The organism is Paraburkholderia caledonica NBRC 102488 (genome assembly GCF_000685095.1).
Lineage (GTDB): Bacteria > Pseudomonadota > Gammaproteobacteria > Burkholderiales > Burkholderiaceae > Paraburkholderia > Paraburkholderia caledonica.
The window spans coordinates 115,343-224,557 of record NZ_BAYE01000011.1 but is presented as its reverse complement, the minus strand read 5'-3'; the positions used below and the strand labels follow the sequence as shown (position 1 = coordinate 224,557).

95 protein-coding genes and 1 pseudogene are annotated in these 109,215 nt (G+C 61.3%); 51 read left to right on the top strand and 45 right to left on the bottom strand.

Annotated features, from left to right (window positions below):
- Positions 1–32: 32 nt before the first annotated feature.
- Complete coding sequence (gene sdhC, locus BCA01S_RS22225) at positions 33–446, bottom strand: succinate dehydrogenase, cytochrome b556 subunit (protein WP_027778820.1); 414 nt, start codon at positions 444–446, stop codon at positions 33–35.
- A gap of 214 nt (positions 447–660) precedes the next feature.
- Here sdhC and BCA01S_RS22220 point away from each other — a divergent pair, with 214 nt between their 5' ends.
- Positions 661–1,557, top strand: coding sequence for a LysR family transcriptional regulator (locus tag BCA01S_RS22220; RefSeq protein WP_027778819.1), 897 nt, complete (start codon positions 661–663; stop codon positions 1,555–1,557).
- A gap of 36 nt (positions 1,558–1,593) precedes the next feature.
- Here BCA01S_RS22220 and BCA01S_RS22215 read toward each other — a convergent pair whose 3' ends face one another.
- Positions 1,594–4,770, bottom strand: a complete 3,177-nt coding sequence (locus tag BCA01S_RS22215) for a CheR family methyltransferase (protein ID WP_027778818.1) — start codon at positions 4,768–4,770, stop codon at positions 1,594–1,596.
- Positions 4,767–5,000, bottom strand: a complete 234-nt coding sequence (locus BCA01S_RS35115) for a type II toxin-antitoxin system ParD family antitoxin (RefSeq protein WP_042319113.1) — start codon at positions 4,998–5,000, stop codon at positions 4,767–4,769. The genes BCA01S_RS22215 and BCA01S_RS35115 overlap by 4 nt, the downstream gene beginning before the upstream one ends.
- A 283-nt stretch (positions 5,001–5,283) precedes the next feature.
- Between BCA01S_RS35115 and BCA01S_RS38060 the strand changes: the two genes are divergently transcribed.
- The 7 genes and pseudogenes from BCA01S_RS38060 to BCA01S_RS22170 all read left to right on the top strand — a co-directional run bounded on the left by BCA01S_RS38060 (position 5,284) and on the right by BCA01S_RS22170 (position 10,966).
- Complete coding sequence (locus tag BCA01S_RS38060; protein ID WP_156955075.1) at positions 5,284–5,457, top strand: hypothetical protein; 174 nt, start codon at positions 5,284–5,286, stop codon at positions 5,455–5,457.
- A gap of 341 nt (positions 5,458–5,798) precedes the next feature.
- On the top strand, positions 5,799–6,386 hold the full coding sequence (locus tag BCA01S_RS22205; RefSeq protein ID WP_027778817.1) for a BPSL1445 family SYLF domain-containing lipoprotein: 588 nt from the start codon (positions 5,799–5,801) through the stop codon (positions 6,384–6,386).
- 962 nt (positions 6,387–7,348) lie between these two features.
- Positions 7,349–8,809: a sensor histidine kinase gene (locus BCA01S_RS22195; protein ID WP_084166905.1), complete on the top strand. Its 1,461-nt coding sequence runs from the start codon at positions 7,349–7,351 to the stop codon at positions 8,807–8,809.
- A gap of 17 nt (positions 8,810–8,826) precedes the next feature.
- Positions 8,827–9,465: a response regulator transcription factor gene (locus BCA01S_RS22190; protein WP_027778815.1), complete on the top strand. Its 639-nt coding sequence runs from the start codon at positions 8,827–8,829 to the stop codon at positions 9,463–9,465.
- 262 nt (positions 9,466–9,727) lie between these two features.
- Complete coding sequence (locus BCA01S_RS22185; RefSeq protein WP_027778814.1) at positions 9,728–10,114, top strand: response regulator transcription factor; 387 nt, start codon at positions 9,728–9,730, stop codon at positions 10,112–10,114.
- 313 nt (positions 10,115–10,427) lie between these two features.
- Positions 10,428–10,598: pseudogene (locus BCA01S_RS37275) on the top strand (mammalian cell entry protein); the annotation flags it as partial.
- Positions 10,595–10,966, top strand: coding sequence for a PqiC family protein (locus tag BCA01S_RS22170; RefSeq protein ID WP_027778813.1), 372 nt, complete (start codon positions 10,595–10,597; stop codon positions 10,964–10,966). The pseudogene BCA01S_RS37275 and the gene BCA01S_RS22170, both read left to right, overlap by 4 nt.
- 81 nt (positions 10,967–11,047) lie before the next feature.
- Here BCA01S_RS22170 and BCA01S_RS22165 read toward each other — a convergent pair whose 3' ends face one another.
- Positions 11,048–12,382 (bottom strand): DUF3300 domain-containing protein, encoded by a 1,335-nt coding sequence (locus BCA01S_RS22165; protein ID WP_027778812.1) that lies wholly within the window; start codon positions 12,380–12,382, stop codon positions 11,048–11,050.
- A gap of 348 nt (positions 12,383–12,730) precedes the next feature.
- On the opposite strand from BCA01S_RS22165, the gene BCA01S_RS22160 reads away from it, so the two are divergent.
- The 3 genes from BCA01S_RS22160 (at position 12,731) to BCA01S_RS22150 (ending at position 15,883) form a co-directional block, all read left to right on the top strand.
- Positions 12,731–13,003, top strand: a complete 273-nt coding sequence (locus BCA01S_RS22160; protein ID WP_027778811.1) for a hypothetical protein — start codon at positions 12,731–12,733, stop codon at positions 13,001–13,003.
- A 217-nt stretch (positions 13,004–13,220) separates the two neighbouring features.
- Positions 13,221–14,324, top strand: a complete 1,104-nt coding sequence (locus tag BCA01S_RS22155) for an AI-2E family transporter (protein ID WP_027778810.1) — start codon at positions 13,221–13,223, stop codon at positions 14,322–14,324.
- Between the two features lie 500 nt (positions 14,325–14,824).
- Positions 14,825–15,883 carry a beta-keto acid cleavage family enzyme gene (locus BCA01S_RS22150; protein ID WP_027778809.1) on the top strand — a complete coding sequence of 353 codons (1,059 nt, stop codon included), beginning with the start codon at positions 14,825–14,827 and terminating at the stop codon, positions 15,881–15,883.
- A 197-nt stretch (positions 15,884–16,080) separates the two neighbouring features.
- Here the strand turns inward: BCA01S_RS22150 and BCA01S_RS22145 are convergent, their stop codons facing one another.
- Positions 16,081–17,082 carry an AraC family transcriptional regulator gene (locus tag BCA01S_RS22145; protein ID WP_027778808.1) on the bottom strand — a complete coding sequence of 334 codons (1,002 nt, stop codon included), beginning with the start codon at positions 17,080–17,082 and terminating at the stop codon, positions 16,081–16,083.
- A gap of 385 nt (positions 17,083–17,467) precedes the next feature.
- Between BCA01S_RS22145 and BCA01S_RS22140 the strand changes: the two genes are divergently transcribed.
- The 8 genes from BCA01S_RS22140 to BCA01S_RS22105 all read left to right on the top strand — a co-directional run bounded on the left by BCA01S_RS22140 (position 17,468) and on the right by BCA01S_RS22105 (position 25,348).
- Positions 17,468–18,790: an MFS transporter gene (locus tag BCA01S_RS22140; RefSeq protein WP_027778807.1), complete on the top strand. Its 1,323-nt coding sequence runs from the start codon at positions 17,468–17,470 to the stop codon at positions 18,788–18,790.
- Between the two features lie 66 nt (positions 18,791–18,856).
- The gene (locus tag BCA01S_RS22135) at positions 18,857–19,837 is read left to right on the top strand and encodes a quinone oxidoreductase family protein (RefSeq protein ID WP_027778806.1); all 981 of its coding nucleotides are present in this window, start codon (positions 18,857–18,859) and stop codon (positions 19,835–19,837) included.
- A 10-nt stretch (positions 19,838–19,847) separates the two neighbouring features.
- Positions 19,848–20,696, top strand: a complete 849-nt coding sequence (locus tag BCA01S_RS22130) for a TauD/TfdA dioxygenase family protein (RefSeq protein ID WP_027778805.1) — start codon at positions 19,848–19,850, stop codon at positions 20,694–20,696.
- 19 nt (positions 20,697–20,715) lie between these two features.
- On the top strand, positions 20,716–21,276 hold the full coding sequence (locus BCA01S_RS22125; RefSeq protein ID WP_027778804.1) for an RBBP9/YdeN family alpha/beta hydrolase: 561 nt from the start codon (positions 20,716–20,718) through the stop codon (positions 21,274–21,276).
- Complete coding sequence (locus BCA01S_RS22120; RefSeq protein WP_042319109.1) at positions 21,263–21,997, top strand: DsbA family oxidoreductase; 735 nt, start codon at positions 21,263–21,265, stop codon at positions 21,995–21,997. Before BCA01S_RS22125 ends, BCA01S_RS22120 begins: the two co-directional genes overlap by 14 nt.
- An 86-nt stretch (positions 21,998–22,083) precedes the next feature.
- Entirely contained in the window at positions 22,084–23,712 is a 1,629-nt protein-coding gene (locus BCA01S_RS22115; protein ID WP_027778802.1) for a 3-(methylthio)propionyl-CoA ligase, read from the top strand.
- An 81-nt stretch (positions 23,713–23,793) separates the two neighbouring features.
- Positions 23,794–24,939, top strand: a complete 1,146-nt coding sequence (locus BCA01S_RS22110) for a porin (protein ID WP_027778801.1) — start codon at positions 23,794–23,796, stop codon at positions 24,937–24,939.
- Positions 24,940–24,970: 31 nt separating this feature from the next.
- Complete coding sequence (locus tag BCA01S_RS22105; protein ID WP_027778800.1) at positions 24,971–25,348, top strand: BON domain-containing protein; 378 nt, start codon at positions 24,971–24,973, stop codon at positions 25,346–25,348.
- A 126-nt stretch (positions 25,349–25,474) separates the two neighbouring features.
- Here BCA01S_RS22105 and BCA01S_RS22100 read toward each other — a convergent pair whose 3' ends face one another.
- The 3 genes from BCA01S_RS22100 to BCA01S_RS22085 form a co-directional block, all read right to left on the bottom strand.
- Positions 25,475–25,732, bottom strand: a complete 258-nt coding sequence (locus BCA01S_RS22100) for an RNA recognition motif domain-containing protein (protein WP_027778799.1) — start codon at positions 25,730–25,732, stop codon at positions 25,475–25,477.
- A 424-nt stretch (positions 25,733–26,156) separates the two neighbouring features.
- Positions 26,157–27,518, bottom strand: a complete 1,362-nt coding sequence (locus BCA01S_RS22090) for a DUF3300 domain-containing protein (protein ID WP_027778797.1) — start codon at positions 27,516–27,518, stop codon at positions 26,157–26,159.
- Positions 27,519–27,648: 130 nt separating this feature from the next.
- A complete protein-coding gene (locus BCA01S_RS22085; protein ID WP_027778796.1) occupies positions 27,649–27,957 on the bottom strand; it encodes a hypothetical protein in 309 nt (102 codons plus the stop codon).
- Between the two features lie 1,192 nt (positions 27,958–29,149).
- Between BCA01S_RS22085 and BCA01S_RS22080 the strand changes: the two genes are divergently transcribed.
- From BCA01S_RS22080 to BCA01S_RS22070, 3 genes are all read left to right on the top strand, one after another.
- Positions 29,150–31,546, top strand: coding sequence for a phosphoketolase family protein (locus BCA01S_RS22080; RefSeq protein ID WP_027778795.1), 2,397 nt, complete (start codon positions 29,150–29,152; stop codon positions 31,544–31,546).
- Positions 31,547–31,723: 177 nt separating this feature from the next.
- Entirely contained in the window at positions 31,724–34,165 is a 2,442-nt protein-coding gene (locus BCA01S_RS22075; protein ID WP_042319153.1) for a glycogen/starch/alpha-glucan phosphorylase, read from the top strand.
- A gap of 64 nt (positions 34,166–34,229) precedes the next feature.
- Positions 34,230–36,242, top strand: a complete 2,013-nt coding sequence (locus tag BCA01S_RS22070; RefSeq protein ID WP_027778793.1) for a glycogen debranching protein — start codon at positions 34,230–34,232, stop codon at positions 36,240–36,242.
- Between the two features lie 130 nt (positions 36,243–36,372).
- Here the strand turns inward: BCA01S_RS22070 and ptsG are convergent, their stop codons facing one another.
- Complete coding sequence (gene ptsG / locus BCA01S_RS22065) at positions 36,373–38,166, bottom strand: PTS glucose transporter subunit IIBC (protein ID WP_027778792.1); 1,794 nt, start codon at positions 38,164–38,166, stop codon at positions 36,373–36,375.
- A gap of 22 nt (positions 38,167–38,188) precedes the next feature.
- On the bottom strand, positions 38,189–40,744 hold the full coding sequence (gene ptsP / locus BCA01S_RS22060; protein ID WP_027778791.1) for a phosphoenolpyruvate--protein phosphotransferase: 2,556 nt from the start codon (positions 40,742–40,744) through the stop codon (positions 38,189–38,191).
- A gap of 434 nt (positions 40,745–41,178) precedes the next feature.
- Between ptsP and BCA01S_RS22055 the strand changes: the two genes are divergently transcribed.
- The 3 genes from BCA01S_RS22055 to BCA01S_RS22045 all read left to right on the top strand — a co-directional run bounded on the left by BCA01S_RS22055 (position 41,179) and on the right by BCA01S_RS22045 (position 44,914).
- Positions 41,179–42,771 (top strand): aspartate:alanine exchanger family transporter, encoded by a 1,593-nt coding sequence (locus BCA01S_RS22055; RefSeq protein WP_027778790.1) that lies wholly within the window; start codon positions 41,179–41,181, stop codon positions 42,769–42,771.
- A gap of 67 nt (positions 42,772–42,838) precedes the next feature.
- Positions 42,839–43,834: a 2-hydroxyacid dehydrogenase gene (locus BCA01S_RS22050; protein WP_027778789.1), complete on the top strand. Its 996-nt coding sequence runs from the start codon at positions 42,839–42,841 to the stop codon at positions 43,832–43,834.
- Between the two features lie 144 nt (positions 43,835–43,978).
- Positions 43,979–44,914, top strand: coding sequence for a DUF2950 domain-containing protein (locus tag BCA01S_RS22045; RefSeq protein ID WP_027778788.1), 936 nt, complete (start codon positions 43,979–43,981; stop codon positions 44,912–44,914).
- Positions 44,915–45,049: 135 nt separating this feature from the next.
- Here the strand turns inward: BCA01S_RS22045 and BCA01S_RS22040 are convergent, their stop codons facing one another.
- The 4 genes from BCA01S_RS22040 to BCA01S_RS38590 form a co-directional block, all read right to left on the bottom strand.
- Complete coding sequence (locus BCA01S_RS22040) at positions 45,050–45,373, bottom strand: VOC family protein (RefSeq protein ID WP_027778787.1); 324 nt, start codon at positions 45,371–45,373, stop codon at positions 45,050–45,052.
- 157 nt (positions 45,374–45,530) lie between these two features.
- Positions 45,531–45,734, bottom strand: a complete 204-nt coding sequence (locus BCA01S_RS22035) for a CsbD family protein (RefSeq protein ID WP_020066882.1) — start codon at positions 45,732–45,734, stop codon at positions 45,531–45,533.
- Between the two features lie 84 nt (positions 45,735–45,818).
- Complete coding sequence (locus BCA01S_RS22030) at positions 45,819–46,055, bottom strand: hypothetical protein (RefSeq protein ID WP_027778786.1); 237 nt, start codon at positions 46,053–46,055, stop codon at positions 45,819–45,821.
- Positions 46,056–46,060: 5 nt separating this feature from the next.
- The gene (locus BCA01S_RS38590; RefSeq protein WP_167455782.1) at positions 46,061–46,237 is read right to left on the bottom strand and encodes a hypothetical protein; all 177 of its coding nucleotides are present in this window, start codon (positions 46,235–46,237) and stop codon (positions 46,061–46,063) included.
- Between the two features lie 220 nt (positions 46,238–46,457).
- Here BCA01S_RS38590 and BCA01S_RS22020 point away from each other — a divergent pair, with 220 nt between their 5' ends.
- Complete coding sequence (locus tag BCA01S_RS22020) at positions 46,458–46,853, top strand: hypothetical protein (protein ID WP_027778785.1); 396 nt, start codon at positions 46,458–46,460, stop codon at positions 46,851–46,853.
- A 61-nt stretch (positions 46,854–46,914) separates the two neighbouring features.
- Positions 46,915–48,123 carry an MFS transporter gene (locus BCA01S_RS22015; protein ID WP_042319106.1) on the top strand — a complete coding sequence of 403 codons (1,209 nt, stop codon included), beginning with the start codon at positions 46,915–46,917 and terminating at the stop codon, positions 48,121–48,123.
- A gap of 27 nt (positions 48,124–48,150) precedes the next feature.
- Here BCA01S_RS22015 and BCA01S_RS22010 read toward each other — a convergent pair whose 3' ends face one another.
- From BCA01S_RS22010 to BCA01S_RS21970, 8 genes are all read right to left on the bottom strand, one after another.
- The gene (locus BCA01S_RS22010) at positions 48,151–48,339 is read right to left on the bottom strand and encodes a hypothetical protein (protein WP_027778783.1); all 189 of its coding nucleotides are present in this window, start codon (positions 48,337–48,339) and stop codon (positions 48,151–48,153) included.
- Positions 48,340–49,196: 857 nt separating this feature from the next.
- Entirely contained in the window at positions 49,197–49,922 is a 726-nt protein-coding gene (locus BCA01S_RS22005; RefSeq protein WP_027778782.1) for an aspartate/glutamate racemase family protein, read from the bottom strand.
- Positions 49,919–51,136, bottom strand: a complete 1,218-nt coding sequence (locus BCA01S_RS22000) for a DUF917 domain-containing protein (protein ID WP_027778781.1) — start codon at positions 51,134–51,136, stop codon at positions 49,919–49,921. The genes BCA01S_RS22005 and BCA01S_RS22000 overlap by 4 nt, the downstream gene beginning before the upstream one ends.
- On the bottom strand, positions 51,126–53,444 hold the full coding sequence (locus BCA01S_RS21995) for a sigma-54-dependent transcriptional regulator (protein WP_027778780.1): 2,319 nt from the start codon (positions 53,442–53,444) through the stop codon (positions 51,126–51,128). Before BCA01S_RS21995 ends, BCA01S_RS22000 begins: the two co-directional genes overlap by 11 nt.
- Before the next feature lie 535 nt (positions 53,445–53,979).
- The gene (locus BCA01S_RS21990) at positions 53,980–54,372 is read right to left on the bottom strand and encodes an RcnB family protein (protein ID WP_027778779.1); all 393 of its coding nucleotides are present in this window, start codon (positions 54,370–54,372) and stop codon (positions 53,980–53,982) included.
- A gap of 284 nt (positions 54,373–54,656) precedes the next feature.
- Positions 54,657–54,905 carry a hypothetical protein gene (locus BCA01S_RS21980; protein WP_027778778.1) on the bottom strand — a complete coding sequence of 83 codons (249 nt, stop codon included), beginning with the start codon at positions 54,903–54,905 and terminating at the stop codon, positions 54,657–54,659.
- 333 nt (positions 54,906–55,238) lie between these two features.
- Positions 55,239–55,967, bottom strand: a complete 729-nt coding sequence (locus BCA01S_RS21975; protein ID WP_027778777.1) for a YrzE family protein — start codon at positions 55,965–55,967, stop codon at positions 55,239–55,241.
- Between the two features lie 104 nt (positions 55,968–56,071).
- Positions 56,072–56,977 (bottom strand): LysR substrate-binding domain-containing protein, encoded by a 906-nt coding sequence (locus tag BCA01S_RS21970; RefSeq protein ID WP_027778776.1) that lies wholly within the window; start codon positions 56,975–56,977, stop codon positions 56,072–56,074.
- Between the two features lie 181 nt (positions 56,978–57,158).
- On the opposite strand from BCA01S_RS21970, the gene BCA01S_RS21965 reads away from it, so the two are divergent.
- The 4 genes from BCA01S_RS21965 to BCA01S_RS21950 all read left to right on the top strand — a co-directional run bounded on the left by BCA01S_RS21965 (position 57,159) and on the right by BCA01S_RS21950 (position 62,469).
- Positions 57,159–58,187, top strand: a complete 1,029-nt coding sequence (locus BCA01S_RS21965; RefSeq protein ID WP_027778775.1) for a DUF1338 domain-containing protein — start codon at positions 57,159–57,161, stop codon at positions 58,185–58,187.
- A 205-nt stretch (positions 58,188–58,392) separates the two neighbouring features.
- Positions 58,393–59,892 carry an L-piperidine-6-carboxylate dehydrogenase gene (gene amaB, locus BCA01S_RS21960; protein ID WP_027778774.1) on the top strand — a complete coding sequence of 500 codons (1,500 nt, stop codon included), beginning with the start codon at positions 58,393–58,395 and terminating at the stop codon, positions 59,890–59,892.
- A 146-nt stretch (positions 59,893–60,038) separates the two neighbouring features.
- Positions 60,039–61,211, top strand: a complete 1,173-nt coding sequence (locus BCA01S_RS21955) for an NAD(P)/FAD-dependent oxidoreductase (RefSeq protein WP_027778773.1) — start codon at positions 60,039–60,041, stop codon at positions 61,209–61,211.
- 46 nt (positions 61,212–61,257) lie between these two features.
- Positions 61,258–62,469 carry an aminotransferase-like domain-containing protein gene (locus BCA01S_RS21950; RefSeq protein ID WP_027778772.1) on the top strand — a complete coding sequence of 404 codons (1,212 nt, stop codon included), beginning with the start codon at positions 61,258–61,260 and terminating at the stop codon, positions 62,467–62,469.
- On the opposite strand, the gene BCA01S_RS21945 is transcribed toward BCA01S_RS21950, so the two are convergent.
- The 3 genes from BCA01S_RS21945 to BCA01S_RS21935 form a co-directional block, all read right to left on the bottom strand.
- Complete coding sequence (locus BCA01S_RS21945) at positions 62,461–63,486, bottom strand: LacI family DNA-binding transcriptional regulator (RefSeq protein WP_027778771.1); 1,026 nt, start codon at positions 63,484–63,486, stop codon at positions 62,461–62,463. The genes BCA01S_RS21950 and BCA01S_RS21945 overlap by 9 nt on opposite strands.
- A 155-nt stretch (positions 63,487–63,641) precedes the next feature.
- A complete protein-coding gene (locus BCA01S_RS21940; RefSeq protein ID WP_027778770.1) occupies positions 63,642–64,601 on the bottom strand; it encodes a dihydrodipicolinate synthase family protein in 960 nt (319 codons plus the stop codon).
- A gap of 49 nt (positions 64,602–64,650) precedes the next feature.
- Positions 64,651–65,970 carry an MFS transporter gene (locus tag BCA01S_RS21935; protein ID WP_027778769.1) on the bottom strand — a complete coding sequence of 440 codons (1,320 nt, stop codon included), beginning with the start codon at positions 65,968–65,970 and terminating at the stop codon, positions 64,651–64,653.
- 442 nt (positions 65,971–66,412) lie between these two features.
- Between BCA01S_RS21935 and BCA01S_RS21930 the strand changes: the two genes are divergently transcribed.
- The 3 genes from BCA01S_RS21930 (at position 66,413) to BCA01S_RS21915 (ending at position 68,961) form a co-directional block, all read left to right on the top strand.
- Entirely contained in the window at positions 66,413–66,619 is a 207-nt protein-coding gene (locus BCA01S_RS21930; RefSeq protein WP_027778768.1) for a hypothetical protein, read from the top strand.
- Positions 66,620–66,785: 166 nt separating this feature from the next.
- Positions 66,786–66,935: a hypothetical protein gene (locus BCA01S_RS38585; protein WP_169740541.1), complete on the top strand. Its 150-nt coding sequence runs from the start codon at positions 66,786–66,788 to the stop codon at positions 66,933–66,935.
- 883 nt (positions 66,936–67,818) lie between these two features.
- Entirely contained in the window at positions 67,819–68,961 is a 1,143-nt protein-coding gene (locus BCA01S_RS21915) for a porin (protein ID WP_027778767.1), read from the top strand.
- Between the two features lie 86 nt (positions 68,962–69,047).
- Here BCA01S_RS21915 and BCA01S_RS21910 read toward each other — a convergent pair whose 3' ends face one another.
- Entirely contained in the window at positions 69,048–70,607 is a 1,560-nt protein-coding gene (locus BCA01S_RS21910) for a methyl-accepting chemotaxis protein (RefSeq protein ID WP_027778766.1), read from the bottom strand.
- A gap of 185 nt (positions 70,608–70,792) precedes the next feature.
- Entirely contained in the window at positions 70,793–71,689 is an 897-nt protein-coding gene (gene nhaR, locus BCA01S_RS21905; RefSeq protein ID WP_027778765.1) for a transcriptional activator NhaR, read from the bottom strand.
- A gap of 146 nt (positions 71,690–71,835) precedes the next feature.
- On the opposite strand from nhaR, the gene BCA01S_RS21900 reads away from it, so the two are divergent.
- Both BCA01S_RS21900 and BCA01S_RS21895 read left to right on the top strand, forming a co-directional pair.
- Complete coding sequence (locus BCA01S_RS21900) at positions 71,836–72,315, top strand: CBS domain-containing protein (protein ID WP_027778764.1); 480 nt, start codon at positions 71,836–71,838, stop codon at positions 72,313–72,315.
- An 86-nt stretch (positions 72,316–72,401) separates the two neighbouring features.
- A complete protein-coding gene (locus BCA01S_RS21895) occupies positions 72,402–73,370 on the top strand; it encodes a Tim44 domain-containing protein (protein WP_027778763.1) in 969 nt (322 codons plus the stop codon).
- A gap of 78 nt (positions 73,371–73,448) precedes the next feature.
- On the opposite strand, the gene BCA01S_RS21890 is transcribed toward BCA01S_RS21895, so the two are convergent.
- Complete coding sequence (locus BCA01S_RS21890; protein ID WP_027778762.1) at positions 73,449–75,323, bottom strand: extracellular solute-binding protein; 1,875 nt, start codon at positions 75,321–75,323, stop codon at positions 73,449–73,451.
- Positions 75,324–75,513: 190 nt separating this feature from the next.
- Positions 75,514–78,162 (bottom strand): PAS domain-containing hybrid sensor histidine kinase/response regulator, encoded by a 2,649-nt coding sequence (locus BCA01S_RS21885; RefSeq protein ID WP_027778761.1) that lies wholly within the window; start codon positions 78,160–78,162, stop codon positions 75,514–75,516.
- A 352-nt stretch (positions 78,163–78,514) separates the two neighbouring features.
- Between BCA01S_RS21885 and BCA01S_RS21880 the strand changes: the two genes are divergently transcribed.
- From BCA01S_RS21880 to BCA01S_RS21870, 3 genes are all read left to right on the top strand, one after another.
- On the top strand, positions 78,515–80,779 hold the full coding sequence (locus BCA01S_RS21880; RefSeq protein WP_027778760.1) for a two-partner secretion domain-containing protein: 2,265 nt from the start codon (positions 78,515–78,517) through the stop codon (positions 80,777–80,779).
- A 58-nt stretch (positions 80,780–80,837) separates the two neighbouring features.
- Positions 80,838–82,553, top strand: coding sequence for a ShlB/FhaC/HecB family hemolysin secretion/activation protein (locus BCA01S_RS21875; RefSeq protein ID WP_425176582.1), 1,716 nt, complete (start codon positions 80,838–80,840; stop codon positions 82,551–82,553).
- Positions 82,554–82,758: 205 nt separating this feature from the next.
- The gene (locus BCA01S_RS21870) at positions 82,759–83,052 is read left to right on the top strand and encodes a GYD domain-containing protein (protein WP_027778758.1); all 294 of its coding nucleotides are present in this window, start codon (positions 82,759–82,761) and stop codon (positions 83,050–83,052) included.
- A gap of 164 nt (positions 83,053–83,216) precedes the next feature.
- Here BCA01S_RS21870 and BCA01S_RS21865 read toward each other — a convergent pair whose 3' ends face one another.
- The 3 genes from BCA01S_RS21865 to BCA01S_RS21855 all read right to left on the bottom strand — a co-directional run bounded on the left by BCA01S_RS21865 (position 83,217) and on the right by BCA01S_RS21855 (position 85,361).
- Entirely contained in the window at positions 83,217–83,747 is a 531-nt protein-coding gene (locus BCA01S_RS21865) for a GNAT family N-acetyltransferase (RefSeq protein ID WP_027778757.1), read from the bottom strand.
- Positions 83,744–84,334 (bottom strand): helix-turn-helix domain-containing protein, encoded by a 591-nt coding sequence (locus BCA01S_RS21860; protein ID WP_027778756.1) that lies wholly within the window; start codon positions 84,332–84,334, stop codon positions 83,744–83,746. Before BCA01S_RS21860 ends, BCA01S_RS21865 begins: the two co-directional genes overlap by 4 nt.
- A 106-nt stretch (positions 84,335–84,440) precedes the next feature.
- Positions 84,441–85,361, bottom strand: a complete 921-nt coding sequence (locus tag BCA01S_RS21855; protein WP_027778755.1) for an AraC family transcriptional regulator — start codon at positions 85,359–85,361, stop codon at positions 84,441–84,443.
- Between the two features lie 102 nt (positions 85,362–85,463).
- On the opposite strand from BCA01S_RS21855, the gene BCA01S_RS21850 reads away from it, so the two are divergent.
- The gene (locus BCA01S_RS21850; RefSeq protein WP_027778754.1) at positions 85,464–86,213 is read left to right on the top strand and encodes an SDR family oxidoreductase; all 750 of its coding nucleotides are present in this window, start codon (positions 85,464–85,466) and stop codon (positions 86,211–86,213) included.
- A gap of 103 nt (positions 86,214–86,316) precedes the next feature.
- Here the strand turns inward: BCA01S_RS21850 and BCA01S_RS21845 are convergent, their stop codons facing one another.
- Positions 86,317–87,093, bottom strand: a complete 777-nt coding sequence (locus BCA01S_RS21845) for an SDR family oxidoreductase (RefSeq protein WP_042319101.1) — start codon at positions 87,091–87,093, stop codon at positions 86,317–86,319.
- Between the two features lie 103 nt (positions 87,094–87,196).
- On the opposite strand from BCA01S_RS21845, the gene BCA01S_RS21840 reads away from it, so the two are divergent.
- Complete coding sequence (locus tag BCA01S_RS21840; RefSeq protein WP_027778752.1) at positions 87,197–88,165, top strand: LysR family transcriptional regulator; 969 nt, start codon at positions 87,197–87,199, stop codon at positions 88,163–88,165.
- Positions 88,166–88,171: 6 nt separating this feature from the next.
- Here the strand turns inward: BCA01S_RS21840 and BCA01S_RS21835 are convergent, their stop codons facing one another.
- Both BCA01S_RS21835 and BCA01S_RS21830 read right to left on the bottom strand, forming a co-directional pair.
- On the bottom strand, positions 88,172–88,627 hold the full coding sequence (locus BCA01S_RS21835) for a type II 3-dehydroquinate dehydratase (RefSeq protein ID WP_027778751.1): 456 nt from the start codon (positions 88,625–88,627) through the stop codon (positions 88,172–88,174).
- Positions 88,628–88,700: 73 nt separating this feature from the next.
- A complete protein-coding gene (locus tag BCA01S_RS21830) occupies positions 88,701–90,077 on the bottom strand; it encodes an MFS transporter (protein WP_027778750.1) in 1,377 nt (458 codons plus the stop codon).
- 256 nt (positions 90,078–90,333) lie between these two features.
- On the opposite strand from BCA01S_RS21830, the gene BCA01S_RS21825 reads away from it, so the two are divergent.
- Positions 90,334–91,119: an IclR family transcriptional regulator gene (locus tag BCA01S_RS21825; RefSeq protein WP_027778749.1), complete on the top strand. Its 786-nt coding sequence runs from the start codon at positions 90,334–90,336 to the stop codon at positions 91,117–91,119.
- Between the two features lie 33 nt (positions 91,120–91,152).
- Here the strand turns inward: BCA01S_RS21825 and BCA01S_RS21820 are convergent, their stop codons facing one another.
- The 3 genes from BCA01S_RS21820 to BCA01S_RS21810 all read right to left on the bottom strand — a co-directional run bounded on the left by BCA01S_RS21820 (position 91,153) and on the right by BCA01S_RS21810 (position 95,217).
- A complete protein-coding gene (locus BCA01S_RS21820; RefSeq protein ID WP_027778748.1) occupies positions 91,153–92,220 on the bottom strand; it encodes an SDR family oxidoreductase in 1,068 nt (355 codons plus the stop codon).
- 225 nt (positions 92,221–92,445) lie between these two features.
- On the bottom strand, positions 92,446–93,717 hold the full coding sequence (cls, locus tag BCA01S_RS21815) for a cardiolipin synthase (protein WP_027778747.1): 1,272 nt from the start codon (positions 93,715–93,717) through the stop codon (positions 92,446–92,448).
- 255 nt (positions 93,718–93,972) lie between these two features.
- Positions 93,973–95,217 carry an MFS transporter gene (locus BCA01S_RS21810; RefSeq protein WP_027778746.1) on the bottom strand — a complete coding sequence of 415 codons (1,245 nt, stop codon included), beginning with the start codon at positions 95,215–95,217 and terminating at the stop codon, positions 93,973–93,975.
- Between the two features lie 165 nt (positions 95,218–95,382).
- Between BCA01S_RS21810 and BCA01S_RS21805 the strand changes: the two genes are divergently transcribed.
- On the top strand, positions 95,383–95,838 hold the full coding sequence (locus BCA01S_RS21805; RefSeq protein ID WP_027778745.1) for a winged helix-turn-helix transcriptional regulator: 456 nt from the start codon (positions 95,383–95,385) through the stop codon (positions 95,836–95,838).
- Positions 95,839–95,934: 96 nt separating this feature from the next.
- Here the strand turns inward: BCA01S_RS21805 and BCA01S_RS21800 are convergent, their stop codons facing one another.
- A complete protein-coding gene (locus tag BCA01S_RS21800; protein ID WP_027778744.1) occupies positions 95,935–96,816 on the bottom strand; it encodes an alpha/beta fold hydrolase in 882 nt (293 codons plus the stop codon).
- A 315-nt stretch (positions 96,817–97,131) separates the two neighbouring features.
- On the opposite strand from BCA01S_RS21800, the gene BCA01S_RS35110 reads away from it, so the two are divergent.
- The 5 genes from BCA01S_RS35110 to BCA01S_RS21775 all read left to right on the top strand — a co-directional run bounded on the left by BCA01S_RS35110 (position 97,132) and on the right by BCA01S_RS21775 (position 100,653).
- Positions 97,132–97,632 (top strand): LysR family transcriptional regulator, encoded by a 501-nt coding sequence (locus tag BCA01S_RS35110; protein WP_244146020.1) that lies wholly within the window; start codon positions 97,132–97,134, stop codon positions 97,630–97,632.
- Positions 97,633–97,698: 66 nt separating this feature from the next.
- Positions 97,699–98,238, top strand: a complete 540-nt coding sequence (locus tag BCA01S_RS21790; RefSeq protein ID WP_027778743.1) for a sigma-70 family RNA polymerase sigma factor — start codon at positions 97,699–97,701, stop codon at positions 98,236–98,238.
- Positions 98,235–99,026 carry an anti-sigma factor family protein gene (locus BCA01S_RS21785; protein ID WP_244146019.1) on the top strand — a complete coding sequence of 264 codons (792 nt, stop codon included), beginning with the start codon at positions 98,235–98,237 and terminating at the stop codon, positions 99,024–99,026. The genes BCA01S_RS21790 and BCA01S_RS21785 overlap by 4 nt, the downstream gene beginning before the upstream one ends.
- Positions 99,027–99,327: 301 nt before the next feature.
- A complete protein-coding gene (locus BCA01S_RS21780) occupies positions 99,328–100,275 on the top strand; it encodes a metallophosphoesterase family protein (protein ID WP_027778741.1) in 948 nt (315 codons plus the stop codon).
- Between the two features lie 84 nt (positions 100,276–100,359).
- Positions 100,360–100,653, top strand: coding sequence for a cupredoxin domain-containing protein (locus tag BCA01S_RS21775; RefSeq protein ID WP_227471206.1), 294 nt, complete (start codon positions 100,360–100,362; stop codon positions 100,651–100,653).
- Positions 100,654–100,694: 41 nt separating this feature from the next.
- Here BCA01S_RS21775 and BCA01S_RS21770 read toward each other — a convergent pair whose 3' ends face one another.
- Positions 100,695–101,201 carry a GNAT family N-acetyltransferase gene (locus tag BCA01S_RS21770; protein ID WP_027778739.1) on the bottom strand — a complete coding sequence of 169 codons (507 nt, stop codon included), beginning with the start codon at positions 101,199–101,201 and terminating at the stop codon, positions 100,695–100,697.
- 69 nt (positions 101,202–101,270) lie between these two features.
- Entirely contained in the window at positions 101,271–102,284 is a 1,014-nt protein-coding gene (locus tag BCA01S_RS21765; protein ID WP_027778738.1) for a LysR substrate-binding domain-containing protein, read from the bottom strand.
- A gap of 135 nt (positions 102,285–102,419) precedes the next feature.
- On the opposite strand from BCA01S_RS21765, the gene BCA01S_RS21760 reads away from it, so the two are divergent.
- Together BCA01S_RS21760 and BCA01S_RS21755 are read left to right on the top strand one after the other, a co-directional pair.
- Positions 102,420–103,634: an MFS transporter gene (locus BCA01S_RS21760; RefSeq protein ID WP_027778737.1), complete on the top strand. Its 1,215-nt coding sequence runs from the start codon at positions 102,420–102,422 to the stop codon at positions 103,632–103,634.
- A 95-nt stretch (positions 103,635–103,729) separates the two neighbouring features.
- Complete coding sequence (locus BCA01S_RS21755; RefSeq protein WP_027778736.1) at positions 103,730–104,491, top strand: glucose 1-dehydrogenase; 762 nt, start codon at positions 103,730–103,732, stop codon at positions 104,489–104,491.
- A gap of 115 nt (positions 104,492–104,606) precedes the next feature.
- Here the strand turns inward: BCA01S_RS21755 and BCA01S_RS21750 are convergent, their stop codons facing one another.
- Together BCA01S_RS21750 and BCA01S_RS21745 are read right to left on the bottom strand one after the other, a co-directional pair.
- Complete coding sequence (locus BCA01S_RS21750; protein ID WP_027778735.1) at positions 104,607–105,296, bottom strand: type 1 glutamine amidotransferase domain-containing protein; 690 nt, start codon at positions 105,294–105,296, stop codon at positions 104,607–104,609.
- 108 nt (positions 105,297–105,404) lie between these two features.
- Complete coding sequence (locus BCA01S_RS21745; RefSeq protein ID WP_027778734.1) at positions 105,405–105,992, bottom strand: TetR/AcrR family transcriptional regulator; 588 nt, start codon at positions 105,990–105,992, stop codon at positions 105,405–105,407.
- Positions 105,993–106,261: 269 nt separating this feature from the next.
- Here BCA01S_RS21745 and BCA01S_RS21740 point away from each other — a divergent pair, with 269 nt between their 5' ends.
- The gene (locus tag BCA01S_RS21740) at positions 106,262–108,022 is read left to right on the top strand and encodes an MOSC and FAD-binding oxidoreductase domain-containing protein (RefSeq protein WP_027778733.1); all 1,761 of its coding nucleotides are present in this window, start codon (positions 106,262–106,264) and stop codon (positions 108,020–108,022) included.
- Between the two features lie 45 nt (positions 108,023–108,067).
- Here BCA01S_RS21740 and BCA01S_RS21735 read toward each other — a convergent pair whose 3' ends face one another.
- Both BCA01S_RS21735 and BCA01S_RS21730 read right to left on the bottom strand, forming a co-directional pair.
- Entirely contained in the window at positions 108,068–108,412 is a 345-nt protein-coding gene (locus BCA01S_RS21735; RefSeq protein ID WP_063831977.1) for a DUF4148 domain-containing protein, read from the bottom strand.
- Between the two features lie 101 nt (positions 108,413–108,513).
- On the bottom strand, positions 108,514–109,023 hold the full coding sequence (locus tag BCA01S_RS21730) for a DoxX family protein (RefSeq protein ID WP_027778731.1): 510 nt from the start codon (positions 109,021–109,023) through the stop codon (positions 108,514–108,516).
- Between the last annotated feature and the right edge of the window lie 192 nt (positions 109,024–109,215).

The window sequence follows — 109,215 nt, the reverse complement described above, 5'->3', positions numbered from 1 at the left end:
TTTGGACCGATTCGGTTAGGGGCTGCCATTTTTTAGAATGCTCCGAAGAGTTTCGCCGCGAAGGCGATCGTGAGAAGCGAGGACACGACGAACACGACGATGGAGGTCTGCCTGCCGCCTTCCTTGTTGACCGCGCGGTGCGTGTCCATCACGAGGTGACGGATGCCGGCGCAGAAGTGAAACAGGAACGCCCAGGCGAGCACCAGCGTGATGAGCTTGACGATGATGTTGGAGAGAAAGCCCTTGAAGACCTCGAAGCTCAGTTCGGAGGTCAGGCTCTGGTCGAAGAGGTACAGCAGGAACGGAAGGAAAACAAACAGCAGACCACCGCTCAAGCGATGAAGAATCGACACGCGCCCCGCAAGCGGCAGGCGATACGCCGTCAATATCTGCCCGATACCGATGTTCCGGAATTCCGGCCTCGGTTTTTTTACGGCTTCAGCCATGCTAGACCCCCTTTGCCTCTTTAGATAAACACAACGGCGCACACCGCCGCTCGCTCCGGTATAGGCGCGAATCGTCCCACCTCATCCTTTGGTCGAACGGCTTTGTATTGCGGGAAGATTAGGACGGACCGCGCGATGGCGATATTTTGTCGCACCGCTGATATACTGTCCAATATCTATCTCGTCTTACTGAAATAGCTTTTTCAGATATCAGATGGAATTGCGTCATATTCGCTACTTTCTCGCTGTCGCCGAAGAGCGCAACGTCACTCGCGCGGCCGAAAGACTTGGCATCGGGCAGCCGCCGCTCAGCCAGCAGATCCACGCGCTAGAAGACGAAATGGGCGTGCGGCTGTTTCGGCGCACCGGTCACGGCGTCGTATTAACGGAGGCCGGCGAGGCCTTTGCCGCCGACGCCAAGCGCATCCTGTACGACACGCGGCTCGCGGTCGAAAAGGCGCAGAGCGCGGGCCGTGGCGAAATCGGGCAGCTCAACATCGGCTTTACGGGGTCCGCAGCGTTCAATCCTGTCGTATCCAAGCTGATTCGCGACTATCGGCAGGACTATCCGAACGTCACCCTCACGCTTGCCGAAGGCAACACCGCACAACTGCTCGCCTATCTCGGCGACGGCCGTGTGGACGTCGCTTTCGTGCGTCTCGGCAGTCAGTCGCCAGCGGGCGTGCAGTTCCATCACATCGCGATCGAGCCGATGCGGGTCGTATTGCCGGCAACGCATCGCCTCGCGAAGAAACGCAAGATCGCGCTGTCCGCATTAGCCGAAGATCCGTTCGTGATGCTTCCGCGCGAGGCGAGCCCTACGCTGCATGACGTCATTGTCGGAGCATGCAGGGAAGTCGGGTTCGAGCCGATCGCGGGACAGCAGGCGCCGCAGCTGTCGTCGGTGGTGAATCTCGTCGCTGCTGAGTTCGGCGTCTCACTGGTGCCGGCTTCGGTATGTCAGATACAGGTGGAAGGCGTCGCTTATACCGACGTGCTCGGCAACGCCATCTCGATCCGGCTCGTGCTGGCCTCGCGCATCGAAGCCGCGCCCGCAAAGACAGCGAACTTCCTGCAGAAGGCGTTTGCCTTGGCGTCGTCGGTTACGTGAGGCAGTCGTCCTTCACCACCATGATGCGTTGACCGTTCAACGCGTTCGCGATTGCTGCGATGGTGTGGCTTTCGACGCGTCGCCGCCCGGCAAACCAGCTGCAGGTAACGGTATCTCGATGTGACACGAGATGCCGTCTGCGGTGAAGGTGAGTTCGGTGCGTGCCTGAAGCGTGAACTTCAGCGCCTTCTCGATGAGTTGCCGGCCGAAGCCGGTCCGGCCGCTATCCGGTCTGGCGCGAACCCCGCTTTCCACCCACTCGAACACGAGCAATGCAGGCCGGGCGGCGCCCGCCTCCACGCGCCAGCGCACGTCGAGTCGTGCCTGCTCCTCCTTCAGCGCGCCATATTTGAGCGCATTGGTCGCCAGCTCGTGCAGGACGAGCGCGATGATCTGTATGTTCCGGAATCCGAGCGGCACGACCGGGCCACTAATCTTGACCCGCTCGCCGTCTGCGACGCCGAGCGCATCGAACTCGAGCCGCACGATATCGCTCAGGTTGACCAGATTGCCGTCCGCTTCCCCGATCAATCCCTGCAGGCGTCCCAGCGCCGCGAGGCGGCTCGTGAACGTTTCCAGCTTTTGATCGGCGGTGAGCGTCTGTTCAGCAATGGACTGGATCACCGCCAGCAGATTGCGGGTGCGATGCTGCAACTCGCCGATCAGCACTTTCTGCCTGTCTTCGGCATGGACCATGTCCGTGACGTCGACAAAAGCAATCACCACACCGTCGATCTGCCTGTCGCCGTTGCGGTACGGCGCAAGGCGCACCAGGAAATGCGCGAGCCCATCCCGGCCGCTGACGTGGCGCTCCCGCGGCTGGTTCGTTTTGAAGACGGTCTCGATATCGTGCTCGAGCCCGTGCAACTCAAGCCGGCTGACGAGTTCCGTGATGGGACGGCCGCGGTCGATAGCACGGATATGGAAGATGCTGTCCATTGCCGGCGTGAACGAACGGATGACCAGGTTGCGGTCGAGAAACACCGTTGCCACCGACGTGCTCTCGAACAGGTTTCGCAAGTCGCTGTTCGAGCGGTCGAGCGCGTCGATCTTGCCGCTCAATTCCATATTGACGGTTTGCAGTTCCTCGTTGAGCGAAACGAGTTCTTCCTTCGACGCCTCCAGCTCTTCATTCGACGACTGCAGTTCTTCGTTGACCGAGACTAGTTCCTCATTGGAGGACTTCAATTCCTCCAGTGCCGTCTCGTACTCTTCGATCATGGACTGCAAACGCTCGCGAGTCTCGCGCAACTCCTTTTCGATCTGCGCCGCCGTGCCGTCGTGCATCGACTCCGCGCGCGCAAGCGCTTCCTCGCGGGCCGCTAGCGGACCTTCATCCTCGAAGATGACGAGATACATATGCTCGCCCTGCGGCTGACCGGTCAGCGGTTCCACTGTCAGGCTGATGAGCTGCACACGGCCGTCTTCGCCCTCCACGACGACGCCTTCGCGCGTGACCGTGCGGCCCGACTCGACCGCTTCGCGAAACACCGACCGCAGATCGAGGCTGAGTCCCTTGCGTGCGAGCGCGAACAGTTGGCGCGTCGGCACGCCGGGCGCGGCCTCCAGGTACTTGCCGGTGCGGCCGGAGTAATAGACGACATCGCCGTCGCGCGTGACGAGCACATGCGGCGGTGTGAAGCGCTCCAGCATATGGTTATCCACGACATGCCGCAGCGCAGCGCCGCCGAGAGCAGGGCGGCTCGGCGTTAGTCCTCCGGGTTGCCCGATCTTCAACGAAGAGACCGAAAGTGGCACACGGATCTGGGGTGAGACATCGGCTCTCCGCCGGAAGATGCGGTGCTTCTTCTCGACGGGCAAAAACAGTTCGTCGAACTGGCTGACGTTCTCCGATGTACCTAGGAAGAGATACCCGTCCGGTCGCAGCGCATAGTGAAACGTCGGGATCGCCTGATTCTGGATTTCCGTACCGAAGTAAATCAGCAGGTTGCGACAGGAGACCAGGTCGATGCGCGAAAAAGGCGGGTCGCGGACCACACTGTGCGGCGAGAAGATGCAGAAGTCGCGCACTTCCTTCGTGAGCACATAGCTGCTGCCGTCCTGAATGAAGAAGCGCTCGCGCCGTTCCTCGGATACACCGTCGAGCATCGCTAGCGGGTAGCGTGCCGCGCGTGCGACGGCGAGCGCGCCGTCGTCGATGTCGGTGGCGAAAATCTGTACGCGCGGTGTCGGCTGGCGGCCATCCATTTGCTCGCGCAGCAGCATGGCAATCGAATAGACTTCTTCACCGGTCGCGCAGCCGGGCACCCACACGCGAATTGTGTCGCCGGCACCGCGTCCCTCCAGCAACTGGGGAATCGCGATCTCCGCGAGCGCTTCGAACGCCTGCGCGTCGCGAAAGAAACTGGTCATGTTGATCAGCAGGTCCCGAAACAGAGCGGCGACTTCTTCCGGATCTTTCGACAGTCGCGCAACGTATGCCTCGGGCGTGAGGATTTCAAGGACCTGCATGCGCCGCTGCACGCGGCGCACAAACATGTTCACCTTGTAACCGCTGAAGTCATGGCCGACCTGACTGCGCAGGATTGCATAGACCGCAGTGCGCGCTTCGTCGAACTCGCTTGCATTGATTTGCGCTCCTGATTTCCCGGCAAAGCCGTCGAGCATGAAGACGCCCGTGGCGAAGCTCGCGAGCTTCTGGCCCATTACCTCGGCGGGCACCGCGAAATCGACGAGGCCCGTTGCGATCGCGCTTCTCGGCATGTCCGGATGATGCGGGCCAAAGCCGTCGTCGGCCTGCGCCAGTGTCAACCCGCCGCGCTCTTTGATGGCCTTGATGCCCAGTGTGCCGTCGGAATCGGCGCCCGAGAGAATCACGCCGGCTGAAAGCTCGCCGACGTCGGCCGCGAGCGTGCTGAAGAAAACATCGATCGGTTTGCGCTCGCGCCGGATCTTGTCCTGGGACTGCACGTGGAGGGTGCGGTCCTTGACACTGACGACGGCGTCGGTGGGCAACAGGTACACATTGTTCGGTTCGATGGACGTGCCGTCTGCAATGGCGTGCACCGGCATGTCGGTAAAACGCGCGACGATTTCCGGCAGCATGCTGTCGCGATCGGGACTCAGATGAGTAACGATCACGCACGCGAGGCCGGGGTTTCGCGGCATGCCGCGGAAGAAGCCCTCAAGCGCCTCGACGGCGCCAGCAGACGCGCCTACGCCGACAATCGGAAAAGTGGTGGGTCGCGTCATCGTTTGTCCCGTATTGCCGCGCGTTTGCGACCATCGGGACGAGCCTCGAGCATCGAGGGCGCACCGTCCGCATCACTGCCCAGCGACGGCATGGATTGCTCCTGCAGCAGCCGCAGTCCGGCACGGACGACCTCGCTTGCCGTGCTGTAGCGGCCCACCGCAATTTCTGCCTTTATGAACGACGCCAGTCGCTCCGTCAGACTAACGCATAACGCGTGCTTGCTCGGCATGGCCGACTCGCGAAAATAGAGGGGTATGATTTTATATTACGCTTTTGGAGCTGGGCACTTCAACAACCCGCGGCGAGCAACGAGCGTGATTCGCCGCTCGATTGACTCCCCGGAATCTCGGCTCAAGAGCTTATTCACGTGAGAGCGTCTCAGGACAGAATCGCGAGACAGAAGATCATTATCACCGCACACACCCACTCACCTATGTTCGCGATGCAACATCGGCCGCGGTGGTCGCATACGACCTTGGTCCGATTGTCCTCAACAGATACGCAGCGCAATCATGTACTCACCACGCGAGCATATGCGTCGTCGGAACGTCTTGGGAGCTGTTTGGATATTTACAGGAAACACCGCTTTTGCGCTGTCGCGTCAGGCGCAGGTGCAAGGCGCAATGGATACCTTCAACCGCGCCTGGAGCGCCTGCATGGAAGGACGCGGTTATTCGGTCAAGTGAACCTGTTATTGGATGCCGCCGGTGAGCGAAACAGCGTGCGTGTCATTCCGCTGGGTGCGAAGTGCTTCATGGACGGGTGACGCAACCGTGTCCGGAAGTCTATCTTTGCCCGCAAATAGCGGCGAGCTGTAAGACGAGAGTCTTGTTCCTCCTCTCGTCGCCATGACATCACAGAACTGGTCAAGCCGGGACGAGCCCTTAACGTTACTACCTGAGTACTCATCTGACTGCGTCATGTGACTGCGGCCGACCGAGTGATGTGATTGCTGCCGCAACGATTTAAGAACGATGTGTTTACCCGCGTACCGGTCCTTCGGCCGGAGCGCTAACGGAGGCCAACAATGGACAGACGGAACTTCGTGTTAAGAACTGCGGCTGCGATGGCTGCTTCCACTCTGGCGGTTGCCGGTTGCACCACGACTTCAGGCGGCGGCAAAAGCGCTGAGACCGACGCGTCCAAGCGCCAGGCCATTGATGCGAGTGTGAACGGTACATTGAGCCGGCTGTTCTCAACGGTGAAAGGCTCGCAGGAACTCGCGTCGAAGGCACAAGGGATTCTGGTGTTTCCAGACGTGAAGAAGGCTGCTTTCATCGTGGGCGCCGAGTATGGCGAAGGCGCATTGCGTGTGGGCGGCCGCACGGCCGGCTATTACAGCACGGCGGCGGCGTCATTTGGATTTCAGGCGGGGGCACAATCCACCGCTGTCATTTTCCTGTTCATGACAAGCGACGCGCTCGCCAAATTTCAGAGTTCGTCTGGCTGGTCGGCCGGGGGTGATGTTGCGGTATCGGTTGTGAAGGTAGGTGCGAATGGCGCAATCGATACGACATCGGCAAGCTCGCAAGTTGTCGCCCTCGTGCTCACCAATGTCGGTCTGATGGCCGACGCCTCGGTTAACGGTGCGAAGGTGACGAGGCTCAACCTTTAAGCCCTGAAGCATGTGATAGCAAAGTATCGGGGGTCTGGGCGATCTGAACCTCGTCGCGCTTCGGCATGACTGGACGACGGTGGTTCGATCGCTCCAGGACATGTTGTCAATCCGCGACCGCGATCCACGTAGCGCATCCGGCGTCGTGTCGTTAAAGGTCGGCACGACGCGCGAGACGCGTACTCGTTCAGAAATAGAGTTGGGATGTGGTCAAACGTCAGGTATCCGAACTTGAACAGAAAATAGATTCCATCCGTTCATACTGCAATGTCGCCCCGATTGACCTTGGCCGTACTCCATCTCATTCAAGCAGTTATCGCTATCTGACTCAGCTTTAGACAGCGCGCGAAATTATGCTATTTGGCCGCAGTTAGCATAACCGCGCCGAAGTAGAGCGCGTGACGCGATTCCACGCCGAAAACGCTTTGAATTCTGACTGCCTGTACGCTATGAGCGAACCTGATCGCAACTTGCATAGGTGAGCGTGAAGCGGAACGCAAGCGGTGCAGCAGAGAAGCCGTGCCCCGGTAGTCCTCGTCGTTTTCATTCACCTACGGGTGACAATCGGACACAAAGAGCCTTTAGGGCGAAAATGTGTCCATACCGTACTTCCAAATTCCCTGGTCGATTTGCAACGATGTTATTAACAGGCTATTGAACGCCAGCCGCGCCATTTTTTCCGACACTTCCAGTTCGCTCGAAAAAAATTCTGAAAAAAACAGGTTGCATCCTTTCATCCGGCTATCTTCCAGTCTATGGTACTCAAAGGTGCCGAACAAGTATGGCTCTCGTGCGATTAGGTGAGCCGACCAATAGCCTACTAGATCTCATTTTGCTGATTGACCGAAGAGTTCGCTCATCTGTCGATCTGATGAGCGGGTAATGTGGCATGTTCGAGCACATTCCCGCGAAGAGGCGACGTTGCTGCTCGATACCGTAGGGCCAATACGGAGAGTCCAGTCATGAATATGCCCACACGCGAGCCCCGCACAATGATGGCGGGGATTGCGTCAGCCCTTGAGCGGCTTAAACATTCATGGGGAGCCAGCGCAAGCAAACAGAACCCGACGCCGTCAGGCAGGCCTGCCAGAATGATTACGGCAAATCGCGCGCATGACAGGCCGCGGGTCGATATATCTGACGTGGCACCGCGCAAAGTGGGGAGCGGGCAGGACAACCTCGTCCGTAAGCAGTCGCACCCCAGGGCATACAGACGACCTTCCACTGCGCGCTTCGACCGTATGGGGCAGTTAAAGAGCGCGCTGGTCAGATATCTGTCATGGCCGACGGTTCGCGCTGAAGACACGAGGCTTGACCGCGCGAGAGAAGCGCTGAAGCCACTGCTGGAAATGATGCCTGCGGCGATGATCGTGGTCGATGACGCGCACAAGGTAGTACAGGCCAACCAGCTTGCCGCAACGCTTTTCTCTTATACGGCGGAGGAAATGAGCGGCCTCTCTTTCCTGCAGTTGTTTCCTCGCATGGATAACGATGCGGTGGCGCGGCGAGGACATCCATCATCAAGCGGTTCGCCAGAAGACTTTGCAGCTTCCAGCGCGCGACGAACAGCCGTTGCGCGATGTAAGGACGGCATCGAACGGTCGGTTAGCGTGAAGTGTATGCACTACAGACCGGCTGGCGCCTTTGTATGGATCGTCACTAGCGACGATGTGCAGGCTCACGCAGAGATGGTTAGCGATGAGTCGCAGCACGCACATCTTGCGCGCGTTTTCGAACTGGCGGAAATGGCGGCCGTTCTTGCTCACGAAATCAATCAGCCGCTCACCGCGATCCTGAGTAACGCACAGGCGGTACAGCGATTCCTGCATTTGACCAGAAGCGGTTCGACTGATTTGCGGGAAGCGTTTGCGGACATCGTGGCCGATAGTTTTCGTGCCACTGAGATCGTTCGCAAGCTGCGGCAGTTGGTCCGTCGGGCCGCACCCGAGACACGGTCGATCGACATTGGGAGTCTGGTCAGCGGAGCAATGCACCTCATGCGTCGCGATGCGGTGGTGCGAGGGGTCAGCGTGACGCTGGATATCGCGAGGCGTCTGCCGCTGGTTCGGGGCGATAGCGTCCAGTTGCAGCAGGTCATGATCAATCTGTTGCAAAACGCGTTTGACGCGGTAGAGGGGTGTTGTGCGGAACACCGCGTCGTGTCGGTGAAAGTCGACACTGCGGCGCAAGGAGAAGGGGTCAGTATTTCTGTGAGCGACCGCGGCCCTGGTCTGAAGCCAGAACAGCTCGGCGAGATGTTCTCGCCGTTTCCCACCTCGAAGCCGCAAGGTCTTGGGCTCGGCCTGTCGATCAGTATTTCGATCATCTCGATGCACGGCGGACGGCTATGGGCGGAAAGCAATGGCGAGCGGGGCGCGACGTTCCGGCTCGTGCTGCCGTCCGCAGGCGAGGCTGATATATGACAACCTGTTCAAACACCATGACCGAAGTCACATCGATGGTATTCGTCGTCGACGATGATGAGCACGTCAGGTCTGCGCTCGCGCGACTGATCCGGCTGTCCGGTTATTGCGTGCAGACCTTCGACAGCGCGGAGACGTTTATCGACCGTTTCGATCCGAAGAGCGGCCCTGCCTGTCTGCTGCTCGACCTGCAGCTACCGGGACTCAGCGGGTTAGCGTTACAGCACCAGTTGCATGAGTGGCTACCGATCATTTTCATGTCGGGGCACGGCAATATGAGTTCCGCTGTCGATGCAATGAAAGCAGGGGCGACAGACTTCCTGCCAAAACCGGTGAGCGACAGCGTATTGCTCGACGCAATCGAACGCGCGCTCGAACGCGCGCGTCGGCTATTCGGTTGGCGCAGCGAACTGCAGGACATTCAAAGCCGGGTGAAGCAACTGACGCCGCGCGAGCGCGAGGTGATGACGCTCGTAGTGGCGGGTTACCTGAACAAGCAAGTTGCGAGCGAGTTGGGCGCAGCAGAAAAGACCATCAAGATTCACCGTGCGCGCGTGATGGAAAAAATGAAAGCCGGCTCGCTTGCAGAACTCGTCCGCCTCGCCGAAAAAGCTCAATCCGCGACGGCGACGAACACGTCCGCCTCGTATCGCTGACAGCGTTCGGGCAGGCGTCATTCACATGACGTCGCACCTCGCCGGGTGCTGGTGCGGACCAAAATTTCAGACGTCCTGTACGCCAGCGCTGCTGGCATCCACACATAGCGCGCAGTGCCGGTGACGTGTAACCACCAGTGGTAATCCGGTGCACTTGATGGTCTTGGTGGACCAAAGTCCTATTTCATATCTCAAGTGAATTCGTTAGGCTCGGACTGCACGATCGCGTTGCGACATCGCCTAACGAGCCCGAACGTACCACATGGCCAATCTCACTCCGACCGCAGCGGTTGTCGACGATGAAGAATCGGTCGGACGGGCGATCAAGCGCCTGTTGAGATCTGCTGGCATCGACGCGGAGGCGTTCTCGAGCGGCGAGGCATTTCTGAACAGGCTGTCGACCGATGCATCGTACCGGCCCGACTGCGTGATCCTCGATGTCCTGATGCCCGGCGTTGGCGGCGTCGAAGTGCAGCGCCAACTGTCCGGTACGGGGATGCCGGTCATCATCATCACCGCCCACGACGACCCGTCGGTTCGCGCGCAAGTGCTCGCAGCAGGCGCCATCGACTATCTGCGTAAACCGTTCGACGGTGCCGCGCTAATCCGCGCCGTTCAGGCGGCGATGGGCCTTCCTCCTACGCCCTGAGGCCGCTCTTCCTTGCGCGGCGGTGCAGCAGCGTCGTCTTCGTACAGACCGTATGAGACCAAAGTCCGATTGTCCGGACATTGTTGGATAACCACACCTGCGATCTATGCATCCGTCAGCCGCGCTGACGTCATCCGGAGAACGCGGGTATGAAAAGCCCGGACGCAATGAGTGGGATCGCCCCGATGAATATGGCCTGCGTCGCCCGCGCTTTGTGCTTGTCGCGCGCGCTCGTCACCGCCTCGGATTTGACCGTGCCCCGTCCGTCGCTCGACGCGTGCGCGCCGGCTCGCCATGCACTGCCGCGCATGGAATGATGACTTCTGCCAACGGGGCGCTGCAGCCGGACTCCGCATTACAGCAGAACGTCTCCGACGCCATGAATCAGTTGGCGCAGACGGCCGCCGCAGTCCGCACGCTGGCCGACTATCTCGAACGGCATCCCGAGGCACTGGTACGCGGCAAGCCGGAGAACAAACCGTGACGCGAATCTCTTCTGTCGTTGCCGGGGTATTTTTTTGCGGCTTGCTGGGCGCCTGGGGCAGTTCGCCGACCGCTAGCTTCTACACGCTGACCGTCGATATGACACTCACGCCGATGACCTCCACGATGCCGGTCCATGTCGTGGTCAATCCAGTCACTATTCCCGATGTGGTCGATCGGCCGCTGATCGTCACGCGCATGGGCAACAACCAGGTAGTGCTCGACGAGTTCGCTCGGTGGGGCGAACCGCTGAAGGGGGGCATTGCACGTACCATCGCAGGCGATCTCGCCACGCTGCTGGCATCGGATCGCGCTCTCGGGGCAGTGAGCCGCGATATAGCTGGAGTGATTCACGCAGGCGCGCCTTAATGAAACGCAGCCGCGACGGTTTATGCCGACGTGGCCGGCGTGACGTAGTTGGGCGCCGACGGGCGGAATCAGATCGCGAAGCTAACGTCTTCCGCCACGGCCGCCACCTGCACGGGCGCCACCGCCGCCGCTGGGCCGGCTGAATCCCGAGCTTTGCACGCTTGAACGGCCACGGTCGGCGCTTCGTTGCGTTGCGCCGCCCGATCCTACACCCTGAAATGCGTCGTCCCGCCCTCCGCCGGTTCCACCACCACCGGCACCGCCCACGCGGTCGCTAGCGCGAGAAACGTCGCTCGTGCCGACGCGATTCGATGCGCTGCCCCGATCGCCTGCAGCCGACCTGTTCGCGGCCCCCGCGCGGTTGCCGGAGGTCGATCTGTCCGCGACCGACGCACGATTACCCGCGTTCGACCTGTCTGCGGCGCCCGTTCGGTCGCCACCGCGTGTCCGGTCGGAACTGTCGGCGCGCGGGCCATTGCCGTTGTCACGGCCACGAAATTCGTTACGCCCCTGCGCACCGCCGGCGTCGCGAGAATACTTCTCGCGAGTCGCGTTGTCGCGGTACGCGACGCCCTGGCGATGGCTTCCGTCATGCTGCCAGCGCCCTCCTTCGACCTTCGTGCGGTCGAAGTTGCGATCGATGTTCGCCGCTTTGTTGACATTGATATTGACGTTGCTGCTGCCCCAGTTGCAATTGCTGAAGATGGCGCCGGCGGCGGCCAGTCCGACGCCCCAGGCGAACCCCGTCATCAGTGCGCCTCCTGGATAATACGCAGGATATGGCGGCCAGTACGTAGGCGGATAAGCCGGATAGCTCCATGCACCGTACACGACAGTGGGGTTGTAGGCCGGCACGTAGATGATTTGCGGATTAGCAGGTTCTATCTTCACGATGGTCTGCCCACCAGCGGGCGCCTGTTCGACGACAACGTTCTGCTGTTCGTTAGATTTCAGGTTGCCGGAATCTTTGGCGCGGGCGCGCAAGCGCTGCACCGCGGCGAAGACATCTTTCTGTTGCGCGAGGAACGCGTCGCCCAGCCGCTGAGTCCAGTCGAGCTTGTCGTTCATCGGATCGAGAATTTGCGGAAATGCAACCAGCGATTTCACGCTGACATCCCATGGCTGGTTTTCGACAGCTTTGACAGCGTCGTCGCCTTTGATTTTTGGATTGGCCTTAACCCAGCGCGCCGCATACACAATCTCGAGCGGGTAGGTCGACGCCATCAGCACTTGCGACAGCACGGAGTCGGGATAGAGTGCGATTGGTGCGACGAGTGCTTCGATTTCTTCCGGCTTGAACGGCTCGCGTGTTGGGGCTGGCTGAGTTTGAGCCTGTGTGCCGGTCGATGCCATTGTCAACATGACAAGCAGCCACGCGCACAATGCCTTGGTCCATCGATGATTCCATCTGGACATGGTTGCTCCTCCATGATTTTGATAGATATCCGAACTAATCATGGTCCGTTGCGACCGACCAACAGTTGGAGAGTATGAGAGTTGTCTGCGTGGCTGCCGCTACTCCTATCCAATATGATGTTAGAACATCTCGCGACCTTTGTGATGCCAACAAGCGGTGCATTTTTCAGCTTCGCGAGCCACTGAGATGGAAGCGAACCTTGCCCGAAAGCGAAGCTGCATCGAAGCGTGAGAAGAGTCGCCGCGTACGACCAAAGTCCAATACAAAACGTGCTTCAACGAATATACGCTGGAAGCTTGCATGCTTGTCACTGACAAACTCACCAGCAAATCAGATTGGGGCCCGTTATGAAAAAAGCAATTGCAACAGTGATGACCGTATCTCTCACACTACTACCGTTTAGTTTCGCGTCGGCGCAAGATAATTCTGCAGCGCCCCCAGCGGCAGCCGCCGAACATCCGGACGAGATAGTAAGAATGCATCAACAGGTTGCAGCGGCGAATCGCGAGTACAACCGGGAAGTCGCGTCTGCAAAGAAGGTCTATGACCAGAAGAAGGCGGCGGCGAATAAGAAGCGCGACGCGGCGGTTGCTGCCGCACACAGCGGCACGAGCCAGTAAGCGGCTTGCCGCGATTGCAAAGTAGCGAGGGCGTCCGCGTTCATGTTTGGAGATTTGCCTCACCGTCGACCGGCGGTTTATCCCGGAGCGAGCAGTCCGGCGTAGGTGCGCAATAGCGATACGGCGCGCGAGTTATCCGACGCCGGTCATGCTCCGTCACTGGTCAGTCCCGTTTGTCGTTAGATGAATTGTCGCGACAATCTGCGAGGAGATTCCGATGCTGATCTCGCCGACCGGCTACCGGAGCCGATCGAAAGAGCTGCTTGACGTATTGATCCGCGCTGGACTCGTGGCGGTTCTCGCCGTTTTCTGTTTCCGGATCTTCGTCCCGTTTCTCAACCTGATGGTCTGGGCGCTGATTCTCGCCATTACCTTCTATCCGCTGCAACTCAGGCTTCGACGACATTTTGCGGGAAGAGATGGTCTAGTCGCCACGATGATTATCCTGGTCGCGTTTGGCGTTATTCTGGTACCGACCTATCTATTGGGCGTGGCGATTGCCGATTCGATCAACCATATGATCGCAGTACTCAGGAGCGGTAGCTTTGCGATCCCGCCGCCAGCCGAATCGGTCGCGAGTTGGCCGCTAGTGGGCCCACGTGTGCATGAATTGTGGCAGCAGGCGTCCACTAACCTGACCGGTCTCGCCCAACGGTTCGCGCCGCAAGTCAAGGACGCTGGTCTTGCCGTGCTCGGTACACTCACTGGCCTCGGCGCGGGCCTCCTGATTTTCTTCTTCGCGTTGATCATCGCGGGTATCTTCATGGCGCACGGGGAGAAGGGCCATCGCAGCGCGGTGCTGATCGCTTCGCGCATCTCAGGACCTGAAAACGCGTTAGAAATAACCAGCCTATGCACGGCCACGGTTCGCGCAGTCGCCCAAGGGGTGGTCGGAATTGCGTTCATCCAGATGTTGCTCGTCGGTGTCGCGTTCATCGTCATGGGGATACCCGGCGCGGGTCTGCTCGCGCTCGCGGTGTTGCTGATCGGCGTCATGCAGTTGCCCGCCACGCTGATCACTGCCCCCGTGATCGTCTTCGTGATACTCACACAAGGGGCCAATGCGTCGACGATTATCTTCTCCGTCTACATCCTGCTGGCGGGACTCACCGACAACGTGCTGAAGCCTTTACTGCTTGGACGCGGCGTTGCAGTGCCAATGCCGGTCGTGCTGATTGGAGCGCTCGGCGGCATGGTGACAGCCGGGGTAATCGGCCTGTTCATTGGTCCCGTGATGCTTGCGGTCGGTTACAAGCTGTTCTGGCGATGGGTTAGAGACCAGCCGGAACTCGTGCACGTTGAGCAGCAGGAACGGTCTTGAAGTTGTAGAACGGCGCAAGCGTCCCGCGCCACGCGCCGCTCCTGTTTAGCAGCATGACTGAAGGACCGCAGGATGCGGCGCCGGCCGCATCTGCGCACGACATTCGCGCTTGCCTTCCGGCGGCCGATCACACATCCCTTCCAAATCCCCTCATGTGCGCTGGCGCGACGGCAAGTTCGCCACCGAGGCGCTCGATAACTTCTTATCGCTCTGGCAAATCCGCCACGACTCAACTTCCTACTTGAATATGCAGCGAGTTGGCGTAAACACGTAGTGGCATCGAATCACAAATCTATGGCGCCCAAAGGCAAATCGCGTTTTGAGGTCACGGTATCTTCGTCGGACGAGTTCGTTTTTGCCGCGTCTGACGCGAAGGCGAACGTTCCATTAGTTTTCGCGGAAAGGAGAGATGCCGATGCTGGGCGAGAACCTCGTCAACAACACGCACTCAGCAGCCCAATCTCTGTCCGCCTCCGTAACCTGCCTTTTGAGACCCTGCCATGAACTTCCTCGACGGTTCCCTCTACACTGAAAACCAGCAACCGCTGATCATTACAGCGGCGCCATATGCGCCATCCTGGGTGCCTTCCGACTTCCCCGAAGATATCCCGGTCACCATTGAACAGCAAATCCAGAAGGCAGTGGATTGCTACAACGCCGGCGCCACCGTACTGCACCTGCACGTCCGCGAACTTGACGGCAAAGGCAGCAAGCGGTTGTCGAAATTCAATGAACTGATTGCTGGCGTTCGCAACGCAGTGCCAGAGATGATTATCCAGGTGGGCGGCTCGATCAGCTTCGCTCCCGAGACCGAAGGTGCCGCGGCCAAATGGCTGAGCGACGACACGCGCCACATGCTGGCCGAGCTCGATCCAAAACCCGATCAGGTCACGGTGACGATCAATACTTCGCAGATGAACGTCGTCGAACATTGGGAAGATGACGACGTCAAGGGAACCTCGATGGAGGATCCCAATGTCTACAAAGCGTACAAAGAGATGACAGTGCCAGCCCAGCCAGGCTGGGCCGAAGAGCACATCCGCCGCTTGAACGCAGCCGGGATCCAGAGCGCTTTTCAGTGCTACAACATCAATAGCTTCGAGTCGGTCGAGCGGTTGATCCGGCGCGGCGTTTACAAGGGTCCGCTGGTGATGAACTGGGTGGCCATCGGCGGCGGCATGGACGCGCCGAATATCTATAACCTTGCCAACTTCGTGCGCGCTACGCCTGACGGCGCGGTGCTGACAGTGGAAAGCTCGATGCGCAATGTGTTGCCGGTCAACATGATGGGTATCGCGATGGGCCTGCACGTGCGCTGCGGCATCGAGGACAACCTGTGGAACCAGTCGCGCACGCGGAAGATGAGCTCCGTCGAGCAGATCGAGCAACTGGTGCGCATTTCACGCGAGTTCGGCCGCAATATCGCCACCGCCCAGGAGGCGCGCGACATAAGCAAGATCGGCGTGTTCTACGATACCGTGGAGGAGACGCTGCTGGCCAACGGTTTCGCGCCTAACCGAAACGGTGGCACTCAAGGCTTCCTGCGCAAGGCCGTCTGAACGCGGTAGGGCAACTCGCGCCGGCGCACGCACCGGCCGGCAGGGCGCACGGTGTATTCAACTGCGCCTGCCGGACCGCGTCCTGCGGTGCGTCCATACAGAAGCAACGCCCGACAGTTCTGATGCTGCAGGCCACGGCGATGCATGGCGGCCCAATTCATCTGGAGCCGGAAACGGGGCGGTGCAGACAGTGCCGGTCATTTTGCCTGCCTGTTTCTCCAGTCGCGCGGCGCCATGCCGAAACGCGACCTGAACCAGTTTGTGAACGAACCCTGCTGGCTATAACCGAGCAGCGCCGCCACACGTCCTACCGGATAGCGCGAGTTGCTCATGTAGCGAACGGCAAGTTCTCGCCGTACTTCGTCGACCAGGTCTGAGAAACTTGTCTCGACCAATTCCAACTGGCGCTGCATCGTGCGTACACTCAGACCCAGATGGCGGGCAACCGGCTCGACGGTGCCTTGCTCCAGAGGCAGTAGCAGGTAGATTGCCTTGCGAACTTCCAGAGCTGTCGAATCCGTCCCGGCTTGCTTCAGTGGTGCCGCGAGGCTTTCCGCGTAGCGCACGAGTTCCGGGTCCGCAGCCGGATTCGGATAGTCGAGATCGGCCGCTGCGCACACGAACCCGTTGAAGTCGCTGCCGAACTGCATCGGACAGCCAAAGAAACGTCGGTGAAACGTCAGATCGGCGGGACCGGCGTGCGTGAAGTGAACGCTGCGCGGTTTCCAGTGGACGCCGAGCAGAGCGCTGGAATGGCGAGCGAGAACTCCGAGTGCGAGTTCGATCGCCTGATTCGTCGGAGTACCTGCATCAACGACGAGTTCTTCGCGAATCGTGACTGTTGCACCGGCGTCTTCGACATAAACTGCAAGTGCTTCGTTGAGCAGATGGCGGTACTCGGCTGCGGCTAGCAGCACGTCTCGCAACGTGCGTTTGTGCGCGAGCAGAACATTGACCACGCCTGTCCCAAACTGATGGCGGGTTTCGGCCATTTGCAGAGCAAACGTTGGAGACGACGCCAGCCTCGCCGTGAGTTCCAGCAGCCGGCAGCACGCGGCTGCCGCAACGCGACTGTCCGGATTTGCAAGCGCGGCCGGATCTAGCCCGACCTGTTGCGCGAGCTCCACGGGGTTGAGTCCGAACCGCCGCGTTACATCGAAATAACCGCTCATCGCAACCGACCGCAGCATCGTCTCCATTGCGTTTCCCTTCGTGGCAGCGAACGCTTTGCCGTCCGCTCATGGACTGCTGATCGCCGACTGCGTCAAGCATCGGTGTTTTCACTAAGCGGCGTGTATTCGTAAAAGAATGGCGCCTAATCATTAAATTGTATTGCGCGATTCCCGTATCTTGCAATCACGACATTCACTATGCCTCGGTCGATTCGAACCTGGCCTTGCGAGCGTCGAAAGTGCCGCCTCGTGCGGTGAGATGAAGGCACCCCGCTGATGGTGAAGCGTGCTGGGCTTTTGAAGGTGCTGATTTTTGACAGGCGCAGGGCAGGGTGAAGCAGTCATGGTGAATGAGCCTTTGCGCTGTCATCTAAAGACGACCGCTAACGAGCCAGACGCGGAGGAGACAACTATGCTGATGCAGCATGTAGAACACACAACAGGCGATGTTCCGGTAAAAGAAGCGGACGTCCGCGCCTATGCGTGGGTGGTTTTTGCGTTGACCGTAGGATTGCTGCTTTCCGATTACATGTCACGGCAGGTACTGAATGCCGTCTTTCCGCTGCTCAAGGCAAGCTGGGCTTTGTCGGACACCCAACTCGGTTCGCTGAGCAGCGTGGTTGCATTGATGGTCGGCGTGCTCACCTTCCCGTTATCGGTACTCGCGGACCGCTGGGGGCGCGTGAAGAGCATCGTGCTGATGGCGGCGATGTGGAGTCTTGCAACATTAGGCTGCGCGCTCGCGACGAACCACGGTGAAATGCTGATCGCCCGCGCTTTCGTCGGTATCGGTGAGGCGGCGTACGGCAGCGTCGGCATTGCGGTCGTGCTGAGCATATTTCCGGCGCGGCTGCGCTCCACGCTCACGGGTACGTTCATGGCCGGCGGCGCGTTTGGTTCGGTGCTGGGGATGGCGCTGGGCGGCACAGTGGCGGCTCATCTAGGCTGGCGCTCGGCGTTCGGCACGATGGCGGCCCTAGGTCTCGTACTGGTAATCGTCTATCGGTTCATCGTCACCGAGAAACGGCTTGCGCGGCTTCAGCCGGCAAACGTAGGCAGACACGTACAAGGTCTGGGCGTGCGCATGAGTCTGCGCGCGCTGATGAAAGGGCTTTTCTCCACCAGATCGGTAGTGTGCGCGTATGTCGGCAGTGGCATCCATCTGCTGGTTCCCGCCGCGATGTGGGCCTGGATGCCGAGCTTCCTGAATCGCTACTACGGCATGCCTGTCAGTAAGGCCGCGATGAGTGCTGCTGTATTCGTGCTGATTACCGGGCTTGGCATGGTGGTGTGTGGGAATCTGGCCGACCGGCTCAGCAAGCGCGCACGGGAAAGGAAATGGGTTGCCGCGATTGCTTTCTGCCTGATTTGTTTCGCGCTACTTATCATTGGTTTGCGCATGCCTGCGGGTCCGCTGCAACTCGCGGTGATCGGCCTCGGCATGTTTTTCAGCGCCGGTGGAAGCGGGCCTTCCGGCGCGATGGTGGCTAACCTCACGCCGCCGTCTATTCACGCGTCGGCGTTTGCCACACTGACACTGGCAAACAATCTGCTGGGTCTGGCGCCCGCCGCCATTCTGACGGGATTCATCGCCGACCGGATTGGCTTGCTCGGCGCACTGCAGCTAGTGCCGTTTGCGCCTCTCGTCGCGGCTATTGCATTTTTCATCGGCAAGCGGAGCTACGCCGGTGATCTCGATCGTCTGGATGCCCTGCGCGAGCGGGCCGTACGCTGAGCAGAGGTCCTGACCTTCGGCGCGCGAATTTCATTTTGCAGTTGAGTAATGGATAGGAGATTGAACATGGCTAGAGCGATTCGCTTCCATGAGACCGGTGGTCCCGAAGTCTTGCGTTATGAAGAGGTCGAAGTGGGCGATCCCGGCCCCGGGCAGGTCCGTTTGCGCCACGAGGCGATTGGCCTCAATTTCGCGGATACCTACTTCCGCAGCGGTTTGTATCCGGTGCCGATGCCTGCGGGCATGGGCGTCGAAGCCGCAGGCATCGTCGAGGCCGTTGGCGCCGGCGTCGCGAACGTCGCGCCAGGCGACCGCGTGACTTACACGGGCTTCGTCAATACCCTGGGCGCCTACAGTACCGAACGGCTGATCCCGGCTGCGCCTCTCATCAAGCTGCCCGAGGCAATCTCGTGCGAAACGGCCGCCGGCATGACCATGCGCGGCCTGACGTGTGCCTACCTCATGCGCCGCATTCACGACTTCAGAAAGGGCGACACCATCCTTCTGCACGCCGCTGCCGGCGGTGTCGGTCTGATCGTGTCGCAATGGGCGAAGCTGCTTGGGCTCACCGTGATCGGCACCGTGTCGACCGAAGCCAAGGGTGAAGTGGCACTGGCGCATGGTTGCGATCACGTCATTAATTACAGCCGGGATGACGTCGCGAAACGCGTGCGCGAGCTGACCGACGGCGTCGGCGTGAATGTGGTGTTCGACAGCGTCGGCAAGGACACCTTCGAGTCATCACTCGACTCGCTCAAGCGTCGGGGGTTGATGGTGTGCGTCGGCACGGCGTCGGGTCCGATCCCGCCGTTCAATCCGCAGATTCTTGCAATGAAGGGATCGCTTTTCCTGACTCGTCCGGCGCTAGCAGACTACATTGCCGACCCTGCGGAGAAGAATGAACTCGCCGCGGAGATATTCGGACATGTTGCTGCAGGCCGCATCAGGATCGAGCTGAACCAGCGTTACGCATTGGAGGACGCGGTGCAGGCGCATCGAGATCTTGAATCGCGCAAGACGACGGGTTCGTCCGTCTTCGTTATCTAGGGAGCCAGTGATGCACGTTGAACCATTGACATGCGCAATCGGCGCAGAACTAGTCGGCGTCAATCTCGCCGACGCCATTCACGACAACGGCCTGTTTAGCGAGATCCGGGCGGCACTGTTGAAACATCGCGTGCTGTTCCTGCGCGGACAGAACATCTCACGCGCCGAGCATGTAGCGTTCGCCCGCCGCTTTGGCGACCTGGAAGATCACCCGGTCGCAGGTAGCGATCCCGAGTGCCCTGGTCTCGTGCGCATTTACAAGACTCCGGATCAACCTAACGACCGTTACGAAAACGCATGGCACGCGGACGCCACCTGGCGCGAAGCGCCGCCTTTCGGCGCGGTCCTTCGGTGCGTCGAGTGCCCGCCGGTTGGAGGCGACACGATGTGGGCGAATATGGCACTCGCTTACGATAATCTGCCGGAGCACATCAAGACACAGATTGCCGACCTGCGCGCGCGACACAGCATCGAAGCGAGCTTTGGTGCCGCGATGCCGATCGAGAAGCGGCACGCACTCAAGGCGCAGTTTCCGGACGCCGAACATCCGGTCGTGCGCACGCATCCCGAGACTGGCGAGAAGATTCTGTTCGTGAATGCTTTCACCACGCATTTCACCAACTACCACACGCCGGATCGCGTGCGCTTCGGGCAGGACGCTAACCCGGGTTCGGGCGATTTGCTGCGCTATCTGATCAGTCAGGCCTATATCCCGGAATACCAGGTGCGCTGGCGCTGGCAGAAGAACAGCATCGCCATCTGGGACAACCGCAGCACGCAGCATTATGCGGTGATGGACTATCCGCCATGTCACCGCAAGATGGAACGAGCGGGAATTATCGGCGACAAGCCGTACTAACCGCAAAGAAGACCGCTTTATGACTACCGATACAAAACCGACCATTCTGATGGTCCCGGGTTTGCGCGACCACGTTTCGGACCACTGGCAAACCCTGTTGCAGCAAAAGTTGCCCAATGCAATCTCGGTGCCGCCGCTCGAACACGACAAGCTCAGTTGCGCGGCACGCGTTGCCGCGCTTGACACAGCGCTCGCGAAAATCGACGGCCCAGTAATCCTTGTCGCTCACAGCGCGGGCGTGATGATTACGGTTCAATGGGCACAGCAGCACAACCGCGAGATTCACGGTGCGTTGCTCGCCACGCCGGCCGATCTCGATACGCCGCTGCCGGCCGGTTATCCGACTATCGATGCACTGGCCGAAAACGGCTGGCATCCGATACCGCGCAAACGCTTGCCGGTCCCGAGCATCGTCGGGGCGAGCCGCAATGATCCGCTTGCGCAGTTTGATCGCGTATCTGCAATGGCGACCGACTGGGGCAGTCGCCTCGTCGATCTCGGCGAAGTGGGGCACCTCAATCCCGCGGCGGGTTTTGGTGTGTGGGCGATGGCGGAGACACTGATCGATGAACTTGTGTGATCAGAACTGGATCGTCCAAACTGAACGGCACGTTGAAGACAAAGTGGGTCGGCAAGTCGATTCGAAGCCCAATCTGACAATCGACGCCTTTTTCGATTTCATCTGCCCGTGGTGTCTGATCGGGAAACGCAATCTGGAGAAAGCCATAGCCGTCTTTGGCGGACTGCGGCCCGACTCACAGGTGAAGGTGCGATGGCGGTCCCATCAACTCCTTCCGTACACGCCACCCAATGGCCTGCCGTATCAGGATGTCTGTTGCGAGCGCCTCGGCGGTCCGGAAGCCGTGATCGCTAGGCGCGCAGAAGTGCAGCTAGCTGGAAGCGAAGCCGGTATCGACTTTGCATTCGATCGGATCAGCGTGTTGCCCAACACCGCCGCTGCGCACGAACTGGTCGCCTTTGCTGCGAACCATCTCGACGAAGCGCAACGCGCGACACTGGTCGATCGCGTGCTAGCGGCCTACTTTCTGGAAGGTGAGGACATTGGAGACCGCGAGGTTCTCGAGCGTCTCGGACGGGACTGCGGTCTGGATGGCGAAAGTCTCAAGACGCATTTGACGCAATGGGTGGGCCGCGTCGATGGGATCGGTCGACGCGTATCGCGCCACCAGTCGCGAGTGAGGGGCGTGCCGCACTTCGTGTTCAGCACGGGATACACGTTCTCGGGCGTTCACTCGCCCGAAGTCATCGCTGCGCTCATGGTTTCGGCCACCCGAAATTGAAGGAACGGAAGTTGTCACGACGTATGCCGGTTGTGTGGCAGAGGAACCGGCGCGCGTGCCACTGCAGTCACTCAGGAGAACAAAGAATGCAAGGCTTGATGATGGAGCAACCGCTGCTGGTCGCTTCGCTGCTCGTGCATGCTGAACGCCATCACGGCGCACAGGAAATTGTGTCGCGGCGAGTAGAAGGAGACATCCACCGGTACCAATACCGCGATCTCGCGCAACGCGCGCGCCGCATGGCCAACGCGCTGGCAGGTCTCGGTGTGCAGTCGGGCGAGCGCGTCGCGACTTTGGCGTGGAACGGCTACCGGCACATGGAGATGTACTTTGCGGCGTCAGGCTCGGGGGCGGTGTTGCATACGCTTAATCCCCGGCTTCACGTCGAGCAACTGGCGTACATCATCGATCATGCGGAAGATCGCGTCGTGTTCTTCGATCTGACATTTCTGCCGCTGATCGAAAGCGTCGCGTCACGCGTCAAAAGCGCCAAGGTCTTCGTAGCCATGACGGATCGCGCGAATATGCCGCAGACGCACAGTCTGTCCACGAAGCTGATGTGTTATGAGGATCTGATCGACGCCAATAGCGACGTTTTCGACTGGCCGCTGCTCGACGAGAACAGTGCGTCGTCGCTGTGTTACACGTCAGGCACCACGGGCAATCCGAAAGGTGTGCTGTACAGCCACCGCTCGACCGTATTGCATACCTACGCGGCCGCGTTGCCCGATTCGCTGAACTGCTCGGCGCGCGACTCCATCCTGCCGGTCGTGCCGATGTTCCATGTGAATGCGTGGGGGCTGCCGTACATCGCTTGCATGGTGGGCGCGAAACTGGTGTTTCCGGGGCCCGCGCTCGACGGCGAATCACTTTATGAGCTGATCGAGACCGAACAGGTGACGTTATCTGCGGGCGTGCCGACCGTCTGGCAAGGACTGCTCGCTCACGTCGACGCGCTCGGGCGAGCGTTCTCGTCGATGCGGCGCACGGTGATTGGCGGCGCTCCCTGCCCGACCGCTATGTCCGCAGCATTCCAGGAGCGCCATGGTGTCGACGTGTTGCACGCATGGGGCATGACGGAGTTGAGTCCGGTCGGCACCGTATGCAGTCTCAAGGCGCATCAGCTTACGCTGACGCAGGCGGATCGTTACGCGGTCCAGGCAAAGCAGGGACGTGCGGTGTTCGGTATCGACATGAAAATCGCCGGCCCCGACGGCGAAGAGTTGCCTTGGGACGGCAACGCGACTGGCGACCTGCTGGTACGGGGCCCGTGGGTCACGAGGCAGTACTTCGGTAGCGACGATGAGTCGCCGCTGCGTGACGGATGGTTTCCGACCGGCGATGTGGCGAAAATCGATCGCGACGGTTTCATGCAAATCACGGACCGTAGCAAAGACGTCATCAAATCCGGCGGCGAATGGATTAGCTCCGTCGAAATCGAAAACGTCGCGTACCTGCATCCCAAGGTTACGGCTGCGGTCTGTATCGGCGCGCGACATTCGAAGTGGGACGAGCGGCCGCTGCTGGTGGTCGTTAAAAAGCCGGGCAGCGCGCTCACCCAGGACGAACTACTGGCGTTCTTTGATGGACGGGTAGCGAAGTGGTGGACGCCCGACGCGGTGGTATTCGTTGACTCCGTTCCATACGGCGCGACCGGCAAAGTGCTCAAGCACCGGTTGCGGGAGCAATTCGCGGATTATTTTTTACCGAACTGACACGCCGGGTTATCAGCGCAGCTTCGTTCGAGCAACAGAAAAAAAAGCCGGCCATGTCCGGCACAACATTGGAGACACAGAATGAAATTGAAGTTGAGCGGCGCCGCGGCGCTGTTATTGTTCGCGGTTGCCGCCCATGCGCAATCGACGGTTACGCTCTACGGCGTACTCGACAGTGGCCTGCTCTATCAGAGCACCTCGGCGGCGACGTTCCTGCCGACCGCGCGCAATCAGGGGCATGTCTATCAACTGAAGGATGGCGGCATCTACGCGAGCTTCTGGGGCTTGAAGGGAAGCGAAGATATCGGTGGCGGATACAAGATCAACTTCAGGCTGCAGGGCTCGTTCAACAGCTCGAACGGCAAGATGGGGCTGCCTGACACGCCGGGCACCACCGCGATCTTCAATCAGTACGCGATGATTGGCGCGTCCGGGCCGTTCGGCTCATTCGACGCCGGCCGCCAGATCATTCCGATGATCTATGCAATGGCGGAAACCGACGTTCGCGGCGCACAGTATTTCGGAAGTATCCTGACCGCATGGCTCGGTGTGAATCAGGCGGCGGGCTGGCCTGGCACGAGCACGAACGCGCCGATCGGCGCGCTGTATGACAGCAACGCGTTGGTCTACACGTCGCCGAAATTCTACGGTGCGTCGCTCGCACTCGAGTATGCACCGGGAGGCGTCGCGGGCCAGTTCCAGGGTGGCACACGCGAGTCGGCCGTGCTCAAGTATTCGAATTACGGTCTGAATTTATCCGCCGTGTACTACAACGGACACGATACCAATCCGTATCCGATTACTTATCCTGCAACTCCGGCGGCGGTAGCGACGGGGCAGGCCAACAACCGCTTTTATTACTTTGGCGCGCTGTACTCGATCGCGGGATTTTCGATTTCAGGCTCGTACGGCGTGGGTAAGAATCCGGCCAGAAGTGACACCGTGAACTTTGAAATGGCATCGGCCGGGCTCGGTTATCAATTCAGCCCGCGATTCAAGGTCACTTCAGGTTTCTACTATCTGAAGGATCGAAATCATTCAGCAAATCATTCGGGCGAATTCTCTTTGGGGGCGGAGTACAACGTGTCCGCTCGGACCAAGGCGTACGCACAGGTCGGCTACGTCGACAACAAAGGGACCATGAACCAGACGATCATCTATGGAGCTCCGGTCGCACCGGGGATGTCCACGACGGCGGCGATGGTCGGCATCCGCCATACGTTCTGATTGCTTCATTCTTATCGACCGGGGTAAATCCATGAAATCTATTCGCGTTCTCATAATGGCCGTCGCCACGTTGATCGTTCCGCTTTCAACCAACGCATGGTCACAGGCAAGCGAGATGGCTAGTGCACCTGGAGGGTCGGCGAGTGCAGCATCGGGAAGCGCAGCACCGGCCACGGGCAGAAAAGCGGATCGCGCGCTACGCAGGAAGGTCTATGCCGCGATCGGCAAACACAAGGAGATCCGCGCCGGAGATATCAGCGTCATCGCAAAAGACGGTGCGGTGACATTGAACGGCACGGTCACGGACGCGGCGCAGATCGGACAGGTCGCCGATATCGCAAAAGCGGTTGACGGGGTCACGTCCGTGACTAACAAGCTGGCCGTGAAGAAGCCATTTGGCGGCATGTAGGCGAGGATTGCCGGCACGCAATGATGCATTGGAGCAGGCCGAAGCAGGCACCGACTCAAATGCCGTCTTGGCGTATGCGGGCAGGCCGCACCGCGGCCTGAGCCACGAACTGAAATATTTTTGCGCTTAGCTGTCGTCGCGCTCTGGCATGACCTGCACGACGATGGTCCGATTCTTCCAGAACATGTTGTGGATCCGCGATTGCAGATTCCGTAAAGCATCCGGAGACGTGTCGTGAAAAGTCACCACGACGGCGGGCCGCGTGCCCGTTCCCTCGACACGCCTGATCGCGTCGAATGACGGGAACCCGTACTTGATGAGAAATTCCCTTATCTCATCGTCCGATGTGTCGTCTTGCACATTGCCTATCCATACGTCTGCCATGATGCCTCGCTCCAATTTCCAGAATTTACCGCTCAGGCCATGATGTGGACGTCGATATTGGGAGTCAGGCTCGCCTGGGCGTACCTGCTCACGCGGATCGAAGAACGTGTGATCTGCAGACATTTCCTGTGCTGCGTGGCGTGAAAAAACGGCGCTTTGTTCCGCGCTGCAACCGTTTCCCTCTCGAAGGCGCGCGACTGGCCATCCGACTTTACGTCGTCGCTTGAATCGTGAAGGCCGCCGCATACCACGGCAATTGGACTAAAGTCCTACACATCCATGGGCGTCGGAATGTTGTCGCCGGTAGTGCGACTATCCGCGCGATGATCAGGCGCCCAGCGGGCACGCGAGCGCGACGGTAGGCGGTGCACCCATCACTGTGTGCGCACTAAATCGTCGTGGTGATGTCATGGATCGACGCCCTCTAGCGTCGGCCACCGCGTGCGCCGCCGCCTCCGCCGGCCCGCGTGCCGCCGCCGCCAGGTCGGCTGAAGCCCGAGCCTTGCATGCTGGAGCGTCCACGGTCGGCGCTGCGTTGCGTCGCGCCGCCTGCGCCGACGCCCTGAAAGGCGTTGTCGCGGCCCCCGCTGAAGCCGCCACTGGCGCCGCCCGCACGCTCGCTGGTGCGTGACAGGTCGCCCGCGCCAGCGCGGTTCGAGACGCCGCCGCGCTCGCCGGCCGTCGACCGATCCGCGCTCCCCGCGCGATTACCCGCGTTTGCGTTCGATCGGTCCGCGGCTGCCCCTCGATTATTCGCATTCGACCGATCCGCCGTTCCGGCGCGATCGCCTGCGCCCGATCGGTCGGTGCGCTGGCCTCGGTCCGCCGTGTTGGCGCGCCCGCCGCCCGTCGTATCGCGTCCGCGGAAATCGTTGCGGCCCTCAGCGCCGCCGACGTTGCGCGAGTACTTGTCACGGGTCGCGTTGTCGCGATACGCGACCCCTTGACGATGGCTGCCGTCGTGCTGCCAGCGTCCGCCTTCGACCTTCGTGCGGTCGAAGTTGCGATCGATGTTCGCGGCCTTGTTGACATTGATATTGACGTCGCCGCCGCTCCAGTTGGCATTGCCGAAGATCGCACCGGCGGCGGCGAGTCCGACGCCCCACGCAAAACCCGTTGCCAGCGCCGCGCCTGGATAGTAGGCCGGGTAGGGCGGCCAGTAGGTGGGCGGATAGGCCGGATAACTCCACGAACCGTACACGGCCGTCGGGTTGTATGCGGGCACGTAGATGACCTGCGGATTGGCGGGCTCGATCTTCACGATGGTCTGCCCGCCAGCGGGCGCCGCTTCGACGATCACATTCTGCTGTTCGTTCGACTTGAGGTTGCCCGACTCCTTCGCGCGGGCGCGCAGACGCTGCACAGCGGCGAGCACGTCTTTCTGCTGCGCGAGGAACGCGTCGCCGAGCTTCTGGGTCCAGTCCAGCTTGTCGTTCATGGGTTCGAGAATTTGCGGGAAGGCCACCATCGATTTCACGCTGACGTCCCACGGCTCGTTCGCGACTGCCTTCACGGCAGCGTCGCCCGTGACTTTCGGATTGCTCTTGACCCAGCGCGCCGCATGCACGATTTCAAGCGGGTAGGTCGACGCCATCAGTACTTGCGACAAAACGGAGTCCGGGTAAAGGGCGATCGGCGCGACCAGCGCTTCGATCTCTTCCGGCTTGAAGGGCTCGCGCGGCGGCGGCTGATCGGTCTGGGCGCGCGCGACACCCGCTCCCAGGGTCAGCGCGACGAGCAGCCACAGCCACGGCGCTGTGGCCCATCGATGGTTCCACGAAGACATGGCTGCTCCTTGAAACTAATAAGGCTTACTGAAAACGACGACGAACCGACAACTTGTGAAAACTACAACGCTTACTTTGCGTCGCCTTCGCCGGCGACATTCATCGGCAGGTCACTTCATGTGAGTGCGATCACCGCCCCATTCTCCGGTCGTAGCCGCGGGAAATGCGATCGAGCAGCGTAGGGTTGCGCGTGGGCGAATTGAACTGCACGACGACGCTGCCATCGGGTTGCTGGCGCACGCTCGCCGTCACCCTGCTGCCGTCCAGTTCGCCGACGACGGTGCCGGTGCCTGGATCCTGGACGCTGATCGCCAGACCTTCGTCGCGCATTGCGCCCGCTGCCGCGGAGAACGAGCGGTCGAAGCTGGCCGGGACGGTGACAACGGTGCCGGGCGGCGCGGCGTAATATGGGCAGCCGGTCAACGGTAGCAACAACATGCAGACGCTCAAGAGTACGAAGCGCCTGAAGTTCACATCGATGCTTTTCAAGGACCCGCCGCGACCGACCTCGTCGTCCCCGCGTTCGTGAGACCGACCCTCACACGATGAAATCATCGCTGTTCCCCCGATTAATCACGACGCCTTGGAACGCACAACTTGTAGACCCTTCATGGGGCCTGCGGCGGATGGCGGCGCCCTCATCCTTTGCGGCGTCTTTCCGGCAAGCAGTCGCTGCATGGATATGCCGGCAGGCAAATAACGTGTTTTTCACCGCGGGCGCTCTCGCTACTCAATACTTGATATCGCGCGCGGTCTGACGTCCGTGCTGCTTGGTCTGCCGCTTATCCTGCCGGCATTGGGAATTGCTCTTTTGGTCGGTGGCACGGCACTCCTGCGGGCATCGTGTCGTCTTCAATGGGCAATGTCCTGAAACCTGCATCTAGTCAAACTGGTCTTGGCGGCGATTCAATCAGCGCTCCTGGTCGCCTGCGGCTTGACGTCATTGCACGGCTAACATGAAGTCCACGCCCAGCGTCCCCCTCGCCGAGCGAAAACCGGGCGCAGGAAGTTGCCAAGAGCGCTCCCGCTTATCGCCCAAACCAGTTGCAACAACCAGCTAGGTTCGGGTTCTGTAAATGCCACCACACCACACGGCTCAATAGCCGCAGCAACGGGCCAGGCGCAACAACGGCCGGCCGCTTCCGGATATACGCGAGGCGTGCATACGCAGTATGTGCAGCTTATCAGCGCGATGGGCCGCGAACATCGGACCTTGGTCCTACCGATGCGTGCAGCGCGAGCGCTGCGCGTTTCCCCGCGCTTGTTGGACCAAAGGCCTATTTAAGTTGCCACGCGAGACTAGTAGGCTCGTTTTGAGATCGTCGCTGCGTCATCTCCTGGAGATGCGAAGCGTCGCACAGGTGCGGGCTTCGATGCTATGCGCCGCTTGCCCGTCGCACCGTTGCATAGCACTTGTCACACGATCGGAACTGAGTCGCCGCATTACCTTCCGCACTTTCAACAGGACCTCATCAATCGCTGTGAAGACTTTAAGTACTTCACAAAAGATAGCGCTAGAGACTGGCTATAAGTGCGGGGCGGCGCGAAAAATCATCAGGACGCGTAGATGCTGCGGCCCATTCGCATTTGCACGCGTCTCGATGAAACCTGCTGTTCAGGAGACTACGTTATGAGCGAGCAATACGCCGCGGGCGCTTCGCAAACGGCTGCCCTCAGTGCAGATGAACTTCGACTGGTCGATGCCTGGTGGCGGGCATGCAATTACCTCTCGGTCGGAATGATCTATCTGATAGACAACCCGTTGCTGAGAGAGCCGTTGAAGGCCGAGCACGTGAAGCAGCGCCTACTGGGGCATTGGGGCGCGAGTCCGGCGCTTTCGTTCGTCTGGGCGCATTTGAACCGGATGATCAAACGCGACGACCTCGACGTGATCTTCATGGCCGGCCCCGGGCATGGTGCGCCTGGCGTGCTCGGCCCCGCCTATCTGGAGGGCACCTACTCCGAGGTGTATCCGGACAAGAGCGAAGACGCGGAGGGTATGCAGAAGTTCTTCAAGCAATTCTCGTTTCCGGGCCACATCGGCTCTCACGTCACGCCGGAAACGCCCGGTTCGATCCATGAAGGCGGCGAACTGGGCTACAGCCTGTCGCATGCATACGGCGCCGCATTCGACAACCCGGATCTCATCGTTGCCTGCGTAGTCGGCGATGGCGAAGCGGAGACCGGCCCGTTAGCCACGGCCTGGCATTCCAACAAGTTCGTCAATCCGGCTCGCGACGGCACCGTCCTGCCGATTCTCAATCTGAATGGCTACAAGATAGCCAACCCGACCGTCCTCGCGCGCGTCAGCCACGAGGAACTCGAGGCGCTGTTCGTGGGCTATGGCTATAAGCCGTTTTTTGTCGAAGGCTCGGACCATGCAGAGATGCATCAGAAGATGGCCAGCACGCTCGACGCCGTGATTTCGGAGATTCGCGCTATCCATGACAGGGCGCGCTCAGGTGCGCAGGTCGAGCGGCCCCGCTGGCCGATGATCGTGCTGCGTTCGCCAAAAGGGTGGACCGGACCCAAAGAGGTCAACGGGCACAAGGCGGAGGGCTCGTGGCGATCGCATCAGGTGCCATTCTCCGAGGTACGTAGCAATCCCGCGAATCTGAGGCTTCTGGAAAGCTGGCTGCGCAGTTACAAAGCCGAGGAACTGTTCGATTCCGACGGGCGGCTGATTCCTCAACTGCGAGATCTCGCGCCCGTGGGACCACGGCGCATCAGCGCCAATCCGCATGCCAACGGCGGGGTATTGCGCAGGGAACTGAAGCTGCCCGACTTCCGTTCCTATGCGGTGGACGTCAGTCGCGCAGGCCAGGTGCTGTATGAGAACACCCGGCCGCTCGGCGAATTCCTGCGCGACACGATGCGCAAGAACATGAATACCTTCCGCGTGTTCGGCCCTGACGAGACAGCTTCTAACCGGCTCCAATCCATCTACGAAGCCAGCAAGAAGATCTGGATGGCCGATCTGCTGCCGGAGGACGAGGACGGCGGCGAATTGGCGCGAGACGGCCGCGTGATGGAAATGCTCTCGGAGCATACGCTGGTGGGATGGCTCGAGGGCTACCTGCTTTCAGGGCGACACGGTTTCTTCCATACGTACGAGGCATTCGCGCATGTGGTCGATTCGATGTTCAACCAGCACGCCAAATGGCTGGACATCTGCAAGAACCATGTGCCGTGGCGAGCGTCGGTGTCGTCGCAGAACATCCTGTTGTCGTCGACCGTGTGGCGGCAGGACCACAACGGTTTCTCGCATCAGGACCCCGGTTTCATCGACCTCGTGACCAACAAGGCGCCTTCCGTCACGCGGGTTTACCTGCCTCCGGACGCGAATACGCTGCTCGTGGTAGCCGATCAATGTTTGCGCTCGACCGACTGCATCAACGTCATCGTGGCGGACAAGCAGAAGCACTTGCAGTTCACCACGATCGACGAAGCGATCGTGCATTGCGCGAAGGGCCTGGGTGTCTGGCGGCGCGCAAGCAATGACGAGGGCGAGGAGCCGGACGTCGTCATGGCCTCGTGTGGCGATGTCGCCACTCAGGAATCGCTGGCGGCAACGGCAATTTTGCGCGAGCGCTTGCCCGAGCTCAAGCTGCGCTTCGTGAACGTGGTGGACCTGTTCAGGATGCAGCCGGCGAGCGAACACCCGCATGGCTCGACCGCGCGCGAGTTCGACAGCCTGTTCACGGTGAACAAGCCTGTCATCTTCAACTTTCACGGCTACCCGTGGCTGATCCACAAGCTCGCCTATCGTTTCCGCAACCATGAGAATCTGCACGTTCGCGGTTACAAGGAGAAGGGCAACATCAACACGCCTCTCGAACTCGCGATCCTCAATCAGGTGGACCGGTTCAATCTTGTCATCGATGTTCTCGACCGCGTGCCGCGATTGCAGGGAAGGACGGCGCATCTCAGGGAAGATATGAAGAACGCGATTATCAGCAACCTGAACTATGCGCACACGCATGGCATCGACCGCGCCGAGATCACCGACTGGGTCTGGCCAGACTGAGTGTCCCTGCGGCGCGAGCGCAGCGCAAAGCTTGACCGATCGAATGCGCGATACGAGCGTGCTATCCAGAACTGGGTATTGGAAAAGGGAAAGACCATGACCGCCGACTCGCCCGCCGACTCGCCCACCAACCCGACCACCAGCACGTTCCACAGTGCCGGACTGGCGCGAACTGGAATGGATGCCGACGCGCTGCAACGCGACATCGTCGACAACCTCATCTGCCTGCAGGCACGTTATCCGGCCATTGCGACCCCGCACGACTGGTACATGGCACTGGCGTACAGCGTGCGAGACCGTATGCTGGAACGCTGGGTGGCGACTGTGCAAACTCATGCCGCACATGAGGTGAGGGTCGCCTGCTATCTATCCGCCGAATTTCTGATCGGGCCGCAGCTCGGCAATAACCTGGTCAGCCTCGGCATCGAGGCCAACGCGCGCGCCGCCATGCAGGCACTCGGTCAGGACTTCGACACGATACTCGCGCAGGAGGAAGAACCGGGGCTCGGCAACGGCGGACTCGGCCGGCTCGCCGCCTGTTACCTCGACTCGCTCGCCGCGCTTGAAATCCCCGCGATCGGGTACGGCATCCGTTATGAGTTCGGCATTTTCGATCAGGAGATCCGCGACGCCTGGCAGGTGGAAGTGACCGACAAGTGGCTGCAAATGGGCAATCCGTGGGAGATCGTGCGTCCGGACGTGGCATTTTATGTGGCCTTCGGCGGCCACACCGAGAGCACGACTGACGCGCAGGGCCGGCTTCAAGTTCGCTGGGTCGCGGCGAACAAGGTCAAGGGCGTGGCCTACGATATTCCGGTGGCAGGCTATCACGTCAACACATGCAACACGTTGAGGCTTTGGAAAAGCGAGGCGGTGGAGTCGTTCGATCTGCAGGACTTCAACGCCGGCGACTATTACCAGGCCGTGCAGGACAAGGTGATCTCCGAAACGCTCTCTAAGGTGCTTTATCCAAACGACGAGCCGGAAGCCGGCAAGCGGTTGCGCCTCGCACAGCAGTATTTCTTCGTTTCATGTTCGCTACAGGACATGCTGCGGCTGCTCGATCTCAAGGGCGAGCCGACGGAGCGCTTCGCCGACATGTTCGTGGCCCAACTCAACGACACGCATCCGTCCATTGCTGTCGCCGAGTTGATGCGTCTGCTGGTGGACGAACGGCAGGTGCCTTGGGACGAGGCCTGGGACATGACCCGGCGCTCACTGGCCTATACCAACCATACGCTGCTGCCGGAGGCACTCGAGACCTGGGGGCTGCCGCTGTTTCGAAACCTGTTGCCGCGCCTGCTCGAGATCATCTACGAAATCAACCGCCGTTTTCTCGACGAGGTGCGGCAACGCTATGGCGGTGACGAGGCGCGCGTGGCGCGCATGTCGCTGATCGACGAGCGGGGCGACAAGCGGGTGCGCATGGCGCACCTGGCGACTGTCGGCAGTCACGCCGTGAACGGAGTCGCCGCGCTGCATTCCGCGCTCCTCAAGCAGACAGTGATGCGGGATTTTGCCGAGATGTGGCCCGAACGTTTTTTCAATGTCACGAACGGCGTCACGCCACGCCGCTTCATGCTGCTGTGCAATCCGCAGCTTGCGCGGCTGCTGGATGAAACAGTGGGGAAGGATTGGGTCACCGACCCCACACAGCTTCGTGGCCTCGAAGCGCGCGCCGACGATGCTGCATTCCAGGAGCGGTGGCGCCGCGTCAAACTATCGAACAAGGAAGCTCTCACCGCACGAATTCACAGCGCGACGGGCATCGTCGTGAACCCCGGTGCGTTGTTCGACGTTCAGGTCAAGCGGATCCATGAATACAAGCGCCAGCATTTGAATGCGCTCTTCATCATCGGGCTTTATCAACGTCTGCGTAACAATCCTCAATTGACGCTTGCACCTCGCTGCTTTGTGTTTGGCGGAAAGGCGGCGCCGGGCTATGCGATGGCCAAGCTGATCATCCGCCTGATCAATGGCGTGGCAGAAGTGGTCAACAATGACCCGCTAGTGAACGATCGACTGAAAGTCGTGTTCTTTCCCGACTTCAACGTGAAGAACGCACATTACATCTACCCGGCGGCGGACCTCTCCGAGCAGATTTCGACGGCCGGCAAGGAGGCGTCGGGCACCGGCAACATGAAGTTCATGATGAACGGCGCGTTGACAATCGGAACGCTGGATGGCGCCAACGTGGAGATCCGCGAACAGGTCGGCGAGGAGAATTTCTTTCTTTTCGGTTTAAGCGCGGATCAGGTCGAGCAGGTCAAGCGCGACGGCTATCGCCCTGCCGACTATGCGAACGGCAACGCCGAACTGCGGGAAGTGCTGAAGCTGATCGCCGACGGGCAATTCTCACGCGGCGATCGCGAGATGTTCCGGCCGCTGGTCGAGAATCTGCTGCAATCCGATCCGTTTCTCGTGCTAGCCGACTACGCCGACTACGTGGCGTGTCAGGAGCGCGTGAGCGCCGCCTGGCAGGACGTGCGGCACTGGACTCACATGTCCATCCTCAACACCGCACGCGCCGGCAAGTTTTCGTCGGACCGTGCGATCAGCGAGTACTGTAGTCAGATCTGGAACATCCGTCCGGTGAGAATCGACCTTGGGCAACGCTGAGCGCGGCCCGGCGCCGGGCTATCCGGTAGGACCAGGATCGCGGTTTCCGCCAGGGGCGACAGTGGTGCCCGAAGGCGTCAACTTTTGTATCTTCGGCCGTCATGCCACGCAAGTCGAACTTCTGCTGTACGCGGCCCCGGACAGCCCTGAACCCTTTCAGGTCATCACGCTCTCGTCCGAGTGCAATCGCACTTTTTTCTACTGGCACGTGCTGGTGTTGGACCTGCCGATACGCACCTGCTACACATGGCGCCTTGACGGGGTGCAGGATACGGAACACACGGGCAGGGCTTTCTATCCACACAAGGAACTTCTCGACCCTCATGCCCGTGCAGTAAGCGATGACTTGTGGAAGCGAACGAGCGCCTCGGCGATACTCGAGACCGGCCACGCTTCGTATCGAGCCATCGTGACCCAGCCTGTACCCGCTGACGCTACGCGAGTCGCCTCCGGGCTGGACGGCGCTGTCATTTATGAGTTGCATGTTGGTGGCTTCACCAGCCATCCGTCGAGCAATGTGACGCATCCCGGAACCTTTTCCGGGTTGATCGAAAAAATACCTTACCTCACACAGCTGGGCGTGACCCATGTCGAGCTTCTCCCGGTCATGGCCTTCGACGCGCAGGATGTCCCGCCGGCGGCGGCAGCCAGAGGGCTCTGCAACTACTGGGGCTACAGTACGCATAGCTTCTACAGCCCGCATCCGCGTTATTGCGTCGATCCGGCAAGCGCTCCGCAGGAGTTCCGCGCGCTCACGGACGCGATGCACGCCGCCGGTATCGGCGTGTTGCTCGACGTGGCCTTCAACCATACGGCGGAGGCGGGCGCATCCGGGCCGGTCATCAATTTCAAAGGCCTTGCCAACGACATTTTCTATCACCTGGACGCCGGCGACCGGCGCCGCTACCGGGACTACACCGGCTGCGGGAACACCGTCAATTGCAACCATCCTTTGGTGACCGCGTTCATTGTCCGATGCCTCGAATACTGGGTGCAGGAGCTCGGCGTGGACGGCTTCCGGTTTGATCTGGCGAGCGTGTTTGCACGTGATCAGCATGGCGATCTCCTGAGCGACCCGCCATTGCCCTGGGCGATCGAGTCTTCCCGGATACTTTCGCGCGTGCCGCTGATCGCCGAAGCGTGGGACGCCGGCGGTCTCTATCAGGTCGGCGCATTCCCCGGCATGGCGTGGGCGGAATGGAACGGGCGCTATCGGGATGTAGTCCGCCGTTTCGTGCGCGGTGATCCTGGCATGAGCGGCGTGGTTGCCACCTGCATCGCAGGAAGTGCCGATCTGTATGCGGACGATGGCAGGCTGCCCGCCAACAGCATCAATTTCATCACTTGCCACGACGGCTTCACCCTCAACGATCTGGTGAGCTACAACGCGAAGCACAACGAGGCCAACGGCGAGGAAAACCGCGACGGTAGCAATGACAATCTGTCGTGGAACTGCGGTGCCGAAGGCGAGACCGACGACGCTGGGGTTCTTCGCCTGCGTAACCAGCAGGCGCGTAACCTGATGGCCATTCTGTTTCTGAGCCAGGGCGTGCCCATGATCCTGGCAGGCGACGAACTTCTGCACAGCCAGCGCGGCAACAACAACGGCTATAGCCAGAACAATGTGCTTTCCTGGATCGACTGGCGCTCGATAGAGGCCGAGTCGGGCATGCTGCGTTTCGTGCGTGAACTGATTGCGCTGCGTAAGCGCCACGCGAGTCTGCGCCGCCGGCGCTTTCTCACTGGCAGACCGTCGTCCGGCCACGCCGATCCTGACGTTGCCTGGCACGGCGAACGCCTTAACGAGCCACGCTGGCATGATCCGGGAGTTCGGCTGCTGGCCTTCACTCTCGGTGGCGAAGCGTCCGGGGAGTCCGCGTTGCACGTTATGCTGAACATGGACGACTGCCCGCGCCTGTTTGACCTTCCTGTGCTTGACGGGCGACGCTGGTGCCGGATCATCGATACGGCACAGGAGAGTCCGAACGACATCGTCTCCACCCTGCAACACGCCGCTATCGAGCAGGAAACGTGTTGCGTCGACGCACGCAGCGTCGTGGTGCTCGAAGCGATCTGAGCGGATTTAACGTCGCCACTGGGGCGACTTGTTAAGGTTGATCTCCCTGAGACGGCATAAAGCCGATGCTGGCGACCGCATGCCAAGTTACTCGCGGGCTTCTGCCCAACGATGCTGCGCCGCCAGGGACCTATCGCATCGCGCCTGCCAGGTTTGGCGCGTCCAGGCCGACAATCAGATCGAACTCGCCGTTGGTCAGCGTTTGCGTGGCGGGAACGCCGGCCGCTTTCAGTGCGGCGGTGTCGAGTCGTGAGGCGTCGCGCAACCCGACACGCAGCCGCGTCGCCGCCAGTGCGTCGAGTTTCTGAATGTTGGCGACGCCACCCAACGCAGCGCGGATTTTTTCAACACGCGCCGCGTGTTGCGTCGTGCTGTGCGCCGAGGCCTGGGCGCTCCCGATTGCGGTCGCGGTCGGCGCGGTGGCCTCCGCGACAGCCGTTCCGTCCGCTGCTGCGAGGTCGGCTTCGCTGCCTGCTGTCTTCAGGTATTCGTGCATGTCGGTTTTCATGTTTTCGGACAATGGTCCGAAGATCGCCTGAACGCCGTTGCCGACCCGCACGACGCCCGCGGCGCCGAGCGCCTTGAGTTTGCCTTCATTGACGAGCGCGGGGTCCTTCACCGAGATGCGCAGGCGCGTGATGCAGGCGTCCAGGCTGTCGATGTTGGAACGGCCGCCGAAGGCGAGCACCAATTCGCGCGAACGTCCGCCGACGCCAGCGGTGCTTACCTTCGCGGTTTCGACGGTGTCGTCCTCGCGGCCCGGCGTCTTGAGATTGAAGCGGGTGATCACGAAACGAAAAACGCCGTAGTAGATCACCGCGTAGATCGGCCCGAGAATAAAGACGTACCACGCATGAGTCGACTTGTTGCCGATTAGATTGAACATCACGAAGTCGATGCCGCCCTGCGAAAAGGTGAAGCCCATGCGCATGCCGAGCGTGTTGGCCACGAACTGCGCCGAGGCCGCGAGACATGCGTGGATAAGATAGAGCACAGGGGCAACGAACAAAAACGCGAACTCGATTGGCTCGGTGATGCCGGTGAGGAACGAGGTCAGTGCGGCCGAGACCATCATGCCGCCAACGGCGACCTTATTCTCGGGCTTGGCGCAGTGCCAGATTGCGATCGCCGCCGCTGGCAGGCCGAACATCTTGAACAGGAACGCGCCCGCCAGGATGCCCGCAGTGCGATCCCCCGCAAAGAACCGGGTGATGTCTCCGTGAACCACCTTGCCGGTTGTGGGATCGAGGAAGCTGCCTGCCTCGAAGAAGAACGGCACGTTCCAGATGTGATGCAGGCCGAACGGAATCAGCAGACGCTCGACAAAGCCATAGACCGTTGCCGCAGTGCGCGGGTCGGACACCGCTGCCCACTGCGAAAAGGCCTTGATCACACTGCCGATGGGCGGCCAGACAACGGACAGGATCGCACCGAGCACGATCGAACCGATTGCTGTCACGATGGGCACGAAGCGCTTGCCGGCGAAAAACCCCAGGTAGGCCGGCAGCGCGATTTTGTAGTAGCGGTTGAACATCCAGGCCGCCAGGCCGCCCGCGAGGATGCCGCCGAATACACCGGTCTGAATCGACGGAATGCCCATGATCATGTCGGGCTCGATGCCTTCCACCTTGGCGATCACGCCGAGCGTAGCCGTCATGACGAGATACCCGATCGTTGCGGCGATGCCCGAGACGCCGTCGTTTTCGGTAAACCCGAGCGCCACGCCAATTGCGAAGATCAGCGGCAGATTGGCAAAAATCACGTCGCCCGCGTTCTTCATCAGGGCGAGCACGATGGCCGGCACGTAACCGTGGAAATCGGTCGCGCCGAGGCCGAGCAACAGGCCGGCCACGGGAAGTACAGCGACCGGCAGCATCAACGACTTGCCGACCTTCTGCAACACTCCGAACGCATGTTTGAACACGGCCGGTCTCCTGTTGAACTGCTTATTCGGCGAACGGAGCGAGGAGGGCGCGGACCTCCGCGGCGGTGCCAAGCCGCACTACTTCTGCGGCGAGCTGACGCGCGCGGTCCATCGTCAGCCGGGCGAGCTGTGCCTTGATTGAACCGACGGCGGGAACGCTGACCGAAAGCTCGTCGACACCGAGGCCTACGAGCACCGGCACAGCGATCGCATCCGATGCGATGCCGCCGCACACGCCGACCCATTTGCCGTGCTTATGCGCGCCTTCGACCGTCATGCCGATCAGGCGCAACACCGCCGGGTGAAGCGCGTCGGCCTGCCTGGCGAGCTTTGGATGCCCGCGGTCCATCGCGAGCGTGTATTGCGTCAGATCGTTCGTGCCGATCGAGAAGAAGTCGACTTCGCGCGCGAGCGGCTCGGCGATCAGAGCAGCGGCCGGCACTTCGATCATCACGCCGACCTTGATGCTGTTCGCGCGGTCGCCGGCTTCTTCCAGCAGGATCTTTTTTGCTGCGAGCACTTCCTCGATCGCGGCGACCATCGGGAACATGACATGCAGATTGCCGATTGAAGCGGCGCGCAGAATCGCTCGCAGCTGCGTGCGAAAAATGTCCGGGCGATCGAGGCTCACACGCACGCCGCGCAGGCCGAGGAACGGGTTGTCCTCTTTCGGCAGCGGCATGTAGGAGAGCGGTTTGTCTCCACCCGCGTCGAGCGTGCGGATCACGAGCGGGCGTTCACGGCCGAGCGCTTCGGCAACGGCGCAATACTCGGTGGCCTGTTCGTCTTCGGACGGTGCGGTGTCGCGATCGTCGAACAGGAATTCCGAGCGCAACAAACCCACACCTTCGGCACCCGCCGCAACCGCATCGCGCGCTTCCTTTGCGTTGCGGATGTTCGCGACGACTTCGACGCGGTGACCGTCGGCCGTCATGGCGAGTTTGCTCGCAGCGAGCTTCTCTTCTTCGCGTTTTTCGGCCTGACGGCTGATGCGCTCGCGTGCCTTTTCGACTTCACCGGCGCTCGGGTTGCGCCGCAAGCTGCCATGCGAACCGTCCAGCACGACGAGCGTACCGTCGGCGAGTTGCAGCGCATCTTCGTCGATGCCGCAGATCGCCGGAATGCCGAGCGAGCGGGCGAGAATCGCGACGTGGCTCGTGGCGCCCCCCGTCGTCGTGCAGAAACCGAGCACTTTGGTTCGATCGAGTGAAGCGGTGTCGGACGGGGAGAGCTCTTCGGCGATCAGGATCGAGTCGGCGGGTACGTCGATCTGCGCCTGCTGCATGCCTGCCAGCAGCGCCAGCACACGCCGGCCGACATCGCGGATGTCGCCCGCGCGCTCGCGCAGCAGCGGATTGTCGAGCTTTTCGAGTGTCGCTGCCTGCTGCTCGAAGGCGGCGCGCCACGCGAAGCCCGCGCTTTTGCCTTCGCTGATGCTGCCGATCGCCATGCCGTTGAGATCGGGGTCTTCGAGCAGTTCCAGGTGCGCGTCGAGAATCTGCGCTTTCGACGGATCGGTGAGTTTCGCTTTGAGCGCCTCGATGTTCTGACGCGCTTCGTGGTGTGCAGCTTCGAGCCGCACGCGTTCGCGCTGCGGCGATTCGCCGGCTTCCTTGACGTCGATGACCTGCTGGCGGAACTGCACGATTTTGCCGACGGCGAGGCCGGGGGAAGCCGATACGCCAGTGAGTTCGTTGACATCGGCAGGCTGCGCGCGTTTGACGACGGCGGGCTCGCCAGACGATCCACTCGGGGGCGCGAGACTCGTCGGGGCAAAGGCGGGTGCGTCGGCGGCCTTTTCGCCCGAACCTTCGGCGAGCAGACGCGCAAGCACGCTAGCGGCTTCTCCCGCGTCAGGACCGGTGGCCTGGATGCGTACCCTGTCGCCGAACTTCGTCGCGAGCACCATGATGGACACGATCGACTTGGCGTTCGCGCTGTTGCTGCCGTGCAGCAGGCGGATCTCGGACTCGTACTTTTTCGCCGCGCCGGCGAAGACCGCGGCGGGCCTCGCATGCATGCCTGCGGGATTCGGCAGGGTGACCTCGTCGGAGACGATTGCGCCGGTCGCGCGGGCGGTCTGATCTTTGGCTGTATCGTCGGCGAGTTCGACAGTCAGTGCGACGTCACCGGCCGCGGTAACGAGGCCTTTCGCGGGCACGTAGCGCGTCACCCGGTCGCCGTTGGCGATCACCATCTGGGTCAGCAGGCTGGTCGCTTTGGCGCCGACGTAGACCGGATCGAACCGGATCAGCGGCTGGCCCGTCGCGACCGTATCGCCTTCCTTGATGAGCGGGGTGAAACCTTCGCCGCGTAGCAATACGGTGTCGAGCCCGATGTGAAGCAGCACTTCGAGCCCGCTCGCGCCCGTGATCGTGACGGCATGGTTGGAACTATGCAGTTGTGTGACCTTACCGGGAAGCGGCGATAGCAATTCGTGCGAAGTCGGATCGATCGATATGCCGTCGCCGACCATCTTCTGTGCGAAGACCGGATCGGGCACGGTTTCGAGCGGCACCATGACGCCCGAAAGAGGCGCGACCAACTCGATGCGTAGTGGACGCTGAAGAGCTTTCATCGGCGCGACTCCGTTTGACGCCCGGCTGAAACGTGCTGCTTCGAGCGGCGCGAACTCGTCTGGAAGGCGCCGTGAACTGCCCCGATGACCTGGGCAGCCGGGTATTCCGCCGCGTACCTGCACACCGGACGCCGTTGGGTCGTCCAGGGGCGCTCATGTCAAGCCGTGACCGATATCAGGATCGTGACACTGCCACAGCTAGCCTACAGTCGCCGCCGCGTGCGCGACATCGGTCGATAGTCCTATTGTCTTCACGATCGGATTGAACATAAATTTGTAGATGCGCCTTCGGGCTGCACATTCCAACAATCGGAAAGCCTTCGATCGCAGCCGGAATGCCCCGACGAGCGCCACGCTGGTGGCGGGATCGTGTCCTGGACGCACGGGGCTCATTCGCTGCTGCGTCTTCGCTCCAAGGCAAAAAAGGAACCGCCATGGATACGGTCAGGACGTTGCTCGAAACGCAGCCGCTCTTCGTGCTGTTTCTCACGGTGGCCTTGGGATACTTGGTCGGTGAGATCAGCATTAAAGGAGTGTCGCTCGGCTCGGGCGCAGTGCTGTTCGTCGGCCTGGCAATCGGCGGCTTCGCACCGAAGTCCGCACCGCCCGCGTTGCTCGGCACATTCGGGCTTCTGCTGTTCCTCTACGGTATCGGTATCCAGTATGGCGACCAGTTCTTCAAGGGACTGACGAGTCCGGACGGCCTCAAGGCCAACGCCGCCGCCGCGCTCGGCGTGATCGTCTCGGGACTGGTCGCGGTCGCGTTCGTGCCGCTCTTCGGCGTGAAACTCGACGAATCGCTTGGTATGTTCGCCGGTGCCGGCACCAGCACGGCGAGCCTGCAGGCCGCGATCGCCGCTGTGAAAAGCGACGGGCCGGCGGTGGGCTACAGCGTCGCGTATCCGTTCGGTGTTGCCGGGCCGATTCTCTTCCTGTATGCCCTTAGTGCATTGCTTAAACCGAACATCGTGCGCCCGCCGCCCCCGCTCATCGAAACGGCCGAGATCGCGCTGCGCAATCCTGCGTTTATCGGGTTGAACATGGCGCAGCTGGCGGCGCGCATGCCTACCGGCCTGGCGATCGCGGCCGTGCGTCGCGAGCACCGCAACCGCCCAGCCGCCGACGACCTCGTCCTGCGTGCCGACGACGTCCTGCTCGCGACCTCCACCGACCCGGCCGTGCTGCACGAGGCCACGACGCTGTTTGGCGAACTGCAGCCGGGGCGTATGACGAGTCACCGCGAAGACCTGGACTACGCGCGTGTGTTCGCGTCGAGCCGGCTCGTGGTCGGGCGCATGCTGCGCGACATCCGCTTTCCCGAGGGCGTCGTCTGCACTATTGCGCACGTGCGCCGGGGCGACGCCGACCTGATGCCGAACCCGGACCTCATCCTCGAATATGGCGACCGCGTCGGTCTGCTGCTCGATCGCACCCAGATCAAGGCGGTTCGTGCGTTCTTCGGCGACTCCATCAAGGGTACTGCCGAACTGAGCTTCATCTCGATCGGCGCCGGAGCGGCGCTCGGCTTGCTGGCGGGTGCCATTCCACTATCCATTCCAGGCATCGGCAAGCTCGCGCTCGGGCTGGCGGCAGTGCTGCTGGTGGCACTCGTGCTCGGCCGGGTGCGGCGCTTCGGACCTTTTGTCTGGACGATGCCGCTCTCGGCCAATCTCGTGCTGCGCAACCTCGGCCTGACCATCTTTCTCGCGCAGGTAGGCATCGCTTCGGGGCCAAAGTTCTTCGCGACCATCGGCGTAACCGGCGTGTCCTTCCTGCTCTATGGCGTGACGATCCTGCTCGCGCTCGTCGTCGTGACGGCGGCGGTCTGCCTGTGGATCTTCAGGCTGCCGTTCGACATGACGGTGGGCGTCTTATGCGGCGCGACGGGCAATCCCGCGATCCTCGCCTTTGCCAATCGCATTGCGCCGACCGACCGCCCGGACGTCGGCTACGCGATGATTTTCCCGTCGATGACCATCGCAAAGATTCTGTTCGTGCAGGTCGCCGCGGCGCTCGCCAGTGGATAGCGCGAATCACCAGCCGTTAGCGACCGCACCCGGCACTCCTGCATCAAAAATTGCCACGGAGATCATCATGGAAATAGCCGTCTTCAGCGCCAAGCCTTATGACCGCGAGTATCTGAATGCCGCGAACGCGGGGCATCGCCATCGGCTTCAGTATTTCGACGTCCCGCTCGACATCGAAACGGTCAGCCTCGCCGCGAACCACGGCGCCGTGTGTATCTTCGTCAACGATCGTGCGGATGCCGCCGTGCTGCAGGCGCTCGTGCACGGCGGCACGAAGCTCGTCGCGCTGCGCTGCACCGGCTTTAACAATGTCGACCTGAAAGCAGCGCAGGACCTCCGGATCAAGGTAGTACGAGTGGTGAACTATTCGCCGAACGCGGTCGCTGAACATGCGGTCGCGTTGCTGATGGCGATCAACCGCAAGATCCAGCGTGCCTATAACCGCACGCGCGACTTCAATTTCTCTCTCGACGGCCTGATGGGCTTCGACCTGAACGGCAAGGTGGTGGCCGTGATCGGTACCGGTAAGATCGGGCGCGTGTTCACGAAGATCATGCTGGGCTTCGGCTGCAGCGTGATTGGCTACGACAAGTTCCCATCAGCGGAATTTGAGGCGCTGGGCGCGCGCTATGCGCGGCCGAAGGAAATCGGCGAGAGTGCGGACATCATTTCGCTGCATTGTCCGCTCACTCCGGAGACGTACCACATCATCGATGCCAGCACGCTCGCGCGCGCGAAGCGCGGCGCGCTTCTGATCAACACGAGCCGCGGCGCGCTTATCGACACCGAAGCGGTCATCGATGCGCTGAAAAGCGGACAGCTAGGCGGTCTCGCGATCGACGTGTACGAGCAGGAGGCGGACCTTTTCTTCCGCGACCTGTCCGGCACCATCATCACCGACGACGTGCTTCAGCGGCTCGTCACGTTCCCGAACGTGATCGTCACGGGCCATCAGGCCTTTCTCACGCGCGAAGCGGTGACGACCATCTGCGAGACAACCCTGCAAAGCGTCACGGAGTTCGAGACGGGCAAGCCGCTTTCAAACGAAATCAGTGCGAGCTGAACGCAGCGCGCTGCGGAGCGGTCACCCGGTGCGAGTTCGTAAGCGAGTTGTGCTAGCCGGTACTTTCATCGTTTCGCCATAGATGTGGTCAAGGCACTTTCGACACCTGGCATGCGCGGCGGGCGGCGCTGAGGAGCAGGAACCATGAAACTCTATTCACACGCTCTCCGGAAGTGGCTGACTGCCATTTTCACTAACCTCGCGATCACGGCGATTTTCGCGGTGGCAATCTCGCCTGCGGCTCATGCTCAGCAGAACTTCGCTACTCCGGAGGCCGCAATGAATGCCTTTGGTGACGCAATTGTCAAAGACCGCGAGGACACATTGCGCACCATCTTCGGCAAGGACTTTCGCAATCTGATTCCGCCAGTTGGCGCGCAGGTGCGGGATGCGTTTCTCACGATGTGGTCAAAGTCGCATGCGATCAAGCCGATAGATACACGGCACGCGGAGATCGCGGTAGGCGACGATGGCTGGACGCTGCCAATTCCACTCGTGAAGACCGACCGGGGATGGCACTTCGACACGCGCGCTGGCGCGGAAGAGATGCGGGAACGACGCATCGGCCGCAACGAGCTGGCCGTCATTCAGACGATGCTCGCAATCTACGATGCACAACGCGAATACGCGCAGACCAATCACGACGGCGAGGGCGTGCTCGACTACGCTTCGAAGATGGTGAGCTCGCCAGGCAAACACGACGGTCTGTACTGGCCGACGGGACCGGACGACCCACCAAGTCCACTCGGCGACGCGTTCGTTAATGCAAGCGCGCGCAACACCCAGAACGCCGGTTACCACGGGTATCACTACAAGTTGCTCGATTCACAGGGACCGCATGCGCCTGGCGGAGCCTATGACTACGTTGTCAACGGCAAGCTGTTCGGAGGTTTCGCCATCATCGCCTGGCCGGTGCGTTACGGAGATACGGGTATCAAGACTTTGATGGTGAGTCATGCCGGGCAGGTCTATGAGCGTGACCTTGGCCCGCAGACCGCCGCGAAAGCCGAGGCAACGAAGTCGTTCGATCCGGGCCCAGGCTGGAACAGGGTGAGCGATAAGGATAGTGGCCTACCCTGACCATGGTGCTGTGCGTAGCGGCGCCATGGTTAAGTAGTCGATGACTGCCCCGCGCCATCAACAGGCTGGTGTGAGGTTCCGGTCAGCTCGATTGCGAGCCGGAGACAGGTGCCCGGCAGCGCGTGAGGCTCCTGTCTATGCTTGCGCTGAGCGCACAGCTACGCCATACGTGCTGACGATTCGCGCATCCTGCTCAGCGGCCGGAAACAGCTCCCACTCCAGTCCGTTCACATCGACGCTGCTTGAATACGCGTTGGCGGTATCGTCTTCGAATCCGACGTGCCGCAGTTGACCCGCTTGCTCCGGTTTCTCGTTGATCGAGAAGTTGAGCAGGTCGGTTCGCCACATAGCGTATTTGCCGGGCACGACAGCATCGGGCGATTGTCCGAGCCGGCGGCTGTAGTCGACAATCGATTCGTCGAGGCTCGCAACAGCGAGTGCAATGTGAAAACGCTTCATGATGGGCTCCCGCGGTGGTTATCCGTTTCAACGGTCCGCCCATCGTAGCGATTGCGCACGAGCGCAACTAGGCAAGCGATTATGCTGGTATGTGCGTTACCCGGTTACGCTCGCAGGCCGGTTCGGATCGGCTCGCCGCCGAAGCGCGACAACGCAGTCAGAGATTCGACGGGTTGCCCGGATCTGTCTTGCCCTTTTCGGCGTTTTCACGCTGATCGCCGAGATCCTTGCGGTTTTCGCCTTCGGTGATCTGCGCTTCACCCTTGAGCTTCCTGTCTTCGTTGCCGGTGATAGAGCCGATGCCCTTGTTGATCATGCCTTTCAGTTCTTCCTTGATGCCTTCGGTCTTGTCGTTTGCCATGAGTGCCTCCAGAGTTAAGCGGGTTTCAGCGCGATGCCACCATCGCGTGCGTCATGTGCATCCGCAATCCGCATGCCGAGGCGCTTATCGACGGCGCTTCTTCCACGCATAGTCGGCGGGTGGATCGGCGACGCCCGGGCGCCCCACCGAGTTCGGATTTTCCGAGCAAAGGGTGACGAAACACACCGGCTCGCCGCACGACTGACGGCGCCGCAACGTCTCGGTAAATGACAGCGCCTCTGCCATCGCGCCGGCGGCGAAGGATGCGGCGCGCGGCACGATGGCGTCGTCTATCGCTTCCGACCAATAGACCATGTACACCGGATTCACGGAGCAGGTGACTGACTACCGGGCACACCGACGCCCGGTATGTCTCGCACGGGCTGCTGATCCGGCTGGACGTCGGTTTCGGGAAGCGACTCCGGCGTGCGCGCGGGCGGCGTGCCGCGACCAATTTCGGACTGTTGCGGATCGGGTTTTTGGGGCGCGGGCGTTTCGGTCATGGTGGCTCCTTCTGCGTTGCTTTCGGTGGATCGGGTGTCGTGTCCGCAGCATCCTGTGTGCCAACGAGTCGCGAGCGTAGCGCAGGCCGTGCGCAGCATCGTGTGGCCACGCCGCTCCCGGATCGCTACACGCTGAATGCACAGCCGCAGGCTTCTCGGCAGTCTGACCCCGGCTACCTTTACAATCCAACACTTCGATCCGACAAACGTGAAATGCGCGATGAGATACCACTTTGCATTGATCCTTGCGGCGGCCGTTGCGAGTACTGCCGTGCACGCTCAAACAGCCGCGAATGGCGAGACAGGTGCACTGCAATGTGCGATCGGAAAAGTGACCGGCGTGGGCGGGTCGGAACAGAGCGTTCGTGAATATCTCGCGACGCCCGATCGGGACAAATATCGCTACATCGCGGACAACCCGATTCAATGCCGCATCTCCGACGAGGGCCGGGCGTCCGCATGTACCGGCATCACCACGCTTAAGCGCGAACAGGTGAGCGTGTACGATCAGATCGACAGCACGATGATCACCGTGGTCGCGCGCGTCGAGCTGGATCACGGCACGTATCCGGTGCTTATCGCCGTGCCGAGAAAAGACGTGCAGTGTCAGGAGTGAGTGATCTGGCCCGGGCGGCTTCGTGCGCTGTCCTGAGAGCAATTGCAAAGGTAACCCGTCCATGCAAGCCAGAATCCGGATCAGCGTCCTCGCGAGCATTCCACGAAGCGTCTGGGTACTCGGCTGTGTGAGCCTTTTCATGGACATCTCGTCGGAGATCGTCCATAGCCTTTTGCCGATGTTCCTGACAGTGAGTCTCGGTGCGAGCGCCGCGACCATCGGCTTGATAGAAGGCATTGCCGAAGCGACCGCGCCGATAGTGAAGGTGTTTTCGGGCGCGCTAAGCGACTACCTCGGGAACCGCAAGTGGCTCGCGGTGACTGGTTATGCATTGGGCGCGTTGAGCAAGCCGCTCTTCGCGATTGCGCCGACCGTCGGCGTGGTGGTGAGCGCGCGCGTCATCGACAGAATCGGCAAGGGGATCCGCGGCGCGCCGCGTGACGCGCTCGTTGCGGACGTCACGCCTGTCCACCTCAGAGGCGCCGCATTCGGCTTGCGTCAGTCACTCGATACCATCGGCGCGGTGCTGGGCCCGTTGTTCGCGGTGGTCATCATGTCGGTGTGGGCCGATAACTTCCGGCTCGCCTTCTGGCTTGCCGTCGTACCTGGTGTCCTGGCGGTCGCACTGTTGATGTTCGGCATCCACGAGCCGGCGCGTGAAGCGGGCACGAAGCGCGTCAATCCTGTGCGGCTGGAGAATCTGAAGAAGTTGGGCCCGCGCTACTGGTGGGTCGTCGCCATTGGCGCTGTGTTTGCGCTCGCCCGGTTCAGCGAAGCATTCCTCGTTTTGCGTGCGATGGGCAGTGGGGTACCCATCGCTCTAGTTCCGCTCGTTATGGTGACGATGAATATCGTGTATTCGCTATCGGCGTATCCGTTCGGCAAACTTGCGGACACGATGAGTCACAAGCGGCTGCTGATCGCGGGCGTCGTCGTGCTGATCGTCTCGGACCTCGTGCTTGCACACGGCAGCCACTGGAGCATCGTGCTGCTCGGCGTCGCATTGTGGGGCTTGCATATGGGTATGACGCAGGGGCTGCTCGCGACCATGGTTTCTCACACCGCGCCGGCGCAATTGCGCGGCACAGCGTTTGGCTTTTTCAACCTGCTGGGCGGCGTCGTCACACTGCTTTCGAGCGTCATTGCCGGTGAGCTGTGGGACAAGATCGGGGCTACGGCTACCTTTTATGCAGGCGCCGTTTTCTGCCTGGCGACAATCGCCCTCCTGGTTGCCGGCAAGGCGCCCGACACCCGCGCAACTTCGCACTGACGAATAAACAGTTTGCAAAGGCCGCAGCTATCCGTTGAGTTCCGCGACGAGGCGCGCCAGACGGGCGATGCGGTTGCGGTACATGGGTGCTTGCGGGCTCGTCTTCAAATGCTCGACGCGGTCGCGCCAATAGGTCGGTGAAAAAGGCTCCTGGGACGCCCATGCGATCACGCGCTCGAGGTGAACAAGCTCGCTTTCGAAAATGTGGTGGTGCATTGTTGAACCCCCGTGGATGGCCAGTCTTCTCTCGTCACGGCGCCGTTGAAATCTGACGCTGCGTAAGGCTGCTCGAGCAGCTTGTTTTCCGCGACTCGTTACAACAAGGTTAGCCGTCGCAGCCCTTTCCCGAAGGGAAGGCAACGACGGCCGGACCCATCCCGCAGCGGATCTTCGGTGCATAGCCAAAGATTTTCCGCTCTTTAGTGCCCGCGCATTGCGAGCTGCTTCTCTGCGGAAGCATGGTCGCCATCTTTCTACGCGTCACCGCTACAACAGCACAGCCCTCTCTCAGTCTGCTACCAACGGCTGGCTACCGTTGGCATCGATCGGCGTTGCACGTATTAGTTCGTTTAACTAAACGACTGCTTGCCGTAATGAATCGAGATTACTCGATCCGCGGTGCCAGCCGTCCCGCAACGGACGCAACAATGCGGCAACAGAAACGTCGAACACATTGCAGCGCGCGATCTTGTTTTGGTCTCTCAGGCTCCCCGGTCATTCGGATAAGTTCGTCGCAGCTTTCCGGCCACCTGCTTTTATATAAGCAACGGTCGTGCCATATGTTGAGATGGCGTAGGCTCGGGCGCGTCGGCGAATCTGGGTTGCCGGTGTTGGTCGATCTCGTCCAGGTTGGCGGCCAAAGTTGGTCGTTTTCGTCCATGTTGACATGCGGCGCGCGTAATGGGGCGATTTCGTCCGGAGCGGGGCGACACTCGACGGCGCGAGAGAGGATTGCGGACACCACGAACGACGCAGAGGGGAGTCCGGCGCGGGCGATGCATGCCGCAGCCGGACGAAAGCAGATGAAAGCAGATGAGAGCGGACGGGGGATGAGACGACAGAAGCGGACTTGCTTACGCCTGCAAGCTGACCTTGCTGTACGTCAGCCTGCTCGGGCGCACGCGCATACGCACCAGCGACACGAGGAAGCTGAACCCCGCCTGATTGGGATCGATCACGGGCACGTAAGCGCCGAGTGCCTCGCCGAGCAGCGACGAGACCCGGCTCGCCACGTCTACGAATCCCGTACAGCCGAGCAGAATCGCCTGAGCGCCGTCGTCCTTGACCGCCTTTAACGCCGCTTCGAAGGTGCGGACAACCACGACGTCGATGTTCTCGAGCTGCGCGACAGGGCAGTCAATCGCGCGAATCGACGCGAAGGTGTCTTCTATACCGTAGGTCTGCGGATGACCGCGCTGCATCGCGAGCGTGCTTTGCAGGATCGTGATGATCGAGAAGCGCTGGCTGAGCGCGAGAGCCGTAAACGCCGACGCCGGAAAGCCGCCGATGATGGGAATGTCGATCACTTCGCGCGCGGCTTCGACGCCGCACATGTCGAAGTCGGTCAGCCAGATGCCGTCGAAACCGTCGTTGGCGATGGTCTGCGCGAGCTCGACCACCGGCATGCCGTTCTGCAGCCAGTTTGTGCGGTTCTCGATATCGGGATGACCCTCGGTGATGTTGCGAATCTCCACTTGGACGTCGGGCGGAACGACGGGCGCAATCGCCTTCATGATGCGGTCGTTGTATTGAGACGTGGCAACCGGCACGAGCACGCAGATGCGAATGGACGAGTTCAAGATGCATCTCCCGTGCGTGCGGACTGCAGCGATTCGAGCGGCACGTAAGGGCCGAGGTAGCCAAGCGAGTTCAGCAACTGCATGAAGCTGTCGAGAATGAGGCCCGGTTTGCGCAATTCCGTTTCGGCGCGCCAGGCGATCAGCGTCACGGGGCGTTTGCCGATTGCCGGATTCAGCGAACCGTCGCTGTTTACAAGGTCGCCATTGCTAAAGACTGCCTGTCCCTCGCCGCCGACGAAGTAGGCGACGCTGTCGGGCGCGAGCACGATCGGCTGCGCACACGTGCTGTCCCATGCGAGTAGCGACTCGTTCTGATACATCACCGTATAGGTGTGCTGCCCTGCCTGGATGCGAATCTTGCCGACGTCGAAGCCGCCGCTCGTATCGACTTCGGCCGACACCAGTTCGCCCGGTTCGGAAACCGCGCGCGCCGCAAGTCCGCAACGTTCGACGAGATAGGCGGTCATCTGCCGGGCGCTGCCGACCTCTCCGTTCTGCAGTGCACGCCCGAGCTTCAGCGCGCGTGTCAGTGTGCCGCGAATCGGCGTCGCGCGGCCGATATCGGCCGGCGTCATCACCCACATCGCGAGTCCGCCGAACTGGCCGAACTCCGGATCGGCCACGACCGGGCGCATCATCTGTTCGACGATCGCCGAGACGTCCCGCTGATGAGTCGGCGCGCCTTCGCTGCCGCCGCGCGGCGTCACGTTCAGTTCGACGCAAAGACCGCCCTGGCTTACGAGGAACGCGGGCCGCGGATCGATCTCTGCAGCGGCGAACGTCAGCATCGGCAACGAGGGCACCGCGCGTCCGGCGCCGTCGGCGTCGATGACCGCAAGGCCCAGTTTCGCCGCCACGAGTGCTGCCACCGTGAAGCCCAGCGCACCGCTTTCCGGCGGCATCACATAGGCGAGTTTCGTGGATTGCGAGGCGAGCCGGGCCTGAACGTTCTGCACCGCCGTCACGGGGCCGAGCGGGTAGGTCGCCGAATTGATCGCTTCGGGCGCGCCGAGATAGGCGACCATGACGGCCGCGCCCTCGGTAGCTTCATCGACGGAGACGACCTTGACGGTGTCGGTCGGATAGTAGTCGCCGGCTACGAAGTGCGCGGCCAGATGCCGTGCGGATTCGATGGTGCCGCCTCCGCCGCTGCCGAAGAAAGCTGCGCCCAGTAGCAGCGGTTCGAGATCTTCCCGGCGTAGCTCATATGCCATTTACGATTCCTTTGGTGTAGTTGTGGAACGAAGCATGTTGCTGGAGTTCGGCAAGCAGATTCGCGGCGCCCGCGACGCGAGGTGTTGCATCCGTCGGCAACGAACGCAGGCCGCGCTCGAGCGTCTCGATGGCTTCGGCTACGCGGCCAGTCGAGCGCAGCAAATCGGCGAGGTGGTGCGCGGCATCCACGCGCCCAGGCACCGAGCCGAACGCGAGCGCCGTCGACAGCGCCGTGCGCAGCCCGAGTTCCGCCGCGTTCACGTCGCCGAGCGCCCACTGCGCGCGTGCGCGTGTGACAAGTAGCTTGCCCAGATACACGCGCTCCTGACGGGCGAGCGTCTCGTCGATAGCCGTAGCCAGGATCGCCTCGCAAGTTTTCGCGCGGCCCGCGCGCAGCAGCAATTCCCCGTGCTGCCACGTCTTGAATGAATAGAACAGCGCACCGCCATTGCAAACCACGTGGTTATCGTAGCCGTCGAGCATGACAGTTTCCGCTTCGTCGGCCTGCCCGAGCGCGCTGAGATGACAGCCGCGCAGCACCTGCCCGACTCCGCGATAGAACGCGAAGCCGTGCGCGATGGATACCGACTCCAGTTCGCTCGCAAGCTGACCCAGCCGTTCCACGTCATCGAACAGCGCGGCGAGCCAGGCGGCGCCCTGCAAATTGACGACGTGAGCGAGCGCGTGCACGCCGGGTTCGGATGTGCGCAAAATCAGCATTTCCATCGCGCGGCGTGCCTGTCCGAAGGCGCCGATCTGGTAGGCGGCAAGTCCTTCGAAAGTCAACGCGAGACTCGCCAGGTCGATTCCTTGCGAGCCGGTGCGAATGTCGTTGCGCCCCACGCCGAGCAGATTGCCGCGCGCGAGACAGGCGAGGGCTTCTTCGCTGTCGCCGAGCCAGAACAGCGTGTTGGTCATGGCGACGTGAGCTTCGTCGAGCGACACTCGATCGCCGGCGTTCTGCGCGCGCTCCAGCATGTTCTGCGCGGTTGCGCGTGCCTGCTTGAGTTGCAGCGTGGTTAACTGCGTGGTCCAGATGCCGAACTGGATTGCGGCGATTTCAGCGGGGGAGCAGACGCCTTCACCGACCGCCAGCGCCGCGGCGTAGCAGGCGGTGGCTTCCGCGTACAGCCAGCCGTGCACGCTGCGCAAGCTCATCCCCAGAAGGCGGTAGGCGTCGAACTGAAGGCGGCGCACGGCATCCTGTTCGTTCGGCGTTTGCAGCACGTCGAGACAGCGGCGCAGCGGCGGAATTGCTTCGGCAAATTTCGATTCTTCGATCAGCGCGTTCGCGTGCTCCAGGCACTTGCGCGCTTCGCGATGATGTTCCTCTCGCGACTTCAAACGCCGTTCGATTGTCTTGCGACCCACGCCGAGCATCGCGGCGGCCGCACTCTTGTTGCCGCTCGTCCGTTCGAGTGCGCGGTCGATCAGCAGGTCTTCGGCGGCGTTGAGCTTGTCGCGGCCTTCGAGCTGCATCAGCATATCGGCGAGACTCGCGCGCGACACCGGCCCGCTGGTCTCGTTGGCGAGAAACGGCTCGAGCGTATCCACGTCGATCACCGTGCTTTCCGCGAGCACGCTCAATTGGCTGACCAGGTTGCGCAATTGCCGGATATGACCAGGCCAAGGGTGCTGCGCAAGACGTCGCAGCGCGGCCGGCGCAAACTCCAGCCGGCGCGTGTGTTGTGACGCGAAGTGGTTGACGAGCGCGGGGATATCCTCGACGCGCTGCTCGAGTCCCGGTACCGCGAGTACGAAGACCGCGAGCCGATAGAACAGATCCTCGCGGAAGAGCCCCGCGCGCGCTAGCTCGCGCAGGTCGCGGTGTGTCGCGGCAACCACGCGTCCGGCAAACTGCAGACTGGTCGACGATCCCAGCGGACGGAATGTGCGCGTTTCAAGTACGCGCAGTAGTTTCGGCTGCAGCGCGAGCGGCAATTCGCCGATTTCATCGAGCAGCAGCGTGCCCTTGCCAACTTGCTGGAAAAGCCCCTGGCGGTTTTCGCCCGCGCCGGTGAACGCGCCCTTGACGTGCCCGAACAGTTCGGCTTCAACGAGATGTTCGGGAATCGCGCCGCAATTGACGTCGACGAAGGGTTGATCCTGGCGCAGGCTGTGTGCGTGAACACGGCGCGCAACGAGCTCTTTGCCCGAACCGGTCGGCCCGAAAATAAGCAGCGGATGATCGGTGGGAGCAACCCGATCGATCATCCGGACCAGTTGGCGAAACGCTGGTGCGCCGCCTACGAAAGAGCCGGAGTCGGCCTTGTCGTTGGCGAACGGAACGACTGGGGTATAACTCATTACAAAGTAAGCTCCACATGATCCGCGTGCGGCGCTACGCGGAAATGGCCGTCGCAAGGACGGCGGTCATGCATCGATTCCCTGTCTGACGAACTTCCGATTCCGCTGTCGGAGTAGTCCGCCTAAGAAGTGACAGAGTATGAGGGTTGGTTGTCGATGTTGTCTTTTGAAATTATTCCTGGCGCAAGTATCTATGCGCATTTCATCGCGCATGACAACAAGCACAGAAAGAGGGGTGGCTGCAGCGGCGCAAGCGCGTCACGCCGGCTCACGATACGTGGTTGATATAACGGCGCCGCGTCATCGGTTCTTTAGCTCCGGCGTGCGTGGTGTCAATCGTGTGCAGGGTGTGCGGGGGGGGCCATGCGGCCGCTGCCGGGCCCACGATGTGAGGCGGAGCGGGGTGAAGAGCCAGTTGATTGCAGCTTTGTTGCGCAGGTTTCGATTGGTGAAATTGCCACGGGCCGCCGGCAATGGGGAGCGTGGCAATTTATTGCTTCATGACCGGCCGATGCAACGGCCGGCCAATTGGCGCTTACGGACCGACGCGAAGGACGATTCCCGTTGAAATCTGCACCATCAGATAGTCGCCTCCAATGCCGACCCACGAATAGCCACGCGGCGGCGGAGCCAGCCGGTACGCTCGCCAGTCGTCGATTACATACTGACGGTCGCGGTATTCCGGAGGCAGGCGATCGCCCTTGCGCCAATGTCCGGGCGCGTTCGCGGAGTTGCCTGGACCGTCGGGGCTGTGTCCGGGTGGCATCTGCTTGTGGCCATGACCATTCGATTCATGACCATGGTTGGGCCCGTGACCGTGGTCGCCGCCTTTGCCGGGGTTGTCGTGCGGTGGTTGGGCGAGAACGAGCGACGATGCCAGCATACCCGCGCTCATCATCGACGCGAAAAATATGCGCGCTTTATTCATTAACTATCTCCTGGAATTAGCAGCGTGAAGGTGCAGGGCACCAAACCGGACAGCCTGATCTGAATCTGTCAGGTTTGTATGTTAGCGGACCCAAGTCACCTGCGCGCACACGAAGTCTTGCCAACCGTTGCTAGCGCAACTAGCAATGGTTTGCGCGCATTTGCGTGCAAACAGCCGCAGTTCCTCTTACGCTTTTATGCAAATTCGCGATTCAAAGCTATGCCCTGCATCGGAAAAATGCGTTCGAAATTCTCCGTTGCGAGCTTATCGCGGCATTGCATCGACTAGCTCATGCTGATCGCAATTCCGGCTGCGGTGCTATTCGAAGTTTGCGCTTCGAGTTCGTCCAGTCGCAGCAGAAGGAGGTCGAGTGAGCGCAGTTGCGCATTCGTAAGGTGCTGCGAATCGAGTAGTCGATGAAGCCGCAGGCGCCAGTAGGCGGCAGGCAGGATGGGCCCCGCGAGATCTCCTGTCATTGACGCGCTCATTACTCGCGCAAGATGCGCGATCTCCAGGTCTATTAAAGTGACCATGCCCCCACCTCGCAACGTTCGTTCTTGTTGTCTAACCAAGAGTTATTAGACATTAGTCCAAATGCGGCAAATAACCAATGGGGTAGATTATTGACGGGCGGCTAAAGCGGTCGGCAATTTTTTCGGAGAGAATGCACACAGCATTAGGCGCAAGGGAATCCAACGTCTTTTTCCTTGCAACAGCGAATATTAAGTATTCGTGGCAACGGCCTTTGCGATTTACGCGATCCGTAGACAGTCACGCTCAACATATCTTCGCACGCGACGGTGCACGACGACATGCGGCGGCATGCAACCCAAGGCGGGCCGCATGCCGTCTCCTTCAGTTGCCGTTCAGGCTCTGCTTCGCGGCGAAACGACGCGATTGCTGCCCGGCACTGCATTGCGGCCAACGGCCGAGCCGCCGCTTTCTTCGATCGGCGGTTGATGGCGGAATCCCGCGCTGCCCGACACGATCGCGATAATCGCGCCGACGATCAGTGCCGCGAAAGAGAACCAGCTGGCGCGAGCGACGCCGCGCGCGGCCGTGTCAGCGGTTTCGCGCGCCCGTTGTCCGGCTTCGGGGCTGGACGCCATCGATGCCGCCGACGCCATGGCCGACTGCATCTGCTGCTTGGCAGTGTCAACGATGGAATTGGCTCCGCCTCCCTGATTGGCCGCAGTCGCGCCCGCTTGCGCGCCGACTTGCGCACCCGTCGCCGCAACGCTTCCTGCGGTACTAACCGCTCCCGTGATGAGCGAAGTCATTCCGTAGAGGATGAACAACGTCATGACAGCCCATGCTAGCAGGCCATGCAGCCATCCGAGCACGGGCGCGCACCGTCCCGCGTAGTACGAACCGACGAAGACAGCGAGAACCGTCGTTACGATGACCCACACGCCGGAGCCGAAGCCGAAGCCTTGCAACGGGTCGGGTTTGGACATCGGCGCGAGCAGCGACGCGCCGATAGCCGTGCCAAGCACGCTCATGACCAGATAGACGATCATCGAGAGAATAACGCCCGCGAAAATCGGGCCCCATGACAGCCGCGGCAGGCCGTCTTGTGTCGTGAGAAGTTTCATGGTGTCTCCTGCAGAGAGGGAAGAGGTCGCCTGGTGCCGCGCGCATGGCCCGGCACTTCGGGTTTGCGCAAGCGCCATGCCGTGGGCACCCGCGACGCGCCGCGTCAGCGCCTTGCCGCGCTATAGGCGCCGGCTTCCTCAATCAACCAGGTTCTGAAGAGTTCGAGTGGCTTCCCGTGACTTAGCTCCGTCGGATAGACGAGGTAGTACGCGGATTCCTCGACCGTGGTGGCCGCGAGCGGAATAACGAGGCCGAGTTGCGACAGCTGTGCGTCGACGAAAAATTTTGGAACGAGGGCCACGCCGAGTCCTGCAGCAGCGGCGCTGATCAGCATGGAGTGCAGTTCGTACCGGACGCCTTGCATCGTGGCGCTATCTTCGACGCCGAGATTGGCGAACCAGCGGGACCAGGCGTCGGGGCGCGTCGTCGAATGGAGAAGCGGGTAGTTCAGCAATTCGTGCGCTCTCCTGACGGGCTTGGCAAGCAGTGACGGCGCGCAGACGGGCACGACTTCTTCGCCGAAAAGATAGTCCGACGACGTACCCGGCCAGGTCGGCTTGCCATAGTGAATGGCGGCCTCGAAATGCGACTCTTCAAAGGGAAACGGGTCGGTGCGAACACCCATGTTGATTCGAACGTCCGGGTTGCGGTCGTTGAAGTCCTTCATTCGCGGAATCAGCCATTGCGACGCAAACGTGGGAAGCACCGCGAGTTCCAGGTAACCGCCTCCGCTGCCGTGCGCAATGATCGACAGCGTGTCGCGATCCAGATTCTCCAGCGCGCGGCGCACTTGCGTGCCATACAGACGGCCGGCGCGAGTCAGCATCACGCGCTGCTTCGAGCGAACGAAAAGGCGCACGCCAAGATTGGATTCGAGCGTCAAGATTTGCCGCGAAACTGCGCTTTCCGTGAGAGACAACTCTTTCGCAGCATGAGTGAAGCTTTCGTGCCGCGCCGCGGCCTCGAAGGCCAGCAACGCGCTCGTGCCGGGAACCTTGAACTTGCGCATGTTAATTCCGAAAAGTCATCAAGTGGCAATTTAATCTCGCTTTACGCGGCGCGCAACACTTTGAATAATGAGAATCACGTAAGCTTGGCTATTCCTTCGTCTATTCCTTTGGCTACCGTTTCCGGTATGCCGTCGATGAACACCTTCCCGCTGCGGCGGCGCGCCCCCGAGAGAAATGCAGATGCGCAATTCAAACGTTGAACGCCTGTTACTGAAACTGCTTGGCCCGGCCAAAACGGAGTCGCTCTTTACAACCCTGAGATTTCCGAGTGCACTCGCGGATTGGGAAGACGGCACTGTGACGCGCGCCGAACTCGCGCAGGCGATGAATATGGCCTTATTCGAGGATCTGCTGGAGCGTTCGCCGAACGGGCGCGCCTATACGACCGAAACAATCGCGAACGGCGGCTCTGTGTACTTCGATCACGGCGCGTTGCGCACGGTGAGGTGGGAGAGCAACGGGGCGTTGCCTCCGGGCGAGGCGGCATTCACTCGCATCTTGCGTCCGCTTGGCTTCAGGCTGAACGGCCGCTATCCGCTCGACAAACTTGGCATGACCGGCCGTGCGTACGCGCATGAGGACGCGCCCGATGAAATCGCGCAGTTCTTCGTGAGTGAGTTGCATCCCGAACGCTTCTCCAACGAGTTCCAGCAGGCAGTCACTAACGTGGTCCATTCGTCGAAAGATCCGTTGACGCCGCTCGCCGTATCGCAACTCTGGGAACTGGAGCGTGAAGGCTCGCTTGCTATCGAGGCAGCTCACAAGTTGCTGCCGGTCATTGTCGGCGCGTTCGCTCGCCAGCACGATCTGCCGAGCGAGGCGGACTACGAAGTCCTGTTGCGCGAATCAGCGGAAATGGCGTGGATCGCTACCGAAGGCAACGCCTTCAATCACGCGACGGATCGCGTGGAAGACGTGTTCACGCTGTCGGACGAAGAGAAGGGCAAGGGCCGGCCCATGAAACCCGAAGTCGAGCGCTCGCGCTCAGGCCGCGTCTTCCAGACCGCCTATCGCGCGGACACGGTCGAGCGTCAATTCAGGTCCACTGGCGACAGGCTCGTCACGCGCACGGTGCCCGGCTCCTTCTATGAATTCATCACTCGCAAGCGTACTTTCGATCAGGCGTCGCGTAGCTGGGTCATAGACCTGCGTTTCGACGCCGGCAATGCGCAAGGCATTTTCAAAATGACCGCGAACGCGGCACTGTAGGCGGAGCGCCGGCCCGTCTTTCAGGTGAGGGTCTCATGCTCATAATTAACGCCGATCCGAACGCAAGCCGCATTTCCTATCAGAAATAACGCTCCCGACCGCGCGGCGGCAGCGGAAACGGTTGATGTTGCCGGCAAATACCCGCGCGTGTATAGTTTCCGAACGTACCAAAATTTCGTATTGGAAATTCAAAGAGGTCTCAATCGTGAAAGCATCCGCCATTCTCTCGGAACTCGGTATTTCCCATCTCGCGGAAGCGGGCGACATTGCCGTCCATTCGCCGATCAACGGCGAACTTATCGGCCGCGTCGCGAGCCGGACGGTCGCCGAGGTAGACGCCGCACTGGCCAGCGCCCAGAAGGCTTACGCAAGCTGGCGCAACGTGCCGGCGCCGCGCCGCGGAGAACTGGTGCGTCTGCTGGGTAACAAGCTGCGCGAGCAGAAGCACGCGCTCGGCAGCATCATCACGCTCGAGACCGGCAAGATCCTTCAGGAAGGCCTCGGCGAAGTGCAGGAAATGATCGACATCTGCGACTTCGCGGTTGGGTTGTCGCGTCAGCTTTACGGCTTGACGATCGCGTCGGAGCGTCCGGGCCATCGCATGGCTGAGACGTGGCATCCGCTCGGCGTGTGCACCATCATTTCCGCGTTCAACTTTCCTGCAGCCGTGTGGTCGTGGAATGCCGCGCTCGCGCTGGTATGCGGCAATGCGGTCGTCTGGAAACCATCGGAAAAGACACCGCTCACCGCGCTGGCAGTCGACAAGATTCTGCAGGACGCGTTGAAGGAATTCGGCGACGCTCCCGAAGGCCTGACGAGCGTCGTGAACGGTGGCCGCGATGTCGGCGCAAAGCTGGTTGCCGACCCGCGTTCCAATATCGTGAGCGCGACGGGGAGCACGGAAATGGGCCGCGCGGTCGGCGTCGAAGTGGCGCGCCGTTTTGGCCGCTCGATTCTCGAACTCGGCGGCAATAACGCGGGCATCGTCTCCGGCAGCGCCGATATGGAACTGGCACTGCGCGGCATCGTTTTTTCTGCAGTCGGCACGGCCGGTCAGCGCTGCACGTCGCTGCGCCGTCTGTTCGTTCACGAAGGCGTGTACGACAAAGCCGTCGAACGTTTGAAGGCGCTGTACAGCAAGGTCGTGATCGGCAATCCGTTGGAGCAGGGTGTGCTGATGGGGCCGCTGATCGACGAACAGTCGTTCAACCGCATGCAAGCGGCGCTCGAAGAGGCAAAGAGCGAAGGCGGCAAGGTGTTCGGCGGCGAGCGTCATGCGGTTGCCGGCAATGAGAAGGGCTTTTATGTGCGTCCGGCAATCGTCGAAATGCCTTCGCAAACGTCGGTCGTGCTGAAGGAAACGTTCGCCCCGATTCTCTATGTGCTGAAGTACAGCGACTTCAACGACGCGATCGACGGAAACAACGCAGCGGTTCACGGTCTTTCGTCGTGCGTCTTCACGACTGACCTGCGTGAAGCGGAGCGATTCCTGTCGGCGTCGGGCAGCGACTGCGGTATCGCGAACGTGAACATCGGACCGAGCGGCGCGGAAATTGGCGGCGCGTTCGGCGGCGAAAAGGAAACGGGCGGCGGTCGCGAATCGGGCTCCGACTCGTGGAAAGCTTATATGCGGCGCGCGACCAACACCGTCAACTATTCGTCGGCACTGCCGCTCGCTCAGGGCATCGATTTCAACATCGGCTGAGCGTTTTGCGCTGCACGTACACGGCTGTTTAACCACGGCCGTTTTTTTGCGCGAGCTGTCGTTGCGGCCCTGCCGGACAACTCGGCCGCTGTATGCCGGCGGGCCCTTTCCGGGGCAGCCCGGTCATGTGCAACCTGGAGCGAGTCGTGAGTTCACAAGTCGTTATTGTCGGTGGCGGGGTTATCGGCAGTTCTATTGCTTACTTCTTGCGCGCTTCCGATCCGACGGTTTCCGTGTCCGTTATCGAACGTGATCCGAGCTACGCGAAGTCGTCGTCGGCTTTATCGGCCGCTTCGATCCGGCAGCAGTTCTCCACGCCGTTATCGATTCAGATGTCGCTGTACGGTATCGAATTTCTGCGCAATATCGGCGAGCTTCTTGAAGTGGACGGCAACAAGCCCTCGATCGATTTGCACGAAGGCGGTTACCTGTTTCTGGCCACGGCCGCCGGCCACGCAACGCTGCGCGAAAATCACGCGTTGCAGAAGGGCCTTGGCGCGGACATCAATCTGATGGACCAGCAAGCGCTGAAGGCCAGATTCCCTTGGCTGAACGTGTCCGACCTCACGTCGGGGGCCTTCGGCGAGAGCGGCGAAGGATGGTTCGACGGCTATGGCCTCGTGCAGGCGCTTCGCAAGAAAGCCCAGTCGCTCGGCGCGCGCTACATTGCCGCCGATGTGACCGGTGTCGTTCGCGAGGGCCGCAAGATCACGCACGTCATCGCCAGCAATGGCGAGCGCTTCGCATGCGATACGGTCGTGAACGCGGCAGGCGCATGGGCGCGGAAGATTGCCGGAATGATGGACATCGACATTCCGGTCTTTGCTCGCCGTCGCAGCATTTTCAATGTGTCGTCTCCGGCTCACCTCGCGGATTGTCCGTTGCTGATCGATCCTACCGGCGTCTATTTCCGGCCGGAAGGGAAGACCTACATTTGCGGCACATCGCCGGGCGCGGATAACGATCCTGACGATCTGCCGCTCGACGAAGTCGATCACGGCCTTTTCGACGACGTCATCTGGCCGACGCTTGCGCATCGCGTGCCGGAGTTCGAAGCGCTGCGTGTCGCGAACTGCTGGTCTGGCTATTACGAGTACAACGTATTCGACCACAACGCGATCATTGGCTATCACCCGCAAATCGAAAACTGCGTGTTCGCGAACGGGTACAGCGGACATGGTCTTCAGCAGGGCCCTGCAACGGGCCGCGGCGTAAGCGAACTGATTCTGAATGGTCGTTATGTGTCGCTCGATCTCTCTTCGCTGAACTGGGACCGTCTGCTCGAAAACCGTCCTATCGTGGAAAAAAACGTGGTGTAGGCGACCACGAATAATGCTTGACGACCTGGGCTCAACCGCCGAAAACATGTACGAATTCACCGCCCCTTTCCAGAATCCTTCAGGCTCTCCGATTCGCGAACTGTTCAAGTATCTGGGTGAGCCAGGCATGATTTCATTCGCGGGCGGCTATCCCGCTAGCGATCTGTTCGATGTCGACGGCTTGCAGCAGGCAGAAGCTCGCGCATATCAGGACCCGAACAGCTGTCTGCAGTACGGGCCGACTGACGGGCTGCCGCGTCTGAAGCACGAACTCATAGACCTGATGGCGCGTCGTGGCGTGCCATGCGCGTTGAACGAAATGCTGGTGACCACGGGCTCCCAGCAAGGACTCGACCTGCTGCTTCGCGTGCTGGTGAGTCCGGGCGATGTCGTGCTGACCGAACAGCCTGCGTATCCGGCTACGCTTCAGGCACTCAAGCTCCAGCAGGCGAAAATCGTTACCGTGCCGGTCGATGCGCACGGCCTCGACGTCGACCATCTCGCGGCGCTTCTGGCGTCGGGTACGGTCGCGCGCCCGAAGCTGCTCTATACGGTCCCGACGTTTGCCAATCCGACCGGCGCAACCATCACGCGGGAGCGCCGCATCGCGTTGCTCAAGCTTGCGGTGCAATACAGGTTTCTTATCGTCGAAGACGACCCGTACGGCGATCTGCGCTTTTCCGGGGTCGCGGTTCCGTCGATCATCTCGCTTGCGGCCGAAGTGGAGGGCTCACGTGACTGGGTCGTGCATTTCGCGAGTCTTTCGAAGATCGTCGCGCCTGGACTGCGCGTAGGTTGGACAATCGCACCGGCCGAAATTGCGCGCCGTTGTGTGATTGCAAAGCAGACCGTCGACCTGTGCAGTGCGCCGTGGACGCAAGGCATTGCCGCCGAATATCTGGCCGACGGTGCGCTCGAACGACACCTGCCGCGCATCACCGAAATGTACGGGCGCAAATGCGAGGCGCTATGCGAAGCACTGCGCTCGCAGTTCGGCGATACGTTCCAGTTTCATCGGCCTGACGGGGGCATGTTCGTCTGGGCGCGGATCGAAGGCATCGACGCGTCCGCGCTTCTACAGCGTGCTATCGACAATAAGGTCATGTTCGTGCCGGGCAAGGCATTTTTCGCGGACAGGATCGACCCTGCGTCGTTGCGTTTGTCGTTTGCGGCGCCGGGTATTGCCGATATCGAAGAAGGCGCAAAGCGGTTGCGGCGCGCATATGACACTGCGGCACGCAACGTTGTCTTATCGTGACGCCGGCCCCGTCGACTCTCTGACCTGAAGTAGCGCGTGCACTTCTTGACCGCGTTGCGCCCGCTTGCCGTCTAGCATGTCGAGCAGATATTGCGCGGTGAGTTGTCCGATTTCACGGGTATCCACGCGCATCGTGGTGAGCGTGGGGTGAATCTCTCTGGATATCTCGAGATCGTCAAAGCCTGTTACTGAAAGCTCGCGCGGTATGGCAATGCCGAGCTCTTCCGCTTCGCGCAGCACGCCAAGCGCGATGTGATCGTTGCCGCAGATAAGAGCAGTCGGGCGTTCGCTCGCCGCTTGCCAGATGGAGCGCAGACTGCGGCGCCCGAATGCGATTGTCGATTCCCCCTCGCACATGTGTTCGGGTCGCACCGCGAGGCCGTGACGTTCGAGCGTCGCGCGAATGCCGGCGACGCGCGCCTGCACCCGGTCGTTGTCGCGCGTCGGCTGAATGCACACCGCGAATGAACGATGACCGAGGGCGATCAGATGTTCGGTCATTTGCACATACGCCGCGAAATTGTCGAAGCCGATGCAGACGTGCGGACTCTCCTTGCGATACGCGTACGTGACCGCATACGGCACGCGGTAGAGCCGCAACGCGTCGAAGAGTTCTGGCGGATGCGCGTCACCCACGATTGCCATCGCCTCGACGCCTCGCGCGAGCATCGCGCGCACCTGCACGAGCGCTTGCGTGGGATCGTAGTTCGAGCAGCCGAGAACGAGCGTGATGCCGCGCGTCGCAAACGCAGCCTGCATGCCGCTTACCTGCGAGGCGAACACCTGGTCGTCGAGCGTGGGAATGATGATGCCGGCGATGTGGCTGCGCGTGGACGCAAGCGCGCGGCCCGCCGCGTTGGGAAACCAGTTCAGCGCGAGCGCCGCGTGTTCGACGCGCTCGCGCACCGCAGCCGATACTTTCTCCGGCTCGTTATAGACGCGCGATACGGTCGCCGTCGACACGCCCGCCAGCTTCGCGACATCCGACAGCACCGTGCGGCCCGTCCCACGGCGCATGCGGCTCGTCTGAGTTCGGGCTGTCGCGGTGAAGCCGGTTGAGTCTGGTGTGTCGGACATGAGTTCGGAGTGCGGGGTGAAGCTGGAAGCCTGACATCTTACCGTCGCGTCACTCTTAGCGTAGCCGCCGCGATCGCCAGAGGAGCGGGCCACCGCTAGCGGCTCGAATCCAGTGCTGCGATGCGAGCGCGGAAATGCTCGGTGCCGGCCACGATCTTGTCGAGTATCGCATCCAGCGCCCAGAACCGTTCGCGGACGTCATAGTCGATTACGCGGCAGCGAATCGAATTGAACGTGCCGATGCGCTGGTGGTACATCTTCGCAAGCGCGGGATAGCCAAGCGATTCGGAGACGGCGGCGAGCACGAGGAACGTCGCGAGTTCATCTGCGAGGGCAGGGTCCTGGGCGGCGTCGTTGCGCAGCCATTTGTACAGGTCCGTGTGAAAGTTCGTGAACACGCCGTTAAAGCCTGCCGAGCCGGCTCTCATCGCGTCCCACGCAATCGCCGCGTTCGCGTTGAGGATCTTCAGCGGCGAGCCTTGCGCTAGCGCGACGCGGCGCTTCACGGTCGCGAGATCGCAACTCACGTCCTTTAGCATGATGAAGCGGCCAGTGTCGATGCATAGTTTTAGTTCGTCATCCGAAAGAAGTCGACGATACGGCGCGGGGCACTCGTACAGGCCGAGCGGCAGGTGGGACGGAAGACGCGCGAGCAGCCGCTTCAGATTCGCGGCAAATATCTGCGTGCCTTCGCGCGCGGGATCGAGCCGGTTGGTGACTAACACAATGGCTTGTGCGCCCGTCGCTGCCGCAACGTTCAGTTCTTCGGCTTGCGCGTTCGGATCGTCGCTGATGTGACCGGACACCACGACAGGAATCCGCCCGGCGACCTTCTCGACGACGAACCGTCCAAGAGCGCCGCGCTCGGCGAGCGTAAGAAACTGCATCTCGCTCGACTGCGCGACCGCAAAGAGCGCGTCCGATCCCTGCGCGACGTACCATTCGATCAGACGTTCAAGGCCGGCGTAGTCGATCGCGCCTGAGTCGTCGAACGGCGTCAGCATCACGGGAACAATCCCTTCAATTGACGCGGTGGGTGGCTTCGCGATTGTCATGCTGTTGTGCTCCAGAAGAATTTGATTGGTCCGGCGAGAGGCGAACGGTTCATGCCGGTGCCTGGATCGTCTCGTTTGCGACGGGCGTGTCGGCGATCGGCTTGCGCACCAGCAGCAGATAACTCATCGCGCCGATAAACGCGATGCCCGCGGCGGTCAGCAATGCCGGCACAAACGACCAGGTCTGCGCGATATAGCCGGTGAAAATCGGCGCAAGTGCGCCGCCGAGAAAGCCGCCGAAATTCTGAATCGCGCCGAGCGAGCCGACGCGGTTCGGCGGCGCGGCTGCGGTCGCGAGCGCCCACGAACTCGCGGATGCGGCGTTTGCGAGAAAGATCACGACCGAGATACAGACGATTGCCAGCACGTTGCTCTCGACGAGCGCGGCCGGAATCGTGAACGCGACCATGCCCAGCATTGCGATGACCACGGCGTTACGGCGGCTCGCCACCGGGCTCGCGCTGCGACTCGTGATGAGATCGGAAAACCAGCCGGCCGTGAGCGAGCCGAGAAAACCGCAGAAAAACGGCACTGACGCGGCGACGCCGGTGTGCATCAGGCTCATGTGACGCTCCATGGTCAGGTAGCCCGGCAGCCATGTCAGATAGACCCAGTTCAGATAAACGGAGCCGAAAAAGCCAATCAGCATGCCCCACGTGGTGCCGTGCGAGAACAGCGAGCGCCACTCGGCGAACGTGACGGCCGGTGCCGGCTTACGGTCCGCTTCGTCGCCTTCCAGATAGCGGCGCTCTGCCTCGCTCATGGTCGCCTTGACCGGGTCGCGATAAACCGCGAACCATACGGCTGCAACGATCAGACCGGCCGCGCCGGTCGCGATGAATGCCCATCGCCAGTGGAAGTTCACGACGAGCACCGACAGGCAGAGCGGCGCGAGCGCGGTTCCGAGTGGTGACGCCGAATTGAAGATGCCGGTCGGCTTGCCGCGTTCGCGCAACGGAAACCAGTTACTGACCACGCGCGCTGCCGACGGAAATTGCGGCGCTTCGCCGATGCCGAGCAGGATCCGCGCAAGCACGAACCAGCCGAATGTCGAGACGAAGCCGCCGGCGGCCTGCGCGAGCGACCACACGATCAGCCCCATGCCGAGCAGTTTGCGCGGTCCTATCCGGTCGACAAGGCCGCCGACCGGCAACTGGAAAAGCGCATAGCTCCACGAGAATGCGGACAGCAGCAGTCCCATTTGCCCGAGCGTCAGGCCCATGTCGTGACGGATCAACGGATTGGCGACGGCGAGCGTTCCGCGGTCAAGATAGTTGACGATGCCGCTCACCATCAGCAGCGTGAGCGCCACGACCTGGGCGCGGCGGATTTTCGGTGGGGGCTGCTCGTGGCTCGAGGTTGCGCTCATGATCGTTGTCTCCGTTTCATGTTGCGATTCAGGCAGGCGCACCGATGCGATGTCGGGCGACCGTGAGTTGCGCGGCGATTCAAGCGGGCGCTGGCTTTGAGGTTCATGTCCTCTTTGTTGGCGATCGGCGATCGGCGCTTGCTCGCTGCGGTGTGTTACAGATTCAAAACGGTAATTCTCAGTGTTAGCGCTTACATTGATCGCCGAGGCCACGGCAGTTCTAAGGGCAGGTGTGGGCGCAGCATGTACAGAAAATGATGATAGCGCTTACATTTTGTGTCGCTTAGGTAGCAGGCGCAAGCTCGAAAAGCAGGTTGACGGGTAAACACTGACCATCGCCGGCTGTTGCTACGGCCGCGCAAAGCGCAACGCGGCGGTGGGCACAGCATTTGCTCATCGCTCGATGCATTCTGTCCACACAGCTTCGACAACGAGAACAACTATGCAACCTGACCAGACTGCTACCGAGTTTCCCCAGTCTCAACCGCTGCTCGCGACCCCGCTTGTAGGCGTGAGCGAGCGGGCGGCCCACGGCCAGATTGGCCTGCTTGCGCAGGTGACGTTCTGCTTCGCGTGGTTATTCGGGCTGGAGCCATTTCTCACGGGCGCCGGCGGCGATTCATCGCAGCGCGGTCCGGACCGTCATTGATGTATGTGGGACGCCGCACTGACGGCTCGTGAAAATTTCAAGTGTCGCGTGGGCGGTTTCTACATCGTCGGGCATGAGTGCGGCGGCACGCGCTGCGAGCGCCGTTCGCGGGAATAACGGTTGCGTTGCTGTTAGCGGGAGCCGTTCCCGTCCCCAGGAGCCTGTCATGCAAACCGATCCGACCGTCGATCCCGTAGCCGACCCTTCGAATCAGCCGCTCGACGCGCCAGAAGAGCAGCCGCGTCCCCTGCCTGGCACAGCGCCGGACACAGACCCGCTGACTCCAGGCAGCGCTCCCGACGACGAGCCTCGCTAACACGGTCTCGCCAGCCGTCGTAGAGCACGTCAGCAGCGCTGCCGGAATTAGGGAATCTACGTGTGAAAAGGCGCACGGTCGTGCCGTTAATGTAGATGGAAGGCTGTTCGATGCATTGCCGTCCGCTTTCAGCACAGGGTTGGTCACGCGGCGGTCGGCGCCGCAGTTCACCTCCGGACACGCCCGTGCTGAAGGCTTCACCTACTGGCCATCGATACATATTTATGCGGCATTTGTGCCGCGCTTCGCTACGGCCGCCTGAAGGGCGGTTTTTCATTGGCTCGGCCGGAAGCGGCTGCGGCCCACGTTCTCCGGTTACTCACGTCGCCAGCAGTTCACGCCAATAATTATTTGATTAAAGCCGCTGAATGCCGCAATAACCGATTGTCACGAATAAGCGCGGATTAACCGCGACTATATCCGATCGATTAAGTTCCCCAGTCTTTCAAGATGCCTGATCCCGCGCCCGCAATGGCGCGGGCGCTGCTTAATTAATCGTCACCGATTCATTCTCGAAGTTGGCTTTCTACGCCGCGCATTACTTCGGCCGTATTACATGCTGTTGCATTCGCACAACTTTAGTTATTGAAAAGTTGCAAATAATTTATGTCCAGAGCAGGCGAATGGCCTGACCCTCATTGAGATAACTTTCCCAAAAACAAAGACTTAGCATCTAAGGGCAACCGATTATTGCCAAATCGGCAAGACCGTGTTGTGCGAATTGCGGGCGTCCGTTGTCCTAGCGGCCCCCTACACTCACGCTTCGTTTAGAGGGTGCCCCAGCCGGGCAGAACGGTTCGGCTATAAGGGCGGTGGCGCGTTCGCGTACTACCGAGGCTGGTCCCGCTCCCCCGCGAAAATTTATCGAACAGGAGTCCCACGCATGAAAAAGAGTCTCATCGTCGTTGCGGTTGCCGCATCGTTCGCTTCCGTCGCTCACGCACAAAGCAGCGTCACCCTGTACGGTCTGCTGGACGCTGGCGTGACCTACACGAGCAACGTTGCTCACAACTCGAAGTGGGCAGCCGGCAGCGGCGGCATCGACCAGAGCCGTTTCGGTCTGCGCGGTTCGGAAGACCTGGGTGGCGGCCTGAAGGCAATCTTCACGTTGGAAAGCGGCTTTAACGTCAACAACGGCCGTTTCGCTAACAACAACGGCATGTTCAACCGTCAGGCATTCGTCGGTCTGTCGAGCGCGCAATTCGGTTCGGTCACGCTGGGCCGTCAATACGACGCAGCGCAAGATTTCCTGGCACCGTTGACCGCAACGGGCAGCTGGGGCGGCACGTACTTCGCGCACCCGTTCAACAACGACAACCTGAACACGAACGGCGGCTTCGCAGTTAACAACTCGGTCAAGTACTCGAGCGCTAACTACGCTGGCTTCACGTTCGGCGGCACGTACGGCTTCTCGAACCAGGCTGGCGCATTCGCAAACAACCGCGAATACAGCCTCGGTGCTGCTTACCAGTGGCAAGGTCTGCGTTTGGGCGCTGCTTACGCACAGCAGAACAACCCGGGCGCAACGAACGCTGCTGGCACGGCTACCAACGGCGGCGCGACCGACGGCGGCTTCCTGGGCGCAACGGGCAACTTCCGTCAGCGTGAATTCGGTGCAGCAGGTTCGTACGCTTTCGGCCCGGCAACTGTCGGTCTGGCATGGACGCAATCGCGTATCGACAACGTTGCAGGCGTTCAGCAATCGCTGCGCGCTAACAACTACGAAGTCAACGGCAAGTACAACCTGACCCCGGCTCTCGGCCTGGGCGTGGCGTACACGTTCACCGACGGCAAGGGCTATGGCACTGCCGCAAACGGTGGCTCGACGTCGGTTCGTTACCACCAGATCGGCCTGCAGGCTGACTACGCTCTGTCGCGTCGTACGGACGTCTACGCTCAAGCCGTGTACCAGCACGCAATGGGCGACGGCGGTGTTGCTTCGATCTACAGCGGCGACATCACGCAAGCTCCGTCGTCGTCGAAGAACCAGACGGCTGCTACGGTCGGTCTGCGTCACCGCTTCTAAGCTTCATCAGAAGCTGCTTGTTGTAAAAAAAGGTGCCGTTCGCGGCACCTTTTTTATGCGCGTTCCGTTTGAACGCAACAGCCAGATCAGGCAGGCTGGCCGACTTTGAACACCGCGACAGCCTCGCGCAACTGCTCGGTCTGCTCATCGAGCGAACCTGCGGCGGCCGCGGCCTGTTCGACGAGCGCGGCATTGCGCTGCGTGACGTCGTCCATCTGGCGAATCGCGAGGTTCACTTCGCCGATGCCGGAACTCTGTTCATTCGACGCCGCCGCGATTTCGTTCATGATCGCCGTGACGCGGCCCACCGCCTCTACCACTTCGCCAATCGTACTGCCGGCCTTCCCGGCTAACGTCGAACCCTCGCCGACCTGCTCGACTGACTGGTCGATCAACACCTTGATCTCTTTCGCGGCCGTCGCGCTGCGCTGCGCCAGATTGCGGACTTCACCGGCGACGACCGCAAAGCCGCGGCCTTCCTCACCCGCGCGTGCTGCTTCCACGGCGGCGTTGAGCGCGAGAATATTCGTCTGGAACGCAATGCCTTCTATCACGCTGATGATCTCACCGATCTTGCGTGAACTGTCCGTGATGCCGGCCATCTTCTGAACGACGTCGTTGACGACTTCGCCGCCGCGCGCGGCGATGCTCGATGCGTCCTTTGCCAGTTCGGACGCAGTTGCTGCGTTGCCCGCGTTCTGCGTGACGGTCTTGGTGAGCTCGTCCATGCTGGCGGCGGTTTGTTGCAACGACGCGGCCTGTTCTTCGGTACGGCTCGACAGGTCCAGATTGCCTGCGGCGATTTCCTTCGAGGCGACCGTGATCGTTTCGGCCGAATTCTTGATGCGTGCGACGGTTGCCGCAAGCTGATCGCGCATTTCGCGCAACGAGAACAGCAAGCTGGAGGTGTCGTCGCGGCGCAAATCGATACGTGTTGCGAGATCGCCGCGGGCGATGCGCGTGGCGATTTCCGCCGCGGCGGACGGTTCGCCGCCGATCGAGCGCGACACATTGCGCACGACGCGCGACGCGACAAAGGAAACGACTACGCCCAGCACCAGCAGCATGCCGCCCGAGCGCAGCAGCGTCGCGTAGAACTGCGCCTGAATGTCGTCCATGTAGGCGCCGGCGATGAAGTCCCAGTTCCACGGCGCGAAGCGCTTCACGTAGCCGATTTTCTCGCTCGGCTTCGTGTCGCCGGGCTTCGGCCACCAGTAACGCAGATAGCCGGCGCCGGCGGCCGAGCCGCCCGCCGCGGCAATGTCGTGATACAGCGCGTTGCCCTTCGCGTCGCGAAAACCGCTCATGTCCTTGCCGTTGAGTTGCGGGCTCATCGGGTGCGCGACCATCACCGAGTCGCTGCGCACAATCGTCACGTAGCCCGAGGTGCCATAGCGCTGCGCATTGACGCGGGCGATGGCTTGCTGCTTCGCTTCGTCGACGGAAAGCTTGCCGGCGTCCGCCTGCTTCGCGTAGTCGGCGACAATCGACGCCGCCATGTCGGTCACATCGGCCAGCGCCGAACGCCGTGCGTCCATCTGTGCACTACGTGCTTCGAACGCGTTCACTACGGTGACGATCAGCAGCGCCGCCCAGCAAAGCAGCAGGGGCACCCATAACTTCTGTTTCAATGTCAGACGGTTCATTATTCGATTCGACGGTTCGTTGAGCGCGAGAGATAGCAGCGCTTGCCAGGCAGCGCCATAGTTCGCATAACGGCTGTCGAAGCGGATTCTTTATCCTTGGCCACACGGTCGAGTCCGCACCGCACACCAAACAAATCAAATAGTTGCGCGGTTGTCACAGGGTTTGCGTCGCACGGCGCGCGACGCTAGGCATTGAACAGTTCGCTGCGCGCGGCGTCGATGATCGTCGCGACAGCCGGGTGACTAATGCGACGTTCGATCGAGATCGCGAAGAATTCCTCGACGATGGTGTTGATTTGCCCGACGGAAGTGAGTTTGTGTTCGGCCTGCAACTGGTTTTCCAGCACCGTCGGCGCGAAGAGCAGGCCGCGACCTTCGCGTCCGAACGCCAGTGCCATCGCACTATCGTCGAACTCGCCGACGATGCGCGGTGAAATGGCACGCGATGCGAGCCAGTGATCCAGTTTGCGGCGCACCGCCGATTCCGTGCCGGGCAGCAGCAACGGCAACTGGCCGAGCGACATGGGAAAGCGCTTCCGAACACCCTGCAGCAGCGCGTCGGCACCAAAGCAGCTCAGAGTCGAACGGCCGAGCGAGTGATTGAACGCCTTGATATTCACGTCGGCGGGAATGGGCGCGTCCGCAATGATCAGGTCCAAACGGTGCACGGCCAGTTGAGCGAGGAGCGCGTGCAGCTTGCCTTCGTGGCAGATCACGCGCAGCGAAGCGGGCGCGCTCAGCGCGGGTTCGAGCAGCCGGTACGCGATCGCCTTGGGCACCGAGTCCGCAATACCTACGCGAAACCGGGATTGCGTGCCGACCTCCTGCTCGCGGCGCACCGCGCTTTCCAGTTCGGAGCCTAGCGAGAAAATTTCGTCGGCGTAGTCGAGCGCGAGCCGGCCCGCATCGGTTAGTTCGAGCGTGCGCCCGCTCTTCTTGAAAAGCTTTTTATCCAGCGCTTCCTCGAGCAGTTTGATCTGCCCGCTCAGCGTTTGCGGCGTGATGTGCAGTTGCTCACCGGCACGGACGATGCCGCCCGCGTGTGCCGCGACCCAGAAGTAATACAGATGCTTGAAGTTCACGCTCCCTCCGCCAATAGATCGACGTTACGGTTTTTTCGAATGATCAACAACAAAAATACGAATTTTCCGTTGTCTCCCATTCGGTTAGATTCAAGGCTCGGCCCGAGGCGTTAGCGGGCGGCAATTAGAGTTGACAGAGGTGACCTATGGCATCCGTTGCACAGTTTCTGCGTTCGAAGGCGTCCCAGACAGTCTGGTCGATCGAGGCGTCGGCGTCGGTGTACGACGCGATCGCGATCATGGCTCACCGGCAGGTTGGCGCGCTGATCGTGGCGCACGAAGGGCGCATTGCCGGCATCGTCACGGAGCGCGATTACGCGCGCAAGATCGTTCTAATGGACCGTTCGTCGCGCAATACGCCGGTTCGCGACATCATGTCGGCGGCGGTGCGCTACGTCGGCCCGGAGCAGACGACCGAGGAGTGCATGGCAATCATGACCGGCCACCGCATACGTTATCTGCCCGTGATCGCCGCAGGTCAGGTGATTGGAATGGTGTCGATCGGCGACCTGATCAAGAGCCAGATGTCGGAGCAGGAACACACGATCCAGCAACTGGAGCACTACATTCACGGCAATTCCCAGTCCGCACATGGCGGATTGCGAGCTGGCCGATGGCAAGTTTAACGACGAAAAATTTTACTGTCCGTAAGGTAGCCGCGAGAAGATGACGCGCGGCGTGGGCGGCCCCTGACACATCAAGAGAGGTTCATATGTATAAGCAAACCATCGATCACTTGCGGCGCGTTGCCGGCAAGGTGACACGCGGCACCGTAGCGCTCGGTCTCGCGGGCGTGCTCGCGCTTGGCGCACTGGCGGCCAACGACGCGCAAGCGAAGCGCGTCGGCGGCAGTCAAAGCATTGGTCGCCAGTCGCAGATGGCGTCGCCGTCCGCTCCGGCGCAACGAAGCCAGCAAGCTCAACCGGCGCAACAGGCCGCGCAGGCGCCGGCCGCCACGCCGGCGCGCAACCGCTGGCTCGGCCCGCTTGCTGGCCTCGCCGCCGGCTTTGGTATTGCCGCGCTGCTGTCGTCACTTGGCCTGGGCGCGGGGCTCGCGCAAATGCTGTCGAACGTGCTGCTGATCGGTCTCGTGGTCGTTGCCGGCGTGATGCTGTTCAGGTTTATCGCCAATCGGCGCCGCCCGGATCTGGCTTATGGGCATGGCGCCACGAACCGGTCGCAGACCAACGGCTCGCCGCTTCACAACCAGGCCGGTCACGCGCCGCCGGACACGAACTTTTTCGGCATGCAACGCGCCGCGACGAATCCGGCGGGAGCAACGGGCACGGTGACGGCGCCCGTGCAACCGCTCGGGCTCGATCAGGCCGAGTTGGTGGCATTGGCGAAAAGCATGTTCATGCGTCTGCAAGGTGCATGGGACCGCAACGAGCAAGGCGACCTGTTCGAATTGACCACGCCGGAGATGTTCGCGCAAATCAAGCGTGATCTGGAAAGCCGCGGCAGTGAGCCGAATCGTACGGAAGTGCCGCAACTCGATGCCGAAGTGCTGGGCGTGGAAAGCACCGCGCACGAGACGCTCGTCAGCGTGCGCTTTTACGGTCAGATGCGCGAAGACGGCGCAGCGGCTGCGCAGCCGTTCCAGGAGGTGTGGAACATTGTCCGCAGCGCACAGGGCGACCAGGCGTGGCGGCTCGCGGGCATTCAGCAGCTCGACCGTTAAGGGAAGGGCGCTGATTCGCTGGGGCATCTACTAATGGATGCCCCCGCGAGCATGAGAACGCGGCCAATTGGCCACTGACTATCGCGCTCTATCTGTCATTGGCCGAACTTTTTTCCACCACGTCGACAGCACCCATTCGTCGGCGGCGAAATAAAGCGGAAGGTTCGCGGGATAGTCGAGGTCGCGACTGTATGCGATGCGGTGGCTTGCGGAATACCAGTGCGGTATCACGTAGTACCCATTCATCAATACCCGGTCGAGCGCGTGCGTCGCATCGGCAAGTTGCTCATGCGTTTGTGCCGATACCACTCGTCGCAGAATGGCATCGATAGCCGGCGACTTTACGCCGAGCAGATTGTCGGAGCCCTGCTGATCCGCATACTTGCTGCCGAAACGCGAAAGCTGTTCAGTACCCGGCACCTGGACATCGGGCAATCGCACGGTTGTCATGTCGAAGTCGAACGCGTCGAGGCGCTTTTGCACGAGTGCAAAATCCGCGGTGCGGAAATTCATCGTAATCCCCAGCTTCTGCAGATTGCGGCCGAACGCGGCGGCGACCGGCTCCATTGACGTGCCGCTACCGCTGTCGCCGAGAAGTTCGAATACGAACGGCTGCCCATTCATGTTGCGCAGCGCCCCGTTGCGATAAGTCCAGCCCGCCTGCGCCAGCAGTTGGCGCGCCTTGACGAGATTGGCGCGCAGCGAACCGGGCGGATCGGTGTCGGGCTGTTGCGGCATGTCGCCGAACACGGCCGGGTCCAGATGTCCGCGCAGCGGTTCCAGAATCGCTAGCTCGCCTTCGCCTGGCTTGCCGGTCGCCTGCAAGTCCGTGTTGGCAAAGAAGCTGCCAGTGCGCTTGTACTGGTCGAAAAATAGTTGGCGGTTGAGCCACTGGAAGTCGAGCGCGAGATCGAGTGCCTGACGTACCCGCACGTCGCGGAAAATCGGCCGTCGCAAGTTGATGAAGAAGCCTTGCATGCCCGCGCCGTTGTGATGGGGAAACTCGCGCTTGATCAGCTCGCCGCTGTCAAAGCGCCTGCCGACATCGCGCCGCACCCAACTCTGCGCGACGTTCTCGACGAGCACGTCGTACTCACCTGCCCTGAACGCCTCCAGCTTCGCGACTGCGTCGGAATACAGCTGGTAGTCGATGCGTGCAAAGTTGTGCGTACCCACGCGCACCGGCAGCGAGGCGCCCCAGTAATTGGGGTTGCGCCTGTAACTGATGGTGCGGCCGTTGTCGTATTTGTCGATCAGATAATCTCCGCTCGCTATCGGCTTCTCGAACGCGAGTTGATCGAAAGGAATGCGCGTGCCGTCCGGCCTCATGCCCCACTTGTGCGAAAACACCGGGATTCCGCCCGCGAGCAGCGGCATTTCGCGCGTCGCGACCTTGTAATCGAAACGGATCGTGAGGCGGTTGACGACCACGGCCCGCGCGATCTGCGCGAAGTACACCGAGAACTGCGGCAGAGCCTGCGGACTCTTCAGCGTGTCGAACGAGAACCTGACGTCCTCGGCCGTGACCGCGTCGCCATTTGAAAAGCGCGCTTGCGGATTGATGTGGAAGGTGGTCGAAAGGCCATCTGGTGCCACGTCGATGTCGTCGGCGAGCAGGCAATACGCGCTCGCGACTTCGTCGGAACTGCCGGTGGTCAGGCTCTCGAACATTAGCCCGAGTCCGGGCGCCGGATTGCCGCGCAGCGTGAACGGGTTGAATTTATCGAAGCTCGTGAGGCGATCGGGGTTGGCAAGGACAAGCGTGCCGTCGCGCGGTGCGTCGGGGTTCACGTAATCGAAATGCTTGAAGTCCGCCGGATATTTTGGCTCGCCATATTGTGCGATGGCGTAGACAGCGCACGCCTGATTCGTGATCAGCACGGCCGATCCGCCGAGCACGAGCGCGACCAGCAGGCGCCGGATGTCGCGCGCGCGAAACCTCGTGTGAGTCATAAACTCCCTTGGCGCAAGGCTCCAATTTGTAGGTGAATTGGACCGCCACGCGCCGCCGGCGTTTCATGCAGCAAGTCGCCATCTCGACGTTTCTTGCGTCGAGACGGCGTGATCGGGCGCCCGCCGTCAGCGCCGTCCAGCTCGCAAGGGCGGGAGCCCCGGTTGCGCAAATCGCGCAAATCTGCGCAGGTCAGTCCGCATGCGGCGACGCCGCAGCCGGCGACAATTCCGCGAGCAGCGACATCAGATATTCAATGTCCACCGGCTTGACGAGATGATGGTCGAACCCAGCGGCCTGCACCCGCAGATGATCGTCCGCCTGGCCGTAGCCCGTTACCGCGATCAGCACCGGCCGGACTTCGCCCTTCAGGCGGATCAGACGGGCGAGTTCATAGCCGTCCGTATCGGGCAGCCCAATGTCGAGCAACGCTGCGTCCACAGGCTCGGCTTCGGCTTGCGCGAGAGCGTCGCTGGCGCAGTATGCGACGCTGACGTGATATCCCTCGCCCTCGCAAAGCAGTGCGAGTGAGTCGGCGGCGTCCTTGTTGTCGTCGACGATCAACACATGCAGCGAAGCGCGCTCCGCATGCGAATGACCCCCGACCGACGGTTCGTCGTGCAGCGGCGCAGACACTTCGGGCGCGTGGCAGAGCGGCAGCCTGATCGACACCGTGGCGCCGCGGCCGGGTCCGGGACTTGCAATGTCGATCGAGCCGCCGTGCAATTCAACAAGCTTCTTCACGAGCGACAAGCCGATGCCGAGGCCGCCATGCGCCCGGTCCAGCGTTCGCTCGCCTTGCGCGAACAGATCGAAAATATGCGGCAGAAGATCGGGCGAGATGCCGCTGCCGTTGTCTTCAATGGTGACGGTGGCGAAGCGTTCGTCGGCGAGTGCGGTCACGCACACGTTGCCGCCGGGGTCCGTGTACTTGCACGCGTTGTTCAAAACGTTGACCAGAATCTGCGACAGCCGCAGCGGGTCCGCGTGGAGCCAGACCGGGGTGGGCGGCAGCCGCACGGTGAGGTGCTGGCCGCGCGAGCTCGCCATGGACGACACCGTTTCGAGCGCGCCATAAACCGCCGCGCCGACCAGTAGCGGCTCGCGTCGAAGCACGATGCGGCCGTGCGTGATGCGCGAGACTTCGAGTAAATCGTCGACGAGTTGCGCCATGTGATCGACCTGCCGGCTCAGCATGCCGACCAGTTCGCCAGCCTTCAGGCCGGCTTCTTTCTCTCGACGCAGCAGGGCAATGGCATTGCGCATCGGCGCGAGCGGGTTGCGCAGTTCGTGCGCGAGCATCGCGAGAAATTCGTCTTTGCGGCGATCCGTTTCGCGCAATGCGAGTTCCAGAGTTTTGCGCTGCGTGACATCCACGGCGCTCGCAATGACGCGCCACGGGCGGCCGTCGGCGTCACGCTGCAACACGGCCTGGCTTTGCAGCCAGCTTTCCCTGTTACCCAACGAAATGCGGAATTCCAGTGGTTTGTCGAATTCGCCAGTGAGCGCAACGCGGCGCATCGCTGCGTCCACCGACGCGCGGTCTTCGGCGTGCACGCGATGAAGCGCCGCGTCGTAGCTGAGCGCGCTCGGCGCGGCTTGCACGCCAGGCACCGGCTCGACGCTGTCCCAGCAGAGCGTCCAGGAATCGAGCGACAGATAACCAATCGTCATTCTGGCGGCGCGCATGGCCACCTGTAGGCGCAGATTGCGCTCTTCGAGCGCGGCGGCTGCGGCGCGTTCGTCAGTGACGTCCGTCGCCATGCAAAACCATTCGCGCAATGTGCCGTCGTCGTCGCGTAAAGGCGCGGCCCGCGCGACCAGGGTCCGCCAACTGGAATCGCGCCGGCGCAGCCGGAACGTCATCGAGCCCGGCATCTCGGCCTTCATGATCTGCGACCACTTCTCGCGAGCGCTTTCCTGGTCGTCCGGGTGAACGAGGTCGAGCCATTCGCAGCCCGCGGTCATGCCGTCCTGCGCCGCGAATGACTGCCAGTTGCCGAGCTGATGCGTCTTCCCCTGTGCGTCCGCGATCCAGGTGAGTTCGGAACTCGCTTCGACGAGTGCGCGATAACGCTGTTCGCTGCGTTCGCGCTGTGTCTGCGCGTCGTGCTGTTCGGTGATGTCGTATGTCACGCCGAATACGCGTTCGATTTCCGAGCCGGTTCCGCAGTCGGTCTCGCCGCGTGTTCGAAGCCACAAGCGCTGCCCATCCTCGGCCTGGATCGGAAAGTCCAGTTCGAAAGGCACACACTGATGCAGGCGGCCGGTCAGCTCGCGCGCGAACCAGGCGCGATGACTTTCGGGGATTCTGTCGAACAGCCATTGCAGCGGCACTTCCGCCTGCTCGGGATCGAGACCGTAGATCTGTGCCAATTGAGCGCTGATTCGCGCGGTGCGGCTGCCCATGTCCCATTCCCACGCGCCGACACGCGCCGCGTCCAGCGCGAAGCGCAGACGCCGTTCGCCGACCTCGTAGGCTTCGCCGGCCTTCACGAAGTCGTCGATGTCCATCGCGATGCCGCATGCGCCGGACACGACGCGCGCCTCGTCGAAGATCGGTCGTATGCGCAGTTTATGCCAGCGGTATTTACCGTCGAAACGCTGCAAGCGCGCATTGACCTTCACGCTCTCGCCGTCGGTGAGCGCGGTGCGCCATGCATCGTGCACTTTCTTGACGTCGCATTCGAGGACGAACTGGTCCCAGTGCAACGTCGTGTTGGGCGCGAACGGATTGCCGAGATATTTGCGGCAGGCCAGGTTGGCATAGGTAACGGTTCCGCGTGCTTCCGCAGTCCACACGAGAGCCGGAACCTCATCGGCAATATCGTTGTTGCTCATTGCGTTATCAATCGCACTGTTCGTACTGCTTCCAGGAGAACGTCTGCTCGCATCCCAAGTGAGATTGAAGCGCCGCCCAGCACGGGCTACGCGAAGTTAATCGTCGTTTGCACGGTGCCTGGCTGCTATTGGGGAAATCATGGGTTTGCGCATTCGCATTGCCGCACGCGCTGTTCCCGGCGTGGCCAATTCTGCAGACGTTTAGGCACATTCCGTCGATATCCCGCTCACCTGGCCTCATTGTGCTCCTGAAACCGGCTGTAATAATACGGCGTGCGTGCAGCGGTCATGTGGCGCCATAACCGCAAGAGATCAGACAATGCGGCGCCCATCGAGTGGGACAGGAGACGAGATGATCAAGACTTCGCCGGCAGGGTATGACTTGGGAAACTCACGTCGGCGAGGCGCGCGCAATGCGCTCCTGCCGCTTGCTGCGGCGCTGCTGTGCTGCGTTGCTTCAATCGAAGCGCGCGCCGCTGGTGCGCTGCCCGCGGGCGGAAGCTTCGTGCGTGGAAACGGCTCCATCAGCGGCGACGGCACGACGGTGACCATTAGTCAGGGTTCGAGCCGGGGCGTCGTTGACTGGAATAGCTTTTCGATAGGCGGCGGCAACCGCGTCGTCTTCGCCAACGGCAACGGCTCGACACTCAATCGGGTCACGGGCGGCTCTCCGTCCGCCATCATGGGTACGCTGACGGCCACCGGCAGCGTCTACCTGATCAATCCCCAAGGCACTCTTGTCGGATCGGGAGGCGTGATTTCGACGAACGGACGTTTCGTCGCGTCGACGCTCAACGTCGTCGACATCGACGCATTCATGAACGGCCAGCCGTTGACACTCGCGGGCAACTCCGGCGCGAGCATCGTCAACATGGGCACGATCGCATCCGGCACCGGCGACGTGTTTCTCATCGCGCGGCAACGGGTGGCCAATGCCGGCACGATCAGCGCGCCGAATGGCACGGTGGAACTGGCAGTCGGACAGCAGGTGTTGCTGCAGGACTCGTCCTCGGGCAGGCAGGTCTTCGTGCAACCGGGCCAGCAGGGCGCGGGCGGGACCATCGCGAATAGCGGCTTGATCGAGGCGGCGCAGGTCAGCCTGCAAGCCGTCGACGGCAACATCTACGCGCTTGCCGGCAACAATGAAGCGATCCGCGCAACGGGCACGACCACGCGCGACGGACACGTGTGGCTCGTTGCGGGACACGGCACGCTGCAGCCAGGCGGCACGATCGAGGCAACCGGCGGCACCGTCGACATGAGCGCGGACACGGTGGCATTTCCAACCCGCGGCGCCACGGTCCGGGCTAACCAGTGGAACATCGCGACACCGGCATTCACCGTAGACGGCAACGCGGCGCAAGCGCTTTCCGCGAGCCTCGGCACCGGCACATCGGTTAACTTGCAGACGACCGGCGGGAACGGCAGCACCGGCGACATCAACGTGAACTCGGGAATCGGCTGGCAGGGCAACGCCTCGTTGACGCTTGCGGCGTATCGCAACCTGACGATCGCACAAGGTGCAACCATCGGCAACCAAGGCGGCGGGAGCCTGAAGTTGCGCGCGGACTCCGCCAGCATCGACAACGGCGGCAGCGTCGCCAATCGCGGTGTGATCGACTGGTCGCGCAGTACGGGCCTCGTCAATGCGCTCTACGACATGAACGGGACCTACAGCCCCGGCACGCTGCTGGCCAATACCGCATGGACCGCGGCGGCCGGCAGCGGCCAGATCTCGCAGATCACCGCCTACAAGCTGGTCAATAACGTAACGGACCTCCAGAACATTTCTCAGGATCTGGCGGGTAATTACGCGCTTGGCACGGACATCGACGCGACCGGCTATACATTGACGCCGATCGGCAACCATACGACGCCCTTCACCGGCCAGTTCGACGGCATGTGGCACAACGTGCGCAACGCAAAGATCGAGATTGCCGACTTCAGCAAGGATTATTCGTCCGGCCTGTTTGGTCTTGTCGGGCAGACCGGCGTGCTGCGCGATGTCGGCGTGGAAGACGGTTCGGTGAGCACGAGCCACTCAGGCAGCGGCCTGCTGGCCGGCGTGAACCAGGGCACGATTGCGAATGCGCATTCGACCGGCGTGGCCATCGAACTCTTCCAGAACGGCACCACGTTCGGCGGGCTGGTAGGCCGCAACGACGGCAATATCGAGCGCTCGTGGAGCAGTGCCTCCGTCTCGGGCTCGGACGCGAACGGCGGACTCGTCGGCTACAACCTCGGTTCGATTACGCAGTCGTATGCAACCGGCAGCGTCAGTCCGGTTTTCTCGACGGGCTACGGCGGCGGGCTGGTCGGCATCAACGAAGGAACCGTCGCGCAGTCGTTTGCGACAGGCGCGGTTCAAACGCAACGCATGCCGACGCACGGCGTGATTGCGTTCGGCTCGGGCACGCTCGCGCCGGACGTCTACTGGAACAAGGAGACGACAGGGCAGCCCGCGAGTGGCGGGAGCTTGCCGCCGTCGAACGGCCTGACCACCGCGCAGATGAGCGACCCGGCGAACTTCGCGGGTTATGACTTCGGACCGAACGGCGTATGGGCGATGCCGTCTGGCGCGACGCAACCCGTGTTGCGCTGGCAGCTTGCCCATTAGGCGGCGCACTTCATTCGCGGATGAACCGTCGCGCGTGCCGCCCGCACGGTGGGCGCTGGTGACGTCATGCCTGCTGGCGGCTTTTCAGTCTTCGCCAGTGGTCGCGCAGGCCTGGCGCGACGTCGCTCCGCGGCCGGCGCCGCCCACTCCGCGCAGCGCGCCATCGCAACCTTCCGCGCAGTCCGACGCGCAATCCGCGCAGATCGCGGTGACAAAGCTCGAAGGTCTGGTGTTCGAACCCGCGGGCGCGAATGCGCCAGCGGCTGCCCCACACCCAGGTATTGCCGCCGAGTCGTTGCCCGAACTGGACCCGGCTTTTCTTCGCACGTTCGAGACCGATCTTGGCGAGCCGCTCACTTTTGGACGGCTCACTGAAATCCGCCGCGCCGTGGTCGAGCACTATCGGGCCGCCGGCAAACCGCTCGTTGATGTCTTTGTGCCCGAGCAGGACGTAAGCTCAGGCGTCGTGCGTATCGCGGTCGCGGAATTCCGCCTGGGGCAATTGCGCACGAGCGGCAACCGCTACTTCTCCGACGATCTGCTGAAACGCGAAATGCCGCTCGAAGCGGGCGGGCCGATTCTGCAATCGGACGTGTCGTTGGGTCTGGCCGTACTCAACGCAAATCCTTATCGACGCGTGGATGCGGTCTTCGCGCCAGGCGAAGCGGCGAATTCGACCGACGTCATCTTGCAGACCGACGACCGTCTGCCGCTGCGGGTGAACGCCGGGTACGACAACGCGGGCGTGCGCGACCTCGGCCGAGACCGTTTTTTCGCAGGTGTCGACTACGGCAATCTGTTTGGGCTGGACCAGCACATCGCATATCAATTCACGGCCAGCAATGATTTTTTCAGCGGCAATCCGGACATTGAAGGACGCGCCAATCGCGCGCGTTTCACCGCCCACGCGCTGAGCTATATCGCGCCTCTGCCGTGGCACGACAGCATCGAACTGTTCGGCGTCTATGCGCAAAGCACGCCGCGCCTGCCGGACAGTTATGGGCAAACCGGCATTTCGGCGCAGATGAGTTTCCGCTACGACTGGCGTTTGCCGACGACGGCGGATGCGGCGCAACTCGTCCAGTTCGGGTACGACTTCAAGCGCAGTAATAACGATCTGGAATTTGGCGGCTTTCAGGTGTTCAACTCGAACACGCACATACACCAGTTTCTGCTGACGTACGACTTCAGCAAGCCGGGCGATGCGGGAGCAGCGCATGCCTCCGCAACGCTTGTGGCAAGTCCCGGCAGATTGGACGGCTCCAACAACGACGCGGCGTTCGCCACGGCGCGGCACGGCGCGACGGTGCGCTATGCGTATCTGCAACTCGCTGCGCAGCGCGCTTTCGCGCTCGGCGGAGGCTTCACGTTGAGCGGACGAGGTGCGTTCCAGTGGACGCCGAACACGCTATTGCCAAGCGAGGAAATGGGGCTGGGAGGAGAGTCCAGCGTGCGAGGTTACGAGCCGTATGTCGTGCTGGGCGATCGCGGCTGGAACGTGCAGACCGAATTGCGCGCGCCCGCGCTGCCGTTCGGCACAAGCAGCGCGGCGGCGCAGCCCTTTGTGTTTATCGACGCCGGCCATGTGTGGAATCGCATCGACCAGCCTGCCGAGACAGGTAACGGGTCGCTGGTCAGCGTCGGCGCGGGGGTGCGTTTTCAATGGTCGCGTTTCGTCGATTTCCGCTGCACTTACGGCGTGCCGCTTCGTGCACCGACGCCGGGCGGCTCCAAAGCGCCGATGGTGCTTCTCTTCGTTTCAATCGGCAGTTAAAGCGCAAGCGGACACGGCACAAATCGCTGCCATTGAGTCTCGACAAATACTTAGCGTAACTGACGGCTAGTAATCGACGATTTTTCACTAGATCGGTTGCATATACTTGGCTTACGCGCGGGATGCTTGTCCAAAGTGCGTGAGCGCGGAGCCGTTCGCGTTCGTCTTGCGCGTCTGGGTCCCGGCAGGAAGTGAGGGGAACGTCATGGCGACATATGTTGTTCTTGCACAATTTACTGACCAAGGCATTCGCAACGTGAAAAACAGTGCGCAACGCGCTGGTCAGGCTGCGGAAATGGCCAGGAGCTTTGGCTGTGAAATGAAGGAGATCTATTGGACGATGGGGCAATACGACATTGTCACCATCGTTGAAGCACCGGACGAGCAGAGCTTTCTGTCGTTCGGCCTTGCGCTAGGTTCAGCGGGGAACGTCAAGACGCAAACGCTTCGCGCCTTCTCCGCCGACGAATTCAGCGCATGTATCGGCAAGCTTCCATAAGACGTTCGCATCAGCCTGACGAAGCGTGAGGCCTCACCGACTATTCATCCGTCGTGCGGCGATCGGAGGGCGCTTCGCATTCAACGGTGGCCGCATCGGATCTTTCAAACGTGAGGTCGACGGAACGCGCCCCTAACGGCCACGCCAGATTCAGCGCTGAACGCCTACCGCAGTTGCTTATGGAAGAACGTCGTACCGCAAAACCTTCCGTCAGGCATCAACGCATAGTTGGGCACGTCTCCTACGCGCTGCCAGCCTGCGCGCTCGTAAAGTCTCTCGGCGTCGCCGCCCGTAACCGTGTCGAGCACGAGCACGGACTTGCCGGCGCGCCGCGCTTCTTCGTCGACGGCTGTCATGAGCCGCGCGGCAATGCCTTGGCGCCTCGCCGCCCGGCATACGAGCATCTTCGCGACGTCCGCGCGATGCGGCTGATTTTCAGGTTGTGCAGTGACGAGTTGCACGGTGCCGACGAGCTTGCCGCCCGCGGATTCAGCGACAAGAAGGATTCTTTCGTTGCGCGCCACGCCATTGGCCACCTGCTTCCAGAATTGCAGCGCGGTTTCTTTCGCAATCGGCAACATGAAGCTGACTGACGCGCCTCCTTCGACGCAGTCAATCAGTAGTTCGGCGAGCCGATCGGCGTAGCGCATTGCTTCGTCAGCGCCGACGCGCCGAACGGCTATTGTTTCGGTCATCTTTCGCTCCGCGAGTCGAAGGGCAAAGTGCACAACGCTACGAGATAGCGAGCGCGCCGGCGCGACGTGTTACGAAAACGAATCGGGCTGTCCAGTTTCATGGTGAGACAGTCGCCGGTTTCGAGTTGCCATTGCCGGTCTCCCACCGTGATTTCCATCGAGCCGTCTATTAGCCATATCTGTTGGTGGATATCGGCGTCGCGCGCGCTTGTGTCGTAGCTCACTTCCTTGCCGCGCGGAAAATCCACTTCTACCAACTGGATAGGCGACCACGCGGGCGGCGACACGTTACGCCGTATGTATCCTGATACAGGGTCTTTCCATACCGGCTGATCGCGCAACGACGAATGCGGAGAAAGCTCGGCTGCTGAAGCAGCATCTGGATGCTCGAAGAGCGATGCGAGCGGAACGCCGAGTGCGGTTGCGAGTTTGTCGAGCACGACCGCGGTTGGACTACTTTCCCCGCGCTCGATAAGCGAGATGTTGGAGCGGCTCACCGAACTTCGGTCGGCGAGCGTCTCCAGCGACCACGCTTTTGCGTCGCGCAGTTCGCGAATGCGTCGCGCGATAATCTGGTGAACGTCCATGTTCCAGTTTAATGGATGCAGTTGTCCGGTAAACTAGACGGCATGGTCTGGCTTGTCAAGATCGTTAGCCGACGCGGAGCGACGCGTCGCATGCGGGCATAACCCGCTATGAGCCCGCGTTTGCAGCGGCTTGCTCGTCGCGCGCATATTGGGTTGGCGGCCGGCCGACGTGCCGCGTGAAGGCGACGCTAAATGTGCTTGCGGAACTGTAGCCGACGCGCTCTGCAATCTCCGCGATGCGTCCCGCGCTCCGTCGCAGCATGTCCTTTGCGAGCGCCATGCGCCAGGTGAGCAGATATTGCATCGGCGCTACGCCGACTTCGCGACTGAACCGTTCGAAGAACGTCGAGCGCGAGAGGGCGGCCTCTTTCGCAAGCTCGGCGACCGTCCACGCGTGCGTCGGGCGCTGGTGCATGCCGCGAATCGCGGCAGCGAGGCGGCAGTCGGAGAGCCCGCAAACCAGACCCGGCGATGCGTTGGTTTTTGCGGACGAGCGCAGCGCCTCGATCAGCAACACCTCCAGCAGTCGCGAGAGCACGACTTCACGCGCGGGCCGCTGCTCGCGCGATTCTTCCCGCACCAGGTCAACGAGCGTGGCGAGCCGCTGCTCGCCACGCACATGCACGAGTTGCGGCAGCAGCGAAACCAGCAGCGACGCATCCGGTGAACCGAAGGTGCAATGTCCCGCCATCATTCGTGCGTCGATGCTGTTGCCAGGCGCGCCGATTCTGAACTCGCCATTTCCGAGCGCGATGGGCGCGGGCGTCTCGATGCCCGGCGGTGGAGGCTGGAGGCTCGACATGGCGACGCCGTAGGCTGCGGGAATCAGCACGAAATCGCCGGACGCTAATTCGATTGGATCGTGCCCGTCGATCGCGATGCGGCATCCGCCTTCGAGTATTACGCAATAGAACGGTTGCCCCGCTTCCGAGCGACTGATGCGCCAGGGGCTCGCGCCGAAAACCAGCTTCGAGAATCGCGCACTCGGCTGCAGCAGCGTCACCACTTCGGCAAGTGGGTCGGTCATGGTCGGACTCTCGCAAATGAAATTCGGACGTTTGATTGTAGCGAGTACGGACCGAGCAATCTATCGTACGAGCAGTCGCCAACCTTTCCCACAGGAGTTTCAATGCAAACCGTCCTTATCACTGGCTGCTCTTCCGGTTTCGGTCGTGAGATTGCCCGCTATTTTCTCGCTCACGACTGGAACGTCGTGGCGACCATGCGCTCGCCGCGCGCGGACGTGCTCCCGCCTTCGGACCGCCTGCGCATACTGGCGCTTGACGTTACGAACCCGGACAGCATCCGCGAGGCCGTGGAGGTGGCGGGGCCGATCGACGTACTCGTCAACAATGCGGGTGTCGGCGCGGCATCTCCGGCTGAGTTGACTCCGCTATCAACGGTGCGCGAGGTGTTCGAGACCAACACGTTCGGCACGATCGCAATGACGCAGGCAGTGCTGCCGCAGTTCCGCAAGCGCGGAGCCGGCGTTGTCGTGAACGTGACCTCGAGCGTGACGTTGAGGGCACTGCCACTGCTCGCCGCGTATCGCGCAAGCAAAGCAGCAGTGAATGCATTTACCGAGTCGATGGCGCTTGAACTCGAGCAATTCGGCGTTCGGGCGCGTCTGGTGTTGCCGGGTCGCGCGCCCGATACCCGCTTCGGCGAGAACGCGCGCGCCAACATGCACGGGTTTGAGCATGAGGCGTACGAGGATCTCGGCAAGAAGGTCTTTGCGCAGTTCGCGGATACGTCGTCGCAGATCACGCACGCGGAGGACGTCGCCGAAGCGGTGTGGCGCGCCGCGACCGATGCGTCAGCCCCGATGCACATTCCGGCCGGTGCCGATGCCGAAGCATGGGCGTCCGCGGCTCGCTGAGCGGCTACCTATCGTCGAACGAATTTGCCCGAAGCGATGCAGCGCCGCAACGACCGGTTTCCTGACCGACACTGGTCGTTGCGTGCGCGTGGCCCGCACTCTTTCACACAAGCCGCGATCCCCCGTCGACGTTGAGCGTCGCCCCGTTCATCCAGCCGTTGGTCATCAGAAAGAGGACGCTCGCGCCTGCTTCGTCCGCCGTGCCTAACCGCTTTAACGGCAGCGAATTGCGCATCGACTCGACAACCGCATCGCGGTTCGCGCCGAGTGCCTTGCTGAAGATCGGTGTGTCGATCGGCCCGGGCGACAACGTGTTGACGCGAACCGGCGCGAGTTCCAGCGCAAGGCCCCGGGCGAAAGCCTCCATCGCGGCGGAAGCAGCGGCGAGCACTGCCGTCCCGTTTGCGTTGGGGCGGTCGGCGAGCGCGCCTGAGATCAGCGTGATCGAACCGTCCTGGCTCAAACGATCGCCCACCGCGCGGACCGCATGGACCGCGGACCACATCCGCTCGTCGAACGCGCGGCGCAGATAGTCGACCTCGGCCTCGCGAACCTTGCCCGCCACGAAGGTGCCGGCCAGCAAGACCAGATGATCGACTCGCGCGATGTCACGCAGCACAGCTTCCAGCGCAGCGCCGTCGGTAACGTCAGCCGCGCGCCAGCCGTCGAAGCCGTGCTTCGTGGCCACTTCTTCCGTGCTCGCCGCGTTGCGACCGACCACGATCACATGTGCGCCGGCGGCCTTGGCCTGAGTCGCGGCCGCGAGGCCGATACCCGACGTGCCGCCGACAATCACCACGGTCTTGCCTTCGAGTTGTCCGCGCAGCGACTGGCCGTCTGCGACGTTGCTGAAAGTGCCGATGCTCGATGCGTTGCTCATGTTGTTCTCCGTTGAAGACGCCATCGCGGCGTCGTTGAAGAACAGATTAAATTGAAGCTGTGGCCTTGATAATTGGGCCGAGATTCGCTTTAATCATGCCACCATGGAACAAATCGGACTTGAACGACTAACGGGCCTGATCGCATTCGCGCGGGCTGCCTCGCTCGGCAGCTACACGGCGGCGGCGCGAGCGTTGTCGGTTTCGCCGTCGGCGGTCAGCAAAAGCGTGCAGCGGCTCGAGCAGCACTTCGGGTTGCGACTCTTCAGCCGGACCACGCGCTCGCTCACGTTGACGCCGGAAGGCCGCGACCTGCTCGAACGCGCGCAGCGCCTGCTGCGCGAAGCGGAAGACATCGAGCAGGCAGTGGTCGCCGCCCGCGCTGAACCCGCCGGCACCATAAAGGTCACGGCACCGCTGCCGGTTGGCGTAAATATCCTCGCGCCAGCGCTGCCCGGCTTTCGCGCGCGGTATCCAAAGGTGAATGTCGACCTGCGCCTCGGCGATCAGTATGTGGACCTCATCGCGGAAGGCGTCGATATCGCAATACGTGCTGGCGACCCCGGCGATTCGCGATTGATCTCGCGTCACCTTGCGCCCCACCGGCTAAGCACGTTCGCATCGCCCGACTATCTACGTCGACGCGGCGAGCCTCGGCATCCAGACGAGCTCAAGGCACACGAGTGCGTGAATTTCCGTTACCAGAGCACCGGTCAGGCGGCGCGGTGGCCGTTCCAGACGGGCAAGAGCGTGCTGGAGATTGTGCCGGACGCGCCCATTACCATCGACGTCAGCGACGCAGTTGCAGCGGTTGTGGTTGCGGGCGGCGGCATAGGCCTTTCGCCGACCTATATCGCGGCGCCGTATGTGAAGCGCGGCGAACTGGTACCGGTCATGTACGAGTTTGCGCACGCCCGCTTTCCGCTGACCGCGCTATGGCCGGAGAGCCGGCGCGGCAATCCGAACGTGAAGGCGTTCGTTGCGTTTCTCGCCGAAGTCTTTCCGTCTCCGGCTCCGTGGGACCAGCATATCGAGGCAGTTGCCCGCGCGCGCAAGCTTGAGCGTGGACAGTAAAGCGCGTTAGTCGAACGCCGGCGTTTTCCCAAGCGCCATTGCCATCGCCTGCAATGCAACCAGATAACCATTCGCGCCGAGACCGCAAATCACACCCGTCGCTGCACGCGAAATCAGCGAGTGCCGATACGTCTCGTCGCGTTTATGAATATTGGTGATGTGCAGCTCGATCAACGGTTGCTGGATGAGTTTCACGGCGTCGAAGACAGGGACCGACGCAAACGAAAAGCCCGCCGGATTGATGATCACTGCGGCGTTGCGCTCGAACGCCTCCTGCAACCAGTCGACGAGCGTCGCTTCGCTATTGGTCTGGCGGAAGTCACATGTCAGCGCCAGTTGCTCTGCGAGCGCCTCGACTCGCTGCTGTATCTGCGCAAGCGTGGTCGCGCCGTAGAGATGCGGCTCGCGCTTGCCGAGCATGTTCAGGTTCGAGCCGTTCAGCACATAGACGAGGTCAGTCATTATCGGTTTGCCTGTTTCGTAGAAGCGGAAGTTGCGTGATGCGTGTCGAGAAGGCGCGAAGCCGAGACAAGTCTCAGGTGTGGCGCCCATTGCCGATGCCGGCCGATACATAGCCCGCATCGCCCGTCACTGCAGAAGTGGAATCGGTGCGATTCATGTCGATGCCAAGCGTTTCGCGCGCCGTCAGGATCGCGATTAGCGAAATAACGTTGAACGCGACGCATACGGCCACGACGCCCCACGGCGACCCGTGGCAGACCGAGAACAGCCACACCGCGAGCACGGGCATCGGCCCCCCTGCGATGAGGTTCGCGCCGGTATAGGCGAGGGCCGAACCGGAATAGCGCACGTTAGTCGGGAAGGCTTCCGCGAATGCAACGGGTTGAATGCCGCTCTGGAACTGCGTGAAGCCCAGGAAAAAGCCCATGGCCGCGAGCATCGGCACGAAGCTCTTCGTGTCGAGAATCTGGAAGTAGACGAACAGCATCAGCAAGGTTGCCGTGGAACCGATGGCGAGCGCCTTGCGGCGGCCGATCCGGTCGCTCAGCATGCCGCCCGCGAGTGCCCCGACAATTGCGCAGACGTTCGCGCCCATTAACAGCAGAAAGCCGGTTTGCTTCGGGATGGCAAGCGTCTTCGTGATGTAGCTGAGCGAGAACACGACGATCAGATAAAAGATCGCGGCCGGTCCGCAGAAGAACAGCATCCAGCGCAGAACGGTTCGCCAATGCAGACGCAGCGCGTCACGCAGCGGACTGCTCACGTGCACGACCTCCGTTTTGCGCAACTCGACGAAGGCCGGCGTTTCGCTGACCTTCAGGCGGATATATACGCCGACGATCACCAACACGAAGCTCAGCACAAACGGTATGCGCCAGCCATACGAGTCGAACGCGCTCGCCGACATCGTGGACGCGAGCAACAGCAGCACGCCGTTCGCCATGATCTGACTGAGCGGCGAGCACAAGCCAAGCAGGCCGGAATACTTGCCGCGGCGATCCGCACTGGCGTGTTCGATCGCCATCAGCTGCGCGCCCGTCGATTCTCCGCCCAGTGCGAAGCCCTGCAGAATGCGCAGTACGACGAGCAGGATCGGCGCCCATACGCCGATGCTGGCATAGGTGGGCAGCAAGCCCATCATCATCGAAGCCAGACCCATCACCGTGACCGTGCCGAGCATCAAATTGCGGCGCCCGAGCTTGTCGCCAAGGTGTCCGCAGATGATCGCGCCGAGCGGACGCGCGGCGAGACCCACGCCGAACGTGGCCAGCGATGCCAGCAAAGCGGAAGTCGAGTCCATCGACGGGAAGAACAGTTTGGGTAGTACCGTTGCGGCTAATGCGCCGTAGAGCGTGAAATCGAACCACTCCAGTGCGGTGCCGATTGCGGCGGCGGTCACCGCGCGTGTGCGCATCGCTGAGGATGTGCTGTGTTGTGCGTCATGTGCCATGTTGTCTCCTTGACCTGCCGCCGTGCAAAACTTGCCGTGCGGAATATGGCGGAAGTGCCGACGGTCGCCGCCGTCCGCTGCTCTCGCGCTTTATGAATTGCTTTTCGCCGGGACTCCTTGGGGCGTTGGGAATCTCGTGAACCAAGGTTAGCATTGGTAGGTGGGACGCTATTCCAGGGTGGAATTCTGTTTCATATCGTGCAACCATTCGACTTCGCCGCGTTCCGCTGAGGCACGCGGATCTCCGGAGACAGATATGCCCGGCGTCACAGAACGCACCATGGCGGTCCTTGAATTCCTGGCTACGCAGATGGAAGGCACACCGCTCGCGCTGATCGCGGGCGAACTCGATATTCCGCGCAGCGCGTGTCACCGCCTGCTCGTCGATTTGAAGAATTGCGGCTATGTGCGGCAGTTGCGCGAGCACGGCGACTATGTGCTGACAACCAAGCTCGTCGGCTTGGGGTTGGGGTATCTCGCGACCTCGGGGATCGTGGATATTGCACAGACTGTGCTGGATCGCCTCGCCGAAAAATCGGGCGAACTGGTGCGGCTTGCGATAGTCGACGGCGACAGGCTGACGTGGGTCGCCAAGTCGCAAGGCGCATTGAAAGGCCTGCGCTACGACCCCGACATGGGCATGGACACGATCCTGTCGTGCAGCGCCACCGGCCACGCGTGGATGATGACGATGACCGACGAGCGAGCGCTCGAACTCGTCTCGCGGCAAGGTTTCGGGCAGCCCAAGCAGTACGGCCCGAACGCGCCGACGACAATTGCCGGCTTGTTGAAATTCGTTCACGCCGCGCGCGAGCGCGGCTATGCAACCATTAACGAAGTGTTTGCGCCCGGCATGACGGCAATGGCCGCGCCCGTCCTGCGACGCGGTTATCCCGCCATCGGCGTGATCAGCATAGCGGGACCGCTCGTGCGGCTCAACGAGAAGCGCATGGCGAGCCTCGGCCCGACGCTGCTCGCGGCAGCCGCCGAACTGGCTGCCGCCAGCCACGCATCGCCGCTATTCGATCGCGGACGCAGCTGACGTGGCCGGCGCGGCCGGCTGTCGCGCTTCGGCTCAACGCGGAATGAGCCGCTCGTCCTTGAGCCGGTCGAACAGTTCGAAGAAAGCGTCGGGCGTGCTCTGATAATCGAGGAATCCGGCCTTGCGACTCTTCGTCATATCGGTGAGCACTTCCATGGGACGCCCCAGATCGGCGTCCGTGTGCCACCACGACGCGAGCTTGCCGATATCGCTTTCGCGCAGATCGAACTGTGCGGCAATGTCGGCCCATTGCTTGCCCGCATCCTGCATGCGATTCTCGAGCGGGCGCACGACGCCGTCGAACGGTGCCGCTTCCACCCCGAAGTATTCCGCGAGTCGCGGCCACAGCCATTTCCAGCGAAACACGTCGCCGTTGACCACGTTGAAGTCTTCATTGCGCGCATTCGGCGAGGTGGCGGCCCATTCGAGATGCCGTGCGAGAAGGCGGGCGTCGGTCATGTCGGTGAGACTTTCCCATTGCGCGGCGGAACCCGGGAAGACGAACGGTTGACCCGTGTGTTTGCACAGCGTTGCATAGACGGCGAGCGTCATGCCCATGTTCATCGCGTTGCCGATCGCGAAGCCAATGATCGTGTGCGGGCGATGCACACTCCAATTGAAGCCATATTTCGCGGCGGCATCGAAGAGGCGGTCTTCCTGCTCGTAGTAAAAGTTATCGACGCTCTGACGTCCCTGCTCCTCGCGAAAAGGTGTGATGGGCACGGTGCCCTTTGCGTAGGCCTCGAATGGGCCGAGATAGTGCTTGAGCCCGGTAACGAGTGCCGCATGCCGCAATGTGCCCGTCGTGCCGAGCGCGTCCAGCACATGCTGCACCATGCCGCCATTCACGCGGATATTCTCCTGCTCTGTGGCTTGCCGCGCCCAGGCGGTGAAGAACACGTGGGTGAAAGTCTTGCCGGCTAGCGCCGCGCTAACGGATTGCGTGGAGGTCAGGTCGGCGGTGATGGCTTCGATGCCGGACGGCACGGCCGTGCGACCGCGCGAGAGGCCCGCCACGTTCCAGCCGGTCGAGCGCAACTGGTTGGCGAGATTGCTGCCGACGATACCGCTTGCGCCGATAATGATTGCGCGTTTTTCCATGAGAGAGATAGTCAAGTAAGTGAATTCCTGTCGACCCGGGCGGGTTCTGCGACCGGCCGTTACCCGGGAATGAAGCGCGTCTCCCGAAAGCCGCGTTATAAGCCGTCGAACTGCAATAGCTCAGGCGGCGCGCCGTTCAAAGCAGATTGCAGCAAGCGGCGGACCGCGGCATATCACGTCGTCCGCAGGTTGAAGCAGGGCAAGTGCAGCGTGCCGATCCAATCGTCAAAGCTGCGGATCGAGTAGCGCGACTGTGCGTTCCAGCAGTTTTTCGACGAGCGGACGACGGCGCCAGTCTTCGAGTGTAATGCGTTTCGCGTGAACGACGTCGCCGTCGAAAATCGCTGTCTGCCGGCGCGCGAAATCACGATCGTAGATGTTGAGATTGGCCTCGTCGTTGAGTTTGAACGAGCGGCTGTCGAAGTTGGTCGAGCCGACCGACACCAGATACTCGTCTACGACAATCACCTTGCAGTGGTACATGGTTGGCTGGTACTCGTACATTTCGACGCCTGCCGCCAGCAGGTCGCCCCAGCATGCGCGCGATGCCTCGCGCACCGTGCGCGTGTCGATATGCTTGCCCGGCGTGACGACACGCACCCTCACGCCGCGCTTGGCGGCCTCGACGATCGCGTTGATCGTCAGTTTGTCGGGTACGAAGTAGGCGCTCGAGAGGTGGATGGAATGCGTCGCGGCGGTGATCGCCATGAGGTACATCAGCTGCATGTCGTCGCTGCCGCCCGAGGGCGAGCTGCTGAACATATGCGCAAGGCCGTCACCGGCGGCATCGATCTCTGGAAAGTATTGCGAGCCGTGCAGTACGTTTCCGGTTGCCTTGACCCAGTTGTCCATGAAGACGGCCTGCATCTGTCCGACCGCCGGGCCTGCGACGCGAAAGTGTGTGTCGCGCCAGTGCTTCTCGTCCTGCGCGTGACCGGTCCATTCGTCGGCGATACCCACGCCGCCCGTGTAGCCGATGCGTCCGTCGATCACGAGCAGCTTGCGGTGCGTGCGATCGTTCATGCGGCCGAGGCCCGTCCAGTGCGGCTTGTGATACTGGATGACTTCGGCCCCCGACTCGCGCAACATCTCCAGATAGCGCTTATCCATCTTCGACGAGCCGACCCAGTCGAGCAGCACATGCACCGCGACGCCCGCACGCGCCTTCTCGGACAATGCATGCGCAATCTTTTCGCCGATAGCGCCAGACCAGTAAATGAAGGTTTCGAAGGTGATGGTGTGCTGCGCTGAGCGGATGCCTTCCATCATCGACGGAAAGATCTCGTCGCCATTCACGAGCACCTGGAATTGATTGCCCCCGACAACGGGCGGCCCGAGGAGCAGCCCCATCGAGCGGGTGAACTGAGGATCGTCGCTCGAGTAAAGCCTTTCGATCTTGTGCTCTATCTTCTTCTCGCCGCTCGTCAGATTCGCGATGACGAGCACGATGGCGAGCGTTACCGCGACCGTCAGGATGATCAGGGCAATCGTCGGCATGCGCAGCCTCCCGTAGCGGACGTCCGTCCGGAACCATAAGTGTACGGGCGTTTTGAGCAGCGGATGAGTCGGCAAGCCCACCATATTGCCTGTGCGTCGGCGGAGGACTGTGGAACAACGTGCGGCGATTCAATCGACCGCGCCTTTGCTCGCGCCGTTCACCGGATCTGGCCGATAGTGGTGAAGAAGTCGGCGCTCAAAGTCGAGTTGGCTTGCCCGGGCAGCGACCGGTTGCGAAACGAAAGCCCCAATTATCTAGCGGGACGCAACCTTCGCGAGAACCAGTGTGACAGCCCACAGCAGGAACGCGGCGATGCTGAACGCAAAGCCCAGTGCGCAGACGCCGGCCCAACCCGTGCGCGCAAATACGTAGGTAGAAGCTGCCGCGCCCAGACCGCTTCCCGCCGAATAAAAAAGCATGTAGCAACCGACCAGGCGACTTTGTGCTTCAGGCTGAAGCCGGAAGATCATGCTCTGGTTGATGACGTGGACCGCCTGGCCACCCATATCGAGCAACACAATGCCCGCGATCAACGCGAGCATGCTGTGCTGCATGAAGCCGATAGGCATCCACGACACGAGCAGGCAGACGAGTGCCGCCCCGGTAGTCCATTGTCCAAGACCGCGATCGGCAAGGCGCCCGGCTTTGGCTGCCGCCAACGCCCCGATTGCGCCGACCAGCCCGAAGGCGCCGATCTGCGTATGCGACATGGCAAACGGTGGGGCGCTGAGCGGTAATACAAGAGCGCTCCAGAAGGTGCTGAATGCCCCGAACATGAGGAGCCCGATCGTGCCACGCACCTGCAGAACGCGTTTCGATGCAAGCAGCGTGACCATCGACCGTAGCAATTCTGCGTAGCTCATTTTGACGGGGTTCACGCGCGGCGTGGGCAGCGCGATCCGCAGCACGACCAGCATGACGATTGTCAGCAGCCCCGATATCAGATAGACGGACCGCCAGCTGAGCAGATCGGTAATGAGGCCCGCGAAGCAGCGAGCTATCAGCAGGCCGATTACCACCCCGCTTTGAGCCGCGCCGACCACACGGCCGCGCTCCGATTCGTGCGCCAGCGCCGCTGCGTATGCAATGAGTCCTTGCGTCATGGCGGTACCGAGCATTCCGACTCCGACCATGCCGATCATCAGCATGAGCGGCGAGCCCGAGATTCCGGTCATGGTCAATGCGGCGGCCAGCAGTATCAGTTGCGCACCGATCAGGCGTTTCCGGTTCACGAGATCGCCGAGCGGGACGAGCAGCAGCAACGCCATCGCGCAACCTAGCTGGGTTGCCGTGACCACCCCGCCGACCGCTGCCTGCTGGATGCCGAAGTCTGCGGCAATCGCGTCGAGCAGCGGTTGCGCGTAATAGACATTGGCGACGCTCATCGCGCAACACACTGCGAGCAGTAGAACCAGCGCTGCCGGTATGGCGTGCCCCGCATGAACCTCGGGCGACCTGGGCCGGTCCGTCACAACGCACTGTGTGCATACAGAATCCATTTATCGTCCTTTGCGCAAACTGAAATGTAGTTGCAAAATGCAACTTAATGAAGTGTATTCACGCTTGTTTTAAAATGCAACTGGTTCGGGCGTGACGAAGTTTTCATCTCATCGTGTTGCGCGCGAGCTGAACGACAATGGTTTGGTCAACAGGAGGTGTTGCAGATGGCTGCGCGTAAAAGTCTTGCGGATTCGTCGTGCCCGGTGGCACGAGCGATTGATATCGTCGGAGACCGGTGGGCGCTGCTGATCGTGCGTGACGCATTCGACGGCGTACGCCGCTTCGGGCAATTCCAGGAGAGTCTGGACATTGCGCGCAACATACTGACGGACCGGCTGCGGCGCCTGGTCGAAGCGGGGGTGCTCGAAGCGGTCGCCGCGTCGGACGGCTCCGCCTATCAGGAGTACATCCTGACGCCGAAGGGCGAAGCGCTCTTTCCGGTGATCGTCACGTTGCGTCAGTGGGGCGAAGGCAACCTGTTCGGACGCGGCGAAAAGCGCTCGCAGTTGATCGATCGTGCAAGCGGCAGGCCGGTGCCTAAGGTGACACTACGCGGCGCGGATGGAGGCGCGCTGGCGCCGGCTGATACCTTCGTGAAGAAAGTCGCGGCGCGGGTCTAGGAACTGACTATACCGTCGGGTACAGGTAGCTAAAAATGTTCACCCTGGCGAGCCGCGGGACGCACGACACCGCTGCACCCTCTTGTAAAGTCGCCATCACGCTGTTCGATGCACTCGCCGAAGAAAGTCCAGCGTCAGCGCGGCGATCTGATCACTCGCCTCCTCGAGCGCGAAGTGGCCCGCTTCGAGCACATGCACTTCCGCGTCCGGAACGTCGCGCTGATAAGCATGCGCGCCCGACACCGTGAACGACGGATCGTATTTGCCCCACGTCACGAGCGTCGGCGGCTGGTGCTCCCGCAACCACGCCTGCCAGCGCGGATAGGATTCCAGATTCGTGCGGTAGTCGTAGAAGAGATCCGTCTGGATCGCGGCCTGTCCGGGACGCGCCAGAAAGTGTTGCTCGTCGTGCCAGTTGTCCGGATCGTAGCGCTGCGGATCGGGACTCGTGCCCACGTGGCGCAGCTTCAATGCGTCCGGCGACGCGAGATTGAGCCATAAGCGCTCTTCGTGCTGGGCGCGGTCTTTCCAGAACGCTTTGCGCGTTTCCCACAACGGTCCGAGCCCCTCCTCATGCGCGACCGCGTTCTGGACCACAATGCCGGTCACTTTTTCGGGCCTTGCCATTGCAAGACGGAATCCCACCGGCCCGCCGTAGTCGGCCATAAAGAGCACATAACGATCGAGCCTTAGCGCGTCGGTGAACTGTTCCATGGATCGCGCGAGATTGTCGAACGTGTACGCGTAGCGATCCGGCGAGGGCGCTTCGCTGTTGCCGAAGCCCGGATAGTCCGGTGCGACCAGATCGAACTCGCGTGCGAGGAACGGCATCAGCGGTTCGTACATTCGCGAGGATGACGGAAAGCCATGCAGCAGCAGAACAGTCGGCGCATCCTTCGGGCCGGCCTCGCGAAAGAAAATATCGACGCCATCGACGCTCACGGTCGGATAGCGGAAGGTACGGCGGGTTGCGTCCATGGTCGGGTCCTCCGGTTTAGGAATGCAGTTTCATGTCCGGTGCTCGCTTGCAGATTGTGGAGGCGGTGCGGCTTGAGCAGATTGACCGCCCGGCGCCCCAGCGCCTGATCGCCGATCACGCCGAGACCGAGCAGCAGTGCAGCGAGGAATGCGTGCCGACGCGGCGACATCGGATGGATTCAGTTCATTCGCTGACATGGGCATGCGCTCCGGCAAAAACCATGTCCTGCATGCTACCTGCACATCCATGATAGATAATCAGTCTGCCAACTGACTCTTCCTCCCATAAAAATGGATAATGGATCGTTACGCGATTTGGAAACCTTCGTCGCGATCGCGGAAGAGGGCAACCTGACTGCCGCCGCACGAAGGCTCGACAAGTCGTTGCAGGCGGTCAGCCGCTCGCTGCAGGTGCTGGAGCGCGAGGCGGGCACGCTGCTCGTTGCGCGTACCGCCCGTCAGCGCCGGCTTACCACTGCAGGCGAGAAGTTCTACGCGCGCATCAAGCAGGTGCTCGGCGATCTGGCAATGGCGCGCGCGGAACTTGCCGACTACGCGACGGCAGTGTCCGGGCGTTTGCACATCTGCGGTCCGACGCTGTTCGGTCCGCGCTATATCGCGCCGCTGCTGGCGGCGTTTCTCTCGCGCTATCCTGAACTCACGGCGTCGCTGGGTCTTTCCGAGGAGTACGACGACCCCGCGACGACCGGTGCGGACGTCACAGCAATCAGGCAATCAGCGTTGCGCCTTTTGCCTTTTGCAGCCGTTAGGCTAGTCTCGTACGAGCGCCAGATGGATTTTGCACTTCGGGAATAAAAATGACACGCCGGCAGTCTGCTGTTGGTCGGTCACACTTTGCCGTTACAGCAGGGATTCCGAGAGATGGCCGATCCGATTACCGTGCAGCGCTTCGAGAAGCTCGTGTTAGTTCATATGAATTCGGCCTTCAACGTTGCGCGTTGGCTCACGCATAACGACCAGGATGCACAGGATGTGGTCCAGGAGGCGTACCTTCGCGCGTTCAGGTTCTTTGGCGGGTTTCGCGGGGATGACGCGCGCGCGTGGCTATTGAGCATCGTGCGCAACACCTTTTACACGTGGTACCTCCAGAACCGGAGTCACACGGCGGACACCACGATGTTCGAGGAAGAAATGCATAGCCTCGAAAGTGGCGCCGCTGACCGGGACGATGGCCCGGAAACTGTGCTGATCCGCAGTCAAAGCCGGAAACGGGTGCACAAGGCATTGCAGAGTCTGAGCCTGGAGTACCGCGAAGTGATCGTGCTGCGCGAACTGGAAGATTTGTCGTACAAGGAAATTGCGGCCATCGTGGGCATTCCGATGGGCACTGTGATGTCTCGCCTCGGGCGCGGGCGCCGGCAACTCGCATTACTGCTCGCACCGACGGATGAGGAGGCATGATGGATCACGAACAGGCGTTGCAATTACTGCCGGGCTATATCGACGAGGAACTGAGCCTGTCGGAGGCGCTTGATTTCGAACGCCACCTCGCAACCTGCGAGGAATGCCGACAGATTTACGAGCAGGACCGTCAGGTCACCGCGCAACTCCGGCAGGCCGATTTGCGGATGGATTCACCGCCGGAGCTAGTGAAGCGGATCAAGGCTGCGCTGCCGGGGCGGCCTCCGCTCTGGCAACGGCTGCGTGACCAGTTAGGCGGGCCGTCCGCGGGCCGGTCGCTGGGTTGGTCACCGGTTGGCGCGATGGTGTTGAGCGTTGTCGCGCTGGTGGCAGGCGCGAGTCTGTTCGTCGCGGCGCCCTCCGGCGAGACGCGACTGACGGAGGAACTCGTCGACAGTCATGTTCGCTCATTGCAGGTCAACCATCTTTCCGATGTGATCTCTACGGACCGGCATACGGTCAAGCCCTGGTTCGACGGGAAGCTCGATTTTGCGCCGCCAGTAGTCGACCTCGCGCAGCAGGGATATCCGCTGATCGGTGGCCGGCTCGATTATCTGAACGGCCGCTCCGTTGCGGTGATGGTCTATCGCTACAAGTTGCACCCCGTCAATCTTTATGTGTGGCCAGGTAACGATGCAGGTGCACCGCCGCCGCGCATCTACGAGGAGAAGGGTTATCACGTCGCCCACTGGAGCGTCGGGGGAATGAATTACTGGGCGATCTCCGACGCCGGTCAAGCGGAGCTGAACGGCTTCGTAACGACTCTGCTTGCGCATCCAGCTTCGTAGCCGCAGCGCTGCACGCGCAATGTAATTGCAGCGGTGCAATGGGAGCCCGGCCATTGCGTTGTTACGCCGGTCGTCATGAACATTCCGAAAACGTGCAGCGTCAACCGGTCTGCATTAATTCGGCATGCTAAGCAGTATGGCTTGCGTTCGATCCCTGCTATGCAATGGCCTGGTGAACCGTGGCGTCTAAATGCAACGCAGCGACCGCCATGGGAATAAATCGAATTCCACTGCAGTCTACTCACTGAACGCAGCCGGCTGGTCCAGCCGCCTGCCTCGTCAACTCCATTGTGAGGTGAATATGTCGTCAGATCATCCATCCGATCCGTCGCGCCGGGGCGTACTCAAATGTCTCGCATTCGGTGGCGTGGGCACCGTGTTCGTATTAACCGGCGGTGTTCTGTCGCCGGTGGATTTGGCCCTCGCGGCCACACCCAAAGACGCTTCAGCAGGCTCGGGAGAAGTCCCGCTCTTCCTGCAGATCAGCGACTCTCACATCGGCTTCAAGAAGGAAGCGAATCCCGATGTCGCGGGCACGCTCAAGCAGACGATCGACTTCGTCAACGCGATGCCCGTTAAACCGGCGCTGACGATTCATACCGGTGACATCACGCATCTTTCGAGGCCCGAGGAGTTCGACCTCGCGGCGCAGTTGATGTCGGGCCTGAGTATTACCGAACTGCACACCGTGCCGGGCGAGCATGATGTCACTGATGGACCCGGCGCAGAGTATTTCAAACGTTTCGGTCAAGCGTCGGACAACAAGGGTTACTACAGCTTCGACCACAACGGCGTGCATTTTGTTGGTCTCGTCAACGTCATGCACTTCAAGCCTAATGGTTTGGGAAGTCTGGGCGATGAACAACTCGAGTGGCTGGAGAAAGATCTCAAGGGCCGCTCTTCCAGCACGCCGATCGTCGTCTTCGCGCACATGCCGATGTGGACGATCTACGAACCGTGGGGTTGGGGTACTGGCGATGCAGGACAGGCCATGAGTTATCTGAAGCGCTTCGGGTCAGTGACCGTGCTAAACGGCCATATCCATCAGATCGTATCGAAAGTGGAAGGCAACGTGACTTTCCATACCGCTCGCTCGACAGCCTACCCGCAGCCGACGGCTGGCAACGGGCCGGGACCCGGGCCGCTTACGGTGTCCAGTGCGGAACTCCCGCGGATGCTGGGCGTAACGAGCGTCAAGATTATGAGGCATCCGGTGAGAGCTACGCTCGCCGATACGACGCTCGTCTGACTGAAGACTATGCCTATCAACGAGGATCCCATCATGCAAACGACTACTTTTCGCTACGCCTTTGTTATCTGTGTTGGAGTGGCGATGCTCATCGCAATGTGCGTTATGTCCGCCGTCGTGCTAGCTCAGCAGCCCAACGCTGTTGTCATCAAAGATTTTATGTTCTCGCCGATGTCGCTTACGGTCAAAGCCGGGGCGACCGTGACCTGGAAAAACCTTGATAGCGAACCGCACGTGGTCGTCAACGATGCGGGTCTCTTCCGCTCGGCCGCGCTTGATCAGAACGACACGTATCAGTTCAAGTTCGATAAGCCTGGAGTGTATAAGATCTTCTGCAGCATACATCCGAATATGAAGGAGACGATTACTGTGCAGTGAAGAGTTCGGGTAGAAGGGCGGGCGCTGAAATACCACTGAGTTCAGCCGCCAAAATGAAGTGACATGTGTACCTCGTCGTACATGTGTCCGTCGACCATCAAGGAGTTGCGCTCCCGCCCGAACTGCTCGAAGCCGAGCGACGTATAAAGGCGAATTGCCGCCGGGTTGTTTGCGTTCACGGTCAGGTTCACCTGTGTGATGTCAGGGATAGACCGCGCGAAGGTCAGCACCTCGGCGACGAGCTTTCGGCTCACGCCTAAACCCCGCATGTCTGGCGCGACATACACGCCCCACAGAAAAGCCTTGTGGTTAAGTTTTCGCCGGTTCTCGCGGCCAAGTCCAGCTATTCCTATTAGCCGCGAGCCTTCGAAAGCACCGAATACTCCGCGGTCGTTGCGCGCCGTCAGTTGAGCTTCGATGACTTCAGCCGAACGGTCTACTTCCTCTTCGTAGCTAGACGCGAAAGACGTGGGAGCTTCTCTGAGTCCGCAGAGACGGAGCGAGTGGAACGAAGGGGCGTCTTGTGTGGCAAGTAGACGTACAAGCATTTTGGCGGATCCTTTTGTCGCAGATAGATCGATTAACGATGATGTCACATGCAACAACCATCGCGACAACTAACGCCGCGATGACTCCGCGAGAGGCTTACTGCGACGAGTCTTTCGCGCACGTTCGCTCGTACCCGGCTCTGCCGAATTCTGCGCGGCGGCCGTCACGATCCACTTCTTGAACGCAATGACCGCGTCATCGTTCGCGCGATCTTTGTTCACGACCAATGTGTAATCGGGTCCACGCCCAGCCGGCTCTGTTATAGGGCACACGAGACTCCCTGTTGCGATCTCGCGCTCGATGAGCGGCAGCGACGCCAACGTTACCCCTAGGCCCTCAGCGGCTGCGCCCAGTTGAAGAAAGACATGGTCGAAGTCGAGATGGCGCGCGCTCTGCAAGCCTGGTGCGCCAGCCTCCCGTAACCAGTCGGACCAGGCTGTGCGGGTACTTGCAGAGTGAAGAAGCGTGTGATTTCGCAGATCGGCGACCGTCCTGATCGGGTGGGTTTTCAGCACCGCTGGACTGCAGGCGGGCAGACGCAAATCGGGCATCAGCGCCGTTGACGTGAGGCCTGCTGCCTCCTCGGGCCCTGAACGCACGCCGACGTCGAAGGCGTCGCCGACATAGCGCAACTTGCGTGAGGTCGTCGAGAGACGGACTTCGATGTCCGGGTAACGCGCCTGAAAATCTGCCAGCCGCGGTATCAGCCAGCACAACGCAAAGCTCGCCAGCGTATTCACGCGTACTACACCCGCTATGCGACGCGTAGTGGATTTGTGGCGCAAGCGGGTGACCGAGCTGCTCAGCCGTGCAAACGCACCTTCGACATCGTTCAGGAGAGCCGCGCCCTGGTCGGTAGGAACGACGCCGCGAGAGCGGCGCTCAAAGAGCGGGACGCCGAACCAGTCTTCCAGCAACCGGATCTGTTTGCCGACTGCCCAGTGCGTGACGTGCAGGTCGCTCGCCGCGGCGGCGAAACTCCCAAGGCGCGCGACCGCCTCGAAGTGCCGCAACGCATTCAATGGCGGCAACCTCTCCGCTTCTCTCTCAGAGCGTTTCTCCGTGCGTTTCTCAGTTCTCATGTGGTGACTTTTTCTCCCGTCTACCCCAATTTTACGTCAGTTGTGGCGGGTTCTGCGCGAACCTAGACTAGGGTCTTCTGTAACGAAACGCGCCAGCGGTCGCGATGGTCCGAGCTTGCGCCATTTCATTGGACTATGAGACTTTTCTCTTTCTCCTCCCCGACGACAGACGTGACTGACGGGCCCGGTCAGTCGAGTTCTGTTTCACGCACGCGCGTATTGTGGCTGTCATGCATGGCGCACGCGCTGCACGACGGTTACACCGACATGATCTACGCGTTGCTGCCCGTCTGGCAGGCGGAGTTCGGACTCAGTTACGGCGCCCTGGCAATTTTGCGCGGCGTCTACGCTGGCACGATGGCGACGTTGCAATTGCCTGCTGGACGCCTCGCACGCAAATTCGGCACACGCGCGACGCTTGCGGTCGGCACGTTCCTCGCCGCGCTGGGCTATGCCGTCGCGGGCATATCTGGAACCCTGCTGGGCTTATGTGTCGCGCTGGCCATCTCCGGCGGTGGCTCGAGCACGCAGCATCCGCTGGCTTCGGGAGCAGTGTCGCGCGTATATGGACGCAACGCCCGGGGGCCGCTCAGCATCTACAATTTTTCGGGTGACCTTGGAAAATCCGCGCTGCCAGCGGCTATCTCGCTTCTTATTACCATCATGCCGTGGCGGCATGCGCTTTGGGCCGTGTCGATCGTCGGCGTGTTAGTCGCGGCAGTGATTGCACTTTTTCTCCCATCGATACCGCGTGGCGATTCGTCCATGCAGAAAGCATCGAGGCAGCACGGCAACGACTCGCGATCCGGCTTCTCGCTGCTCTTCACGATCGGCGTGCTCGACACAGCCGTGCGGATGGGCTTGTTGACCTTCCTGCCCTTTCTCCTGAAAACGAAAGGCATCTCGCAATCGATGACGGGTACAGCACTCGCGCTCGTCTTCATCGGCGGCGCCGCGGGCAAGTTCCTTTGTGGCTGGCTCGGCGCTCGCGTGGGCGTGATCGGCACCGTCTTCGCCACCGAAGGCGGTACGGCCGCGTTGATCCTTGCAGTGATTTACCTTCCCTTGACGCCTGCTATGGTCTTGTTGCCGCTACTTGGCGCGATGCTCAACGGGACGTCGTCTGTTCTTTACGGCACGGTGCCCGAGTTGACTTCGGTCGATCGCACAGAGCGGGCATTTGCGCTTTTCTATACCGGCACCATCGCGTCGGGAGCGCTCTCTCCGGTCGTGTATGGATTTCTCGGCGATCAAATCGGTGTGCACGGTGCCACTATTGCGACTGCCGCCACGGCGCTGACGGTCTGGCCGTTGGCGCTTGCACTTCGGCCGCATCTGCGCACCACGTGAGTTCGTTCGCGACGCACGCTGGCTCCTACTCAATCGCTCGCATCGGTTCTATTTCGGCCCAAACCAATATCTCGACATCATAGGAGGTTCGCTCGATGAATACAGTTCCGCAGGCGCCGCTAATTCTGATAACGGGCGGAGGCCGTGGCGTAGGCGCGGCGACTGCGCGGCTTGCTGCCGCACAGGGTTACGATGTAGCGATCAGTTTTGTTTCCGATGAATCGGCCGCCCGTGCCGTGGCGGCCGATGTAGAAGCTGTCGGTCGCCGGGCTTTAGCCGTGCGTGCAGATAGCGCCGATCCTGAGCAGGTCGCCCAGCTGTTCGCCGCGATTGACCGGAAGTTCGGCCGGATCGATGTACTGGTGAACAACGCCGCGATAATTGCGCAGCAGTCCGCACTGGAAAATCTCGAATTCGCGCGGATGCAGCGCATCTTCGCCGTCAACGCGATAGGCCCGATCCTTTGTGCGCAACAGGCGGTGAAGCGCATGTCGTATCGTTACAAAGGGCGCGGCGGTGTTGTGATCAACGTTTCATCGGCATCGGCCAGGCTTGGCGGTCCGAACGAATATGTGGACTACGCTGCATCGAAGGGTGCCGTCGAGACATTCACTACCGGATTCGCCAAGGAAGTCGCGCGGGAGGGGATACGCGTCAACTGTATTCGCCCCGGGCACATCTACACTGACATGCATGCTAGCGGCGGCGAGCCTGGACGAGTGGATCGCGTCAAAGACTCGATTCCGATGGGAAGAGGCGGCCAGCCCGAGGAAGTCGCACGAGCAATCCTATGGCTCGCAAGCGAAGAGGCTTCTTTCATTACGGGCACCTTCCTCGATGTCACTGGCGGCAAGTGACATCGGGGTGTCGCCCGCGATACCCGTGCTCGCGCGCCTGCGACAAGCTGCATAAGCTGCCACAAGCGGCCATACGGCAGCCATGTGACAGCCTGCGCTGGCGAGCCCTTGTTTGTCACTGCGCGCGAAGTGCCGGGTGCTTCATCAAAGTCGCGGCTGCGGACGACGACGAAGCAGGGTTCTGACCGGTAATCAGAAGGCCGTCGGTGACGACGTACGGCGCCCAGTCGTCGGACTTCGAATAAATGCCGCCCCGCGCCTTCAGTTCGTCTTCCACGAGGAACGGCACGATCTCGGTCAGCCCCACCGCGGCTTCCTCGGAATTCGTGAAGCCGGTGACCTGCTTGCCCTCGACCAGCGGCCTGCCGTCCGGCGTGGTGACATGGCGCAGCACACCGGGAGCGTGGCATACAAGCGCAATGGGCTTGCCTGCCGCGATAAACGACTGAATCAATTCGATGGAATGCCTGTCCTCCGCGAGATCCCACAGTGGCCCGTGACCGCCGGGATAGAAGACCGTGTCGAACTGCGCCTGCGAAACACTGTCGAGGCGAACCGTGGCCGCAAGCTGCGCCTTCGCGGCTTCATCGGCCTCGAAGCGACGGGTCAAATCGGTCTGATTGGCCGGCTCGTTGCTCTTTGGATCGAGCGGCGGCTGGCCGCCTTGCGGCGACGCAAGCACGATCTCCGCGCCCGCGTCCTTGAATGCGTAGTAGGGCGCTGCCAGTTCTTCGAGCCAGAATCCCGTCTTGCGGCCTGTGTTGCCCAATCGATCGTGCGAGGTCAGAACCATCAGTACTTTCATGTTGTTGCTCCTTCGAGTGGGACGGTTAGTCTGCTGCTTAGTAGACCAGTCGTCTAGTAAAAAACCGATAAGAAAGGTACTTCGTAAACGTGCCGCGTATATCTGTTTTTAGCCGGAAACGGGGTGAAGCATCAACCGGGTGCTCGCCATGGCAGTCTCGAACGGCTGCAGATTGCGCACGATCTTGACCATCACGCTAGCACCCAGCCACAGCTGATAGAGACTTTGCGCTACGCTCGACGGGTCTTCGCTGACCGGGAGGGAGCCTTCCTCCACGCCGGCCTGAATAGCGCGCGCCAACCGTTCGACGATGCCCGACGTGCCGCGTTTTAGCGTGGCGCGCATGGCCTCGGACATGTCCGCAACCTCCGCGCCGAGCTTCACGGCGAGACACTTGCCCTGACAATCGGAGAATGACTGAGTCTCCTGCCAGATCTGCCAGTAATTCATCAGGCGCTGCGCCATCGTCAAACCGGGCTCGCCCAGCGTATTGTCCATGTCAGCCAGGTATTCGTCGAAATAGCTTTCGAGCAGTGCCACGCCAAACGCGTCTTTCGAACCGAAGTAGTGATAAAACGAGCCCTTCGGCACGCCCGCGGCGGACAGGATCTCGTTCAACCCCACGGCCGAAAAACCTTTCGCGCCGATGATTCGCTGTCCGACGGCGATGATGTTGTCGCGGGTGTCAGCCGACATCGGTGATGTTTGCGATAGCCATGTGTGGACTATATAGGCTAGTAGACCAGTCGTCTATAACTTTTTAGCGTCGGTAACAAATTACGAGGAGCCACGTCCGACCGAGAAGGACGTCCTCTCGCCCATAGCGCAACCCAAAAAACGGTCGTTGCGCCGGCTCTATGTGCCACCTACTATTCAGTCTCAATGTCTGGACGAAGCCGGACAGCCCGGTCGAAATCATTGATGGCCGCGTGCAGTCGCGAACTCGCCCAACTGCGGAGCAAATAATGGCTCGACTGCTATCGGTGAATGTTGGACTTCCGCGAGACATCGAATGGAAAGGCCGTACTGTTCACACCGGCATCTGGAAGAGTCCCGTGCAAGGTCGTTGTTGGGCGGCACGGCTGAATCTGGCGGGCGACGGTCAAGGTGACCTGGCCGGGCACGGTGGGGAGCAGCGGGCTGTCTTCGTTTATCAGACCGATTCGTACCGTCACTGGCAGCAGGAGTTGAACAGGTCCGACTTCGTGCACGGACAGTTTGGCGAGAACTTCACGGTCGAGGGACTGCCCGACGCGCTCGTGTGCGTTGGCGACAGATATCGAATCGGCAACGCGCTGTTCGAGGTGACGCAACCGCGCGTTACCTGCTATCGCGTCGGCATCCGAATGAACGAGCCGCGAATGCCGGCGTTGCTCACATCGAGTGGAAGACCTGGGTTCTATTTGCGCGTCGTGCAAGAGGGCGAAGTGGGCGCGGGCGATGAGATAGTGAAAGTCGGCGAGGCAGAAGAGCAAATGACCGTCGCGCAGATCAATGCGCTGCTCTATTCGCCGGATCACCCGCTGGATCTGCTCGAACGCGCGTTGCGAATCAAAGCGCTGTCGCCGGGATGGCGTTCCTCGTTCGAGGCGTTACTTCAAAGCCGCACGACCGGCGCGGCGAATGGGAACGCCGGGCTAGCGCCCGCGGCGGCGCGCCACGCGGTTCAGCCTGGATTCCGGCCGCTCACGGTGGCCGCGATCGAAGAGGAGTCCGCAGACGTTGTGTCGTTCACGCTGAAAAGTGCGGACGGTCAATTGCAACCGGCCTTGCCGGGCCAGTATGTCGTGCTGCGTCTTCGACCGACCGCGGACGGGCCGCCGCTATTTCGCAGCTACTCGCTCTCGGGCCAGTTGTCCGCAGAAAGCTACCGGATAAGCGTGAAAATCGAGCCCAACGGCTTGGCTGGAGCCTGGTTGCGCCAGCATGTGCACGCAGGCGACACACTCGATGTCAGTTCGCCTCGTGGTAGCTTCGTCCTGCAGCCTGGAGACGGCCCGATAGTACTGCTCAGCGCAGGAATCGGCGCAACGCCTGTTCTGGCTATGCTGCACGCGCTGTCGTCGCAACAGTCGACGCGGCAGGTCTTGTGGCTGCATACCGCGCGTGACCGGCAGCATCATCCATTTGCCGTGGAAGCGCGGCGCCTTATGCTCTCGCTCGCGCATGGACGCAGCTACGTTTCGTATAGCGCGGCAGGACCGAATGACCGGCTCGGCGAAGATTTCGACGCGACTGGGCGACTGTCGCAACAAATCCTCAGCGAGGTTGGCGTTTTTCGCGACGCAGATGTCTATTTGTGCGGACCGGCGCCTTTCATGGCCGACATGAAGAAAGCGCTGGCCGCGTTGGAGATTTCACCGGAGCGGATTCATGCAGAGACTTTCAACGGCGGAGAGTCGTTGAATCCTGGTATCGTCGATTCGCAGAAACGAACGCCGCATCGCCCCATGGACGAGGCCAACACCGGTCCGCTGGTCTCGTTCGCGCGCAGTGGCATTGCTGCGCGCTGGAACGGCTCAACTTATCAAAGCATTCTGGAGCTAGCCGAGGCATGCGATGTGCCCGTTAGATGGTCGTGCCGCACTGGCGTCTGTCACAACTGCGAGAGCGGACTGGTCTCCGGTTCCATCAGCTACGATCCCGATCCGCTCGACCCACCGACACGCGGGAACGTGTTGATTTGCTGCTGCAGACCGCAGGACGACGTGGTGATCGACATTTGAATGATTGAGCGGTGTTCAATGTGTTTGCAGTCACTAGCACTGCCGCTAACTGCCGAAATACGGGTTGCAGAATCCGGGCGGTCCGACGCATTCATCGCTGGATTTGCTCTTGTCCATTGGCGCCCCGCTCTTATGACCCGCGTCGCTCGCACTCGAAGGCGCGGGGCCTTTTCCGCTGTGCAGCATCTTCATCTGTTCGACTTGATGCTGATAAATTGGGCTCACGTCGGGATACGACGCATCGGTCACGAAGTTCAAGCCATTGTTTTGCGCGTCAATAAGTTCTCGGCGCACCTCGGCGCGGGTTTTCTCCTGCGCCGATGCATGGCCGATTGAAAAGAATGAAGCGGCGGTGAATGCGAAGGCAAGACAAAGATGTTTGATATTCACTTGGTACTCCTATGCGAGATAAGTTGAAACGGGAAGCGTGCGAATAGCTTTCGGCGAGCACGTACGCCCGCTCAGCTTTCCCAGCTTTGCTCGGGTGTCGATCATGCTGCGGTATCGACGCGAGCCTTCGGCCATGGAAGCAGGTTGTCGATGGAGAGCGGACCCGCGCCCCGAAACACCAGCGCGGCGAGGCACGCAAGATAGAGCAGGTCGGTCTCGTACCCGGGCGGGCCGAATTGTGGACCAGCCGACGTGACCGCCATCAACTTGATCGATGTAAAACCGAATGGCAGGTGTACGGTGAAGATTGCGACGAGCAGCACTGCCACCATCGGTATGGTGACGAGAGGCACGAATGCACCGACCAGAATCGCAAAGCCGCCTAACAGTTCGATTGCAATCGTGGCCCATGCCATGAAGTGCGGAGCCGGCACATTGAGCGCGTGAAGGATCGCCGCGAAGTTTTCTGGGTGTTTGGCGATCTTCGCGTAGCCATGCGCAATGAAGCCGTAGCCCACGATTAAACGCAGCGGTAGTTGCGACCAACGCGCGAGACGCGCGGCAAGCCACGTAGGGCTGATAACCCCGGATATCAAACGGATGATGGACATGCTCAAAGCCCTTTTCTCGGAACGGTAAGAAGTAGTCGTGCCGGCTTCCCGTGAAGCGAGGCAAGTTGCGACTGCTATCCGGTAAGTCGCGAGAAACGGAGGTGTGGTTACAGCGTTCCGGCAATTCGTGGGTTATCAATGACGCCGGCTCGCGAGTCGCTGCCAGCGCGTCAGGGCGTACAGATATTTTTT

Bases quoted from the DNA above. Each gene is read 5' to 3' on its own strand.
- BCA01S_RS21845 (WP_042319101.1), bottom strand. From the start codon at position 87,093: ATGAGCAACGCATCGAGCATCGGCACTTTCAGCAACGTCGCAGACGGC.
- BCA01S_RS22205 (WP_027778817.1), top strand. From the start codon at position 5,799: ATGGACAGACGGAACTTCGTGTTAAGAACTGCGGCTGCGATGGCTGCT.
- BCA01S_RS21975 (WP_027778777.1), bottom strand. From the start codon at position 55,967: ATGAAACTTCTCACGACACAAGACGGCCTGCCGCGGCTGTCATGGGGC.
- BCA01S_RS21895 (WP_027778763.1), top strand. From the start codon at position 72,402: ATGTATAAGCAAACCATCGATCACTTGCGGCGCGTTGCCGGCAAGGTG.
- BCA01S_RS22055 (WP_027778790.1), top strand. From the start codon at position 41,179: ATGGATACGGTCAGGACGTTGCTCGAAACGCAGCCGCTCTTCGTGCTG.
- BCA01S_RS21980 (WP_027778778.1), bottom strand. From the start codon at position 54,905: ATGGTCACTTTAATAGACCTGGAGATCGCGCATCTTGCGCGAGTAATG.
- ptsP (WP_027778791.1), bottom strand. From the start codon at position 40,744: ATGAAAGCTCTTCAGCGTCCACTACGCATCGAGTTGGTCGCGCCTCTT.
- BCA01S_RS21940 (WP_027778770.1), bottom strand. From the start codon at position 64,601: ATGACAATCGCGAAGCCACCCACCGCGTCAATTGAAGGGATTGTTCCC.
- BCA01S_RS21860 (WP_027778756.1), bottom strand. From the start codon at position 84,334: ATGGACGTTCACCAGATTATCGCGCGACGCATTCGCGAACTGCGCGAC.
- BCA01S_RS21900 (WP_027778764.1), top strand. From the start codon at position 71,836: ATGGCATCCGTTGCACAGTTTCTGCGTTCGAAGGCGTCCCAGACAGTC.
- BCA01S_RS21740 (WP_027778733.1), top strand. From the start codon at position 106,262: ATGGCTCGACTGCTATCGGTGAATGTTGGACTTCCGCGAGACATCGAA.
- BCA01S_RS21825 (WP_027778749.1), top strand. From the start codon at position 90,334: ATGCCCGGCGTCACAGAACGCACCATGGCGGTCCTTGAATTCCTGGCT.
- BCA01S_RS22000 (WP_027778781.1), bottom strand. From the start codon at position 51,136: ATGGCATATGAGCTACGCCGGGAAGATCTCGAACCGCTGCTACTGGGC.
- BCA01S_RS38590 (WP_167455782.1), bottom strand. From the start codon at position 46,237: ATGACCGAAACGCCCGCGCCCCAAAAACCCGATCCGCAACAGTCCGAA.
- BCA01S_RS21945 (WP_027778771.1), bottom strand. From the start codon at position 63,486: ATGCGCCGTGGGACGGGCCGCACGGTGCTGTCGGATGTCGCGAAGCTG.
- BCA01S_RS22145 (WP_027778808.1), bottom strand. From the start codon at position 17,082: ATGGAGACGATGCTGCGGTCGGTTGCGATGAGCGGTTATTTCGATGTA.
- BCA01S_RS22040 (WP_027778787.1), bottom strand. From the start codon at position 45,373: ATGAAGCGTTTTCACATTGCACTCGCTGTTGCGAGCCTCGACGAATCG.
- BCA01S_RS21770 (WP_027778739.1), bottom strand. From the start codon at position 101,201: ATGCTTGTACGTCTACTTGCCACACAAGACGCCCCTTCGTTCCACTCG.
- BCA01S_RS22150 (WP_027778809.1), top strand. From the start codon at position 14,825: ATGAACTTCCTCGACGGTTCCCTCTACACTGAAAACCAGCAACCGCTG.
- BCA01S_RS22085 (WP_027778796.1), bottom strand. From the start codon at position 27,957: ATGTTGTTGCTACCGTTGACCGGCTGCCCATATTACGCCGCGCCGCCC.
- sdhC (WP_027778820.1), bottom strand. From the start codon at position 446: ATGGCTGAAGCCGTAAAAAAACCGAGGCCGGAATTCCGGAACATCGGT.
- BCA01S_RS22125 (WP_027778804.1), top strand. From the start codon at position 20,716: ATGACTACCGATACAAAACCGACCATTCTGATGGTCCCGGGTTTGCGC.
- BCA01S_RS22115 (WP_027778802.1), top strand. From the start codon at position 22,084: ATGCAAGGCTTGATGATGGAGCAACCGCTGCTGGTCGCTTCGCTGCTC.
- BCA01S_RS21805 (WP_027778745.1), top strand. From the start codon at position 95,383: ATGGCTGCGCGTAAAAGTCTTGCGGATTCGTCGTGCCCGGTGGCACGA.
- BCA01S_RS22045 (WP_027778788.1), top strand. From the start codon at position 43,979: ATGAAACTCTATTCACACGCTCTCCGGAAGTGGCTGACTGCCATTTTC.
- BCA01S_RS35115 (WP_042319113.1), bottom strand. From the start codon at position 5,000: ATGCCGAGCAAGCACGCGTTATGCGTTAGTCTGACGGAGCGACTGGCG.
- BCA01S_RS22010 (WP_027778783.1), bottom strand. From the start codon at position 48,339: ATGCACCACCACATTTTCGAAAGCGAGCTTGTTCACCTCGAGCGCGTG.
- BCA01S_RS21730 (WP_027778731.1), bottom strand. From the start codon at position 109,023: ATGTCCATCATCCGTTTGATATCCGGGGTTATCAGCCCTACGTGGCTT.
- BCA01S_RS22185 (WP_027778814.1), top strand. From the start codon at position 9,728: ATGGCCAATCTCACTCCGACCGCAGCGGTTGTCGACGATGAAGAATCG.
- BCA01S_RS22105 (WP_027778800.1), top strand. From the start codon at position 24,971: ATGAAATCTATTCGCGTTCTCATAATGGCCGTCGCCACGTTGATCGTT.
- BCA01S_RS21820 (WP_027778748.1), bottom strand. From the start codon at position 92,220: ATGGAAAAACGCGCAATCATTATCGGCGCAAGCGGTATCGTCGGCAGC.
- BCA01S_RS22220 (WP_027778819.1), top strand. From the start codon at position 661: ATGGAATTGCGTCATATTCGCTACTTTCTCGCTGTCGCCGAAGAGCGC.
- BCA01S_RS22120 (WP_042319109.1), top strand. From the start codon at position 21,263: ATGAACTTGTGTGATCAGAACTGGATCGTCCAAACTGAACGGCACGTT.
- BCA01S_RS22135 (WP_027778806.1), top strand. From the start codon at position 18,857: ATGGCTAGAGCGATTCGCTTCCATGAGACCGGTGGTCCCGAAGTCTTG.
- BCA01S_RS21810 (WP_027778746.1), bottom strand. From the start codon at position 95,217: ATGGATTCTGTATGCACACAGTGCGTTGTGACGGACCGGCCCAGGTCG.
- BCA01S_RS21990 (WP_027778779.1), bottom strand. From the start codon at position 54,372: ATGAATAAAGCGCGCATATTTTTCGCGTCGATGATGAGCGCGGGTATG.
- BCA01S_RS21970 (WP_027778776.1), bottom strand. From the start codon at position 56,977: ATGCGCAAGTTCAAGGTTCCCGGCACGAGCGCGTTGCTGGCCTTCGAG.
- BCA01S_RS21775 (WP_227471206.1), top strand. From the start codon at position 100,360: ATGCTCATCGCAATGTGCGTTATGTCCGCCGTCGTGCTAGCTCAGCAG.
- BCA01S_RS22160 (WP_027778811.1), top strand. From the start codon at position 12,731: ATGAAAAAAGCAATTGCAACAGTGATGACCGTATCTCTCACACTACTA.
- BCA01S_RS22100 (WP_027778799.1), bottom strand. From the start codon at position 25,732: ATGGCAGACGTATGGATAGGCAATGTGCAAGACGACACATCGGACGAT.
- BCA01S_RS22165 (WP_027778812.1), bottom strand. From the start codon at position 12,382: ATGTCCAGATGGAATCATCGATGGACCAAGGCATTGTGCGCGTGGCTG.
- BCA01S_RS21910 (WP_027778766.1), bottom strand. From the start codon at position 70,607: ATGAACCGTCTGACATTGAAACAGAAGTTATGGGTGCCCCTGCTGCTT.
- cls (WP_027778747.1), bottom strand. From the start codon at position 93,717: ATGCCGACGATTGCCCTGATCATCCTGACGGTCGCGGTAACGCTCGCC.
- BCA01S_RS21850 (WP_027778754.1), top strand. From the start codon at position 85,464: ATGCAAACCGTCCTTATCACTGGCTGCTCTTCCGGTTTCGGTCGTGAG.
- BCA01S_RS21965 (WP_027778775.1), top strand. From the start codon at position 57,159: ATGCGCAATTCAAACGTTGAACGCCTGTTACTGAAACTGCTTGGCCCG.
- BCA01S_RS21930 (WP_027778768.1), top strand. From the start codon at position 66,413: ATGCAACCTGACCAGACTGCTACCGAGTTTCCCCAGTCTCAACCGCTG.
- BCA01S_RS22195 (WP_084166905.1), top strand. From the start codon at position 7,349: ATGAATATGCCCACACGCGAGCCCCGCACAATGATGGCGGGGATTGCG.
- BCA01S_RS21750 (WP_027778735.1), bottom strand. From the start codon at position 105,296: ATGAAAGTACTGATGGTTCTGACCTCGCACGATCGATTGGGCAACACA.
- BCA01S_RS21790 (WP_027778743.1), top strand. From the start codon at position 97,699: ATGGCCGATCCGATTACCGTGCAGCGCTTCGAGAAGCTCGTGTTAGTT.
- BCA01S_RS21880 (WP_027778760.1), top strand. From the start codon at position 78,515: ATGATCAAGACTTCGCCGGCAGGGTATGACTTGGGAAACTCACGTCGG.
- BCA01S_RS22190 (WP_027778815.1), top strand. From the start codon at position 8,827: ATGACCGAAGTCACATCGATGGTATTCGTCGTCGACGATGATGAGCAC.
- BCA01S_RS21855 (WP_027778755.1), bottom strand. From the start codon at position 85,361: ATGACCGACCCACTTGCCGAAGTGGTGACGCTGCTGCAGCCGAGTGCG.
- BCA01S_RS22020 (WP_027778785.1), top strand. From the start codon at position 46,458: ATGAGATACCACTTTGCATTGATCCTTGCGGCGGCCGTTGCGAGTACT.
- BCA01S_RS22080 (WP_027778795.1), top strand. From the start codon at position 29,150: ATGAGCGAGCAATACGCCGCGGGCGCTTCGCAAACGGCTGCCCTCAGT.
- BCA01S_RS21915 (WP_027778767.1), top strand. From the start codon at position 67,819: ATGAAAAAGAGTCTCATCGTCGTTGCGGTTGCCGCATCGTTCGCTTCC.
- BCA01S_RS21870 (WP_027778758.1), top strand. From the start codon at position 82,759: ATGGCGACATATGTTGTTCTTGCACAATTTACTGACCAAGGCATTCGC.
- BCA01S_RS22075 (WP_042319153.1), top strand. From the start codon at position 31,724: ATGGATGCCGACGCGCTGCAACGCGACATCGTCGACAACCTCATCTGC.
- BCA01S_RS21865 (WP_027778757.1), bottom strand. From the start codon at position 83,747: ATGACCGAAACAATAGCCGTTCGGCGCGTCGGCGCTGACGAAGCAATG.
- BCA01S_RS21840 (WP_027778752.1), top strand. From the start codon at position 87,197: ATGGAACAAATCGGACTTGAACGACTAACGGGCCTGATCGCATTCGCG.
- BCA01S_RS22035 (WP_020066882.1), bottom strand. From the start codon at position 45,734: ATGGCAAACGACAAGACCGAAGGCATCAAGGAAGAACTGAAAGGCATG.
- BCA01S_RS38585 (WP_169740541.1), top strand. From the start codon at position 66,786: ATGCAAACCGATCCGACCGTCGATCCCGTAGCCGACCCTTCGAATCAG.
- BCA01S_RS22215 (WP_027778818.1), bottom strand. From the start codon at position 4,770: ATGACGCGACCCACCACTTTTCCGATTGTCGGCGTAGGCGCGTCTGCT.
- BCA01S_RS21800 (WP_027778744.1), bottom strand. From the start codon at position 96,816: ATGGACGCAACCCGCCGTACCTTCCGCTATCCGACCGTGAGCGTCGAT.
- BCA01S_RS21890 (WP_027778762.1), bottom strand. From the start codon at position 75,323: ATGACTCACACGAGGTTTCGCGCGCGCGACATCCGGCGCCTGCTGGTC.
- BCA01S_RS22015 (WP_042319106.1), top strand. From the start codon at position 46,915: ATGCAAGCCAGAATCCGGATCAGCGTCCTCGCGAGCATTCCACGAAGC.
- BCA01S_RS21885 (WP_027778761.1), bottom strand. From the start codon at position 78,162: ATGAGCAACAACGATATTGCCGATGAGGTTCCGGCTCTCGTGTGGACT.
- BCA01S_RS21950 (WP_027778772.1), top strand. From the start codon at position 61,258: ATGTACGAATTCACCGCCCCTTTCCAGAATCCTTCAGGCTCTCCGATT.
- BCA01S_RS21935 (WP_027778769.1), bottom strand. From the start codon at position 65,970: ATGAGCGCAACCTCGAGCCACGAGCAGCCCCCACCGAAAATCCGCCGC.
- BCA01S_RS21745 (WP_027778734.1), bottom strand. From the start codon at position 105,992: ATGTCGGCTGACACCCGCGACAACATCATCGCCGTCGGACAGCGAATC.
- BCA01S_RS21835 (WP_027778751.1), bottom strand. From the start codon at position 88,627: ATGACTGACCTCGTCTATGTGCTGAACGGCTCGAACCTGAACATGCTC.
- BCA01S_RS21765 (WP_027778738.1), bottom strand. From the start codon at position 102,284: ATGAGAACTGAGAAACGCACGGAGAAACGCTCTGAGAGAGAAGCGGAG.
- BCA01S_RS21780 (WP_027778741.1), top strand. From the start codon at position 99,328: ATGTCGTCAGATCATCCATCCGATCCGTCGCGCCGGGGCGTACTCAAA.
- BCA01S_RS21995 (WP_027778780.1), bottom strand. From the start codon at position 53,444: ATGAGTTATACCCCAGTCGTTCCGTTCGCCAACGACAAGGCCGACTCC.
- BCA01S_RS22090 (WP_027778797.1), bottom strand. From the start codon at position 27,518: ATGTCTTCGTGGAACCATCGATGGGCCACAGCGCCGTGGCTGTGGCTG.
- BCA01S_RS22155 (WP_027778810.1), top strand. From the start codon at position 13,221: ATGCTGATCTCGCCGACCGGCTACCGGAGCCGATCGAAAGAGCTGCTT.
- BCA01S_RS21785 (WP_244146019.1), top strand. From the start codon at position 98,235: ATGATGGATCACGAACAGGCGTTGCAATTACTGCCGGGCTATATCGAC.
- BCA01S_RS22140 (WP_027778807.1), top strand. From the start codon at position 17,468: ATGCTGATGCAGCATGTAGAACACACAACAGGCGATGTTCCGGTAAAA.
- BCA01S_RS38060 (WP_156955075.1), top strand. From the start codon at position 5,284: ATGTACTCACCACGCGAGCATATGCGTCGTCGGAACGTCTTGGGAGCT.
- BCA01S_RS21755 (WP_027778736.1), top strand. From the start codon at position 103,730: ATGAATACAGTTCCGCAGGCGCCGCTAATTCTGATAACGGGCGGAGGC.
- BCA01S_RS22110 (WP_027778801.1), top strand. From the start codon at position 23,794: ATGAAATTGAAGTTGAGCGGCGCCGCGGCGCTGTTATTGTTCGCGGTT.
- BCA01S_RS21760 (WP_027778737.1), top strand. From the start codon at position 102,420: ATGAGACTTTTCTCTTTCTCCTCCCCGACGACAGACGTGACTGACGGG.
- BCA01S_RS21830 (WP_027778750.1), bottom strand. From the start codon at position 90,077: ATGGCACATGACGCACAACACAGCACATCCTCAGCGATGCGCACACGC.
- BCA01S_RS22050 (WP_027778789.1), top strand. From the start codon at position 42,839: ATGGAAATAGCCGTCTTCAGCGCCAAGCCTTATGACCGCGAGTATCTG.
- BCA01S_RS22130 (WP_027778805.1), top strand. From the start codon at position 19,848: ATGCACGTTGAACCATTGACATGCGCAATCGGCGCAGAACTAGTCGGC.